Origin of the sequence: Streptomyces sp. NPDC046939 (genome assembly GCF_040644575.1) — a bacterium.
Lineage (GTDB): Bacteria > Actinomycetota > Actinomycetes > Streptomycetales > Streptomycetaceae > Streptomyces.
The window spans coordinates 115,033-209,387 of record NZ_JBEYWV010000014.1; the positions used below are offsets into that span (position 1 = coordinate 115,033).

At 72.2% G+C, this 94,355-nt stretch carries 78 protein-coding genes and 1 pseudogene; 39 read left to right on the forward strand and 40 right to left on the reverse strand.

What is annotated here, in order from left to right; translation table 11 throughout:
• The first annotated feature begins 110 nt into the window (after nt 1-110).
• The gene (locus ABZ877_RS17545) at nt 111-803 is read left to right on the forward strand and encodes a helix-turn-helix transcriptional regulator (RefSeq protein WP_361071368.1); all 693 of its coding nucleotides are present in this window, start codon (nt 111-113) and stop codon (nt 801-803) included.
• A gap of 2 nt (nt 804-805) precedes the next feature.
• On the opposite strand, the gene ABZ877_RS17550 is transcribed toward ABZ877_RS17545, so the two are convergent.
• The gene (locus ABZ877_RS17550) at nt 806-1,186 is read right to left on the reverse strand and encodes a VOC family protein (protein WP_361071371.1); all 381 of its coding nucleotides are present in this window, start codon (nt 1,184-1,186) and stop codon (nt 806-808) included.
• A 97-nt stretch (nt 1,187-1,283) separates the two neighbouring features.
• Here ABZ877_RS17550 and ABZ877_RS17555 point away from each other — a divergent pair, with 97 nt between their 5' ends.
• Nucleotides 1,284-1,943 (forward strand): DUF4389 domain-containing protein, encoded by a 660-nt coding sequence (locus ABZ877_RS17555; RefSeq protein ID WP_361071374.1) that lies wholly within the window; start codon nt 1,284-1,286, stop codon nt 1,941-1,943.
• Between the two features lie 44 nt (nt 1,944-1,987).
• On the forward strand, nt 1,988-2,893 hold the full coding sequence (gene mmuM / locus ABZ877_RS17560) for a homocysteine S-methyltransferase (protein WP_361071377.1): 906 nt from the start codon (nt 1,988-1,990) through the stop codon (nt 2,891-2,893).
• Between the two features lie 51 nt (nt 2,894-2,944).
• Here mmuM and ABZ877_RS17565 read toward each other — a convergent pair whose 3' ends face one another.
• Nucleotides 2,945-3,916, reverse strand: a complete 972-nt coding sequence (locus ABZ877_RS17565; RefSeq protein WP_361071379.1) for an NADP-dependent oxidoreductase — start codon at nt 3,914-3,916, stop codon at nt 2,945-2,947.
• Between the two features lie 69 nt (nt 3,917-3,985).
• Here ABZ877_RS17565 and ABZ877_RS17570 point away from each other — a divergent pair, with 69 nt between their 5' ends.
• Nucleotides 3,986-4,966, forward strand: coding sequence for a helix-turn-helix domain-containing protein (locus ABZ877_RS17570; RefSeq protein ID WP_361071382.1), 981 nt, complete (start codon nt 3,986-3,988; stop codon nt 4,964-4,966).
• A gap of 10 nt (nt 4,967-4,976) precedes the next feature.
• On the opposite strand, the gene ABZ877_RS17575 is transcribed toward ABZ877_RS17570, so the two are convergent.
• The 3 genes from ABZ877_RS17575 to ABZ877_RS17585 all read right to left on the reverse strand — a co-directional run bounded on the left by ABZ877_RS17575 (nt 4,977) and on the right by ABZ877_RS17585 (nt 11,423).
• Nucleotides 4,977-7,019 carry an NAD(+) synthase gene (locus tag ABZ877_RS17575; RefSeq protein ID WP_361071385.1) on the reverse strand — a complete coding sequence of 681 codons (2,043 nt, stop codon included), beginning with the start codon at nt 7,017-7,019 and terminating at the stop codon, nt 4,977-4,979.
• A 170-nt stretch (nt 7,020-7,189) separates the two neighbouring features.
• Nucleotides 7,190-10,012: a glycoside hydrolase family 2 TIM barrel-domain containing protein gene (locus ABZ877_RS17580; RefSeq protein ID WP_361071388.1), complete on the reverse strand. Its 2,823-nt coding sequence runs from the start codon at nt 10,010-10,012 to the stop codon at nt 7,190-7,192.
• Nucleotides 10,013-10,163: 151 nt separating this feature from the next.
• Nucleotides 10,164-11,423: an FAD-binding protein gene (locus ABZ877_RS17585; RefSeq protein ID WP_361071390.1), complete on the reverse strand. Its 1,260-nt coding sequence runs from the start codon at nt 11,421-11,423 to the stop codon at nt 10,164-10,166.
• Between the two features lie 161 nt (nt 11,424-11,584).
• Here ABZ877_RS17585 and ABZ877_RS17590 point away from each other — a divergent pair, with 161 nt between their 5' ends.
• Nucleotides 11,585-12,907, forward strand: coding sequence for a radical SAM protein (locus ABZ877_RS17590; protein WP_361071393.1), 1,323 nt, complete (start codon nt 11,585-11,587; stop codon nt 12,905-12,907).
• Between the two features lie 17 nt (nt 12,908-12,924).
• Here the strand turns inward: ABZ877_RS17590 and ABZ877_RS17595 are convergent, their stop codons facing one another.
• Complete coding sequence (locus ABZ877_RS17595; protein WP_361071396.1) at nt 12,925-13,971, reverse strand: asparaginase; 1,047 nt, start codon at nt 13,969-13,971, stop codon at nt 12,925-12,927.
• A gap of 147 nt (nt 13,972-14,118) precedes the next feature.
• Between ABZ877_RS17595 and ABZ877_RS17600 the strand changes: the two genes are divergently transcribed.
• Nucleotides 14,119-14,568, forward strand: coding sequence for an Lrp/AsnC family transcriptional regulator (locus ABZ877_RS17600; protein WP_361071399.1), 450 nt, complete (start codon nt 14,119-14,121; stop codon nt 14,566-14,568).
• Nucleotides 14,569-14,583: 15 nt separating this feature from the next.
• On the opposite strand, the gene ABZ877_RS17605 is transcribed toward ABZ877_RS17600, so the two are convergent.
• Entirely contained in the window at nt 14,584-15,084 is a 501-nt protein-coding gene (locus ABZ877_RS17605; RefSeq protein ID WP_361071402.1) for a DUF3237 domain-containing protein, read from the reverse strand.
• Nucleotides 15,085-15,090: 6 nt separating this feature from the next.
• Complete coding sequence (locus ABZ877_RS17610) at nt 15,091-15,573, reverse strand: ester cyclase (protein WP_361071405.1); 483 nt, start codon at nt 15,571-15,573, stop codon at nt 15,091-15,093.
• Between the two features lie 69 nt (nt 15,574-15,642).
• Here ABZ877_RS17610 and ABZ877_RS17615 point away from each other — a divergent pair, with 69 nt between their 5' ends.
• From ABZ877_RS17615 to ABZ877_RS17630, 4 genes and pseudogenes are all read left to right on the forward strand, one after another.
• Entirely contained in the window at nt 15,643-16,281 is a 639-nt protein-coding gene (locus ABZ877_RS17615; RefSeq protein ID WP_361071407.1) for a TetR/AcrR family transcriptional regulator, read from the forward strand.
• Between the two features lie 221 nt (nt 16,282-16,502).
• Nucleotides 16,503-17,609 (forward strand): ribosome small subunit-dependent GTPase A, encoded by a 1,107-nt coding sequence (rsgA, locus tag ABZ877_RS17620; RefSeq protein ID WP_361071410.1) that lies wholly within the window; start codon nt 16,503-16,505, stop codon nt 17,607-17,609.
• Nucleotides 17,610-17,895: 286 nt separating this feature from the next.
• Nucleotides 17,896-19,320, forward strand: a complete 1,425-nt coding sequence (locus tag ABZ877_RS17625) for an AlkA N-terminal domain-containing protein (RefSeq protein ID WP_361071413.1) — start codon at nt 17,896-17,898, stop codon at nt 19,318-19,320.
• Nucleotides 19,317-19,820 (forward strand): annotated as a pseudogene (locus ABZ877_RS17630) (methylated-DNA--[protein]-cysteine S-methyltransferase); the annotation flags it as partial. The gene ABZ877_RS17625 and the pseudogene ABZ877_RS17630, both read left to right, overlap by 4 nt.
• Before the next feature lie 17 nt (nt 19,821-19,837).
• Here ABZ877_RS17630 and ABZ877_RS17635 read toward each other — a convergent pair.
• The 3 genes from ABZ877_RS17635 to ABZ877_RS17645 form a co-directional block, all read right to left on the reverse strand.
• The gene (locus ABZ877_RS17635; protein WP_361071416.1) at nt 19,838-20,503 is read right to left on the reverse strand and encodes a 4'-phosphopantetheinyl transferase superfamily protein; all 666 of its coding nucleotides are present in this window, start codon (nt 20,501-20,503) and stop codon (nt 19,838-19,840) included.
• A gap of 64 nt (nt 20,504-20,567) precedes the next feature.
• Nucleotides 20,568-21,050, reverse strand: coding sequence for a DUF456 domain-containing protein (locus ABZ877_RS17640; RefSeq protein ID WP_361071419.1), 483 nt, complete (start codon nt 21,048-21,050; stop codon nt 20,568-20,570).
• Nucleotides 21,051-21,118: 68 nt separating this feature from the next.
• A complete protein-coding gene (locus ABZ877_RS17645; protein ID WP_361071422.1) occupies nt 21,119-22,099 on the reverse strand; it encodes a helix-turn-helix domain-containing protein in 981 nt (326 codons plus the stop codon).
• A 434-nt stretch (nt 22,100-22,533) separates the two neighbouring features.
• Between ABZ877_RS17645 and ABZ877_RS17650 the strand changes: the two genes are divergently transcribed.
• Together ABZ877_RS17650 and ABZ877_RS17655 are read left to right on the forward strand one after the other, a co-directional pair.
• Nucleotides 22,534-23,856 (forward strand): protein phosphatase 2C domain-containing protein, encoded by a 1,323-nt coding sequence (locus ABZ877_RS17650; RefSeq protein WP_361071425.1) that lies wholly within the window; start codon nt 22,534-22,536, stop codon nt 23,854-23,856.
• A gap of 139 nt (nt 23,857-23,995) precedes the next feature.
• The gene (locus ABZ877_RS17655) at nt 23,996-25,741 is read left to right on the forward strand and encodes a pyruvate dehydrogenase (RefSeq protein ID WP_361071428.1); all 1,746 of its coding nucleotides are present in this window, start codon (nt 23,996-23,998) and stop codon (nt 25,739-25,741) included.
• 9 nt (nt 25,742-25,750) lie between these two features.
• On the opposite strand, the gene ABZ877_RS17660 is transcribed toward ABZ877_RS17655, so the two are convergent.
• Nucleotides 25,751-28,813 carry a glycoside hydrolase family 38 C-terminal domain-containing protein gene (locus ABZ877_RS17660; RefSeq protein WP_361071431.1) on the reverse strand — a complete coding sequence of 1,021 codons (3,063 nt, stop codon included), beginning with the start codon at nt 28,811-28,813 and terminating at the stop codon, nt 25,751-25,753.
• Between the two features lie 264 nt (nt 28,814-29,077).
• Here ABZ877_RS17660 and ABZ877_RS17665 point away from each other — a divergent pair, with 264 nt between their 5' ends.
• A complete protein-coding gene (locus ABZ877_RS17665) occupies nt 29,078-29,524 on the forward strand; it encodes an ATP-binding protein (protein ID WP_361071434.1) in 447 nt (148 codons plus the stop codon).
• A gap of 36 nt (nt 29,525-29,560) precedes the next feature.
• On the opposite strand, the gene ABZ877_RS17670 is transcribed toward ABZ877_RS17665, so the two are convergent.
• Both ABZ877_RS17670 and ABZ877_RS17675 read right to left on the reverse strand, forming a co-directional pair.
• Complete coding sequence (locus ABZ877_RS17670; protein WP_361071437.1) at nt 29,561-30,676, reverse strand: DUF2637 domain-containing protein; 1,116 nt, start codon at nt 30,674-30,676, stop codon at nt 29,561-29,563.
• 187 nt (nt 30,677-30,863) lie between these two features.
• Nucleotides 30,864-31,718 carry a (2Fe-2S)-binding protein gene (locus tag ABZ877_RS17675; RefSeq protein ID WP_361071440.1) on the reverse strand — a complete coding sequence of 285 codons (855 nt, stop codon included), beginning with the start codon at nt 31,716-31,718 and terminating at the stop codon, nt 30,864-30,866.
• Between the two features lie 154 nt (nt 31,719-31,872).
• On the opposite strand from ABZ877_RS17675, the gene ABZ877_RS17680 reads away from it, so the two are divergent.
• A complete protein-coding gene (locus ABZ877_RS17680) occupies nt 31,873-32,544 on the forward strand; it encodes a GntR family transcriptional regulator (protein WP_361071443.1) in 672 nt (223 codons plus the stop codon).
• A 67-nt stretch (nt 32,545-32,611) separates the two neighbouring features.
• Here ABZ877_RS17680 and ABZ877_RS17685 read toward each other — a convergent pair whose 3' ends face one another.
• Together ABZ877_RS17685 and ABZ877_RS17690 are read right to left on the reverse strand one after the other, a co-directional pair.
• The gene (locus ABZ877_RS17685) at nt 32,612-33,385 is read right to left on the reverse strand and encodes a hypothetical protein (protein ID WP_361071446.1); all 774 of its coding nucleotides are present in this window, start codon (nt 33,383-33,385) and stop codon (nt 32,612-32,614) included.
• 160 nt (nt 33,386-33,545) lie between these two features.
• Nucleotides 33,546-35,222 carry a PucR family transcriptional regulator ligand-binding domain-containing protein gene (locus ABZ877_RS17690; RefSeq protein ID WP_361071449.1) on the reverse strand — a complete coding sequence of 559 codons (1,677 nt, stop codon included), beginning with the start codon at nt 35,220-35,222 and terminating at the stop codon, nt 33,546-33,548.
• Between the two features lie 272 nt (nt 35,223-35,494).
• On the opposite strand from ABZ877_RS17690, the gene ABZ877_RS17695 reads away from it, so the two are divergent.
• From ABZ877_RS17695 to ABZ877_RS17720, 6 genes are all read left to right on the forward strand, one after another.
• On the forward strand, nt 35,495-36,388 hold the full coding sequence (locus tag ABZ877_RS17695; RefSeq protein WP_361071452.1) for a xanthine dehydrogenase family protein subunit M: 894 nt from the start codon (nt 35,495-35,497) through the stop codon (nt 36,386-36,388).
• Complete coding sequence (locus ABZ877_RS17700) at nt 36,388-36,981, forward strand: (2Fe-2S)-binding protein (RefSeq protein ID WP_361071455.1); 594 nt, start codon at nt 36,388-36,390, stop codon at nt 36,979-36,981. Before ABZ877_RS17695 ends, ABZ877_RS17700 begins: the two co-directional genes overlap by 1 nt.
• Before the next feature lie 5 nt (nt 36,982-36,986).
• Nucleotides 36,987-39,389, forward strand: a complete 2,403-nt coding sequence (locus tag ABZ877_RS17705) for a molybdopterin cofactor-binding domain-containing protein (protein ID WP_361071458.1) — start codon at nt 36,987-36,989, stop codon at nt 39,387-39,389.
• 165 nt (nt 39,390-39,554) lie between these two features.
• Nucleotides 39,555-41,012, forward strand: a complete 1,458-nt coding sequence (locus ABZ877_RS17710) for an NCS2 family permease (protein WP_361071461.1) — start codon at nt 39,555-39,557, stop codon at nt 41,010-41,012.
• Nucleotides 41,013-41,083: 71 nt separating this feature from the next.
• On the forward strand, nt 41,084-42,259 hold the full coding sequence (locus tag ABZ877_RS17715; RefSeq protein ID WP_361071464.1) for an XdhC/CoxI family protein: 1,176 nt from the start codon (nt 41,084-41,086) through the stop codon (nt 42,257-42,259).
• 962 nt (nt 42,260-43,221) lie between these two features.
• Nucleotides 43,222-44,409, forward strand: a complete 1,188-nt coding sequence (locus ABZ877_RS17720) for a glycoside hydrolase family 6 protein (RefSeq protein WP_361071466.1) — start codon at nt 43,222-43,224, stop codon at nt 44,407-44,409.
• Nucleotides 44,410-44,415: 6 nt separating this feature from the next.
• Here ABZ877_RS17720 and ABZ877_RS17725 read toward each other — a convergent pair whose 3' ends face one another.
• The 4 genes from ABZ877_RS17725 to ABZ877_RS17740 form a co-directional block, all read right to left on the reverse strand.
• On the reverse strand, nt 44,416-45,465 hold the full coding sequence (locus ABZ877_RS17725) for a saccharopine dehydrogenase NADP-binding domain-containing protein (RefSeq protein ID WP_361071469.1): 1,050 nt from the start codon (nt 45,463-45,465) through the stop codon (nt 44,416-44,418).
• Between the two features lie 88 nt (nt 45,466-45,553).
• Nucleotides 45,554-45,982: an SRPBCC family protein gene (locus ABZ877_RS17730; RefSeq protein WP_361071472.1), complete on the reverse strand. Its 429-nt coding sequence runs from the start codon at nt 45,980-45,982 to the stop codon at nt 45,554-45,556.
• A gap of 71 nt (nt 45,983-46,053) precedes the next feature.
• The gene (locus ABZ877_RS17735; RefSeq protein WP_361071595.1) at nt 46,054-46,827 is read right to left on the reverse strand and encodes a polysaccharide deacetylase family protein; all 774 of its coding nucleotides are present in this window, start codon (nt 46,825-46,827) and stop codon (nt 46,054-46,056) included.
• Nucleotides 46,828-46,907: 80 nt separating this feature from the next.
• Nucleotides 46,908-49,994, reverse strand: coding sequence for a glycoside hydrolase family 3 N-terminal domain-containing protein (locus tag ABZ877_RS17740; protein WP_361071474.1), 3,087 nt, complete (start codon nt 49,992-49,994; stop codon nt 46,908-46,910).
• 740 nt (nt 49,995-50,734) lie between these two features.
• On the opposite strand from ABZ877_RS17740, the gene crcB (ABZ877_RS17745) reads away from it, so the two are divergent.
• Complete coding sequence (gene crcB / locus ABZ877_RS17745; RefSeq protein ID WP_361071477.1) at nt 50,735-51,238, forward strand: fluoride efflux transporter CrcB; 504 nt, start codon at nt 50,735-50,737, stop codon at nt 51,236-51,238.
• The gene (crcB, locus tag ABZ877_RS17750; RefSeq protein ID WP_361071480.1) at nt 51,235-51,609 is read left to right on the forward strand and encodes a fluoride efflux transporter CrcB; all 375 of its coding nucleotides are present in this window, start codon (nt 51,235-51,237) and stop codon (nt 51,607-51,609) included. Before crcB (ABZ877_RS17745) ends, crcB (ABZ877_RS17750) begins: the two co-directional genes overlap by 4 nt.
• Nucleotides 51,610-51,630: 21 nt before the next feature.
• Here crcB (ABZ877_RS17750) and ABZ877_RS17755 read toward each other — a convergent pair whose 3' ends face one another.
• Nucleotides 51,631-52,707 carry a hypothetical protein gene (locus tag ABZ877_RS17755; RefSeq protein ID WP_361071598.1) on the reverse strand — a complete coding sequence of 359 codons (1,077 nt, stop codon included), beginning with the start codon at nt 52,705-52,707 and terminating at the stop codon, nt 51,631-51,633.
• A gap of 295 nt (nt 52,708-53,002) precedes the next feature.
• Here ABZ877_RS17755 and ABZ877_RS17760 point away from each other — a divergent pair, with 295 nt between their 5' ends.
• On the forward strand, nt 53,003-54,136 hold the full coding sequence (locus ABZ877_RS17760; protein ID WP_361071601.1) for a spore photoproduct lyase family protein: 1,134 nt from the start codon (nt 53,003-53,005) through the stop codon (nt 54,134-54,136).
• Here ABZ877_RS17760 and ABZ877_RS17765 read toward each other — a convergent pair.
• The gene (locus tag ABZ877_RS17765; RefSeq protein ID WP_361071482.1) at nt 54,120-54,641 is read right to left on the reverse strand and encodes an SMI1/KNR4 family protein; all 522 of its coding nucleotides are present in this window, start codon (nt 54,639-54,641) and stop codon (nt 54,120-54,122) included. The genes ABZ877_RS17760 and ABZ877_RS17765 overlap by 17 nt on opposite strands.
• 105 nt (nt 54,642-54,746) lie before the next feature.
• On the opposite strand from ABZ877_RS17765, the gene ABZ877_RS17770 reads away from it, so the two are divergent.
• Nucleotides 54,747-55,871 (forward strand): winged helix DNA-binding domain-containing protein, encoded by a 1,125-nt coding sequence (locus tag ABZ877_RS17770; RefSeq protein WP_361071485.1) that lies wholly within the window; start codon nt 54,747-54,749, stop codon nt 55,869-55,871.
• Nucleotides 55,872-55,893: 22 nt separating this feature from the next.
• Here the strand turns inward: ABZ877_RS17770 and ABZ877_RS17775 are convergent, their stop codons facing one another.
• Together ABZ877_RS17775 and ABZ877_RS17780 are read right to left on the reverse strand one after the other, a co-directional pair.
• Nucleotides 55,894-56,538 (reverse strand): LysE family translocator, encoded by a 645-nt coding sequence (locus ABZ877_RS17775; RefSeq protein ID WP_361071488.1) that lies wholly within the window; start codon nt 56,536-56,538, stop codon nt 55,894-55,896.
• Between the two features lie 95 nt (nt 56,539-56,633).
• Entirely contained in the window at nt 56,634-57,467 is an 834-nt protein-coding gene (locus tag ABZ877_RS17780) for a LuxR C-terminal-related transcriptional regulator (protein ID WP_361071491.1), read from the reverse strand.
• Nucleotides 57,468-57,583: 116 nt separating this feature from the next.
• Between ABZ877_RS17780 and ABZ877_RS17785 the strand changes: the two genes are divergently transcribed.
• Entirely contained in the window at nt 57,584-59,269 is a 1,686-nt protein-coding gene (locus ABZ877_RS17785) for an AMP-binding protein (protein WP_361071494.1), read from the forward strand.
• Entirely contained in the window at nt 59,266-60,879 is a 1,614-nt protein-coding gene (locus tag ABZ877_RS17790; RefSeq protein ID WP_361071497.1) for an AMP-binding protein, read from the forward strand. Before ABZ877_RS17785 ends, ABZ877_RS17790 begins: the two co-directional genes overlap by 4 nt.
• 18 nt (nt 60,880-60,897) lie before the next feature.
• On the opposite strand, the gene ABZ877_RS17795 is transcribed toward ABZ877_RS17790, so the two are convergent.
• A complete protein-coding gene (locus ABZ877_RS17795; RefSeq protein WP_361071500.1) occupies nt 60,898-61,407 on the reverse strand; it encodes a GNAT family N-acetyltransferase in 510 nt (169 codons plus the stop codon).
• A gap of 22 nt (nt 61,408-61,429) precedes the next feature.
• Nucleotides 61,430-62,122 (reverse strand): hypothetical protein, encoded by a 693-nt coding sequence (locus ABZ877_RS17800; protein WP_361071503.1) that lies wholly within the window; start codon nt 62,120-62,122, stop codon nt 61,430-61,432.
• A 223-nt stretch (nt 62,123-62,345) separates the two neighbouring features.
• On the opposite strand from ABZ877_RS17800, the gene gcl reads away from it, so the two are divergent.
• Nucleotides 62,346-64,133, forward strand: coding sequence for a glyoxylate carboligase (gene gcl, locus ABZ877_RS17805; protein WP_361071506.1), 1,788 nt, complete (start codon nt 62,346-62,348; stop codon nt 64,131-64,133).
• Nucleotides 64,134-64,958: 825 nt separating this feature from the next.
• On the opposite strand, the gene ABZ877_RS17810 is transcribed toward gcl, so the two are convergent.
• The 3 genes from ABZ877_RS17810 to ABZ877_RS17820 all read right to left on the reverse strand — a co-directional run bounded on the left by ABZ877_RS17810 (nt 64,959) and on the right by ABZ877_RS17820 (nt 68,442).
• Nucleotides 64,959-66,422 carry a catalase gene (locus tag ABZ877_RS17810; RefSeq protein WP_361071509.1) on the reverse strand — a complete coding sequence of 488 codons (1,464 nt, stop codon included), beginning with the start codon at nt 66,420-66,422 and terminating at the stop codon, nt 64,959-64,961.
• 227 nt (nt 66,423-66,649) lie between these two features.
• Nucleotides 66,650-67,549, reverse strand: coding sequence for a 2-hydroxy-3-oxopropionate reductase (locus tag ABZ877_RS17815; RefSeq protein WP_361071512.1), 900 nt, complete (start codon nt 67,547-67,549; stop codon nt 66,650-66,652).
• 50 nt (nt 67,550-67,599) lie between these two features.
• Entirely contained in the window at nt 67,600-68,442 is an 843-nt protein-coding gene (locus tag ABZ877_RS17820) for a TIM barrel protein (RefSeq protein WP_361071515.1), read from the reverse strand.
• Between the two features lie 163 nt (nt 68,443-68,605).
• Here ABZ877_RS17820 and ABZ877_RS17825 point away from each other — a divergent pair, with 163 nt between their 5' ends.
• The 8 genes from ABZ877_RS17825 (at nt 68,606) to ABZ877_RS17860 (ending at nt 75,917) form a co-directional block, all read left to right on the forward strand.
• Entirely contained in the window at nt 68,606-68,878 is a 273-nt protein-coding gene (locus ABZ877_RS17825) for a hypothetical protein (RefSeq protein ID WP_361071518.1), read from the forward strand.
• Nucleotides 68,875-69,243, forward strand: coding sequence for a helix-turn-helix domain-containing protein (locus tag ABZ877_RS17830; protein ID WP_361071521.1), 369 nt, complete (start codon nt 68,875-68,877; stop codon nt 69,241-69,243). Before ABZ877_RS17825 ends, ABZ877_RS17830 begins: the two co-directional genes overlap by 4 nt.
• A 169-nt stretch (nt 69,244-69,412) precedes the next feature.
• Nucleotides 69,413-69,949: a 2-oxo-4-hydroxy-4-carboxy-5-ureidoimidazoline decarboxylase gene (gene uraD, locus ABZ877_RS17835; RefSeq protein WP_361071524.1), complete on the forward strand. Its 537-nt coding sequence runs from the start codon at nt 69,413-69,415 to the stop codon at nt 69,947-69,949.
• Complete coding sequence (gene uraH / locus ABZ877_RS17840) at nt 69,946-70,344, forward strand: hydroxyisourate hydrolase (protein WP_361071527.1); 399 nt, start codon at nt 69,946-69,948, stop codon at nt 70,342-70,344. Before uraD ends, uraH begins: the two co-directional genes overlap by 4 nt.
• Before the next feature lie 5 nt (nt 70,345-70,349).
• The gene (gene pucL, locus ABZ877_RS17845) at nt 70,350-71,282 is read left to right on the forward strand and encodes a factor-independent urate hydroxylase (RefSeq protein ID WP_361071530.1); all 933 of its coding nucleotides are present in this window, start codon (nt 70,350-70,352) and stop codon (nt 71,280-71,282) included.
• An 85-nt stretch (nt 71,283-71,367) separates the two neighbouring features.
• Nucleotides 71,368-72,786, forward strand: coding sequence for a nucleobase:cation symporter-2 family protein (locus ABZ877_RS17850; protein ID WP_361071533.1), 1,419 nt, complete (start codon nt 71,368-71,370; stop codon nt 72,784-72,786).
• 49 nt (nt 72,787-72,835) lie between these two features.
• Complete coding sequence (locus tag ABZ877_RS17855) at nt 72,836-74,233, forward strand: 8-oxoguanine deaminase (protein WP_361071536.1); 1,398 nt, start codon at nt 72,836-72,838, stop codon at nt 74,231-74,233.
• A 331-nt stretch (nt 74,234-74,564) separates the two neighbouring features.
• Entirely contained in the window at nt 74,565-75,917 is a 1,353-nt protein-coding gene (locus tag ABZ877_RS17860; RefSeq protein ID WP_361071604.1) for a nucleobase:cation symporter-2 family protein, read from the forward strand.
• A 59-nt stretch (nt 75,918-75,976) separates the two neighbouring features.
• Here the strand turns inward: ABZ877_RS17860 and ABZ877_RS17865 are convergent, their stop codons facing one another.
• The 4 genes from ABZ877_RS17865 to ABZ877_RS17880 form a co-directional block, all read right to left on the reverse strand.
• Entirely contained in the window at nt 75,977-76,795 is an 819-nt protein-coding gene (locus ABZ877_RS17865; protein WP_361071540.1) for a chitosanase, read from the reverse strand.
• Between the two features lie 141 nt (nt 76,796-76,936).
• Nucleotides 76,937-79,126, reverse strand: a complete 2,190-nt coding sequence (locus ABZ877_RS17870; RefSeq protein ID WP_361071543.1) for an alpha-N-acetylglucosaminidase — start codon at nt 79,124-79,126, stop codon at nt 76,937-76,939.
• 145 nt (nt 79,127-79,271) lie between these two features.
• Nucleotides 79,272-79,913, reverse strand: coding sequence for a hypothetical protein (locus tag ABZ877_RS17875; protein WP_361071546.1), 642 nt, complete (start codon nt 79,911-79,913; stop codon nt 79,272-79,274).
• Nucleotides 79,914-79,969: 56 nt separating this feature from the next.
• On the reverse strand, nt 79,970-80,572 hold the full coding sequence (locus ABZ877_RS17880) for a histidine phosphatase family protein (RefSeq protein WP_361071549.1): 603 nt from the start codon (nt 80,570-80,572) through the stop codon (nt 79,970-79,972).
• A 200-nt stretch (nt 80,573-80,772) separates the two neighbouring features.
• On the opposite strand from ABZ877_RS17880, the gene ABZ877_RS17885 reads away from it, so the two are divergent.
• Nucleotides 80,773-83,628 (forward strand): DEAD/DEAH box helicase, encoded by a 2,856-nt coding sequence (locus tag ABZ877_RS17885; protein ID WP_361071552.1) that lies wholly within the window; start codon nt 80,773-80,775, stop codon nt 83,626-83,628.
• A complete protein-coding gene (locus tag ABZ877_RS17890; RefSeq protein WP_361071555.1) occupies nt 83,625-84,914 on the forward strand; it encodes an SWIM zinc finger family protein in 1,290 nt (429 codons plus the stop codon). The genes ABZ877_RS17885 and ABZ877_RS17890 overlap by 4 nt, the downstream gene beginning before the upstream one ends.
• Before the next feature lie 19 nt (nt 84,915-84,933).
• Here ABZ877_RS17890 and ABZ877_RS17895 read toward each other — a convergent pair whose 3' ends face one another.
• From ABZ877_RS17895 to ABZ877_RS17905, 3 genes are read right to left on the reverse strand one after another with little or no spacing between them, the layout of a single operon-like run.
• A complete protein-coding gene (locus tag ABZ877_RS17895; protein WP_361071558.1) occupies nt 84,934-85,392 on the reverse strand; it encodes a hypothetical protein in 459 nt (152 codons plus the stop codon).
• A complete protein-coding gene (locus ABZ877_RS17900; RefSeq protein ID WP_361071561.1) occupies nt 85,393-86,016 on the reverse strand; it encodes a peptidase in 624 nt (207 codons plus the stop codon). It abuts the gene before it with no gap.
• On the reverse strand, nt 86,013-87,221 hold the full coding sequence (locus tag ABZ877_RS17905; RefSeq protein WP_361071564.1) for a pyridoxal phosphate-dependent aminotransferase: 1,209 nt from the start codon (nt 87,219-87,221) through the stop codon (nt 86,013-86,015). Before ABZ877_RS17905 ends, ABZ877_RS17900 begins: the two co-directional genes overlap by 4 nt.
• Before the next feature lie 106 nt (nt 87,222-87,327).
• Here ABZ877_RS17905 and ABZ877_RS17910 point away from each other — a divergent pair, with 106 nt between their 5' ends.
• Nucleotides 87,328-87,981 (forward strand): helix-turn-helix domain-containing protein, encoded by a 654-nt coding sequence (locus tag ABZ877_RS17910; protein WP_361071567.1) that lies wholly within the window; start codon nt 87,328-87,330, stop codon nt 87,979-87,981.
• A gap of 530 nt (nt 87,982-88,511) precedes the next feature.
• Here ABZ877_RS17910 and ABZ877_RS17915 read toward each other — a convergent pair.
• Nucleotides 88,512-89,276 (reverse strand): hypothetical protein, encoded by a 765-nt coding sequence (locus tag ABZ877_RS17915; RefSeq protein WP_361071570.1) that lies wholly within the window; start codon nt 89,274-89,276, stop codon nt 88,512-88,514.
• A complete protein-coding gene (locus ABZ877_RS17920; RefSeq protein WP_361071573.1) occupies nt 89,276-90,550 on the reverse strand; it encodes a VWA domain-containing protein in 1,275 nt (424 codons plus the stop codon). Before ABZ877_RS17920 ends, ABZ877_RS17915 begins: the two co-directional genes overlap by 1 nt.
• A gap of 108 nt (nt 90,551-90,658) precedes the next feature.
• Here ABZ877_RS17920 and ABZ877_RS17925 point away from each other — a divergent pair, with 108 nt between their 5' ends.
• Nucleotides 90,659-91,564, forward strand: coding sequence for a HipA family kinase (locus tag ABZ877_RS17925; protein WP_361071576.1), 906 nt, complete (start codon nt 90,659-90,661; stop codon nt 91,562-91,564).
• 190 nt (nt 91,565-91,754) lie between these two features.
• Here the strand turns inward: ABZ877_RS17925 and aceB are convergent, their stop codons facing one another.
• Nucleotides 91,755-93,377: a malate synthase A gene (gene aceB, locus ABZ877_RS17930; RefSeq protein ID WP_361071579.1), complete on the reverse strand. Its 1,623-nt coding sequence runs from the start codon at nt 93,375-93,377 to the stop codon at nt 91,755-91,757.
• Between the two features lie 200 nt (nt 93,378-93,577).
• Complete coding sequence (locus ABZ877_RS17935) at nt 93,578-94,180, reverse strand: nucleotidyltransferase family protein (RefSeq protein ID WP_361071582.1); 603 nt, start codon at nt 94,178-94,180, stop codon at nt 93,578-93,580.
• Between the last annotated feature and the right edge of the window lie 175 nt (nt 94,181-94,355).

Below are 94,355 nucleotides of genomic sequence, written 5' to 3' on the forward strand. Positions count from 1 at the left end.
TCACCCCCGTACGCGTCCGTCTACGCTGGCGTCGTGAACGTACTCGCGGGGCTCCTGGAAGGCCCGCCCGGCGACCGCCCCGCGCGCGTCGGCCCGCGGGAGCACCGGTCATGAGCGGCGCGTACGAGGAGTGGGCGAGCCGCGTCCCCGGCGCGGTGCTGTGGACGCGCACCGCCGATCCCGGGGGCGACGCCCATCCCGTCCTGCCCGACGGGTGCATGGACCTGATCTGGAGCGAGGGCCGGCTGTTCGTCGCCGGTCCCGACACGCGCGCGTACGTCTCGGCGGGCGGCGCGGGCCGCCGCTACGCGGGCATCCGGTTCGCCCCCGGCACGGCCCCCGGCTACCTCGGCGTACCGGCCCACGAACTGACCGACACTCGCGCCGAGCTGGCGGACGTGTGGCGGGGTGCCGACGCCCGCCGCCTCACCGAACGGATCGACGGCGCCCCCGACCCGGCCGCCGCACTGGAACGCGCCGCCGTCCGCCTCGCGGCCACCGCAGGACCGCCGGACCCGCTCCTCGCCGGGGTCGTCGCCGCCCTCGCCGAGGGCCGCACCGTCACGGAGACGGCCGAGGCGGCGGGGCTCACCTCCCGCCGCCTGCACCGCCGCTCCCTGGCCGCGTTCGGCTACGGGCCCAAGACGCTGGCCCGCGTGCTGCGCCTGCAACGCGCTCTCGCGCTGGCCCGCGCGGGCACCCCGTTCGCGGAGACGGCGGCCCGCGCCGGATACACGGACCAGGCGCATCTCGCGCGCGACGTGCGGAACTTGACCGGCCGGACGCTCCGGCACCTGGTCTGACCTCAGGCGAACAGGTGCGTCTCGTTCCCGTCCGGGTCGAGCACGATCGCGTACCGCTGCCCCCAGACCGCGTCCCACGGCTTGGCCTCGCCGTGCCGGCCCGCGTCGGTGAGCAGCGCGTACGTGGCGTCGACCCCGGCCGCGTCCCCGCAGTGGAAGGCGAGCGAGATCCGCCCCCGGCCGCGCCCGGCGACAGTTTTTCCCGGCTCCTCCGGGTCGAACATGAGCCTGATGCCGCCGGGCAGCTCGGTCTCCACGTGCGGCAGCTCCTCCGCCCCCTCGGGGAACGTCAGCCCCAGGAGCCGGTAGAAGGCGAGCGAGGCCGCCAGATCACTGGTGGCGATTCCGATGGCGTCCATACGGACGACGATGCTGTCGGTCATGCCCGCACCGTAGGCACCCGTACGCCACCCGGTCTTGTACGAAACGGACGCCCCGCGTCTCCTTGTGCACCGCATCCGGCGGTCGTACAGCGGAGACATGTCCACCGCAACGGCGACCGCCGAGAGCGTGCACCCGGCGAGCCCCGTCACCCTGGAGGCCGACTACGAGCCGGTGCTCTCGCGCTGGCTCTGGCTGGTGAAGTGGCTGCTCGCGCTCCCGCACTACCTGGTCCTCGCCGCCCTCCTCGTGGCCTTCGTCGTCGTGGAGGTGATCGCCTGGTTCGCGATCCTGTTCACGGCCCGCTACCCGCGGGTGCTGTTCGACTTCAACCTCGGGGTGCTGCGCTGGACCTGGCGCGTCTCCTACTACGCCTACGGGAGCCTCGGCACCGACCGCTACCCGCCGTTCACGCTCGCCGCCGTGCCCACGTACCCGGCGCGCCTCGACATCGCCTACCCGGAGCGGCTCTCGCGGGGCCTGGTCCTCGTCAAGGGCTGGCTGCTCGTGGTGCCGCAGTACCTCGTGGTGTCCATGCTCGTCGGCGGCTCCACGACCGGCGGCGGCCTGGCCGCCCTCCTCACCCTCTACGCGGGTGTCGCCCTGCTCTTCACGAACCTGTACCCGCGCGGCATGTACGACCTCAACGTCGGCCTGCACCGCTACGCGGCCCGCGTCCTCGCGTACGGGTCCCTGATGACGGACGTCTACCCGCCGTTCCGCCTGGACCAGGGCGAGCGGGAGCCGCACCTGCCCTGACCTGCGCTCAAGGTCTTGGCACTCGGGGTCTTAGGCTCGAAGGCATGACGCACCTCAGCCAGGCCCTCGCCGACGGCCGGACCCTCGTCCTGGACGGCGGCCTCTCCAACCAGCTGGAGGCCGCCGGGCACGACCTGAGCGACGCGCTGTGGTCGGCGCGGCTGCTCGCGCAGGAGCCCGAAGCGATCGTCGCGGCGCACCGCGCGTACTACGAGGCGGGCGCGGACGTCGCCATCACCGCGAGCTACCAGGCCACGTTCGAGGGGTTCGCCGCACACGGCATCGGGCGCGAGCGCGCGGCCGAACTCATGGCGCTGAGCGTGGAGTTGGCCCGTCGGGCGGCGCGCGAGGCCGGGGCGGACCGGCCGCTGTGGGTGGCGGCGTCGGCGGGCCCGTACGGGGCGATGCTCGCCGACGGCTCCGAGTACCGGGGCCGGTACGGGCTGACCGTGGCCGAGCTCGAACGGTTCCACCGCCCCCGGCTCGAGGTCCTCGCGGCGGCCCGCCCGGACGCGTTCGCCCTGGAGACGGTCCCGGATACGGACGAGGCGCGGGCGCTCCTGCGGGCCGTGCGCGGGCTCGGGGTGCCGGCGTGGCTCTCGTACAGCGTGGAAGGGCGGCGGACGCGCGCCGGGCAACCGCTGGAGGAGGCGTTCGCGCTCGCCGCCGACGCGGAGGAGATCGTGGCCGTGGGCGTGAACTGCTGCGCCCCGCAGGACGCCGACCACGCGGTCGCGGTCGCCGCGCGGGTCACCGGGAAACCGGTGGTCGTCTACCCGAACAGCGGCGAGAGCTGGGACGCGGAGGCGCGCCGCTGGACGGGACGGTCGACGTTCGGCCCCGGACGGGTGGAGCGGTGGCGGTCCGGCGGGGCGCGCCTCGTCGGGGGCTGCTGCCGGATCGGCCCCGACGTGATCACCGAGGTCACCCGGGCCGTCCACGCTTCCTAGGTGTCTTGAGTTTTTTTGGGGCCTCCTGGAATTCCCGGACGAGGTGGCTCCCTACGGCCGGATGTCGAACACCAGCTTGCCCGTGACGTGGCCCGTCTCGCCCTCCGCGTGCGCCTTGGCCGCCTCCGCGAGCGTGTACGTCTGCGCGACGTGCGCCCGCAACTGCCCCGAGGCGGCGAGCGCCGCGACCGCCGCCATGCCCGCCTGGTCGTGCTCGACGAGCATGAAGGTGGCCCGCACACCCAACTCGGCGGCCCTGCCCGGGACCTGGCTCCACTTCTCGGGCAGGATCGACACGAGGATGCCGCCCGGCCTCAGGACCTCCAGGGAGCGCAGGCAGTTCTCGCCGCCCAGGGAGTCGAGGACGACATCGATGTCGCGGGTCTCGGCCGTGAAGTCGGCGGTGCGGTAGTCGATGACCTCGTCCGCGCCGAGACCCCGCACGAGGTCGTGCTTGGCGGTGCTGGCCGTGCCGATGACGTAGGCGCCGCGCGCCTTGGCGATCTGCACCGCGAGGTGCCCGACGCCACCGGCCGCCGCGTGGATCAACACCCGCTGTCCGGGCTGCACTTGGGCGTTGTCGACGAGCGCCTGCCAGGCGGTCAGCGCGGCGAGCGGCAGCGCGCCCGCCTCCACGTGGCTGAGCTGGGCGGGCTTGGGCACGAAGGCGCGGGCGGGCCCGGCCACGTACGCGGCGTGGGAACCGGCGCCGTAGGGGTAGGGCAGCATGCCCATCACCTCGTCGCCGGGGGAGAAGAGGGAGACGCCGAGGCCGACCGCCTCGACGACGCCGGACACGTCCCAGCCGAGCGTGAACGGCGGCGTCCCGAGGAAGAGGCCGGACTCGCGGTGCTTCCAGTCGGTCGGGTTGAGCCCGGCCGCGTGCACGGCGACGAGGATCTGGCCGACGCCGGCCTCGGGGCGGGGCAGCTCGGCCTCGCGCAGCACGCCGGGGTCGCCGAGGGTGTCCTGGGTGAGTGCGGTCATCGTGGGCTTGCCGGTGGTGGTGTCGTTGCTGGTCATGGGGCCAGCCTGCCCCCGGCCGCCGACCTCGGCAATGGCAAGATTGCCATGAACCGATAACATCGTGCCATGCGCTCCGACATACCGATGACCGCCCGGCCGCACCGCGTCGTCACCCTCGCGCTCGACGGGGTCTACCCCTTCGAGCTGGGCATCCCCAACCGGGTCTTCCCGCTGGTGCCGGGCGCGTACGAGGTGGTGACGTGCGCGGCGTCGGAGCAGCGCACGGTGCGCACGGACGCGGACTTCACGATCACCGTCGAGCACGGCCCGGAGGCCCTGGAGAGCGCGGACACGGTGGTCGTCCCGCCCTACGACCTGCGGCGGCTCTCCGCCGACCTGCCGGACGAGGTGCGCGCGGCCCTGGCCCGCATCCGCCCCGGTACGCGGATCGTCTCCATCTGCACGGGCGCGTTCACCCTCGCGGCGGCCGGGCTCCTCGAAGGCCGCACGGCCACCACGCACTGGGCGCTCGCGGACCACTTCCGCACCCTGTTCCCGCACGTCGACCTCAACCCCGACGTCCTGTTCATCGACGACGGCCCGGTCCTGACCTCGGCGGGCGCCGCGTCCGGCGTCGACGCGTGCCTCCACGTCGTCCGCTCCGACCACGGCAGCGCGGTCGCCAACCGGGTGGCCCGGCACTGCGTCGTCCCGCCGTGGCGCGACGGCGGCCAGGCCCAGTACATCGAGCAGCCCGTGCCCGACGAGGGCGAGACCGGCACGGCCGCCACCCGCGCCTGGGCCCTGGAGCGCCTCGACCAGCCGCTGGCCCTGCGCGACCTGGCGGTGCACGCCCGGATGAGTCAGCGCACGTTCGCCCGCCGCTTCCAGGAGGAGACGGGCACGAGCCCCGGCCGCTGGCTGATTCAGCAACGCGTGCACCGCGCCCGCCACCTCCTGGAGACCACCGACCTGCCCGTCGACCGCATCGCGGCCGAGGTCGGCTTCGCCACGGGCACGTCGCTGCGGCAGCACTTGCAGGCGGCGATCGGAGTCTCACCGCGCGCGTACCGCCGCACGTTCCGCAACGAGCCCGCGCCCGCCTGAGCGGGACGCGTCAGTCGGTGGGCCACTCCCACCGCTCGATGTCCCGCAGCCACGCGTGGGCGTTGCTGTCGGACGGCGCCCGCCAATCACCGCGCGGCGAGAGCGAACCACCGGCGGAGACCTTCGGCCCGTTCGGCATCGCGGACCGCTTGAACTGGGCGAACCCGAAGAACCGCTTGCAGAAGTACTCCAGCCAGTGCCGGATCTCCGCCAGGTCGTAGGAGCCCCGGTCCGACTCGGGGAAGCCGGGCGGCCACTCGCCCGCGTCCTTGTCGCGCCAGGCGTGCCAGGCCAGGAACGCGATCTTCGAGGGCCGGAAGCCGTGGCGGAGCACGTAGAAGAGGGTGAAGTCGTGCAGCGCGTACGGGCCGATCTTCGACTCCGTCGACTGGAGCTCCTCGCCGGGGACCAGCTCGGGGCTGATCTCGGTGTCGAGGATCGCGGTCAGGATCTTCCCGGCCTCCTCCCCGAACAGATCACTGCTGACGACCCACCGGATGAGGTGCTGGATCAGCGTCTTCGGCACGCCGCCGTTGACGTTGTAGTGGCTCATCTGGTCGCCGACGCCGTACGTGCACCAGCCGAGCGCCAGCTCGGAGAGGTCGCCGGTGCCGAGGACGATGCCGCCGCGCTGGTTGGCGAGGCGGAAGAGGTAGTCGGTGCGCAGACCGGCCTGCACGTTCTCGAAGGTGACGTCGTACACCGGCTCACCGGAGCTGAAGGGATGGTCCATCTCCTTCAGCATCAGCCGCGCGGTGTCCGTGATGTCCAGCTCGGCGGCGGTGACACCGAGCGCCTCCATCAGCTTGTGCGCGTTGCTCTTGGTGTGGTCACCGGTGGCGAAGCCCGGCATGGTGAAGGCGAGGATGTCGCTGCGGGGCCGCCCGGCGCGGTCCATGGCGCGAGCGGCCACGATCAGGGCGTGCGTGGAATCGAGCCCCCCGGACACCCCGATGACGACCTTCGGGTCACCGATGGCACCGAGCCGCTGCTGCAACCCGGCGACCTGGATGTTGTACGCCTCGTAGCAGTCCTGGGCGAGCCGCTCCGCGTTGGCCGGCACGAACGGGTACCGCTCGACGCGCCGGCAGAGCCCGAGATCCTTCTCGACCGGCGGATCGAGCCGGAAGGAGACGGTACGAAAATCAGCGGTTCGGGCGGCATGAGTACGCCGGTTCTCGTCAAAGGTGCCCATGCGCTGCCGCTCCTGGCGCAGCAGGTCCAGGTCGACGTCGGCGATCGAGGCGCGGTCCCCGTCGGGGAACCGCTCGGTCTCGGCGCAGAGCGCCCCGTTCTCGTAGATCATCGTCTGTCCGTCCCAGGACAGATCGGTGGTGGACTCACCGAGCCCGGCGGCGGCATAGACGTAGGCGGACAGATACCGGGACGACGCGGCACTGCACAGCATCTTGCGGTCATCGGCGCGGCCGACGGTGATGGGGCTGCCGGACAGATTGAGGATCACGGTCGCCCCGGCGAGCGCCGCCTCGGCGGCCGGCGGCACCGGCACCCACATGTCCTCGCAGATCTCCACGTGCACGACGAGCCCCGGCACGTCCTCGGCGGCGAACAGCAGATCGACACCGAACGGCACGTCCTCCCCGCCGACCCGGATCGTCGCCCCGCGGATGTCGTCACCGGGGGCGAGCTGGCGGCGCTCGTAGAACTCCCGGTAGTTCGGCAGGTACGACTTGGGCGCGACGCCGAGGATCCGTCCCTTGTGCACGACGACGGCACAGTTGTAGACGCGCCCCCGGTGCCGCAGCGGCGCCCCGACGACGAGCACGGTCAGCAGATCGGCCGACCCCTCCACGACCCTGGCGAGCGCCCGCTCCACGTCATCGAGGACAGCGTCCTGCAAGAACAGGTCCTCGATGGAGTACCCGGTGAGCCCCAGCTCGGGGAAGACGGCGACCGCCACCCCCTCCTCGGCACATCTGCGCCCCTGGCGCAGGATCGCCTCGGCGTTGGCGGGCGGATCCGCGATGAAGGTCTGGCCGGTGCATGCGGCCACACGAGCGAAACCATGAGCATAAATCGACCGGAAGTTCACCCCTCCATCATGACAACCGGGCGAAACACCTGCGCGCGGGCCCCGCTCGTGCCGAGAAATATGCGCTGGTCCCACGGCCCGGTCTCCCTCACAGCGACGCCCATGACGCCCTGCCCAGTACCCTCCGCCTCATGAACCACACGCGCCCGGCAAGACGGTGTGGGCCGAGGTCAGCACGGGCGGAACCTGAAGGCGAACTCCGCCGGGTTCGGTGTCAGGCGGTAGGGCGGCAGTGGGCCCGGGCCGCAGGACTGGGAGCCGATGCCCTGGTGGGCGTGGTCCAGGTTCAGCCAGACCGTGTTGCCGGGGACGAGGTCCGTGAGGTGGTCGGCCGCGTCCAGGTGTTCTGTCGTCCAGCGGCGGGCGGTGAAGAAGAAGTTCGGCGAGCCTTCGATGCGCAGGCCCCCGGTCTCGGCCCAGCGCACGTCCGCCCGTGCCCCGTTCTCCTGCGGGCGCACGTAGGGCGTCTGCATCGCGTCGACCGTGGATTCCCAGCGGCCGATGCGGGACGCCGCCCGCGTGTCCGGGTACGCCTCGCCGGGGCCGCCGCCGAACCAGCGCACGGCGTCCGCGCCGCCCGGAAGCCCGAGCCGTACCCCGAGCCGGGGCAGGGGGAGGCGCCAGTCGCCCTCGGGGACGACCGAGACGGCAAGGTGCAGCTCCTCCTCGTCGGCCGACCAGCGGAACAGGGTCCGCAGGCCGAGGTCGGTCCCGGCGGGGGCGACCCGCTGCCGCACGGTCAGCGCGTCGTCCGTCACCTCAAGGGCGTCCAGCCGGTGCCGCATGCGGTGCAGGCCGAGGCGGCGCCACAGCGGGCCGAGCCGCTCGTCGGCCTGCCAGCTCGCCCCGTTGTCGTTGTCGGTGGGCGCCCGCCACACGTCGAGGCGCGGCCCCACCACCTCGACGTCGCCGATCGAGAGCAACGTGCCGGTCCGTGCGTCGAACACGCCGGGGCCGACCGTGATCCGGTCGGGTCCTGACACCGGGCGCGCGACGGAGCCCCCCAGCCGTACGACGGTCGTGGCCACCTCCGGCTGGCCCCACGCCACCTCGTGCCCCTCCGCGTCCAGGGCCCGCACCGTCCACCCGGTCGCTGAATCGCCGCCGTACGGCGGGAGCTTCAGCTCCGTCGACTCGCCGGGCCCGAGCGCGGGCACCGTCAGTGGCCCGGACGCGACCGTGCCCTCGTCATCGTCTTCGCCCTCGTACGTCCACGTGAAGGTCAAGGCCGACAGGTCACGGAAGTCGAAGCGGTTGGTGATCCGGACCGTGCCCGCCATTCCGTCGATCTCGAACCGCACCGGCTCGATCACCTTCTTGAACTCAAGCAGGCCGGGCGACGGCGTCCGGTCCGGGAAGAGCAGGCCGTCGCAGACGAAGTTCCCGTCGTGCAGCTCCTCCCCGAAGTCACCGCCGTACGCGTACCCGTACCGCTCGTCGGCGATCCCGTGGTCGATCCACTCCCAGACGAAGGCGCCCTGGAGCCGGTCGTGGCTCTCGAAGAGGCTCTGGTAGTCGGCGAGGCCGCCGGGGCCGTTGCCCATCGCGTGCGCGTACTCGCACAGGATGAAGGGGAGGGCGCGGCGGTGCGACGGGCCGCCGTCGAGGCCCCGGCCGATCCGATGGACCTCCGTGTGATCCGCGTACATGCGTGAATAGACGTCCACGTCGCGGCAGTTGGCGTCGCCCTCGTAGTGGAGGAGGCGTTCCGGGTCCCGGGCCCGGATCCATTGCGCCATCGCCGTGAGGCCCCGGCCCGTGCCCGCCTCGTTGCCCAGCGACCACATCACCACCGACGGATGGTTCTTGTCGCGCTCCACCATGCGCGCCGCGCGGTCGAGGAGCGCCGGGGTCCAGCGGTCGTCGTCGACGGGGTTGTCGCGCCAGCCCTGTTCGACGAAGCCGTGCGTCTCCAGGTCACATTCGTCGATCACCCACAGGCCGTACTCGTCGCAGAGGTCGAGGAAGGCGGGGTGCGGCGGGTAGTGGGAGGTGCGGACGGCGTTGATGTTGTGGGCCTTCATCAGCTCCATGTCGTGGCGCATCGTGGCCAGGTCCAGGGCGCGGCCTCGCTCCGGGTGCCACTCGTGCCGGTTCACGCCCTTGAAGAGGATCGGGACCCCGTTGACCTTGATCAGGCCGTCCGACAGCTCCACCGTACGGAAGCCGATCCGCAGCGGGACGCGTTCGCCCCCGGTGTCGAGGGTGCCCGCGTACAGGCGCGGTGTCTCAGCCGTCCACGGTTCGACGGGGACCGTCACCGCCTCGCCCGTCGCGACCTCGATCCCCAGCTCCGGGACGGAGACCCGGCCGTCCACGTCGCTGTCCACGCGGAGCGTTCCGGTCCCCGCCGTGTGGTCGTACGACGCGTGCACGAAGAAGTCGAGCGCGCAGTCCGCAGGGCGGTGCAGCAGTGTCACGTCGCGGAAGATGCCCGGCAGCCACCACTGGTCCTGGTCCTCCAGGTACGAGCCGGCCGACCACTGGTGGACCCGGACCGCGAGGACGTTCTCGGCCGGCCTGAGCAGGTGGCCGACCGCGAACTCGTGGGGGAGGCGGCTGCCCTTGAACTCGCCGAGGTCCGTGCCGTTCAGCCACACCCGCGCGCAGGACTCGACCCCGTCGAAGCGGAGCGTCGCCGCGCCCTGCGCGGGCCAGTCGTCCGGCAGGTCGAAGGTGCGCAGGTGGTCGCCGGTCGGGTTCTCGGTCGGGACGCGCGGCGGGTCCACCGGGAACGGGTAGCGGTGGTTCGTGTAGATCGGCGCGCCGTGGCCCTGGAGCACCCAGTGGCCCGGAACTGTCACCTCCGCCCACTCCCCGGCGTCGTAGCCCTCGGCGGCGAAGGAGTCGTCCTGCGCGTCGGCCGTCTCCGACAGGCGGAAGCGCCAGGCCCCGTTCAGGGAGAGGGCGGCGGCGGAGGACTCCGCGTACCAGGCGCGCGGCGGCAGTGCTCCGTTGCCGGGCAGGACATCCTCGACGTACGAGAAGGACATGGGGCTCCTAGCGACGGGGCGACGGGCGACAGGGCCGAGCGGTCTGACGGGGAAGCGTTACCCAGCCGCCCCGGGCCCGCTCACCCGGCGGCGGCGAAAGTCCAACAACTCGCCCGAAAGTCCTGTCCCGCCCCCGCCCGTCACGCCCGGGTCAGCGCGGCAGCAGCGCCCGTACGAACGCGTTGCTGAACACCCCGCGCGGGTCGAGCCGCCGCACCAGCGCCGCGAAGTCGCCCGCGTGCGGGTAGTGCTCCGCGATCCGCTCGGGCGCGGTCGTGAACACCTTGCCCCAGTGCGGGCGCGCCGAGAGGTCCCGCAGCCGGTCCTCGACCAGCGACACGACGGGCAGTACGCGCCCGGTCTCCGCCACCCACGTGAAGTGGAAGGCGACCGTGTCCCTGCCGTACGCCGGGCTCAGCCACTGCCGGTCGGCCGCGACCGTCCGCACCTCGCACACCTGGAGCACCGGCGCGATCTCCTCCCGCACCGCGTCGAGCGCGTCGAGCGCGGCCACGGCGTGCTCGCGGGGGAGCAGGTACTCGGACTGGAGCTCGTCGCCGCTGCTCGGGGTGAAACCGGCCCGGAAGTGCGGCAGCCGCTCGTGCCACGGGCCCGGCACCCCGAACTGCTCCGTGCAGTGCACCGCGTCCATCCCCGGCACCGGGTGCTGCGCCTGCGTCGCGGGCTCCGCCCACGGGAAGTCGACGGGCTCGGGCAGTCGCCGCTTGACCCACACCTGGTCGAACCAGGGGCCCTGCCACTTCGTGAACATGCTCACGCTGTACGCGGCCGAGGAGACGGCCGTGAAGTCCAGCCCCGCCAGGGGCAGCCGGCGGAACACGTGCTGCGCCACCTCGAACGACGGCTCCACGTCCAGCGTCAGCGACAGGACCACGCCCAGCGCGCCGAGGGAGACGACGCCGCCCTCGAACCCCTCGTCGCCCCGCGCGAGCGTCACCGTCTCGCCGTCCGCCGTCAGGATCTCCACCGCCCGCACCGCCTCCGCGAGGGAGCGGTTGCCGACCCCGGAGCCGTGCGTGCCCGTCGCCACGGAACCGGCGACGGAGATGTGGGGGAGCGACGCCATGTTCGGCAGGGCGAGGCCGTGCGCGTGCAGCTCGGCGGCCAGCTCGGCGTAGCGGACGCCGCCGCCGACCCGTACGGTCAGCCGGTCCGCGTCGACCTCGATGCCGTCGGGCAGGTCGGCGAGCGAGACGAGCGCGCCCGCCCGGTCCGCGTCGACGTCGGCTATCCGGTTGAAGGAGTGGCCGCTGCCGAGGACCCGTAGGTGCGCGTTCCCGGTGACGAGAGCGCGCAGCTCCTCCAGGGAGCGGGGGCGGTGCAGCTCGGTGGTGGAGAAGGTGATGTTGCGGGCCCAGTTGCTCACGGCGTTGGTTACGGCGTCGGACACGGTGCGCTGCCTCTCTCGGATGCTAGGGCGTTCCGCAGATTGGATCACGTGTGCCCGGGAACACCAGGACCCCGGCACGATTGCGTGACAAGCGGGGGCATACCGTGGAAACGCGTATGACTGTCGCAGCAAGCACGTCGCCGGAAGCTAGGAGATACGGGATGCAGAGCCGCACGGCGCTGGTAGAGGACCTGATGGAGCGCTTCCCGCACGTTCCGAAAGAGGCGGTCTTCAAGGAGGACCTGCTGCGCGGCGGGGTCGCCTTCGACGCGTCGGCGCTCAGTGACAATGAGGACGGCGAGGTCAAGCCGAAGTCGTACTTCATCTTCTCCTTCGACCACGGCACCCTGCCCGAGCTGGGCGAGGCCGCGCTGCGCCGCCCGCCCGAGGAGATCGTCCTCACGGGCGGCCCCTACGACCTGCGCCGCACGGTCGTCTCGGTCCGCGTGAACCCCTCGTCCCCGTACCGGGTGGCGGCCGGCGAGGACGGGCTGCTCGGCCTGTACCTCGACGGCAAGCGCATCGCCGACGTCGGCGTGCCGCCGATGCCGGAGTACTACCGGCACAAGCTCTCCAACGGGAAGTCGGTCATGGAGGTGGCCCCGACGATCCAGTGGGGCTACCTGATCTACCTGACCGCGTTCCGCGTCTGCCAGTACTTCGGCGCCAAGGAGGAGTGCCAGTACTGCGACATCAACCACAACTGGCGCCAGCACAAGGCGGCGGGCCGCCCGTACACGGGCGTGAAGGACGTGGACGAGGTCCTTGAGGCGCTCGACATCATCAATCAGTACGACACCGCGAAGGCGTCGACCGCGTACACCCTCACCGGCGGCGCGATCACCTCGAAGGTGCAGGGCCTGGACGAGGCCGACTTCTACGGGCGCTACGCCAAGGCCATCGAGGAGCACTTCCCCGGCCGCTGGATCGGCAAGGTCGTCGCGCAGGCGCTGCCCAAGGACGACGTCCAGCGGTTCAAGGACTACGGCATCCAGATCTACCACCCCAACTTCGAGGTGTGGGACGAGTACCTGTTCAAGATGTACTGCCCGGGCAAGGAGCGCTACGTCGGCCGCGACGAGTGGCACAAGCGCATCCTCGACTCCACCGAGGTCTTCGGCGCGCGCAACGTGATCCCGAACTTCGTCGCGGGTGTCGAGATGGCCGAGCCGTTCGGCTTCAAGACCGTCGACGAGGCCATCGCCTCCACCACCGAGGGCCTGCGCTTCTTCATGTCGCACGGCATCACCCCGCGCTTCACCACGTGGTGCCCGGAGCCGACGACGCCGCTCGGCAAGGAGAACCCGAACGGAGCCCCGCTGGAGTACCACATCCGGCTGCTCGACGCGTACCGCTCGACCATGGACGAGTTCGGCCTGTCGTCCCCGCCCGGCTACGGCCCGTCGGGCGCGGGCCGTGCCGTCTTCTCCGTCTCGTCCTTCATGGACAGCCTTGCGCCGAACGAGGAGGCCGTGGAGGTCTGAGACCTCCACGCACCCTTCTAGGCGGCCTTCTCGTCCGCCGCGTCGCTCTCCGGGAGCGGCGCGGCGATCAGGCGGCGCAGCAGGTCGGCGCGGGTGACGGGCGCGGCGTCCGGGTCCGCTTCCGCGAGCAGCGCGGCGAGCACGGCGATCCGGGTCTGGCCCGGGCGCAGCGTGCCCGAGAGCACCGCTCCGGCGGCTACGAGGTCGACGGCGCCGCCGCCCGTGTAGATCTCGGCGAGCGGTCCGGCCGGGACCCGGGTGCTGACGGCGACCAGGACCCCGCGGCGGACGGCGGCCTCGACCGCGTCGACGAACTCCGGTGTGGCGTTGCCCGCGCCGGTCGCGACGAGCACGATGCCCCGCGCGCCCGCCGCGAGCGCGGCCTCGAACAGCGTCGGGTCGGCGTCGCTGTGGTGCATGACGATGTCGACACGGGGTATCTCCGCGCCGTCGTGCGGCGCGGGCAGCGGGGCCGGGCGGCTGACCTCCGTACGGATGTCGACGCGGCCGAAGCCGAGGCGGCCGAGCGGTCCGGCCGACGGGTCCGCGAACGCGTTCGCGGCGAGCGTCTGCGTCTTCACCGTGCCGCGCGCGGCGTGCACCCGCCCGTCGAAGACGACCAGGACGCCCAGGTCCCGTACGGACGCGGCGACCTGGAGCGCGTCGTACATGTTCCCCGGACCGTCGCCGTCGGCGGCGCCGAGCGGCTTCTGCGCGCCCGTGAAGACGACCGGGCGCGGGTCGTCGTGGTGCAGGTCGAGCAGGAACGCGGACTCCTCCAGGGTGTCCGTGCCGTGCGTGACGACGATGCCGTCCACGTCCGGGTCGGCCAGCACCTCGCGCACCGTGCGCAGGAGGGTGAGCTGCCGCTCGCTGGTCATCCGCGAGCTGTTCACGTTGAACAGGTCGACGACCTCCACCGCCACCCCGTCCGGCACGGCCGCGCTGGCCAGGACGGTGTCCCCGCCGGCGTCGGCGGCGTAACCGGTGCCCTGCCAGCGGCTGGCGATGGTGCCGCCGGTGCTGATGAGGGTGATGCGCTTGGGCGCGCGGATGCGTTCCATGGGGCTGCCTCGCGAGGATGGGTCCGGTGGGGGTGGCGAGCGTGGGGGTACGCACGTTCGAGCACTCGCAAGGATAAATCGTGTACAGCGCAATTTGATTGCCAATGATGGCCTGTGATCGCACGCTTCGTGGCACATAATTGCGTCATGGACGCCATCGACCTCGCCATCTTGCGCGAACTGCAGAACGACGGGCGCCTCAGCAACCAGGAGCTGGCCCAGCGCGTGGGTCTCAGCCCGTCGCCCTGTCTGCGCCGCGTCCGCCAGCTGGAGCAGGACGGCGTGATCCAGGGGTACCGCGCGATCGTCGACCCCGCCGCCGTCGGCCGGAGCTTCGAGGTCCTCGTCTCCATCGAGGTGCGCCGCGACCGCGCGGCCGTCGAGGCGTTCGAGCGCGCGCTCCAGGACATCCCCGACGTCATCGAGGCCCACCGCCTCTTCGGCAGCCCCGGCTGCCTCCTGCGCATCGCGGTCGCGGACCTGGCCGCGTACGAGCGCCTGTGGATCGAGCGGCTGACGACGCTCGACGGGGTGACCGAGGTGAACTCGCAGATCATCATGAAGCGTGTGAAGGAACCGCGCGGACTGCCCGTGTGAGCGTCCGCGCGCGCGTCACAGCAGCTGGCTGACGCGGTAGGCGATCCCGCCCTCCACCACGTACCCCGTGGCCACGCACACCACGTCGTTGAGCCAGGCGTAGCGTTCGGACCCCGTCTCGAACAGCGGGTTCGTGCGGAAGTAGTAGCGCGCGGGGTCGACGAGATGGCGCCGCCCGGGGTCCGCCATCTCCGCGCGCGCCTCCGGCGGGGTGACCCACCGGCCGCCGTACGTCATGTGCAGCAGGTCGCCGTCGTGGGTGCGCAGCGGCAGCCGGACGTCGAGCGCGAGGACGCCGTCCGGCCGGAACAGGCCCCAGTCGCCGCCCACGGCCAGCACGTCGCCGCGCAGGCGCGGCCCCGCGAACGTGCCGCCCGCCGAGCCGAAGAACATCCGCCGGCCCAGCGGGCCGGGGCCGATGTCCAGGCGCGGGTCCAGGTCGACGACCATGTCGAAGAGGTGGGCGGTGCGCGGCTCCGCGATGTCCCTCGCGCGGGGATCGAGCGCCATGGTCATGGCCGGTCACTTCCCTTCGGTGAACAAAGTGGCGCGGACGGCGTCCGTGGAGACGCCGGACTGTGCGCAGAGCTCCGCCAGGTCGAAGCAGAACCGCTCGCTCGCGATCAGGCCCTCCCGGAACGTGAACCGGATGAACACCGGGAGTTCGGCGCGCCGCCCGTTCGGGCGGACCCCGAACCGCTCGCCGGTCATGGTCATCCGCACCGTCCCCCAGCACACCAGCGCGTCGTCGCCGACGGCGTGGCCCTCCAGGGCGACCTCGTAGTCGGGGAACGACGTGAAGAAGGCGGTCAGCGTCCGCTCGTTGGCGTCGAGGCCGCGCGCCACCGTGCCGAGGGCGGGGGCCTCCAGGGTCATGTCGGGGTGGAAGCACCGCATGGCGGCGCGGACGTCCTGCCGGCTCTTGGCGTCGGCGAGGGCGTGCGCCAAGGCGAGCGCCCGCGAGACGCCCTCGTTCGTCAGGGACTGGGTCGGGGACTGGGTCATGAGCTGCTCCATAAACAAAACGTACGGCCGTACGTACGTATAGGGCAAGGGGTCTGGCAGGATGAGGACATGAGCGTGGGCATGAGCGTCGGCATGAGCGGGAGCGGCACCGGAGCGGAAGAGGCCGGCGGGGACAGGCGGCTCCTGCGCGGGGCGCGCTCCCGGCGGGCGATCCTGCGGCGGGCCGTCGACGTCGCCTCGCTCGACGGCCTGGACGGGCTCAGCTTCGGCGCGCTCGCCGCCGACCTCGGCATCAGCAAGAGCGGCGTCCAGACCCTGTTCGGGACGAAGGAGAAGTTGCAGCTCGCCACCGTCGAATGCGCGGGCGGCGTCTTCGAGGAGGCCGTCGTGCGACCGGCCCGCGGCGCGGAGCACGGCGTGGCGCGGCTGCGGGCGCTGGTCGAGGCATGGCTCGTCTACGCGTCCGAACCTCTCCTGCCGGGCGGCTGCTTCTGGGCGGCGAACCAGGCCGCCTTCGACAGCCGCCCCGGCCCCGTCCGCGACGCCCTCTTCGCCGGGCAGCGCCGCTGGCGGGCGCTCCTGGCCGACGAGCTCCGGCACGCGGGCGCGGCCGACCCGGAACTGGCGGCGTTCCAGCTCGACGCGGTCCTGCTGGCCGCCAACACCGGGCTGCGGTGCGGGGAGGACGGGGTGGTCGAGCGGGTGCGGAAGGTGGCCGGGAACGTCGCCGGGAACGTCGCCGAATAAATAGGTGGCGGTGTCGGGAGCGTGCGGCTACGGTCGTTCTCGTCCAGCCGGAAGGGCGGCCGAGAGGCCGACCGAGAGTGCAAGCAGGAGGTGTTGACCGATGACTGTCGCTGTGATGGGCGCTGCCCGCATCCCGGAGATCATCACGTCCACCTCCCAGGCCACCGGCTGAACCGTCACGCGCGCTCGCGCCGCCGGGGCCGCCCTCGAAGGGTTTCCCCTTGTCTCTCAGCTCTGCTCACCGTTTCGACCCCTCCGTCCTCGCCCCCTACGGCTGGGACGACCACTGGGCCGCCGAGTTCGCCCCCTACGCCGAGCGCGGGCTCGTGCCCGGGCGGGTGCTGCGCGTCGACCGCGGCCGGTGCGACCTCGTCACGCCCGAGGGCACCGTGCACGCCGACACCGAGTACGTCGTCCCGCGCGACCCCATGAAGGTCATTTGCACCGGCGACTGGGCCGCCGTCGACCCGGACGACCGCGACCCGCGCTACGTCCAGGCATACCTCCCGCGCCGCACCGCCTTCGTGCGCTCCACCTCCTCCAAGCGTTCCGAGGGACAGATCCTCGCCGCCAACGTCGACCACGCCGTCATCGCCGTCTCCCTCGCCGCCGAACTCGACCTCGGCCGCATCGAACGGTTCCTCGCGCTCGCCTGGGAATCCGGGGCGCAGCCGGTCGTCGTACTGACCAAGGCGGACCTCGTCACCGACCCCGTCACGCTCTCCTACCTTGTCCGCGACGCCGAGACCAGCGCGCCCGGCGTCCAAGTGCTGCCCGTCAGCGCGCACGACGGGGACGGCACCGATGTCCTGCGGGCCGTCGTCGCCGGAGGCACGTCCGTGCTGCTCGGGCAGTCCGGGGCGGGGAAATCCACCCTCGCCAACGCGCTGCTCGGCGCCGACCTCATGGACGTCCAAGCCGTACGGGACGTCGACGGCAAGGGGCGGCACACCACCACCACCCGCAACCTGTTCGCCCTGTCCGGCGGAGGCGTCCTCATCGACACGCCCGGGCTGCGCGGAGTCGGGCTCTACGACGCCGGGACCGGGGTCGGGCAGGTCTTCTCCGAGATCCAGGCGCTCGCGGAGAACTGCCGCTTCCAGGACTGCGCGCACACGGTCGAACCCGGCTGCGCGGTGCTCGCCGCGCTGGCCGACGGGGAGCTTCATCAGCGGCGACTCGACAGCTACCGCAAGCTGCTCCGCGAGAACGAGCGGCTGGCCGCCCGGACGGATGCGCGGTTGCGGGCGGAGATGCGGCAGATGTGGAAGCGGAGGGAGACGGCGGGCCGGGCGGCGCTCGAGGCGAAACGGGGCCGCCAGCGGTAGGGGGCGGTACGGCCTCGACGGCGCCTGCGGGTGCGTCGTGGCTGGTCGCGCAGTTCCCCGCGCCCCTGAGATGCGCACTTCGTGCGGCATCTTCCGGGGGCGACCCGCCCCTGAAGGCGCGGCGGAGCCGCATGCCTTCAGGGGCGCGGGGAACTGCGCGCCCAGCCACGACGTACCCGCAGACGCGAAAGAACAAGAACCAGGCAGACGCTCCGCACCCGGCCCCCCAGAACGTGGCGTCCGATTTCCGCCAGCCCGCCCGCGCAGCCCCCCGCACACTGGAACCGTGCCGACCGACGAAGACACCCGCTATCAAGCAGTCCGCAGCCGGGACGCCCGGTTCGACGGGGAGTTCTTCTTCGCCGTCGAGACCACGGGCATCTACTGCCGCCCGAGCTGCCCCGCGGTGACCCCGAAGAGGCAGAACGTCCGGTACTACGCGACGGCCGCCGCCGCGCAGAGCTCGGGGTTCCGGGCCTGCCGCAGGTGCAGGCCCGACGCCGTGCCCGGGTCCGCCGAGTGGAACGTCCGCGCCGATGTCGTGGGCCGCGCGATGCGGCTCATCGGCGACGGCGTCGTGGACCGCGAGGGCGTCGGAGGGCTCGCCGCGCGGCTGGGGTACAGCGCGCGCCAGGTGCAGCGCCAGCTCACCGCGGAGCTGGGCGCGGGCCCCGTCGCCCTGGCTCGCGCACAACGCGCCCACACCGCGCGGGTGCTGTTGCAGACGACGACGCTCCCGGTCACGGAGATCGCCTTCGCGGCGGGGTTCGCGAGTGTCCGGCAGTTCAACGACACGATCCGTGAGGTGTACGCCCGTACGCCGACCGGACTGCGCTCCGACGCGCCCGGCCGCGCCGAGGACCGCCGCGCCGTCGCCGCCACGGCCGGCGTCCCGCTCCGCCTCGCCCACCGGGGCCCGTACCAGGCGGGTCCCGTCTTCGACCTTCTGGAACATGAATCACTGCATGGCGTCGAGGAGTTGACCGGGGACAAGGGGCGCCGCATGTTCCGGCGCACCTTGCGGCTGCCGTACGGCACCGGCATCGTCTCCGTCGACGAGGCCGGGCACGAGCAGCCCGGCGCGGGTGCCGAGCACCGCGGCGGCTGGCTGGACGCCCGGATCCATCTGACGGACCTGCGGGACCTGACCACGGCGGTGGGCCGTCTGCGGCGCCTGTTCGACCTGGACTGCGACCCGTACGCGATCGACGAGCGGCTCGGCGCGGACCCGCGGCTCGCCCTGCTGGTCGCGGCCCGGCCGGGGTTGCGTTCGCCCGGCGCCGCCGACCCCGAGGAGCTGGCGGTCCGCCTTCTGGTGGGGCCCGCCGAGTCCGCCCGGCTCGTCGAGCGGTACGGGAAGCGGCTCGACGCCCCCTGCGGCGCGCTGCACCGCCTCTTCCCCGCGCCGGAGGCGCTCGCCGAGGAACCCGGCACGCTCGGCGCCCTCGCCCGCGCGCTCGCCGACGGCGACCTCACGCTCGGCCCGGGCGCCGACCGGGACGACGCCGAGGCGGCGCTGCGTTCCCTGCCCGGCATGGACGCCCGTACCGCCGCGCTGATCAGACTGCGCGCGCTCGGCGACCCGGACGTGGCCGTGCCCGGCGACGCGATCGCCGCCGCCGACGCCTGGCGCCCCTGGCGCTCGTACGCCCGCGCTCATCTCGTCGTGGAATCGTGGCCACCTCAGACCTCAGAAGGACAGCAGCCTTGAGCACACCCGAAGCCATCAGGTACTACACCACCCTGCCCAGTCCGCTCGGCGAGCTCGTGCTGACCGCCGACGCCGACGGCGCCCTCACCTCCCTCTCCGTGCCCGGCCAGAAGGGCGGACGGACCGTGCCGGATGTCCGGGCCACGCATGTGCACGACCCGGCGCGGTTCACGGCGGCCGCGCGGCAGCTCGGCGCGTACTTCGCCGGTGACCTGAAGGAGTTCGACCTGCCGCTGCGGCCCGAGGGCACCGAGTTCCGGCGGCGCGTGTGGGACGTGCTCGACACCGTGCCGTACGGGGCGACCATCTCCTACGGCGCCGTCGCCGCCCGGATCGGCGCCTCGCGCGTCGCCGTGCGGGCCGTCGGTGGCGCGATCGGTGCCAATCCGCTGCTCATCGTGCGCCCCTGCCATCGGGTGATCGGCTCGACCGGCGCGCTCACCGGGTACGCGGGCGGCCTGGACCGGAAGGTCCACCTCCTCACGCTCGAAGGCGCGCTCCCGGCCGGGCTCCCGGCTCAGCCGGGGCTCACCGCCACCGCCGCCGCGTACCCCTCCGGCACCGGCACGTCCCGCAGTGACCAGCCGCCGGGCGCGCCCGGCGCGTCCGGCAGCGTCCCCACGTAGTCGAGGTCGGTGGCGCGGGAGAGACCGGTGCCGATGCCCTTCAGATACGCCTCCTTGCGGACCCAGGCGCGCGACATGGCCCGGCTCCGTTCCGACGGGTCGGGGAGCGCGGCCAGTTCGGCCCGCTCGCGCGGGTGCAGCACCGCGCTCAGTTCGTCGGCGGTCGCCGGGGGCGTCAGCTCCTCGACGTCCGCGCCGACCGGCGTCGCGGCGAGCGCCACCAGCGCCAGGTCGCCGCTGTGGGAGAGGGAGAAGTGCAGGTCCGGCGTGTCCGCGAGCGCGGGGCGGCCGTGCGGTTCGCCGCACCCGGGGCAGGGTTCGCGGACGAAGCGCAGGGCGGCGGGGGCGCGGCCCAGGTGCTCGGCGAGGATGGAGCGCAGGGCCAGGTGCGCGTTCACGTAGCGCAGGCGGTGCCGGTCGAAGACGAAGGCGGCGGCCCGCCGCAGTTCGCCCGTGTCGAGGACCCCGGCGGCGTCGCCCGCCTCGCCGTCGGTGCGGACGAGCCACAGCCCGAGGTCCCCGGGGCCGGGCAGCTTCCGTACACGGTCCAGGTCCACGTCCCGATCCCGCCCCTCCGTCACGTCTCCAGCCCAGGGTCGGTCGAGGGTAACCCGCGGCCGGTCACCCCCAGATCAGGGCCCCGGCCCAGGCCCCCGCGATCAGCAGGCACGTGAACAGTTCGGCGAGGACGCTGGAGCCGCCCGCGCGCATCGCCGTCCTGGTTGAGGCGACCGCGTCCCCGTGGCTGCCGAGCCGGCGGCGCTCGGAGACGTAGATGCCGCCGATGAAACCGGGGATCGCGCCGACGACCGGGATCACGAGGAAGCCGACGAGCGCGCAGACACCCGCCCAGACCGCGAGCCCCCGCGTCGCCCCGGCCTGTCGCAGCCGGCGGGGCGGGAGCTGCCAGCGCAGCACCTGGGAGGCGAGCAGGGCGACGGTCGCGCCGACGCACACGCCCCAGGCCAGGCCGTTCGGGTCGCGCAGCGCCCAGACGGCGACCGCCGCCCACACCAGCCACGAGCCGGGCACCCCCGGCACCAGCACCCCGCACAGGCCGAGCGCCAGCACGGCCCCGACCAGGAGGAGTTCCCACGCTCCCATGCGCCAAGGGTCCCGCAGACGCCGTGCGGGCGCAGGTCGGAAAGGGACGGGAGGCAGGTCCGGGGCCGTCAGCGTGCCACCCAGCCCTTCTCGTACGCGTGCCAGCCCAGCTGCAGCCGTGTCGTCACCCCGGCCAGTTCCATCAGGCGCTTCACCCGGCGCTGCACCGTCCGCAGCCCCAGGTCGAGCTGTTTGGCCACGCTCACGTCCGTGAGCCCGGCGAGGAGCAGGGAGAGGATCTCCAGGTCGGTGCCGTCGGGGCCGTCGCCCCCGGCCTCCTCCACCCGGCCGTCCGCCCCGAGCCGCAGCGGCAGCGCCTGCCGCCACACCGCCTCGAAGAGGCCGGTCAGGGATTCGAGGAGCCCGCTGGCGTGGACGACGAGCGCGGCCGGTTCCGAGGTCCGCGAGGTCAGCGGGACGAGGGCGAGCGCGCCGTCCGCGATCACCAGCTTCGTCGGCACCCGGTCCACGACACGGACCTGCTCGTCCCGGCCGATCGCCGCCGACAGCTCCGTCAGCCCCGACGGCAGCGACAGCACCTCGCGCTCGATGACGACGCGGTAGTCGACGCCCCGGCTGACGGCCTGCGGCTCCGCCTCGTTCTCCGGACCGGCCACGGCGACCGGGTTGCCGGTGACCAGGGCGCACACCTGGGAGACCGCGCCGAGCTGGATCTGCAGGAACCGCTGCGCGACGGCCGCCGCGCCCGTCACCACCTCGACCAGGTCGTGCACGGCCGGTTCGGTGGCCTGCGCCCGGTACTCCTCCGCGAGCAGCGCCGCCGCGAGCTCCGCCTTCTCCAGCTCGTGGCGGCGCTGGGTGAGCAGCGCGCCGAGGGCGACGCCCGGCGGGGCGGCCACCCAGCGGCCGGGCCGCGCCGAGGACTGGGCGGCGAGACCGTGCCGCTCCAGGAGGCGCAGGGTGACCTCGGCGTCGTACTCCGGGAGCGTCAGACGGCGGGCGAGGTCCGACACATCGGCCGCGCCCACCGACACCAGGGCGCGGTACGCCGACTCGTGCACCTCGTCCAGACCTATCGCACCCAGCATGCGGTGACGCCCCTCCCACTCGGATCACGGCCGGCCCGCGTTTCGCCCCGTCGCGGAGGCGTGGCGGAAACCAGCCACGGCACAAACCCGCCGTGGCCATTTTCCCTGTACCGGCCGTCACTCTGCCAAGGTGACGTCACCGCAGCATCACCGTCCGCCGGGAAGATCCCCTTTGGGGCGGAATTCATCTGCGCTTTTCCTGGCCGACTCCGGCGAAGGACCAGAAGATTGCCCTCAGGGCGACGGGGCACGCGGAACGCAGCCCCGGAGCGCTGACGGTGCGGAGCTGTCGTTCGGGCGTACGCCGTGCGCCAGTTCGACTGCTCACCTGAACCGGTCCGCCGGGCGTCCTTCCCGTGGGGGGTGGGGTCGCCCGGCGGACCTTTTTCGCGATGCCCCGTTTTCGCGCGCGCCCCGCGGTGGACAATGAGGACATGAGCCAGCAGGGGGAGAGGCCCACCCGTCGCCCGGCCCAGGAGGACGACTGGTGGAGCGAGCTGTACGAGAACCCCGCCGCCGCCGAGGACACCGGTCCGACCCCGACACCGGACTCCCTCGACGCCCATTTCGCCTCGGCGATACCGGCCCCCCGGGACCCGGACACCCCGGAGACGGACGCCCCGGGGACGGGCACCTTTGGGACGGACGCGGACACCGGACGCGGTCCCTCCGCGCCCGAGCCGCCCGCCTTCAAGCCCCGCGCCTACCCGGCCGAGCCCCGCGTCCCCGCACCGCAGGCGCCCGCACCCGCACCCGTACCCGCGCCGGAGGCGCCCGCGCAGGTCGTGCACGTGGGCGACCGCCCGCCGACCTACGACGCCGAGCCCAGCGCCCTGCCCCTCGCCGATCCCGAGGCGCTGCGTGAGCTGGTCGCCGACAGCGTGGTCGACGGGGCGCGGTACGGGAGCTGGGTGCTGCGCAGCGCCTCCGTGCGGGGGGACTCCGCCCGGTACCGGGGCGAGCCCCGGCGGGACAGTGTGCTGACCGCCCGCTTCGGCAGCGGGACGGGCGCGCTCGTGCTGGTCGCCATGGCCACCGGCGCCCGCGCCACCCCCGGCGCCCACCGCGCCGCCGCCGACGCCTGTGAGTGGATCGGCCGCGCCGTGGGCCTCAGCCACGCGCGGCTCGCCGAGGACATCAGGGCGGGGCGGCGCGGGGACCTGAAGTCGGGGCTGCACCGGCTGACCGACCGCAGCCTCGGCAAGCTGCGGGCGGGCGCCGCCGAGCAGGGCCTCGACCCGGAGGAGTACGCGGCCGACCTGCGCTGCCTCCTTGTCCCCGCCGATCCGGAGTGCCGTACCCGCGTCTTCTTCGGCGTCGGCGGAGGCGGCCTGTTCCGGCTGCGGGACGGCGCGTGGCAGGACCTGGAGCCGGACGTCACGGAGCCGGGCGGCGGCGCCCCGGTCGTCGGGTTCGGGGCGCTGCCCGCCTCCACCCCCGCCGAGACCCCGGAGGGCGACCGGCTCACCATGGACCTCGGGATCACGACACCGCCGAGCCCCTACGAGCCCGCCCCCGAACCGCCCCGCGACCCCTTCCGCTTCCGTGCCTCCGTAGCCCGGCCGGGTGACACCCTCCTGCTCTGCACGGCGGGCCTCGCCGAACCCCTGCGCGGGGAGCCGGACCTCGGCCGCCATCTGGCGCGGAGGTGGGCGGGGCACGAGCCGCCGGGCCTCGCCGCGTTCCTCGCGGACGCCCAGGTCCGCGTCAAGGGCTACGCCGACGACCGCACCGCCGCCGCCGTCTGGGAGGGATAGCGCAGGCGCAACCGCCTCCCCTGTGAATTCATGGAACCGATGGGCAACAGCAGTAAGAGCGGTAACAGCAGTAGCGACAGCATGAACAGGAACAACCGCAGCACCCGCCACTCCATCGGTTCTAAGGGGCACGTACGTCATGGCCAAGCAGAACGTCGCCGAGCAGTTCGTCGACATCCTCGTCCGCGCGGGCGTCCAGCGCATGTACGGCGTCGTCGGCGACAGCCTGAACCCGGTCGTCGACGCCGTCCGCCGCAACAGCGCCATCGACTGGGTGCACGTACGCCACGAGGAGACCGCCGCCTTCGCGGCCGGTGCCGAGGCGCAGATCACCGGCAGGATGACCGCCTGCGCGGGCTCCTGCGGCCCCGGCAACCTGCACCTGATCAACGGCCTCTACGACGCCCACCGCTCGATGGCCCCGGTCCTCGCCCTCGCCTCGCACATCCCCTCCAGCGAGATCGGCCTCGGCTACTTCCAGGAGACCCACCCCGACCGGCTCTTCCAGGAGTGCTCGCACTACTGCGAGATGATCTCCAGCCCGCAGCAGATGCCGCGCGTCCTGCACACGGCCATCCAGAACGCGGTCGGTCAGTCCGGCGTCAGCGTCGTCACCCTGCCCGGTGACATCGCGGGCAAGGACGCCCCCGACCAGGCCACCGAGACGGCCCTGGTCACGTCCCGGCCGAGCATCCGCCCCGGTGACGCGGAGATCGACGAGCTGGTCAGGATGATCGACGCGGCCGACAAGGTCACCCTGTTCTGCGGCAGCGGCACCGCCGGCGCGCACGCCGAGGTCATGGAGTTCGCCGAGAAGATCAAGTCCCCGGTCGGCCACGCGCTGCGCGGCAAGGAGTGGATCCAGTACGACAACCCGTTCGACGTCGGGATGAGCGGGCTCCTCGGCTACGGCGCCGCCTACGAGGCCACCCACGAGTGCGACCTCCTCATCCTGCTCGGCACCGACTTCCCCTACAACGCGTTCCTGCCGCAGAAGGACGTCAAGATCGTCCAGGTCGACGTCCGCCCCGAGCACCTGGGCCGCCGCTCCAAGCTGGACCTCGCGGTCTGGGGCGACGTGCGCGAGACGCTGCGCTGCCTCACCCCGCGCGTGCAGACGAAGACCAACCGCCGCTTCCTCGACAAGATGCTGAAGAAGCACGCCGACGCCCTCGAAGGCGTCGTGAAGGCGTACACGCGCAAGGTCGACAAGCACGTCCCGATCCACCCGGAGTACGTCGCCTCCGTCCTCGACGAGATCGCCGACGACGACGCCGTCTTCACGGTCGACACCGGCATGTGCAACGTCTGGGCCGCCCGCTACATCACCCCCAACGGGCGGCGCCGCGTCATCGGCTCGTTCTCCCACGGCTCGATGGCCAACGCCCTGCCGATGGCGATCGGCGCCCAGTTCACCGACCGCCGCCGCCAGGTCGTCTCCATGTCCGGCGACGGCGGCTTCTCGATGCTGATGGGCGACTTCCTCACCCTCGTCCAGTACGACCTGCCGGTGAAGATCGTCCTGTTCAACAACTCCTCGCTCGGCATGGTCGAGCTGGAGATGCTGGTCGGCGGCCTCCCCTCGCACGGCACCACCAACGTCAACCCCGACTTCGCCGCCGTGGCCCGCGCCGCCGGTGCCTACGGCGTCCGGGTCGAGAAGCCCAAGCAGCTCGCGGGCGCCCTGAAGGACGCCTTCAAGCACAAGGGCCCGGCGCTGGTCGACATCGTCACCGACCCGAACGCCCTCTCCATCCCGCCGAAGATCAGCGCCGACATGGTGACGGGCTTCGCGCTCTCCGCCTCCAAGATCGTTCTCGACGGCGGTGTGGGCCGCATGGTCCAGATGGCCCGCTCGAACCTGCGCAACATGCCCCGCCCCTGACCCGTACGGTCACACGGGACGCAACCGCAGCGTCAGGATCTGGAACGGGCGCAAGGACAGCGCGAGCCCCGTCGCCGACGTGTCCGCCGGCCTCAGCGCCCGTTCGAGCAGGTCCGTCTCGTCGGCGCCCGCCACCGGGAACGACGCCGTGAGCGTGGCGCTCGCCCGCCCGCCCCGCGACTCGTACAGGCGCACGACCACATCCCCGCTGCGGTCCTCGGCGAGCTTCACCGACTCGATCGTCACCGCCGGATCGTCGACGGCGACCAGCGGCGCCACCGCCCCCGCCGCCGCGACCCGCAGCGGCAGGTTCAGCGCGAGCCCTTCGGCCACCGCGTCGCCCGTCGTCGCGCCCGGCAGCAGCGCGTACGTGAACCGGTGCGTGCCGAGGTCGGTCTCCGGGTCGGGGGAGTGCGGCGCGCGCAGCAGCGTCAGCCGGACGGTCGTGCCGAGCCCCCGCGCGTGCGGGGCGCGCGTCACGTCGTGGCCGTACGTCGAGTCGTTGAGCAGCGCGACCCCGTATCCCTCCTCGGCCACCCGCAGCCAGCGGTGCGCGCAGATCTCGTACCGGGCCGCGTCCCACCCGGTGTTGGCGTGCGTCGGCCGGTGCACGTGGCCGAACTGGATCTCCGCCGCCGACCGCTCCGCGTGCACGTCGAGCGGGAACGCCGCCTTCAGCACCTTCTCCGACTCCTGCCAGTCGATGTCGGTGACGACCTCCAGACGGCGGCTGCCCGCCGCGAGCCGGTACTCCTGCGTCACCCGCGACTTCCCGAAGGTACGGGTGACGCGGACGGAGACCCGCAGCGGCCCGTCCTCGACCAGCTCCACCGACTCGGCGTCGGTGAGGTCGGTGCGGGTGTGCCGGTAGTGCGCGTCGAGGTCCCAGGCGTCGTACTGGGTGGGGTGGTCGGGGTGGAGCTGGAGCAGATTGCCGCGCGACCCCGGTGCCAATACCTCGCGCCCACCGTGCGTCAAGTCCCGTACGGAGGACAGGAGTCCGTCGCTGTCGACGGTGACGGCCAGATGCTCGTTGGCCAGGACGATGGCGTCGGACTCGCGGGTCGCGGCGGCGTGCGCGCCAGGCCCGTGCGCGCGCCCCGCGGCCTCGTCGAGGCTCCGGGCGCCGAGCCCGTCGACCTCCACCCGCACCAGATCGTCGCCGTGGGCCACCACCTCACGGCGCGCGTACGGTGACGCGTTGAGCACCGCGGGCGCCCCGTCGCCCACGTGGCGCACCGCCTCCGCCGTGATCTCGTCCAGCTCCGCGAGCACCCGCGCGTACGTGTCGCGCGCCTCCCGGTGCACCCACGCGATCGACGAACCCGGCAGGATGTCGTGGAACTGGTGGAGCAGCACCGTCTTCCACAGCCGGTCGAGCGCGTCGTACGGGTACGCGTACGACGGGTCGCGCAGCGCGGCGGCCGTGCACCACAACTCGGCCTCGCGCAAGGCGTGTTCGGAGCGGCGGTTGCCCTGCTTCGTCTTCGCCTGCGTCGTGTACGTCGCCCGGTGCATCTCCAGGTACAGCTCACCGGACCAGACCGGCGCCTTCGCCCCGTACTCCGCGTACGCCGCCTCGAAGAACGCCGACGGCTTCTCGATCTCCACGCGCGGGGAGCCCTCCAGGGAGCGCAGCCGCCGCGCCTTCTCCAGCATCTCGCGGGTCGGGCCGCCACCGCCGTCGCCCCAGCCGAACGGGACGAGGGAGCGCGTCGCGCCGCCCTTCTCCGCGAAGTTCCGCTCGGCGTGCGCGAGTTCGCGCGCGTGGAACTGCGCGTTGTAGGTGTCCACGGGCGGGAAGTGCGTGAACACGCGCGTGCCGTCGATGCCCTCCCACCAGAAGGTGTGGTGCGGCATCTTGTTCGTCTGGTTCCAGCTCAGCTTCTGCGTGAGGAACCAGCGGGCGCCCGCCAGCTTCGCGAGCTGCGGGAAGGCGGCGGTGTAGCCGAAGGAGTCCGGCAGCCAGATCTCCTCCGTCTCCACGCCCAGCTCGTCCCGGAAGAACCGCTTGCCGTGCACGAGCTGCCGGGCGAGGGCCTCGCCGCCCGGCATGTTCGCGTCCGACTCCACCCACATGGAGCCGACGGGCGCCCAGTTGCCGTCCGCGACCGCCTTCTTGATGCGCTCCCAGATGTGCGGCTGGTGCTCCTTCACCCACGCGTACTGCTGCGCCTGTGAGCAGGCGAAGACCAGCTCGGGGTAGTCACGGGCGAGCGCCGTGACGTTCGCGAACGTGCGGGACGCCTTGCGGACCGTCTCGCGCAGCGGCCACAGCCACGCCGAGTCGATGTGCGCGTGCCCGGCCGCCGAGATGCGGTGCGCGCTGGCGTGCGCGGGGCGGGAGAGGACGTCGGCGAGTTCGGCGCGGGCCGTCGCCGCCGTCCCGGACACGTCGTGCAGGTCGAGTACGTCCAGCATCCGTTCCAGGGCCCGCAGGATGTCGTGGCGCGCGGCCCGCCCGGCGTCCAGTTCGTGCATCAGCTCCGACAACACCTCGACGTCGAGCACGAGGTGCCACACGTCCTCGTCGAGTACGGCCAGGTCGGCAGAGCGGAATCGGTAGATGGGGCGATCCCCCGCGGTCAGTACGTCACCGAGGCGCGTCGGCTCGAAGTCGCGCAGGACCGCCGGGTTGGCCGCCGCCTCCAGGAGCAGGTGCACCGGTTCGCCCCCGGCGGCGGGCGCCGCGACCGTGAGGTGGCGGTTGCGCGGGTGGATGCCTTTGAGGGGGACGCCCTCGGCGTCGTACAGGAGCCCCTCCGCCTGGAATCCGGGACCGTCCCCGCTGAAGCCGGGGTCCACCACCACCTCCACGCGCCGGCCCGCCCACTCCTCGGGCACCCGCCCCTCCATGCGGAACCAGCTGGTCGACCAGGGCGCGCCCCAGGCGGTGCCGCACACGAAGCTCTCGTACGTCCCCGCCAGCGCCTCGGTGACGGGGACGGGTTCGCCCGGCGCGTGCCAGACGCTCAGGGTCAGCGGTGTCCGCTCGGCGTACTGCGCGGGGCGTACGAACTGGCGCATGGCCCGTTCGAGACGGCCCTCCACGAGGTGTCGGTCGTCGTGCACAGCGGCTCCTTGTCCCTACTCGTCCTGCGGGAGTCCCGTGCTTCCTTCCCCGCCCGGCCGGTGGACACCCGTGGGCCGTGGACGAATCAACATGAGTGCCGACATGCCCAATGGGCATGCATCCCCGTGTACGCGTTCGAGAGACAGGCCGAGCGACAACGAGTCCGGAGCGAGGAAGGCATCGGGATCGGCGTGTGGGCGGGGGTCATGAGACGGCAGGCATCAGGGGTGGGTCCGGTGGGAGCCGGGGTTTCCAGGACACGCATGAAGAAACGAGACAGCGAAGACACCGCCGGCGCCGCACAAGGGGACGGACCGACGAAACAGCTCAAGCGCATCCTCGGCAAGACGGACCTGCGGGCGGTGCCGGAGACCCGGCGCGCGTTGCGCGAACTACTGAGGCAATGGGGCATCCCGGGCAGGTCGGAAATTGCCGAACTGCTCACGAGCGAGCTGGTCACCAACGCGCTCGTGCACACCGACCGCGACGCGGAGCTGACGGCGACGGTGGGCCCCCGGGGCCTGCGCGTCGAGGTCCGCGACGACACCTCGCGCACACCGCGGCTGCGCGTACCGATCGCCGACGACGGTACGAACGGCCGGGGCCTGCTCCTGGTGCAGTCCCTCGCGGACGCCTGGGGCGTGATGAAGCTCGGCGCGGGCGCGACGGGGAAGGTGGTGTGGTTCGAGCTGGACGGCGGCACCGCGTGACAGCACGGCGCCACCGTCCGGGACGGGACCGCAGGCTCAGCCGTACTGCTGCTCCAGGTCCCTGAGCTTGCGCTCCAGGGTGTCGAGCCGGGGCAGCGCCTGCGTGTCGTCCTCCGCCGTCAGATCCACGGTGGCGGGGGCCGGTGACTCAGCGCTGTTCCGTACGGGTTGCAGCGAGGGCCGGCGGCGCAGGGGCAGTTGCTCCTGCGACGCTTCCGAGGACGCGGCGGGCGTCGTACCGGGCGATGTCGTACCGGGCGATATGGCAGGGTCCGCGCCGCCCGGCCCGGCACCCGCCGAGGCCGTCACCGCGGGCACCTCCACCTGGCGTCCGGAGCGTCCGGCGAAGGAGCGGTGGCCCCGGCTGAGCGCCCGCAACTGCGCGCGCTCCAGCTTGCCGTGCTCGCGCCGCCGCATCCGGTCCTGCGCCTTCATGCGCTTGTCCTCGCGCACCTCGTCGACCGCCTCGTCCAGGGTCCGTACGCCCTCCAGGAGCATCAGCGACCAGGCGCAGTACGTCTCCCGGGGCGCGCGCAGCCACCGCACCATGCGGATCTGCGGCAACGGGCGCGGCACCAGGCCCTGTTCGCGCAGCGCCGCGCGGCGCGTCTGCTTCAGGGCGCGGTCGAACAGCACCGCCGCCGACAGCGACATGCCCGCGAAGAAGTGCGGGGCGCCCGCGTGGTCCAGGCCCCGGGGCGCGTGCACCCAGTTGAACCAGGCGGCGGCGCCCGCGAACGTCCACACCAGTATCCGCGAGCCGAGCGCGGCGTCGCCGTGGCTGGCCTCGCGCACGGCGAGCACCGAGCAGAACATCGCGGCGCCGTCGAGCCCGAACGGGACCAGGTACTCCCAGCCGCCGGTCAGGCTGAGGTTCTGGCGGCCGAAGCCGACGAGTCCGTGGAAGGAGAGCGCGGCGGCCACCGCCGCGCAGCAGAAGAGGAGCACGTACGAGGCGGAGCCGTAGACGGCCTCCTTGCGCCTGCGCCGCTCCTCGCTGCGCTCCCACGACTCGTCGCTGGACAGGGCGCCCTTCTTCGCGTGCTCCCCGGAGCGCTTGCCGCGCGCGAGCACCGCAACCGCCGCCAGCAGGCCCAGGAGCAGCACGGCGCCCGGAAGCAGCCAGTCGAGCGATATGTCGGTCAGTCTCATCTGGGTCCCTTGCAGAGCGGTAGGGCGTTTTCGGGCGCCATATTGGCCCAGCCGCCCGGCCCCGCAGGGGGTTTCGGGACAAGAGAACGCCATTGGAGTGCAAGGGGGCGCGGAAAACAGCCGTACGCTCGAACTGCCGCCGCAGGAACGGGAATTGCGTTCGATTTACGCCACTCGTAAGGGTGGTTCAGTTCGCGCTGGAGGCCGTGAGGCGGGCGACGCGGTCCGCGTCGCAGGTGCGCGGGCACGTCACGCAGGTGTCCTCGGGGCGCAGCGTGTAGAACAGGCAGCAGCTCGCCCGGTCCCGGGTCGGCAGCGCCTGGCCGTCGGGCCCCGTCAGCTCACGGAAGCCGGGCCTGCCGACGTACGGCTTCTCCGTGCCCGGCAGCAGCTCCTCCAGCTCGGCCATCGCGCGGTGCTCCTCGCCGAGGAGGTGGCCGACGTACCAGAGGCCCTCGACGATCTCGTCCGTGACCATGCCCCACAGGGCGCGCGGCCCGCGCCGCATCCGCGGCCCGAACCCGGTGAGCACGGGCTGGAGGTGCTCGGCGACGGCCGCCCGCACCTCGGCGCGCAGGGCCTCCTCGTCGGGGACGACGTGCGCGCCGGGCAGCTCCGCCGCCGGGTCGCCGGGAAGGCACGCGAAATCGGTGACCCGTACGGCCATCCGGCCCAACGCCCGCTGCAACGCGACGTTGGCGGCGGGGAAGCGCGGGACGCGGCGGTGCAGGAACCAGGGGACGGTGATGAGGAGGCAGGCGGGCCAGGCGTAGCGGTGCAGGCCGAAGCTGGCGACCACGTCGGGGCGGGCCTTCTGCCCGTAGTCCTTGAGCACCTGCTCGTCGTCCCACGCGAGGAACGCGTCGAGCGCCGCGCCGTCCTGCGCCAACTGCTCCGCGCCGACCCAGCCGGTCTCGCCGGGCAGCGCCCGGCCCTGCCCGAACTCGTCGATGCGCAGGCTGGGGAACACCTCGGTGAGGCGGTCGTACGCGGCCGAGACCGCACTCTGAGTCGCGGCAGGCGCCGGGGTGACGAGGGGCATGCAGGACCACCGAATCACGAGCGTTTGCAGGTAAGCCTTACCTTACCCGACGATCACGGGGTTTGACGTGTCGGCCCGGCCGCCTATCGTTCTTGGTTGAGTGGGGTACAAACGGCCGAATACGGCCAGGAACGGCGGCGAAGGGGATGACCGGGTGAACCAGCGCGGAGAGCGGGCCGGACCGGTCCCCGCGGTCCCCGGGCAGCGCTCGACCCCGCCGTCGGCCGCCGTGCGCGGCACGGTCGAGCGGACCTCGGTGCGCCGGCAGGTCCTCGACGCGTTGCGCGCCGCGCTCGTCTCCGGCGACCTCGTGCCCGGGGCCGTCTACTCGGCGCCCGCGCTCGGCGAGCGGTTCGGGGTGTCGGCGACGCCCGTGCGCGAGGCGATGCAGCAGCTCGCCCAGGAGGGCGCCGTCGAGGTCGTCCCCAACCGCGGGTTCCGGGTCGCCGAGCGCACCGCCCGCGAGCGGGCCGAGCTGAGCGAGGTGCGCGGGCTCATCGAGGCCCCCGTCGTCCTGCGCCTGGCCCGCACGTTGCCCGCCGACCGCTGGACGGCGCTGCGGCCCGCCGCGGACGCCACGGTCGCGGCTGCCGCCCGCGGAGACCTGGCGGCCTACGCGGACGCCGACCGGGCCTTCCACCGGGCGCTGCTCGCCCTCGCCGGGAACGAGCAGTTGGTGCGGATCGCTGATGATCTGCGGCGGCGGATGGTGTGGACGGGGTGCGATTTGCGGGCCGACGCGGCTCAGCATGTGGCTCTGCTGGACGCGTTGGAGGGGCAGGACTTGGCGGGTGCGGAACACGTGGTGCGGCGGCACCTCGGCTGACGCCACGGGGCCCTGCCCCGGACCCCGCTCCTCAATCGCCGGAGGGGCTTGATGTGCGGCGCGCCGCTCAAGCGGCCGCAGGCAACGCCCCGGCCAGCCATGTGGGCACACCCCCGAGCAACCGGAACAACCGCCCCGCCTCCGCACGGAGCCGCGCCGAGACCTCCGGTTCGGGTTCCGCCTCCGCCAGGGAGACCAGCGCCGGGGCCGTTCCCACCAGGTAGCCCAGTTCCTCCCGCAGCCGGAGCGACTCGGCGAACCCGTGCCGCGCCTCCGCCAGCTCCCCCTCGCGCAGCGAGAGCCCGGCGAGCTGGCGCCACGTGAAGGAGACGAGGAGGGTGTCCCCGTGGGCGGTGGCCCCCGCGTGGGCCCGGCGGTAGGCCGCCCGCGCCGCCTGGGGCGAATCCGCGAGGTTCTCCGCCATCAGCCCGCGCCGGAAGTCGAGCAGCGCCCGCGCCGCCGCCCCGGGCGCGATGAGCGCGGCGGCGCGGCCGAACGCCGAGCGGGCCTCGTCGACCCGGTCCCGTACCTTCAACAACGTGGAGGCGTAAGCGAGTTGGCCGCGCTCGCAGGCAGCCGCGCCGCGCTCCTCGTCCGTGTGGGCGACGGCCTCGGCGGCGCGCAGCGCGTCCTCCGCCTCGGCCCAGCCCTGCTCCGTGTAGAGGCACCGCTCGCCGAGGAGCGCCGCGCGCTGGAGCGCGGCGGCGGGGTCGTCCGCGTGCGCGTCGAGCAGCGCGGCCGCGTCGGCCCAGCAGCCGCGTGAGCGCAGCCGCCATACCGCGGTCTGGAGTGGATCGTCCCCTGCGTTCGTTCCCTGACCAGACATGGCGGTATGCGCCACGTTGCCCTCCCCGAGCACGCCATCGAGCCGAGTTGTCGTGGGGCATCTCAGCACGGATCACGGCACCCGGCCAAGAGGGTGGGTGAAAGATTTCACAAAGGGAGGGGGTTCCGGATCCGACGGCGAACCGTTACTGCGGGGTGACGGCGCGTCGCCCGCGTCAGCTCATGCGCAGGGCCAGGAAGAAGTCCAACTTGTCCTCCAGACGCGAGAGATCACGGTTCGTCAACTGCTCGATGCGCCCGACGCGGTAACGCAACGTGTTGACGTGCAGGTGGAGCCGGGCCGCGCACCGCGTCCAGGAACCGTCGCAGTCGAGGAACGCCTCCAGCGTCGGGATCAGCTCCGCGCGGTGCTTGCGGTCGTACTCGCGCAGCGGGTCGAGGAGGCGTGCGGTGAAGGCGCGGCGCACGTCGTCCGGGACGAAGGGGAGCAGCAGGACGTGCGAGGCCAGCTCCTGGTGGCCGGCCGCGCAGACCCGGCCCGTACGGGCGGCGGCGACCCGGCGGGCGTGCCGGGCCTCCTCCAGGGCGCCGCGCAGCCCCTCCGCCGAGTGCACGGCCGCGCTGACGCCGATGGTGAGGCGCCCGTCGTCGGCGAGCCCCGCCGCGAGCGGGTCCCGTACGGCCGCGAGGAGCGAGTCCGCGACGAGGCCCTGCTCGGAGCCGTCGTGCTCGGCGGAGACCGCGGGGAGCGGGACGAGCGCCACGGCCTCGTCGCCGGTGTGCGCCACCGCGATCCGGTCGGAGGGCTCGGAACCGGCCGCCAGCGGGTCGACCAGGATCTCCTCCAGGAGCGACTGGGCGACCGGGCCGCCCTCGATCTCCCCGCCCTCCCACTCGACGCGGGCCACGACGACCTGCCAGTGCGGGGCCGCGCCCAGGCCGGGAAGGAGCACCGGGGCCGTCACGCGCAGGCGCGCGGCGATCTCGGCCGGGGCCGCGCCCGTCTGGACCAGTTCGAGGACCTCCTGGGCGAGCCGGCGCCGTACCGTACGGGCCGCGTCGCGGCGGTCGCGCTCCACGGAGATGAGCTGGGTGACGCCCTGGAGCAGGTCGAGCCGCTCCTCGGGCCAGTCGCCCGCGTCGGCCTCGACGGCGAGCAGCCAGTCGGACAGGACCGTCTCGCGCACGTCCCGGGAGGCCATCACGGCGTTTCGGCCACCCGAGCGAATTCCGAAGACCGAGTAGGTCGTGTTGTCGATGGTGATCCGGTGCGGGGCTCGGCGCCCGGAGCGGACGGCGGCGAGGTGCTCGGCGGCGAGGCGGGCGCAGACGTCGGCGGGCAGCTCGGGCCCCGACGCGTTCGACCCGGCGATGGCGCGGCCCGCGGGGGAGAGGACCCAGGCGCGCAGGTCCAGGTCGCTGCCGAGCAGGTCCAGGACCACGTCCGGGCCGCCGCCCGCCGGGCCGGAGGTCATGAGGCGCCGGTGCCGGTCGACCACGGCCGCCAGGTCACCGGCGCGCTCGCCGGAGACCTGACGCACGACGTGCTCGGTGATGGTCGCGAACGCCACCGACTCGTTCACCGCGAACAGCGGCAGCCGGTGCCGCACACACGCCTCCACCAGGTCCTCGGGGATCGCGCCCAGCTCGGCCTCACCGGCCGCGAGCGCCGCGACGCCCGCCGTCGACAGGATCCGTACGAAGGGTTCGGAGTCGGCCGCGTCCCGGCGCCAGGCCAGGCCCGTCAGGACCAGCTCACCCCCGGACAGATAGCGGCTGGGGTCCCGCAGATCCGTGGTCATCACGCCACGGACCGTGCGGTCCAGCTCGTCCTCGCCGCCGAGGAGCCTGAGGCCCAGCGCGTCCGTGTCCAGCAATGCGCGCAGCCGCATGTCTTCGTCGCCGCCGATCTGTCTCGAACTGTTTCTTGGGTTTCTGCAGGAAAACGAAGAGGTTACTGATGTCTTCCGTTCATACGAATCTACAAGACACCCGCATTGGTCAGCCAACTCCTTCATGGTTTCCGTGACTGACCCTGGCCGAGCACAGGGCGGTGTACTGGGCCCACTCCACGTGAACAGCACATGAACGAGCCCCCGTGATCCGCACATCCGTGGCTCGAAGTGATCGAACGAACCACGAACGACGAAGAAGAGAGCCGCTCATGGACTTCCTTCGCCCCGCCAGTTGGGAGGAGGCGCTCGCCGCGAAGGCCGAGCACCCCACCGCTGTGCCGATTGCGGGTGGCACCGATGTGATGGTCGAGATCAACTTCGACCACCGGCGGCCCGAGTACCTCCTGGACCTCAATCGCATCGGCGAGCTGAGCGAGTGGGAGGTGGGCGCGGGGGACACCGTCCGGCTCGGCGCCTCCGTCCCCTACACCGCGATCATGGAGAACCTGCGCACCGAGCTGCCCGGCCTGGCGCTCGCCTCCCACACCGTCGCCTCGCCGCAGATCCGCAACCGCGGCGGCGTCGGCGGCAACCTCGGCACCGCCTCACCGGCCGGTGACGCTCACCCGGCGCTGCTCGCCGCCGACTGCGAGGTCGAGGTCGAGTCCGTACGCGGGTCACGGCGCATCCCGATCGACGCGTTCTACACGGGCGTGAAGCGCAACGCGCTCGCCCCGGACGAGCTGATCCGCGCCGTCCACATCAAGAAGGCCGACGGACCGCAGCAGTACTCGAAGGTCGGCACCCGCAACGCCATGGTGATCGCCGTGTGCGCCTTCGGCCTCGCCGTCCACCCCGAGTCGCGGACCGTGCGCACCGGCATCGGCTCGGCCGCGCCGACCCCGGTCCGCGCCAAGGAGGCCGAGCAGTTCCTGAACGCCGCGCTCGAAGAGGGCGGCTTCTGGGACAACGGCAAGATCATCACCCCGTCGGTCGCCAAGCGGTTCGCGGACCTGTGCGCCGCCGCCTGCAACCCGATCGACGACGTGCGCGGCACCGCCTCGTACCGCCGCCACGCGGTGGGCGTCATGGCCCGTCGCACGCTGACCTGGGCCTGGGAGTCGTACCGCGGCACCGCCCGTACGACGGAGGGAGTCGCGTAATGCGCGTCAATTTCACGGTCAACGGCCGCAAGCAGGAAGCCGACGACGTGTGGGAGGGCGAGTCCCTGCTGTACGTCCTGCGCGAGCGCATGGGCCTGCCGGGTTCAAAGAATGCCTGTGAGCAGGGCGAGTGCGGTTCCTGCACCGTCCGGCTCGACGGCGTACCGGTGTGTGCGTGCCTGGTCGCGGCCGGACAGGTGGAGGGCCGCGAGGTCGTCACCGTCGAGGGCCTGGCCGACTTCGCGAAGAACCGCGCCTGCGGGGGCGGTCACGAGCACGGCACGACCCTTCAGGACGCCCAGGGCTGGCAGGCCGGTGAAGGCACCGACTCGCAGACCGGCGAGGGCACCGAACTCGCCCCGATCCAGCAGGCGTTCATCGACGCGGGCGCCGTCCAGTGCGGCTTCTGCACCCCGGGTCTGCTCGTCGCCGCCGACGAGATGCTGGAGCGCACCCCGAACCCGTCCGACGCGGACATCCGGGAGGCACTCTCCGGCAACCTGTGCCGCTGCACGGGCTACGAGAAGATCATGGACGCGGTACGGCTCGCCGCCGCGCGCCAGTCCGCACCTGTTTCCGGTCAGGGGGTCTGACGACGATGGCCGACACCCGTACCACCGGCATCCCGTTCAACGTCACGCAGCGGTCCCAGACCAAGGGCGGCATCGGCGAGTCCACGCTCCGCCCGGACGGCACGCTCAAGGTCACCGGCGAGTTCGCGTACTCGTCCGACATGTGGCACGAGGACATGCTGTGGGGCCAGATCCTGCGCTCCCCGGTCGCCCACGCGGAGATCGTCTCCATCGACACCGGCGAGGCGCTCGCGACGCCCGGCGTCTACGCGGTCCTCACCTACGACGACCTGCCCACCGAGGTCAAGAACTACGGCCTGGAGATCAAGGACACCCCGGTCCTCGCGCACGGCAAGGTCCGCCACCACGGTGAGCCGGTCGCGCTCGTCGCCGCCGACCACCCGGAGACCGCGCGCCGCGCCGCCGCCAAGATCAAGGTCGACTACCGCGAGCTGCCCGTCATCACCGACGAGGCGTCCGCGACGGCGCCCGACGCGATCCTCGTCCACGAGAACCGCACCGACCACCACATCGGCCACGTCCCGCACCCCAACATCGTGCACCGCCAGCCGATCGTGCGCGGCAATGTCGAGGAGGCGCGCAAGCGGGCCGACGTCATCGTCGAGGGCGACTACTTCTTCGGCATGCAGGACCAGGCGTTCCTCGGCCCCGAGTCGGGCCTCGCGGTCCCGGCCGAGGACGGCGGCGTCGACCTGTACGTGGCCACCCAGTGGCTGCACTCGGACCTCAAGCAGATCGCCCCGGTCCTGGGCCTGCCCGAGGACAAGGTGCGGATGACGCTTGCCGGTGTGGGCGGCGCGTTCGGCGGCCGCGAGGACCTGTCGATGCAGATCCACGCCTGCCTGCTCGCGCTCCGCACGGGCAAGCCCGTCAAGATCGTCTACAACCGGTTCGAGTCGTTCTTCGGCCACGTCCACCGCCACCCCGCGAGGCTCCACTACGAGCACGGGGCGACCAAGGACGGCAAGATCACGCACATGAAGTGCCGGATCGTGCTCGACGGCGGCGCCTACGCCTCCGCCTCCCCGGCCGTCGTCGGCAACGCCTCGTCCCTCTCCGTCGGCCCGTACGTCATCGACGACGTCGACATCGAGGCCATCGCGCTCTACTCGAACAACCCGCCCTGCGGCGCCATGCGCGGCTTCGGCGCGGTCCAGGCGTGCTTCGCCTACGAGGCCCAGATGGACAAGCTCGCCGACAAGCTGGGCATGGACCGGGTCGAGTTCCGGCAGCTCAACGCCATGGAGCAGGGCACGATCATGCCCACGGGCCAGCCCGTCGACTCGCCGGCACCGGTCGCCGAACTCCTGCGCCGCGTCAAGGCGATGCCGATGCCGCCCGAGCGCCAGTGGGAGTCCAGCGAGGGCGCCGACGTGCGCCAGCTCCCCGGCGGCCTGTCCAACACCACGCACGGCGAAGGCGTCGTCCGCGGCGTCGGCTACGCGGTCGGCATCAAGAACGTCGGCTTCTCCGAGGGCTTCGACGACTACTCCACCGCCAGGGTCCGCATGGAGGTCGTGGGCGGCGAGCCCGTCGTCACCGTGCACACCGCCATGGCGGAGGTCGGCCAGGGCGGCATCACCGTCCACGCGCAGATCGCCCGCACCGAGCTGGGTGTCACCCAGGTGACGATCCAGCCCGCCGACACGCAGGTCGGCTCGGCCGGATCGACCTCCGCCTCCCGCCAGACCTACGTCACCGGTGGCGCCGTCAAGAACGCCTGCGAGCTGGTCCGCGAAAAGGTCCTGGAGATCGGCCGCCGCAAGATGGGCAGCTACCACCCGGCGTGGGCGACGGCCGAGCTGCTGCTCGAAGGTGGCAAGGTCGTCACCGACGGCGGCGAGGTCCTCGCCGACCTCGTCGACGTCCTGGAGGGCGAGGCCGTCGAGGTCGAGGAGGAGTGGCGCCACCGGCCCACCGAACCCTTCGACCTCCGCACCGGCCAGGGCAACGGGCACGTGCAGTACTCCTTCGCCGCGCACCGCGCCGTCGTCGAGGTCGACACCGAGCTCGGCCTGGTCAAGGTCATCGAACTGGCCTGCGCCCAGGACGTCGGCAAGGCGCTCAACCCGCTCTCCGTGATCGGCCAGATCCAGGGCGGCACCATCCAGGGCATGGGCATCGCCGTGATGGAGGAGATCGTCGTCGACCCGAAGACGGCGAAGGTCAGGAACCCCTCCTTCACCGACTACCTGCTCCCCACCATCCTCGACACGCCGACCATCCCGGTCGACGTGCTCGAACTCGCCGACGAGCACGCCCCGTACGGGCTGCGCGGCATAGGCGAGGCCCCGACCCTGTCGTCCACCCCGGCCGTCCTCGCGGCGATCCGGAACGCGACGGGTCTCGCGCTCGACCGGACACCGGTCCGGCCCGAGCACCTGACGGGCACGGCCGCGTCCGCGTAGCCGTCGCTCCGGCAGTACCCGGGGGGACGCCGTTCCGACGCCGTCCCCCCGTCCTTCACGTTGCGTCCGTCTCGGGCCGTCCCCCGGGTCGTGCAGCCATCCCAAATCCCGCACGCGCACATGCAGTTCGCGGGTGCCCCTTTGAACCTTGGGAAACGAGGCACCATGACCCAGCAGTCCGTGGAGCCCAGGACCACCGCCGACGACGCGGGCGCGGGCTCGCGCCAGCCGGCCGGCCGGTCCTGGCTCGACCGCTACTTCCACATCTCCGACCGGGGATCCACCGTCGCGCGCGAAGTGCGCGGCGGCGTCACGACCTTCATGGCCATGGCGTACATCCTCCTGCTCAACCCCCTGATCCTGTCCGGCAAGGACGCCGCCGGTGACACCCTCGGCCAGAAGGCCCTGATCACCGCGACCGCCTTCGCCGCCGCCCTCACCACGCTCCTGATGGGCTTCGTCGGCAAGGTCCCGCTCGCCCTCGCCGCCGGTCTGTCCGTCTCCGGCGTCATCTCCTCGCAGGTCGCACCGGCCATGACCTGGCCGCAGGCCATGGGCATGTGCGTGATGTACGGCGTCGTGATCATGCTGCTCGTCGTCACCGGGCTCCGCGAGATGATCATGAACGCGATACCGCTCGCGCTCAAGCACGGCATCACCATGGGCATCGGCCTGTTCATCGCGCTCATCGGCCTCTACAAGTCCGGCTTCGTGCACATGGGCAAGGCGACGCCGCTGACGCTCGGCCCGGCGGGCGAACTCGCCGGCTGGCCCGTCCTGCTCTTCGCGGGCACGCTCCTCCTGATCTTCATGCTCCAGGCGCGCAACACCCCCGGCGCGATCCTGATCGGCATCATCACCGGCACGGTCGTCGCGATGATCCTGAACGCGCTCGACGTCATCGACCCCAAGCAGTGGGCCAACGGCGCCCCCGAACTCCACGGCAGCGCGGTCTCCACCCCCGACTTCTCGCTCTTCGGGCACGTCGAGTTCGGCGGCTGGGGCGAGGTCGGCGCGATGACCGTCGGCATGATCGTCTTCACGCTCGTGCTCGCCGGGTTCTTCGACGCGATGGCCACCATCATCGGCGTCGGCACGGAAGCCAAGCTGGCCGACGACAAGGGCCGGATGCCCGGACTGTCCAAGGCGCTGTTCATCGACGGCGCGGGCGGTGCGATCGGCGGCGTGGCGGGCGGCTCGGGCCAGACCGTCTTCGTCGAATCGGCGACCGGCGTGGGCGAGGGCGCCCGCACGGGCCTCGCCTCCGCCGTGACGGGCCTCTTCTTCGCCGCCTGCCTGTTCTTCACCCCCGTCACCGCGATCGTGCCGCAGGAGGTCGCGTCCGCCGCGCTCGTCGTCATCGGCGCCATGATGATGATGAACGCCCGGCACGTCGACTGGGCCGACCGCGCCACCGCGATCCCGGTCTTCCTGACCGTGGTCCTCATGCCCTTCACGTACACCATCACCACCGGCGTCGCCGCGGGAGTCATCTCCTGGGTCGCCATCAAGATCGCGCAGGGCAGGGCGCGGGAGATCGGGGCCTTCATGTGGGGCCTGACGGTGATCTTCCTCGTGTACTTCGCGCTGAACCCCATCGAGAGCTGGATGGGCGTCCACTGAGGGCTCCCTCGTCTCTCGTCCCCCGTGACCATGTGACTGTGCAACCGCACAACCGCTAAGGAGACCGATCCATGCTGGACATCGCCGAAGAGCTCAACCGGTGGGTCGAGCAGGGGCGCGACTTCGCCGTCGCCACCGTGGTGGCCGTCGGCGGCAGCGCGCCCCGGCAGCCCGGCGCCGCGCTCGCCGTCGACAGCGAGGGTGCCGTGATCGGATCGGTCTCCGGCGGATGCGTGGAAGGAGCGGTGTACGAACTGTGCCGCGAGGCGCTTCAGGACGGCACCTCTATCTTGGAGCGCTTCGGATACAGCGACGACGACGCCTTCGCCGTGGGCCTGACCTGCGGCGGCGTGATCGACATCCTGATCACGCCGGTACGGGCGTCGGACACGGCCGTACGGGATGTGGTGGCGGCCGCGCTGGCCGCCGCCGCGGCGGGGGAGGCGGCGGCGGTCGCCCGGGTCGTGTCGGGGCCCGCGGAGCTGATGGGCCGGGCGCTGCTGGTCCGGGCGGACGGCTCGACGCGGGGCGGCTTCGGCGCCCACCCTGAGCTGGACCGCACGGTGGCGGACGAGGCGCGGGCGTACCTCGACGCGGGCCGCACCGCGACGCTGGAGATCGGCGAGCGGGGCTCCCGTTGCGGAGCGCCGCTCACCCTCCTGGTCGAATCCTCGGTGCCGGCCCCCCGGATGATCGTGTTCGGGGCGATCGACTTCGCGTCGGCGCTGGTCCGGATGGGGAAGTTCCTCGGCTACCGGGTGACGGTGTGCGACGCGCGGCCGGTCTTCGCGACGGCGGCGCGCTTCCCCGACGCGGACGAGATCGTGGTCCAGTGGCCGCACGAGTACCTGGCCGGTACGGAGGTGGACGCGCGCACCGTGCTCTGCGTCCTCACCCACGACGCCAAGTTCGACGTGCCGCTGCTGCGACTGGCCCTGCGCCTCCCCGTCGCGTACATCGGCGCGATGGGCTCCCGCCGCACCCACCTGGACCGCGAGGCCCGCCTCCGGGAGGTGGGGGTGACGGAGCTGGAACTGACCCGTCTGCGCTCACCGATCGGCCTCGACCTCGGGGCGCGGACGCCGGAGGAGGTGGCGGTGTCCATCGCGTCGGAGATCGTGGCGCACCGGAGGGGCGGAAGCGGGGTGTCTCTGACGGGGGCGCATACACCGATCCACCATGAGACGGCCCCGTTGGGAACGGGGCCGGGCTCGGGCTCGGCCCGAAGGATCGACTCGGTGGCGTGACCCATCCGTGCGCGCCGCTGTACTGGCCGGCGTGTGGCGGTCTGCGCCGTCCGTCGTGGCTGATCGCGCAGTTCCCCGCGCCCCTGAAGGCACGCGGCTCCGCCGCGCCTTCCCCGTCTGGCGCGCGGGTTGACCCGCGCCCCTTGAAGAGAGGCCGCACGAAGTGCGCCTCTCGGGGGCGCGGGGAACGGCGCGAGCACCCACGACGAACCGGTGACATGACCACACACCGTGATGGCGCACGGAGTGCGCCTTCCGGGGGCGCGGGGAACTGCGCGAGCAACCACGACGAGCCCGCGCGCGGCCACAATCGCCACCTCTACGGCGCTCGGCCGTAGTTCCAAGCGGCGCACGGCGTGTAATTCCCTCGGGCACGAGGACCGGCGCGACCGACCACGACGACCCCGGCGCGTGGCCACGACCCGTGATGGCGCACGCAGTGCGCCTTCCAGGGGCGCGGGGAACTGCGCGACCAGCCACGACGGGTCCCGCACTCGGCCATGACGGTCGCTTCTATGGCGCTCGGCCGTAGCCCCCTAACCGGCGCACGCAATGGGCCGCTCAGGGGCGCGGGGAACTGCGTGGGCACCCACGATGAGTCCGCACGTGCCCACGACGGAGACCTGCACGGCGCTCGGCTGTAGCCCCTTAGCCGGCGCACGCAATGTGCCGCTCAGGGGCGCGGGGAACTGCGCGAGCAACCACGACGAGCCCGCACTCGGCCACGATCGCCACCTCCACGGCGCTCGCCCGTAGCCCGAAACCGGCCCGCGCAACACGCCCCCCAGAGCCACGAGTAACCCCGCGACCAGTCACAACCCGCCCCGCACCCCCAAGCACCGCCCAACCCGCAACTGCCACCCCTCGCACCCCTCTTGACGCCCCCCTCCCCATCCCCCACCCTCCTTTGGGAGCGCTCCCAAGCAAGGAACAGGCCCCGTCCCCGACCCAGGAGTGAACCCGTGCGAGGTCACCTCAGACGTGCCGCCACCGCCATCGCGGCAACAGCACTCACCCTCTCCACGATGGCCCTGGCCAACCCCGCCACCGCCGCAGTCGAACAACCCGGCACACCCCCAACCACCCGCCTCCTCTACACCCCACCCCCGAACCCCGCCGCCCTCGACCAGATCCGCGACCTCGTCGGCGCACGCCAGTACAAGGACGCCGCCCGTCTCACCGCCCTGGTGGCGACCCCGCAGGCCGTCTGGTTCGACAGCCAGACCCCGGAAGAGGCCGAGACGCAGGTCCGGGACGTCGTCAAGAAAGCCGCCCGGGCCCACGCCCTCCCCGTACTCGCCCTCTACAACATCCCCGGCCGCGACTGCTCCAACTACTCCGCGGGCGGCGCCGCGAACACCGCCGAGTACAAGGCGTGGATCGACGCCGTGGCCCGCGGCATCGGCGCGCGCGACGCCCTCGTCGTCCTGGAGCCCGACGCCCTCGCCCTGCTCCCCTCGGACTGCGGCCAGGACGACGCCGAGGGGACGAAGACCGCCGCCCGGTACACGGAGGTGAACTACGCCGTCGACACCCTCGAACCGCTCCGCGGCACTCGCGTCTACCTCGACACCGGCCACCCGAACTGGCACGCCGTCAGCTCCATCGTCCCCCGTCTCCTCAAGGGCGGCGTCCACCACGCCTCGGGGTTCTACACGAACGCCTCCAACTATCAGACGGACGACGCCAATTCCTGGTACGGCAAGCTGATCTCCTCCTGCATCGCCTACGTCGACGGGGGCGGGGACGCCGCCGACTGCCCGCACCAGTCCGCGCCCCGCGCCGAGACCCAGTCCTGGCTCGACGCCCACGTCCAGGTCCCCGCGGAGCGGATGACGCACTTCGTGACCGACTCCTCCCGCAACGGGCGGGGCCCCTGGACCCCGCCCGCCGGCAAGTACACCGACGCCCAGGACTGGTGCAACCCGCCGGACCGCGGCGCGGGCGCCAGGCCGACGCTGCGGACCGGCGACCCGTTGCAGGACGCCCGCCTGTGGATCAAGACGCCGGGCGAGTCGGACGGCCTGTGCCTGCGCGGGACCGAGGGCCCGCAGGACCCGGAGCGCGGGACGGTCGACCCGGCGGCGGGGCAGTGGTTCCCGCAGCAGGCCCTCGAACTGGCCCGGTACGCCAACCCGCCGCTTCTGTAACCCCGGTCAGTCCGCGGACGGGGACGGCAGCTTCAGCGTCTCGAACGCCTCCTGCTCCGCGAGCGACCGCAGGAACGGACCCGCCTCGAACGCCTCGGCCGGGCTGTACACCCCGGCCTTGCGCGGCCCCTCGCCACCGGTGAGCCGGAGCACCGCCTCCACGGAGACGAGCGCTCCGGCCCGCCAGATGTCCCGGCCGCGGACGTGCGCGTTGTGCCCGCCGCCACCGGCCCGCACCACCTGCACGGCGACCGTGAACTCGGTGCGGGCCCGCTCCTCGGGGCTCGCGTCGACGCTGGTGAAGATCTGCTCCTCCTCGAACGTCGACGCGGTGAGCTGCACCTCGACCGCCCGCGCCGGCACGTGCCGGGGCACGGTCACGACCTCCCCGGACGGGAACGGCACGATCGTCGTGCGCGGCCCGACCGGCGGCGGGAACGGGTAGACGGAGTTGCGGATCTCCACCGGTCCGACGCGCTGCGCCCCGTCCACGTACGAGATGCGGTCGATCTCCCCGATGAGGAGGTTCGCCGTGTTCACCGCGCCCTGCGTCATCCGCCACCCGGAGACGGCGTAGCCGACGGTGACCTTCTCGATGCCCTCCCCGGCGGGAAGGCCCGCCGCGGCGGCCGAGGCGAGCAGGTCGCCGAGCCCGCCGTAGAAGCTCATCTGGGGGATCAGCACGGCGCCGGTGCGCTCGGCGGTGGACTGGTAGGCGTCGAAGAGGTGCTTGACGGGGTGCGGCTCGATGGCGTGGTCGACGTACGGGATCCCGGCCTCGGCCGCGGCGGCGGCGACGGGCGCGCCCGTCGTGGTGAAGGGGCCCGCGCAGTGGTTGACGGCGTCGGAGCGTTCGGCGAGGCGGCGCAGGGCGGTGGTGTCGTCGAGGGGCGCCACGTGGACGGTGACGCGGTCGGGGGTGGCGAGCTCGGCGGCGAGGGCCCGCAGGCCCGGCTCGCCGCGCCCGGCGAGGATCACGTCCTGGCCGCGGGCGAGGAGTTCGGCGGTGACGAGGCGTCCGGTGTGTCCCGTGGCGCCGTAGACGGCAATGGCCATGAGGTGCTCACTTCCGTACGGAGGAGTGCGACGACCAAGTGGGACAAGATACAACTCATCCGGCGCGCCGACGAGCTGTCCGGCCGGGTCAACTCCCCGCGCGCAGCAGCCCGTTGACCGTGCGGCCGAACATCAGGCGGCCCGCCGCCGCGAGCAGCGGGTCGGCGAGCGCGGGCACCCCGCGCACATGCAGCTCCTCGCGCCATTCCACGACCGAGGCGTCGGCGCCGAGCGCCCGTACCTCGATCTCCGCCCACCCCGTGACGACCCGGCCGCGCTTGACGAGGCGGCAGCGGCGCGGCGGCTGCCAGGCGACGACCTCCATCGGGTCGTCGAAGCCGATCCGCCGGGTTCCGGTGCGCGCCACGAACAGGGTGCCCGCGGCGTTCGGCGGGGGAGTGGTCACGGTGACGCGGGTGAGCGGTACGACGTCGCCGTGCCGTTCCCAGTCGGTCAGGCGCCGCCAGGCCTCGGCGGCGGGCAGCGGGGTCTCTCGGACGATGCGGACGTGTGCCATGCCGCGACCGTAGGCCCCGCCGCGCCCGGCCGGGGGGTGCCACGCGGCCCGGCGGGGGCGGGAGGCCGGGTTCAGGGCCGGTAGATCTTGCCCGGCTCCGCCTTGCCCGGCGCGAGGAGCTGCGGCACGGTCACGAACACGTAGCCCTTCTGCTTGAGGGTGTCGATGATGCCGGGGACGGCCGGGACGGTGCCCTTGTAGATGTCGTGCAGCAGGATGATGCTGTCGCGCTTGGTCGCCTCGACGGCGCGCTTCTGGATGAGGGCGGAGTCCGTGGTCGTGTAGTCCTTGGTCGTCACGTCCCACAGGACCTGGGCGAGCCCTTCCTCCTTGGCCAGCTTGCTGATGTGGTCGTTCGTGCGGCCCTGGGGCGGGCGCATCAGGGTGGGGCGCTTGCCGGTCAGCTTCTCCACGGCGTCGTCTACGCGCTTGAACTCCGCGCGTACCTGCGCGTCGTCGATCTTCGTGAGGATCTTGTGGTCCCACGTGTGGTTCGCCAGCTCGTGCCCCTCCCTGGCCATGCGCTCGACCAGCTCCGGGTGTGCGGCGATGTGGTTCTTGCCGAGGAGGAAGAAGGTGGCCGGAACCTTCTTGTCCTTCAGGATGTCGAGGAGTCTCGGGCTGTTCTCGCTGGGGCCCGCGTCGAAGGTGAGCGCGACGCACTTGACCTTGCGGCAGTCGACGGTGCCGAACCGGCCGGCCGACCGCGCGTCGCCCGCTCCGGCCTTGCGGGCGCTGCTCGGGCTGGTCGTGTCGAACTTCGTACAGCCGCTCAGGCCGAGCGAGAGGGCTCCAGCGGCCGCCAGGGCGGCGACCGCGCGGAACCCTCGTCGCGTTTTCGTCATCTTCACAAGTGCTGCGGGCATACCGCCACTATACATGCGGAGTATACACCGCATGTATAGCTATCTGACCTGCTGTTTTTCTACCGCCCAGCCTCCCGGTACGCGATGAGCAGTTTGGCCAGCGCGCCGACGTGGTCGCCGCTCAGGGACAGATGGTCCGCCTCCGCGAACGGCTTCGCCCACGCCGCCGTGACCTTGTCGCCCGCCCGCTGCTGGACGATCAGCCGCGCCTTGTCGACGAGCGCGCGTCCGGCGTCCGCCCCGCGCGCGTGCCGCGCCGCGACGGCCAGCGCCTTGAGAGCCGACTCGCCGCCGCCCGGCTTCTTCGTCAGGGTCGTGAGCCCGTACCCGTACGGGAACTGCGGGTCGTAGGAGGTGTCGCCCACGTTGATCGGGAGCTGCGCCTCCGACTTCGGCCAGGTCACCGGCAACTGTCCGGTGAAGGGGCGCTTGCCGTAGAGCACGTCGGCGACGCCGTCGCCCTCGGTGCCCGGCAGCCAGGACGCGACGAGCCCGTCCACAGCGCCCGGTCCCTTGCCGAGCAGGTCGCCGACGAGCTGCGGACGGCCGGAGACCACGAGCACGACGCACTTCATGGCGGCGCACACCTTCTGCACGGCGGCCTTGTCGGCGGCGGACAGCTCCAGGTCGTGTCCGTTGCCGACGTCGCCGACGCCCTCCGCGTACGGGGTCTCGCCGACGACGACCACGCCCACGTCATAGCCGGACGTCGGCGCCGAGGCGTCCTTCGAGTAGTCGATCGCGGCGCCCGGGGACGCCTTGCGCATCGCCTGGAGGATGGTCGTGCCGTCCGTGTGCGTACCGGACTGGCCCTGCCAGGTGATGGTCCAGCCGCCGGTCTGGTTGCCGAGGTCGTCGGCGTTCGACCCGGCGACGTACACCTTCTGCGACTTCTTCAGCGGCAGGACGTTCCCGGCGTTCCGCAGCAGCACCTGCGACTCGGCGGCGGTCTGCCGGGCGACGGCGCGGTGCGCGGCGGAGCCGAAGTCCTTGATGCGGGACGTGTCCGCGTACGGCTTCTCGAACAGGCCCAGCTTGAACTTCTGCGTCAGGATGCGCGCCACGGCGTCGTCCACGCGCGCATGGCTGATGCGACCGGCCTTCACCTCACCCAGCAGCGTCGACTCGAAGTCCGCGTAGGCGTTCGGCACCATGATCATGTCGAGGCCCGCGTTGATCGACGTACGGACGTCGGAGGCGTAGTCGCCCGGGATCTGGTCGATGCCCGCGTAGTCGCTGATGACGAAGCCCTCGAAGCCGAGCTTCCCCTTCAGCTCGCCGTTGATCATCGCGGCGTTCGCGTGCATCTTCACCGGGCCCTCGTCGTCGCCGATGATGTCGAGCGACGAGTACGACGGCATGACCGAGCCGACGCCCCGCTTCACGGCCTCGCCGAACGGGGCGAGGTGCACGGCCTCCAGCTCCTGCCGCGTCACCTTCGTGACGCCCTGGTCGATCGTGTACGTGCCTGTGGTCGACGAGCCGTACGCGGTGCCGCCGTCGCCGACGAAGTGCTTGGCAGTGGCCAGCACCTTGTCGTTCCGGTCCAGGTCACGGCCGTCCGCGCGGCCCTGGAAGCCCTGGATGACGGTCTCCATGGACTTCACGAGCGCCGGGTCCTCGCCGAACGACTCGTAGGAGCGGCCCCAGCGTTCGTCGCGGGTCACGCACAGGCAGGGCGCGAAGTCCCACGGGACGCCGGTCGAGCGGACCTCGGAGGCGGTCACCGCGCCGGTCCTCTCGGCGAGGCCGGGGTTCCGGGTCGCGCCGATGCCGATGTTGTGCGGCATGATCGTCGCGCCGACGACGTTGTTGTGACCGTGCACGGCGTCCACGCCGTAGATCAGCGGGATCTGGAACCGGGTGGCCTGCGCCCGCAGTTGATAGCCGTCGATCATCTTCGCCCAGCCCTCGGGCGTGTTCGGGGTCGGGACCGAGCCGCCGCCGGAGAGCAGCGAACCCAGGTTGTACCCGGCGATGTCGTTCGGCGACTTGAGCGCGGCGCGCTCCGCCTGCGTCATCTGCCCGACCTTCTCCTCCAGGGACATCCGGGAGACGAGATCGGCCACGCGCTTCTTCACGGGCAGCTTCGCGTCGAGGTACGGCAGGCCGTGGGCGTCGATGACGACCTGCGGGTTCTCGGCGGGCGCCTTGGCGCCGGTGACGGTGAGCTTCAGCGGGATCGTTTCGGCGCTCTCGGCCTTGTCCCGGTCCTTTGTGGTCGCGACCGTGACGGTCCTCGACGCGCCGGAGGCGGTACCGGCCGGGAAGGTGACCGTGCCGCTGACCGGCTTGTAGTCCTTGCCGGGTGCGGCGGTGCCGCCCTCGCTCGCGTACGCGACGGTGACGGCGTCCTCGATCGGGACGTTGCCGGTGGTCGTGACGGAGAGCTTGACCTTGGCGGTGCCGCCCTCCTTGACCGGATAGACGCCCGCGTCGGTGGTCACCTGCGCGCGCAAGGACTGATCGGCCTTGCCGTACAGCTCGACGTCGTCGAGCGCGAACCGGCCCTTCCCGCCGGTCGGGAGGGTGACCGCGTACCCCCACATCTTGTCGAGGCCGAGGACATGGTCGATGCCGCCGACCGGCTGGTAGTCCGTGCGGTACTCGAACTGCGTGAACGGCAGTTCGACCTGGTGCCAGCCCTGCCAGTCGTCCGTGAACGACGTGGTCCACAGCTCGGACGCCTCGCCGTGCGCGCCGCCGTCCTTGATCTCGAAGGTGATCTTCTTGCCGGTGCCGGGCGGCAGCGGTACGGCGTTCTGGCCGTACCACCAGAAGCGGATGCCCTTCGACGCCGACCAGTCGTGGGCGGGCTTGTCGGCGGCGTAGTCGTGGGTGAAGCCGCCGTAGGAGCTGATGTCGTACGACCCTTCGAGTACCTTGGCGCCCTCGGGCGCGTCCGCGCGCTCCTTCAGTTCGAGCGCGGGGCGGTCGTCGGCGTCGCCGCCCCACGTGAAGATCCCCTCGGCGGGCTGCGCGGCGAACGGGACCTCGCCCTCGAAGCGGTCCACTTGTACGGGCGCCGGGTCGTCCGCCGACGCCGGTCCGGCGGTGCTGAGCGGTAGCAGCCCGGCGGCGAGCGCGGAGACGCCGAGCAGCGCGATCCGTCTTCCGCGGCCTGTGGTGCGAGCGGGGTGACGCAAGATTCCCTCCCGATGATCCGGTGCGGATGGTGGTGGTGCATCGCGGAGTTCCTTAATTCAAGAGTTGAGTTAAAGCGGGGGTGGTGAGGGCGTCAAGGCTTCGGGACGTAAAGGGGGTTGAGGGTGTGCGTGCGGGGGCGGTGCGCCGGTCGGCCGGGCCGTGTGTGACGGCGTCCACCCATGCGGCACGGACCCGGCTCATGCGGCGGCTTCGGCGCGGATCTCTGACCCGGGCCGGTGGGACGGGAGGCCCATTTTTCGCGCGCCCGGTACCCGCATCGGAGCGCGCGCGTTGCCGGGGTCGGCGCTGGATCGTAGATTCGCCGGGATTCCACACGGGGGCGCGGGGAAGCGGGCGTGATCGACCATGGGGCGCTGGGGCGGCGGAAGCGTGGGGCGAGGTGTGCCGGGGGCGGCCGGGCCGGGCGGCCGGCGGCTCGGCACCGGCTGGCGGCGGCCCGACCGGCGGCCCCGTCCGCGCCGCCGCGCCCCGGCACCGCCCGGCGCGCGGCCCGCAGCGCCCCCGCCTACCGGCGCGAGCGGCGCCGAGGACACCACCGAGGGTGCCGGGCCGGGCCTGCCGGTAAACTGATCAACGCGCCGGCCGGTGGCCGGACGCGCGGCGGTGGGGCCCGCCGCACCCAACCGCGGCACGCACGCCGCCGACGGTCCCTGCTTGCGACGATGTGCACGCGCGCCGCCCTGCCGGTGCGGGTGTCCGGCGAGTGGGAGAGGCCCCGTTGAGCAAGTCGGAAGAGGCGCGGTCGGCCGAAGTACGTACGTCCCCGCGCGACGAGCCCGTCGACCCCGACGTCCCACCCGTCCCGCGCCCAGCCAGTACATGGCGCGGCCAGGGCCCCGTCCTCGCCGTCGTCGCGCTCGGCGGCGCTCTCGGTGCCTCCGCCCGCTACGGGGCCTCGCTGCTCTGGCCGACGGCGACCGGCGCGTTCCCCTGGACGACGCTCGCGGTCAACGCCGTCGGCTGTGCCGTCATCGGCGTCTTCATGGTGGTGATCAGCGAAGTGTGGTCGGTGCACCGGCTCGTCCGCCCGTTCTTCGGCACGGGCGTCCTCGGCGGCTTCACCACGTTCTCCACGTACGCGGTGGACATCCGGCAGTTGACCGACCTCGGCGAGGCCCGCACCGCGCTCGGCTACCTGGCCCTGACCGTGTGCGTCGCGCTCGCCGCCGTGTGGGCGGGGGCCGGTCTGACCCGCCGTCTCGTCGTGGGGAGCGCCCGGTGAACTGGCTCCTCGTGATCGCCGGCGCGATGGTCGGCGCCCCCCTGCGCTACGCCACCGACCGCGCCGTGCAGGCCCGGCACGACACGGTGTTCCCCTGGGGCACGTTCACGGTCAACGTCGTCGGCTCCCTCGTCCTCGGCCTGATCACCGGCGCGGTCGCCGCGGGCGCCGCCTCCTCCCAGCTCCAGCTCCTGGTCGGCACGGGCCTGTGCGGCGCCCTGACCACGTACTCCACCTTCTCCTACGAGACCCTGCGCCTCGCCGAGACCGGCGCCCGCCTCTACGCGGCCCTCAACGTGCTCGGCAGCGTCACCGCGGGCCTCGGCGCCGCGTTCACGGGGGCGGCGCTGGCCCAGGCGCTCTGGGCCTGACCGCCCGCGCGGCACTCGGGGTCATGTCCGGGTGGCGGTCCCGCACTCGTGGCCCTCGGCGTCGCGCATCCGCTTCTCCATCGGGACGCTGCGGTCGTAGGGGTCGACCGCCGGGCCGTCCGTCCGCTCGCCGGGCCCGAAGTCGGGCGTGAAGTAACCGGTGTACGTGGGCTCGCAGCCGGTGTTGGTGGTGTCGAGGCTGTTCTTCACGACGGAGAACGTGCCCGCCTCGGTGATGATTTTCTTCGGGTCGTCCCAGCTCACGACGTTCTCGCGGCGCACGATGGCCCGCACGACACGGTCGTCGCTCCCGGCGCCCGCACGCACCACCGGGTAGACGTACGTGACGTCGGCGGTCACCTCCAGGGCGCCCTTGTCCCCCTCCTCGTAGAACAGCTGGCCGCGCACCTTCACGACGTCCCCGACGAGCCGCACCTTCGACGTGTCGAACCGGCTGAACAGGGTCAGCGGGTTGTTCTTCTCGCTCGGTGCGGACAGGGAGGCGTCCAGCTTCTTCCTCTCCTCCGGCTGCTTCGGGTTGATGTAGGCGATCGCCTTGTCCGGGCGCGCGCCGCGCAACACCTCCGGGTCGAGGCTCGACCGCACGAGGAACTCCTTGGTCCTCGCCAGCGCCTGCGCGACCTGCGCCTTGTTCATCCATCCGGTGGCGCGCGCCTCGGGCACCTCGATCCCGGCGGCCCCGTCGGCCCAGTGCACGGCGGGCGACCCCTTGAACGGCTGAGCGGTCGTGGCTCCGGCCTGTCCACCCCGGTCGTCGTCCTCGTCGCCGCCGGGCCAGTTCGGTACCAGGCCGGGGGCGAGCGCCACGACCAGTGCCGCGAGCGCGGCGAGCAGCCCGACCACGTACCAGAGCCGCTTCCGCCGCCTCGGCGGGGTGTGGGTCCGCCACCCCTCCGGCGGACGGTTCTGCTCCTGGAGGCGCCGCGTCACCATGCGGGCGCGCGCCGACGGTTCCTTGGGCGCGTCGGGCACGCCCTCCTCGGACTCCCGCAGGAAGCGTTCCCACTCCTCGTCCGACAAGGACGGACTGTCCTGATCCCCACCCGATCGCACGATGCGCTCCCAGCCGCTCGGCATGACGTCGACCGGCGGCCGATGTCCCATGGATCCCCCTTGGACCCTCCCCGGACCGGTCGCCGTGCAGCATGATCGCACAGGTGTTCCCGAGGGCGGATCCGATGCGGCGACCCGGACGGCGCGGGACCGGGTGTCCCCGGCGACGCGATGGCGGAACGTGCGCTTTGATCGGTGCAGGAGCCCGGCGGAAACCCCAGGGGCGGCGGCGCGCGGAGAGGCAGCACAGTACGTGGACGAGGACGAGGTCGACCCGAACGGCGGACCGGCGCCGCAGGAGGAGCCCGAGCAGCAGACCCTGTTCGGCTGGCAGGACCTCGCCCCGGAGCGGCCCGCGCCCGCACGCGGCTCGTTCCGCGACAGCCCGCGGGCGCGCCGGATGCTCGACGTGCGTGAGGTGTACGCCGAACCCGCCGCCCTCGCCTCGCCGCGCGGGCAGCAGATCATGGGCCGGCTCCGCCCCGACGTGACCGTGATCGAGGTGGACAGCCACTGGCGCATCCCCGCCCTGCACGGCAACGACGGCAACATCGACCGCTGGGTCCGCATCAAGACCGAGACGCTCGTCCTCGGCGTCAAACACAAGCTGACCACCCGCGTCAACGGCCGGTCCGCCGACTGGATCGCCCCCGGGCCCTCCAACGGCTGCGCCATGTCCTGCGCCTACTGCTACGTCCCACGCCGCAAAGGGTTCGCCAACCCCATCACCCTCTTCACCAACATCGAGGCGATCATCGCCCACGTCCGGCGCCACGTCCGCGCCCAGGGCCCCAAGCCGGAACCCAACCAGTGCGACCCCGCCGCCTGGGTCTACGACGTCGGAGAGAACGGCGACTGCTCCGTCGACGCGCTGGTCAGCGACAACACCGCCGACCTGATCGCCGCGTTCCGCACCATGCCGACGGCGAAGGCCTCCTTCGCGACCAAGTTCGTCAACCCCGACCTGCTCGCCCTCGACCCGCGGGGCCGCACCCGGATCCGCTTCTCCGTCATGCCGCCGGAGGACGCCCGCCTCCTCGACATCCGCACCAGCCCCGTCCCCGAACGCATCGCCGCCGCCCCCGACTTCCTCGACGCGGGCTACGAGGTCCACTTCAACCTCTCACCCGTCGTCCTGCGCCCCGGCTGGGAGGAGTCCTGGGCCGACCTCCTCACCCACCTCGACGACGTCCTGCCCGCCCGGGTCAAGCAGCAGGCGGCGGCCGAGATCATCATGCTCACCCACAACGAACCCCTCCACGAGGTCAACCTGGGCTGGCACCCCCGCGCCGAGGACCTCCTGTGGCGACCGGCCGTCCAGGAGACCAAACGCTCCCAGAACAACGCCCTCAACGTCCGCTACGCCCTGCACGTCAAACGCCAGGCCCTCGACCGGCTCCGGCAACTGGTCGGGGAGCGGGCGCCGTGGCTGCGGATCAGGTACGCGTTCTGAACGACGGCCCGTCGGGCGCGAGGTTCCGGGCGCACACCGTCACGTCCTCGCCCCTGAGATAGGCCAGCAACCACTCGCCGAAGGTCATCTCGTGGAGCACCCAGGAGAAACTGTCCGACTCCTGCACCAGTACGCGCCAGGGAGACGACGCCCCGTCGGGAAGGCGGAGGAACACCGACTCGCCCGTCATGGCCGCCGCCACCGGCATCAACTCCCCGGGGCCCGCCCCCACCGGCGCGGGCAGGAGCTCCGCCATGTCCTCCTCGCGCCAGAGGGCGAGATCGCCCCTGATCTCGTCTCCCAGGTTGTGCGGGAGATGGGGCGCCGGATGGCTCACATACAGCTGCCCGTTGATCGTGACCGAGCCGTAGGCGTCCACGACGGTCCGGAAGTCTTCCGGGAACACCATGCCGAGTTCCTGCTCGAGCGCGTCCCACGGAGCGGGATCCGACCAGTTGAACCGGGGCTCCCCCAACAAAGCCGCTATCTCCGCGAGCGTGGACAAGTCGGATCCCTCCCGGCAGGACGAGCCGTATGCGGTCCGTGCATCGTGGCAGGCCGTGCGCATCCACGTCACCTCCGGTCCTCGAACACCGCTACCGTCCCCCCCATGACGACCAAGCCGATGACCCCCCGCGCCCTCGGCCGGGCCACCCTGGAGCGGCAACTGCTGCTCGCGCGCGCCCCGATGGGCGTGGAGGACGCCGTCGCGCACCTCGTCGGGTTGCAGGCGCAGGAGGTCCGGCCGCCGTACGTCACGCTCGCCGCGCGGCTCTCCGGGTTCACGCCCGGCGCGCTGTCGACCGCCCTGGAGGAGCGGCGCGTGGCCCGGCTCGTCACCATGCGGTCCACGATCCATCTGCACACCGCCGACGACTGCATGACCCTGCGGCCCCTCGTGCAGCCCGCGCGCGAACGCGAACTGCGCACCTTCCGCAACGGCCTCGTCGGTGTGGACCTCGCGCGCCTCGCCGCCCTCGCCCGGGAGTACGTAGAGGCGGAGCCCCGCACCCCGAAGGAACTGCGCGCACTGCTCCTCAAGGAGTGGCCCGACGCCGATCCGCAGTCCCTGTCGACCGCCGCCCGCTGTCTGCTGCCGCTCGTCCAGGTCACCCCGCGCGGCCTGTGGCGGCGCAGCGGCGCCGTGCGGCTGACCACCGCCGGGCACTGGCTGGGCCGGCCCGCGCCCGACGCCGCCCCGGCCCCGGACGCCACCGTCCTGCGCTACCTCCGCGCCTTCGGGCCCGCCTCCGTACGCGACTTCCAGCAGTGGGCCGGGCTGACCCGCACCAAGGAGGTGTTCGAGCGGCTGCGGCCCCAGTTGACGACGTTCCGCGACGAGCACGGCGTCGAGCTGTTCGACCTGCCCGACGCGCCCCGGCCGGACGAGGACGTACCGGCGCCGCCCCGCCTCCTCGCCGAGTTCGACAACCTGCTGCTGTCGCACGCCGACCGCACGCGCGTGGTCCGCGAGGCCGACCGGGGCCGCACCTGGCAGGGCAACATCGCCCACGCGACCTTCCTGGTCGACGGCATGGTCGCCGGGCTGTGGGCGCTGAAGGAGGGGGCGCTGAAGGAGGGGGACGCGGCGCAGGGCAGCCGCCTCGTCCTCGAACCCTTCCGTGACCTCGTCCCCGCTCAGCGCGACGCGCTCGTCGCCGAAGCGGAGCACATGGCCGCCGTCCTGGAGGCGCCCGGTGCCGTCACCGTCGACTTCGGGACAGTACGGCGGTAGCGGCCTACAGAAGACGTCCGCTTCAGTCCGCGCGGCCCGTCGCCGCCACCGTCACCCCCAGACCTATCAGCGCGAAGCCCCCCGTCCCGCCGATCAGCGACAGGCGCCGGTCCGAGCGTGCGAACCAGGTGCGCGCCGCCGATGCCGTCAGGCCCCACAGCGTGTCCGTGACCAGTCCTATGGAGATGGGGACGAGCCCGAGGAGCAGCATCTGCGCGGGCAGCCGGCCCGCCTCGTGGTTCACGAACTGCGGCAGGACCGCCGCGAAGAAGACGATGCCCTTCGGGTTGGTGACGCCCACCAGGACCCCGTCCAGGACCGTGCGCAGGTCACCGCGGGCCGGACCGGCCGGAGCGCTGATGTCCGCCGCCTTCATGGCGTGCCGGTGCCGGAACGCCTGCACGCCCAGCCAGACGAGATACGCCGCGCCCGCCAGCTTCACCGCGACGAACAGCGCCGCCGAACGCTCCACGAGGGCGCCGATCCCGAGCGCCACCGCCACCACCAGCAGGTACGAGCCCACCACATTGCCGAGCGCCGTCGCCACCGCCGTCCGCCGGCCGTGCGCGAGCGCCCGCCCGATCACGAACAGCACGCTCGGCCCCGGGACCACGATCACCAGCAACGACACCGCCGCGAACGCCAGGAACCGGTCCGTCGACACCATCCGCCCACCCCCCAAGAAACCCAAGAAGCCCAAGAAGACCGACGCCGACCATTCAACAGCCCGCCACTGACAACGGGCCCGCCACGGCCCGAGCCCTACGGCAGCAGCCCCGCCCGCCGCGCCGCCACCACCGCCTCGCCCCGCGTGTGCGCCCCCAGCTTCCGCATGGCGGCGCGGAGGTAGCCCTTGACGGTCTCGGGGCGCAGCCCGAGCCGTTCGGCCGCCGCCGCGTTCGTCGCGCCCGCCGCCACGCACACCAGGACGTCCACCTCGCGCGGCGCGAGCACCGGCGCCGTCTCCCGTGCCCGCGGGGCCGAGGCGGAGGCGAGCTTCCCGCAGACCGCGAGGAGTTCGGCCCGCAGCGCCGGGTCGACGATCTTCGGGGCGAGCGCGCGCAGCGCCCCGTGCGCCTCGCGGACCTCCTCCCATGCCCCGGCGCCCGCGCCCGACGGTGTGCTCGCCGCCTCCAGCAGCGCCTGTGCCTCGTCCCGTACGACGAGCGCCTGCTCCACGTCACGGGCCGCCGCCACGGCCGCGTTCAGCACCCGGTCGCCCAGCGGCTGGGCCGAGCGCAGGGCCCCGTAGAGCACGCCGCGCACCCGGCGTCGTACGACGACGGGGACGGCGAGGACCGAGCGCAGGCCCTCCGCGCCGACGGCGGCGTCATACTCGTGGCTGATGTGGCGCGAGCCGTGGTAGTCGGTGACCGCGCACGCCCTGGCGAGGTAGAGCGCCTTGCCGCCCAGGCCGTTGCCCGCCGAGACGGCGAGGCCGCGCAGCGCGTTCGTCGCCGCGCCGCTCAGCTCCGCGATCCGGACCTGACCCGCGCTCGGCGTGAGCCCGCCGAACGCCACGGGCAGGCCCGTGGCCCGGCGCAGCCGGACCAGCGCCGCGCGCATCTCGACCGCCTCCGCGGCTTCCGCCGTCACCTTCGCTCTCCTCGCCGTGGACCGGACACCCCCGTTCGGGGGTGGTGAGACCTGCGTCACGCCGTACACGATGGCAGACACGGTCGCGCCGGACCAGGACAGTGCAAGGAGCGCATATGACGACGTCGCAGAGTTCCACCGAACAATTCCGTACCGCCCGTGACTTCCTCCTGGAGCACTCGCACGACTACGAGACGGCGTACGAGGGCTTCGCCTGGCCGCGCCCCGACCGGTTCAACTGGGCGCTCGACTGGTTCGACACCATCGCCGACGGCAACGACAAGACCGCGCTGCACATCGTCGAGGAGGACGGCGACGAGGCCCGCTTCTCCTTCGACACGATGCGCCGCCGCTCCAACCAGGTCGCCACGTGGCTGCGCGCCCAGGGCGTGCGGCCCGGCGACCGCGTCCTGCTGATGCTCGGCAACCAGGTCGAGCTGTGGGAGACGATGCTGGCGGCGATGAAGCTGCGCGCCGTCCTCATCCCCACGACGCCGCTGCTCGGCCCCGCCGACCTCACCGACCGCGTGGAGCGGGGCCGCGCCCGGCACGTCGTCGTACGCCCCGAGGACGTCGCCAAATTCGCCGAGGTACCGGGCGATTACACCCGGATCGTCGTCGGCAGCGACGCGCCGGAGGAGGGCTGGCTCGCGTACGAGGACGCCGCCGGCGCCCCCGACACGTTCGAGCCCGACGGGGTCACCCTCGCCGACGACCCGCTGCTCCTGTACTTCACGTCCGGCACGACGGCCCGCCCCAAGCTCGTCGAGCACACCCATGTGTCCTACCCGGTGGGCCACTTGGCGACGATGTTCTGGATCGGCCTGCGCCCCGGCGACGTGCACCTGAACATCTCCTCGCCCGGCTGGGCCAAGCACGCCTGGTCGAACTTCTTCGCGCCCTGGAACGCCGAGGCGACCGTCTTCCTCTACAACTACACGCGCTTCGACGCGGGCCGGCTCATGGCCGCGATGGACCGCGCGGGCGTCACCTCGTTCTGCGCGCCGCCCACCGTGTGGCGCATGCTCATCCAGGCGGACCTCACCCAGCTCGCCACCCCGCCCCGCGAGGTCGTCGCCGCGGGCGAACCGCTCAACCCCGAGGTCATCGAGCAGGTCAAGCGGGCCTGGGGCATCACCATCCGCGACGGCTTCGGACAGACCGAGACGGCCGTGCAGGTCTCCAACAGTCCCGGGCAGCCGCTGAAGCCGGGCTCCATGGGGCGGCCCAGCCCCGGCTTCAAGGTCGAGCTCCTCGACCCGGTCACCGGTGAACCCGGCGCCACCGAGGGCGAGATCAGCCTCGACCTGGCCGCGCATCCGGTCGGCCTGATGGTCGGCTACCACGGCGACCCGGAGCGCACGGCCGAGGCGATGGCGGACGGCTACTACCGCACCGGCGACATCGGCTCCCGCGACGCCGAGGGCTACCTCACGTACGTGGGCCGCTCCGACGACGTCTTCAAGGCCAGCGACTACAAGATCAGCCCCTTCGAGCTGGAGAGCGCCCTCCTCGAACACGAGGCCGTCGCCGAGGCCGCCGTCGTGCCCGCGCCCGACGACCTCCGCCTCTCCGTCCCGAAGGCGTACGTCGTCCTCGCCGAGGGCTACGAACCCGGGCCCGGCACCGCCAAGCTGCTCTTCGAGCACAGCCGCGCCGTCCTCGCCCCGTACAAGCGGCTGCGCCGCATCGAGTTCGCCGAGCTGCCCAAGACCGTCTCCGGCAAGATCCGCCGCATCGAGCTGCGCGAACGCACCGCGCAGGGCTCGACCGCCGAGTACCGCGAGGAGGACTTCCGGTGAGCGCCGCACTCTCGTACGCGCACGGCACCAGCACCACGCCCCTCCTCGGCGACACCATCCCGCGCAACCTGCGCCGCGCCGTCGAGACGTGGCCGGACCGGGAAGCGCTCGTCGACGTGGTCAGCGGGCGGCGCTGGACCTACGCCCAGTTCGACGACGCCGTCGCCGAGCTGGCGCGCGGGCTGCTCGGCCGGGGCGTCGCCAAGGGCGACCGCGTCGGCATCTGGGCGGTCAACTGCCCCGAATGGGTCCTCGTCCAGTACGCGACCGCCCGCATCGGCGCGATCATGGTCAACATCAACCCGGCCTACCGGGCGCACGAACTGGCCTACGTCCTCAAGCAGTCCGGCGTCTCGGTGCTGATCTCGTCCACCGGCCACAAGGGGACCGACTACCGGGAGCTCGTCCGCCAGGTCGCCCACGAGTGCCCGGAGCTGCGCGAGAAGGTCTTCATCGGCGAGGACAGCTGGGACGCGCTGATCGCGGCAGGTACTTCTGTGACGGACGAGCGGCTACGCGCGCGTGAAGCGGAACTGTCCTGCGACGACCCCATCAACATCCAGTACACGTCCGGCACGACCGGTTTCCCCAAGGGCGCCACGCTCTCCCACCACAACATCCTCAACAACGGCTACTGGGTGGGCGAGACGGTCGGCTACACGGAAGCGGACCGGGTGTGCCTGCCCGTGCCCTTCTACCACTGCTTCGGCATGGTCATGGGCAATCTGGGCGCCACCTCCCACGGCGCCTGCGTCGTCATCCCCGCCCCGTCCTTCGAACCGGCCGCGACCCTGCGCGCCGTGCAGGACGAGCGGTGCACGTCCCTCTACGGCGTCCCGACGATGTTCATCGCCGAGCTGAACCTGCCCGACTTCACCTCCTACGACCTCTCCTCCCTGCGCACCGGCATCATGGCGGGCTCCCCGTGCCCCGCCGAGGTGATGAAGCGGGTCGTCGCCGAGATGCACATGGCCGAGGTCTCCATCTGCTACGGCATGACCGAGACCTCCCCGGTCTCCCTCCAGACCCGCCGCGACGACGACCTGGAGCGCCGCACCGGCACCGTCGGCCGCGTCCTGCCGCACATCGAGGTCAAGGTGGTCGACCCGGTCACCGGCGTCACCCTCCCGCGCGGCGAACCCGGCGAACTGTGCACCCGCGGCTACAGCGTCATGCTCGGCTACTGGAACGACCCCGAACGCACCGCCGAGGTCGTCGACGCCGGCCGCTGGATGCACACCGGCGACCTCGCGGTCCTGCGCGAGGACGGCTACGCGCAGATCGTCGGCCGCATCAAGGACATGATCATCCGCGGCGGCGAGAACATCTACCCGCGCGAGATCGAGGAGTTCCTGTACGGGCATCCGCGCATCGCCGACGTCCAGGTGGTCGGCGTCCCGCACGAGAAGTACGGGGAGGAGGTCCTGGCCTGCGTCATCCTGCGGGACCCGGAGGCCGGCAAGTTCACCCTCGACGAGCTGCGCGCGTTCTGCCGCGACCGCCTCGCGCACTACAAGATCCCGACGCGGCTGCGGATCCTCGACGCGTTCCCGATGACGGTGAGCGGAAAGGTCCGGAAGATCGAACTGCGGGAGGGGTACGGGGAGTAGAGACCCGGCAAGGGTCTTCTACAGCTCCCGGCGCATGCACGTCCTGGGCCACCGGTCCAGGCCGTGCTCCGCCTCGGCGGCGCGGATCGCGCGCAGCCCCGGCGTGAGGTCGGCGTCGGGGTCGAGGCGGCGGAAGCCGAGACGCTCGTAGTAGGGCGCGTTCCACGGCACCTCCGTGAAGGTGGTCAGCGTGAGGCCCGTGAGGCGCAGGGTGCGCGCGTGCTCGGCGGCGTGCTCGATCAGCGCCCGGCCGATGCCGCGCCGGGCGGCGGCCGGGTCCACGGTGACCTGCTCGATGTGGAAGGCGCCGTCGACCGGCTCCCCGACGAGGTACGCCACCACCGTCCCGTCGGCGCTCTCCGCGACCCAGGCGTGCCCGGCGGCCCGGTAGCGCTCCAGCTCCGCCAGTGTGGGCGGCTCGTCGTCGGCGATGGCGTCCATGCCGAGCGGGCGGAAGACGGCGCCCGCGGCGACCTCGATGTCCTGGAGGCGGGGCAGGTCGGCGGGGGTGGCACTGCGAAGCAACATCCGGTGATCGTACGTACGACGGTCAGGCGCCGCTCGCGATCAGCTCGTCCGCCGGGCTGTTGACCGGCTGCGGCACCCCGGCGAGGTCGAGGACGAACAGCGGCACGTGCAGCTCGTCGGCGCGGGCGCGGGCCTCGTCCGCGTAGCCCGCGAGGGAGAAGAAGACGGAGGTCGCGGACTCCGTCATGGACTGCAGCCACAGGCACTCCACGTCGCGCACCGTCGCGGGCCGCACCGACGGCTCGACCTGGGCGACGACGCCGCGCGCGGCGAGACCGATCCCGGACGTGGGGCGCTGGTCGGCGCGGCGCACGTCCCGGTAGCCGAGCCAGCGCAGATAGAGCGCGGCGGCGGTCACCGCGTCGCGCGCGGTGCGGATGGCGACGGGCTGGAACGCGGGCCGCGGCGCGGGCGCCGTCCGCGGCAGCGGTATGTGCGAGGGCGGCGGCGCCTGGTCGCTCTGGACGGGGACGCGCAGGACGGTGCCGCAGTCGCAGCCCAGCTCGGGCCGGGGCCAGCGGTCGCGGCGGCCGCAGACCGGGCAGCGCAGGGTGACCCAGTCGTCGGCCCAGGTCCGCTCGCTGACCGGTTCCGCGGCGGCGTCGCGCAGCAGGGGCGGGGCGACGGGGGCGCCGCACGCGCAGGGCAGCACGGCGGGGGTGTAGAGGTGCTCGCGCAGACAGGCGGGACACCGTACGCGTACTGGTCCGGCCATGGCGCACCTCCTCGGTCCCGCGGATTCCGGTTCGACGTGCGTCTCATCATCCACCTTGACGGCCTCCGAAACCCCCCTCTACATTGCTTCCATATAGCAGAACTAGTTTTCCATCATGCGGAAACTTGGTGGGGAACGCAGAGAAGCAGTCACGGACCATCGGAGCCAGAGCTCGCCGCGGGGCGCGACGGGAGCTCAGCCACAGCAGAAGTCGGGAGCACTCATGGCTCGAATGACCGCCGCCCGCGCGGCCGTTGAGATCCTCAAGCGCGAGGGCGTCAGCAACGCGTTCGGCGTGCCCGGTGCCGCCATCAACCCCTTCTACAAGGAGCTGAAGCAGAGCGGTGGCATCGACCACACGCTCGCCCGCCACGTCGAGGGCGCCTCGCACATGGCCGAGGGCTACACCCGCGCCAACCCCGGCAACATCGGGGTCTGCATCGGTACGTCGGGCCCGGCCGGCACCGACATGATCACTGGCCTGTACTCCGCCATCGGCGACTCGATCCCGATCCTGTGCATCACCGGGCAGGCCCCGAGCCACCTGCTGCACAAGGAGGACTTCCAGGCCGTCGACATCGCCGCCATCGCCAAGCCGGTGGCGAAGATGGCCGTCACCGTCCTGGAGGCCGCGCAGGTGCCCGGCGTCTTCCAGCAGGCGTTCCACCTGATGCGCTCGGGCCGTCCCGGACCCGTCCTCATCGACCTCCCGATCGACGTCCAGCAGACCGAGATCGAGTTCGACCCGGAGACGTACGAGCCGCTGCCCGTCTACAAGCCCGCCGCGACCCGTGCGCAGATCGAGAAGGCCATCGGCTTCCTCCTGGCGTCCGAGCGGCCGCTGATCGTCGCCGGCGGCGGCATCATCAACGCGGACGCGAGCGACCTGCTCGTCGAGTTCGCCGAGATCACCAACACCCCGGTCGTGCCCACGCTCATGGGCTGGGGCACGATCCCCGACGACCACGAGCTGAACGCGGGCATGGTCGGCCAGCAGACCGGACACCGCTACGGCAACGCCACGTTCCTGGAGTCGGACTTCGTCCTCGGCATCGGCAACCGCTGGGCCAACCGGCACACCGGCTACAAGCTCGACGTGTACACGCAGGGCCGCAAGTTCGTGCACGTCGACATCGAGCCGACCCAGATCGGCAAGATCTTCGCCCCGGACTACGGGATCGCGTCGGACGCCAAGGCGGCGCTCCAGCTCTTCGTCGAGGTCGCGAAGGAGCTGAAGGCCGCGGGCAAGCTCCCCGACCGGTCCGCCTGGGTCGCCTCGCACCTGGAGCGCAAGTCCACCCTCCAGCGCCGTACGCACTTCGACGACATCCCCATGAAGCCGCAGCGCGTCTACGAGGAGATGAACAAGGCGTTCGGCAAGGACACCCGGTACGTCACCACGATCGGGCTCTCCCAGATCGCCGGCGCGCAGATGCTCCACGTCTACAAGCCGCGCCACTGGATCAACTGCGGCCAGGCCGGGCCGCTCGGCTGGACCATCCCGGCCGCGCTCGGCGCCGCCAAGGCCGACCCGGACACGCAGGTCGTGGCCCTCTCCGGGGACTACGACTTCCAGTTCATGATCGAGGAGCTGGCGGTGGGTGCGCAGCACCGCATCCCGTACGTCCATGTCCTCGTCAACAACGCCTACCTGGGGCTCATCCGGCAGGCCCAGATCGGCCTCGACATCAACTTCCAGGTCAACCTGGAATTTGAGAACCAGAACAGCCCTGAGCTGGGTGTCTACGGCGTGGACCACGTCAAGGTCGCGGAAGGTCTCGGCTGCAAGGCGATCCGCGTCACCGACCCGAACGAGCTGGGGGAGGCGCTCGAACGGGCCAAGAAGCTGGCGCAGGACCATCAGGTGCCGGTCGTGGTCGAGGCGATCCTGGAGCGGATCACCAACATCTCCATGAGCCCGACGGCGGACATCAGCGCGGTCAAGGAGTTCGAGGAACTGGCGACCGAGCCCGGCCACGCGCCGACGGCGATCCGCCCGCTGAAGGTCTGACCCCGAGCGCGCGTCTCCAGGGCGGGCCCACCCGGTTGCACACCGGGTGGGCCCGCCCCTGTTTGGGCGCCCTGAGGCATGCGGCTGCGCCGCGATGCTCCCGGTGGGCGTCTGCCTCACCCTGTCGCGTCGCGGGCCGCCCCTGCGTCGTGGCTGGTCGCGCAGTTCCCCGCGCCCCTGGAATGCGCACTTCGTGCGGCATTCCCCCGCCCGTCTCTCGGGTGCGGCCTTCGTCGTGGTTGCTCGCGCAGTTCCCCGCGCCCCTGAGATGCGCACTTCGTGCGCCATCTGAAGGGGCGCGTCACTGGCATGCGCCCGGGACGACGTCCGTGGGGGAGGCGCGGCGGAGCCGCAGGCCTCCAGGGGCGCGGGGAACTGCGCGACCAGCCACGACGCGCCCGCGGCCGCCATGCCCAGCCCAACGCACCCACCCCTGGCGGCACGCAAAAGCCCCGGGTACGAAGAGAGCGTCGTACCCGGGGACCGGAATCGTGGCCGTCCGACGGCGCGCGACTGGCGAGACATGCATGCGCGCCGCCGGACGGAGACTGGAAAACCCCCGGAGGGGGGTGGCTGGGACCGCGGCGGCCGGCGTGGCGTGCGACGGTCCCCGGGCCGACTCTCCCTCAGGTCGAGAGAGTCGCCGGGAGACCTTCACCACCGCACTGGCTCGCACGCGTACGGCCGAACCGCCGCGGTCCTCGTCCTCCCGCACCCACCCGCGCGACCACCCCTCATCCGGGTCGCGCGGCAGGTGCGGGCTTGCGCGTACAGGGCTGACCTTCCGTCAGGCCCCGTACGCGGTCTGGGGGTAGGGCGCGAGGGCTAGTCCTCGCTCAGCGCGCGCACCGCTTCCTCGACGCGCTTGCCGTAGTCCTGGTCGGCGGCGTGGAAGTGGGCGACGGCCCGTTCCACGATGTCGTCGCGGGAGACCTGGGAGAGGCCGCCGGCGATGTTGGCCACCAGGCGCTGCTTCTCGTCCTCCGACATGAGGCGGTACAGCTCGCCCGCCTGGAAGAAGTCGTCGTCCTTGGTGTGGGCCGGCGCCTCGTGCGTGCCCGTGTACCCGGCGACGGTGAGCGGCGCGGAGAGCGGGCGGCCGGTCTCGACGGGGCCGTCGAAGGAGTTCGGCTCGTAGTTCTTGCGGGCGCGGCCGTAGGCGTTGGTGGCCATGAGGCCGTCGCGGCCGTAGTTGTCGGCGCCGCCCTCGACACCCTTGGGCGCGTTGACCGCGAGCTGGGTGTGGTTGACGCCCAGGCGGTAGCGGTGGGCGTCCGCGTAGGCGAAGAGGCGGCCCTGGAGCATCTTGTCCGGGGACGGGCCGATGCCGGGCACGAAGTTGTTCGGGGAGAACGCGGCCTGCTCGACCTCGGCGAACACGTTGTCCGGGTTGCGGTCGAGGACCATGCGGCCCACGCGCTGGAGCGGGTAGTCGGCGTGCGGCCACACCTTGGTGAGGTCGAACGGGTTGAAGCGGTACTCCGCCGCCTCGGCCGCCGGCATGATCTGCACGTACAGCGTCCAGGACGGGTTCACGCCGCGCTCGATCGCCTGGAGCAGGTCCGTCTGGTGGGAGTTGGGGTCCTTGCCCGCCAGCTCCTGCGCCTGCTCGGTGGAGAGGCAGCGGATGCCCTGGTTGGTCTTGAAGTGGTACTTCACGAAGAATGCCTCGCCCGCCTCGTTGGTCCACTGGTAGGTGTGCGAGCCGAAGCCGTTCATGTGCCGGTACGAGGCCGGGATGCCGCGGTCGCCCATCAGCCAGGTCACCTGGTGCGTGGCCTCGGGGGAGTGGGACCAGAAGTCCCAGACGTTCTCCGGCTCCTGCTTGCCCGTGAACGGGTCGCGCTTCTGGGAGTGGATGAAGTCGGGGAACTTCAGCGGGTCCTTGATGAAGAAGACCGGGGTGTTGTTGCCGACGAGGTCGTAGTTGCCCTCCTCGGTGTAGAACTTCACGGCGAAGCCGCGCGGGTCGCGGACGGCGTCCGCGCCACCGAGGTTGTCGGCGACGGTGGAGAAGCGCGTGAACAGCTCGGTGCGCTTGCCGACGGTGTTCAGGAAGTTCGCGGAGGTGTAGCCGGTGACGTCGTCGGTCACCTCGAAGTAGCCGTAGGCGCCGGAGCCGCGGGCGTGCACGACGCGCTCCGGGATGCGCTCACGGTTGAAGCGGGCGAGCTTCTCGAGGAGGTGCTGGTCCTGGAGGAGGATCGGGCCGCCGACGCCTGCGGTGGCGGAGTTCTGGTTGTCGGCGACAGGGGCGCCGGACTCGGTCGTGAGCACACGCTTGGGCATGGGGGAGAGGCGACCTTCCGTGCAGGGCTGCTGACGATGCCGGGGAGCGTAGGCACCCCTGACCTGCTGCGTCAACAGTTTGTTGAAGTTATGGGTAGACGTGGGTCAACTTTTTGTTGCAGAAAAGTGGCCCACGGAGAAGGGTTCCGGGCCGCGGCGGCGCCTGGGCGCGACAGGACAGGTGTCAGCGCCGCCGCGGCCCGGAAGTCTGGTCTCCCGTACGGGAGTTACGCGACCTGCTCGCCGGAGAGGCGCTCGACCGCGCGCAGCAGCGCGGAGTGGTCGAGGCCGCCGTCGCCCTGGGCGCGCAGCGAGGCGACGAGCTGGGCGACCACGGCGCCGACGGGCAGGGCCGCGCCGACGTTGCGGGCGGCGTCGGTGACGATGCCCATGTCCTTGTGGTGCAGGTCGATGCGGAAGCCGGGCTTGAAGTCGCGGTTCAGGAAGTTGTCCTTCTTCCGCGTCAGGACGGTCGAGCCGGCCAGGCCGCCGTTGAGGACGTCGAGCGCGGCCTTGAGGTCCACGCCGGACTTCTCCAGGAAGACCACGGCCTCGGCGCACGCCTGGATGTTCACGGCGACGATGAGCTGGTTGGCGGCCTTCACGGTCTGGCCCGAGCCGTGCGGACCGCACAGCACGATGGTCTTGCCGAGCGCCTCCAGGAGCGGCTTGGCCTCGTCGAAGTCGGCCTGCTCGCCGCCGACCATGATGGAGAGCACGGCCTCGATGGCGCCCGCCTCGCCGCCGGAGACGGGGGCGTCCAGGACGCGGATGCCCTTCTCCTTGCCGGCCTTCGCGAGGTCGACCGAGGTCTGCGGGGTGATCGACGACATGTCGACGAGCAGCGCCCCCGGCTTCGCGTTCTCCAGGATGCCGTCGGCCCCGTACGCGATCGCCTCGACCTGCGGCGATGCCGGGACCATCGTCACGATCACGTCGGCGTCCTGGACGGCCTCGGCGATCGACTTCGCGGCGGTGCCGCCTGCGGCGCTGAGGCGGTCCAGCTTCTCCTGCTCCAGGGTGAAGCCCGTGACGTCGTATCCGGCCTTGATCAGGTTCTCCGACATGGGGGAGCCCATGATGCCGAGACCGATCCAGGCGACCTTGGGAAGGTTGTCGTTGCTCATGAGGGTGACTCCAAAAAAGCTGGGATAAGCGGCGGTACGTCGGACGGGTCTCAGGCGCGCGCGGCGCGGGCCTCGTGCGGCAGCCAGCCGAAGGACTCGGCGCTCGGCGCGTCACCGGGCTTGTACTCCAGGCCCACGTAGCCCTCGTAGCCGGCCTTCCTGAGCTGGTCGAGCAGGTCCTCGAGCGGCAGGGTGCCGGTGCCGGGGGCGCCGCGGCCCGGGTTGTCCGCGATCTGCACGTGCGCCGTCTTGTCGGTGCAGTCGCTGATGACCTGCTGGAGGTCCTCGCCGTTCATGGACAGGTGGTAGAGGTCCATGAGGAACTTGGCGTTGCCGAGGCCGGTCGCCGCGTTGACCTTGTCGACGATCTCGATGGCCTTCGGGGCGCTGACGATCGGGCAGGCGGGCGACTCGGGCTTGTTGAGCGCCTCGATGAGGAGCACCGCGCCGATCCGGTCGGCGGCGCGGGCCGCGAGGACCAGGTTCTCCAGGGCGAGTGCGTCCTGGACGGCCGGGTCGACGCCGTCCACGCGGTTGCCGTACAGCGCGTTGAGCGCCTTGCAGCCGAGGGAGGCGGCGAAGCCGGCGGCGACGTCGATGTTCGCGCGGAACTTCTCGCTCTCCTCGCCGGGGATCGACAGGGCGCCCCGGTCCGGCCCCGGCAGTTGCCCGGCGTAGAAGTTGAGGCCGGTCAGCTGGGTGCCCGCGTCCTTGAGCGCGTCCCGCAGGGCGTCCAGCTCGGACTGTGCGGGGACGGGGGCATCGACCCAGGGCCACCACAGCTCGACCGCGGTGAAGCCCGCCGCGGCGGCGGCCGCGGGGCGCTCCAGGAGCGGGAGTTCCGTGAAGAGGATCGACAGGTTGACGTTGAAGCGCTGGTCCGCGAATCCCATCAGGGTCGGCGCTCCCTTCAGGTCTAGGTTCCGCTCTCTCAAGAACCTCTACGGATTCCGTATTGCGGAAGTTCGTTTCTACTTGATGGAAGATTGCCTGCGGGGTCGGGGCGCTGTCAAGAGGGGCTGCCGGAAAAAGCCCGATCGGCGCTAGGTTGAGGCCGTGCGATTGAGAGTGGAGTTCACGACCGAACCCTTCGATCTCGACGAGGCGCCGCCGCACGCGGTCGTCGCCCGCGAGGTCGTCCAGGGGGCCGACCTGGACGCGGTCGACGTGGGACCGTTCGGCAACACCGCCGAGGGGGAGGCGGGGCGCGTGCTCACCGCGGTGGACGCGCTCCTTCGCCAGGCCCTCGAAGCGGGCGCCACCCGGGTCTCGCTCCAGGTCAATGTGATCGACGGGAAGAACGTGGCCGGCGGGGAGGGTGATAGGTGACCGCCATGGGGGACGAGCCCTTCGTCCGGGCGGTCAAGCCGCTCGTCGACGCCATGGGGGCCGAGATGCTGCCGCCGAGCGAGGCCGGCAAGGACGACATCGTGCTGAGCTGGGAAGGCGCCGAGGTGATCGCCGTCCGGCTGCCCCAGCTCGCCGACTCCCTGGATCACATCCTGGCCGCCATGGAGCGCAAGGAGGGCAAGCCCCTCGCCGAGCTGGACCGCAAGCAGAAGCAGGAGGCGGTGCGCGTCCTGGAGGCCCGCGGCGCCTTCTCCGTACGGCACGGCGTCGAGACGGTGGCCGGTGCGCTGGGCGTCTCCCGGTTCACCGTCTACAACTACCTCAACCGCGAGAAGCCGTCCTGACCTGGCCCTGCCCGCGTTGACCTGCGGGAACAGCTCGAACGCCCGACCGCCGTCCGTTAACCGGACGGCGGTTTTCTTAACTCCAAGTTTTCAACAAAGTGTTGACGCCGTGTTTCCGAGGGCGTTAGCTATCCGCAGCCCGTCCAGCACAAGGCCACGGAGGCATCCCGTGACTTCAGGATCGAAGCCGGGTCTGACCCGGTTCAACACCTCGGACGAGAGCGCGGCCCGCGCCGCGCTCCACGAGGTGTGTGCTTCATCGGCGTGGGGGAACAAGATCATCGCCCAGCGCCCCTTCGCCACCGCCGAGTCCCTCTTCGAGGCCAGCGACGCCGCCATGGCCGAGCTGACCGCCGAGGACCTCGCGGAGGCGATGGCGGGGCACCCGCCGATCGGCCGCCCGAAGCCCGGCGACCCGACCTCGTCGCGTGAACAGCGCGGCATGGCGGGGGCCTCCGAGGAGCTCAAGGCGGAGATGCTGGAGCGGAACCTGGCCTACCAGGACCGGTTCGGACATGTCTTCCTCATCTGCGCCACCGGGGCGAGCGCGGAGCAGATGCTCCAAGCGCTCAAGGAGCGCAGCGGCAACACGCCCGAGCGGGAGCGGGAGATCGTCCGCGCCGAGCTGGGCAAGATCAACCGCATCCGCCTCACCCGCCTCGTGGAACACGTAGAACCCGCAGAAGAAGAGGACGACGCTCGATGAGCACCGAAACGACCGCGTCGGTGTCCACACACATCCTGGACACCAGCATCGGACGCCCCGCCGAGGGTGTCGCCATCTCCCTCGCGGCGCGCGCCGGTTCGGGCGCCGCCTGGGTGGCGCTCGGCGGCTCGGCCACCGACGCGGACGGGCGCTGCAAGGACCTTCCGGCGCTGCCGGAGGGCACCACCCATGTCCGTCTCGACTTCGAGACGGAGGGGTATTTCGACAAGAAGCAAGCCGATGCGCAGCAGGACGCCCCCGCGAATCGGGACAGCGGCGCGAACGGAGCGTTCTTCCCGGAGGTGGCGATCACGTTCGCCGTCGTACCGGGCGAGCACTACCACGTGCCGCTGCTGCTCAACCCGTTCGGCTACTCCGTTTACCGAGGGAGCTAGCAGACATGCCCACGATTCTCGGCCAGAACCAGTACGGCAAAGCAGAGAACCGCGTCGTGAAGATCACGCGGGACGGCGACACCCACCACATCAAGGACGTGAACGTCTCGGTCGCGCTCAGCGGCGACCTGGAGGACGTGCACTACAACGGGTCGAACGCGAACTGCCTGCCGACCGACACCACCAAGAACACCTGCTTCGCCTTCGCCAAGGAACACGGCATCGACTCGGTGGAGCAGTACGGCATCCACCTCGCCCGGCACTTCGTCGACAGCCAGCCCTCCATCCACCGGGCGCGCATCCGCATCGAGGAGTACGCCTGGGAGCGGATAGTCGGCTCGGACGCGGGCTCCAACTTCATCGGCGCCGACGAAGTGCAGCACTCCTTCGTCCGCAAGGGCCAGGAGACGCGCCTCGCCCAGATCACGTACGACGGCGAGAAGTTCGAGGTCCTGTCCGGGCTCAAGGACCTGACCGTCCTGAACTCCACGAACTCCGAGTTCTGGGGCTTCATCAAGGACAAGTACACGACGCTCCAGGAGGACTACGACCGCATCCTCGCGACGTCGCTCTCCACCTGGTGGCGGCACAACTGGACCAGTGACGAGCAGCGCATGCCGCAGTGGGAGAAGTCCTACGCGCAGGCCAAGAAGCACATGCTCCAGGCGTTCGTCGAGACGTACTCGCTCTCGCTCCAGCAGACGCTGTACCAGATGGGTTCGCGCGTCATCAACAACCGCAGCGAGATCGACGAGATCCGCTTCTCCGCGCCGAACAAGCACCACTTCCGCCAGGACCTGTCGCCGTTCGGCCTGGAGAACGAGGCGAAGGACGGTGCCGTGTACTACGCCGCCGACCGCCCCTACGGCCTGATCGAGGCCACCATCCTGCGGGACGGCGCCGAGCAGCGCATCCCGGTCGACATGACCAACCTCTGACGCCTCCCGGCGTACTCGGACGCGACAGCGCACCCCCGTCCACCCCAGGTCGGCGGGGGTGCGCCGCACCGGAGGGAACATCGCAATGGCAGTGCAAGGAAAGGGGCCGGCTGAGGCCGAGGGCCCGTGTTCTGAAATCTCCACCCCGTCGGACGGCACGGACACCGTGCACCCGGTGGACGAGAAGCTCCACCCCTCGCGGCTCGTCCCCGCCGCTCTCCAGCACATCGCCGCCATGTACGCGGGCGTCGTCACCCCTCCGCTCATCATCGGCCAGGCCGTCGGACTCGACACCGCGGGCCGGACCCGGCTGATCGCCGCGTCCCTGCTCATCGCGGGCGTGGCCACCCTGCTCCAGACCCTCGGCGTCAAGGGCCTCGTCGGCAACCGGCTGCCCTTCGTCAACGCCGCCTCCTCGGCCGGCATCGCGCCGATGCTCGCGATCGCCGAGACCAACGCCAAGGGCGACCAACTCCCCGCGATCTACGGGGCGGTGATGGTGGCCGGTGTCTTCTGCCTCGCCATCGGGCCGTTCTTCGGGCGCCTCCTGCGCTTCTTCCCGCCGCTGGTCACCGGCGTCGTCATCACCCTCATCGGGGTGACGCTCATGCCCGTACCCGTCGGCTGGGCCCAAGGCGGCGACGCGACCGCCAAGGACTACGGCGACATGCGCTACCTCGCCCTCGCCGGGTTCACGCTCGTCGTCATCCTGCTCATACAGCGCTTCGGCCGCGGCTTCGTCAAGCAAGTCGCCCTGCTGTTCGGCCTGTTGGTCGGCACGCTCGCCGCGATCCCGTTCGGCATGGCGGACTTCAGCGCGCTGGGCTCGGCGCCCGTCGCCGCGCTGCCCACCCCGTTCGCCTTCGGCGCGCCCACGTTCCAGCCCGCCGCGATCGTCTCGCTCTGCCTGGTCATGCTCGTCCTGATGACGGAGTCCTCGGCCGGCATGCTCGCCATCGGCGAGATCTGCGACCGCGAGACCTCGGGCCGCACCATCACCCGCGGCCTGCGCACCGACGGCATCGCCACCTTCCTCGGCCCGGTCTTCGGCGGCTTCCCGACCTCCGCGTTCGCCCAGAACGTCGGCGTCGTCTCGCTGACCAAGGTACGCAGCCGCTACGTCGTCGCCGTCGCGGGCGGCGCCCTGCTGATCCTCGGCGTCTTCCCGATGCTCGGCGCGGTCGTCTCCCTGGTCCCCATGCCGGTCCTCGGCGGCGCGGGCATCGTCCTCTTCGGCTCCATCGCCGTCAGCGGCATCCGGACCCTCTCCGAGGCGGGCCTCGACGACAGCTCCAACATCATCCTGGTGGCCGTCTCGCTCGGCGCGGGCATCATCCCGCTCGCCGCACCCACCTTCTACGCCGACTTCCCGGCCTGGGCGCAGACCGTGCTCGGCTCGGGCATCAGCGCCGGCGCGCTCGTCGCCGTCACGCTGAACCTCTTCTTCCACCATCTCGGCACCCGCGGCAGCGCCAACGCCGCCGCGGCACTCAAATCCACCTAGGGTCCTGCCGTGCCCACCGCCATCGCCACTGAGGAATGAAGGAAGCACCATGGCAGCTTCTACGGCAAACAGCGCCACCGAGCGCATCGTCATCGAGAACGTCGCGGTCGCGACGGTCGACGCCCAGGACACCGAGTACGCCTCGGGCCACATCGTCGTCGCGGGCAACAGGATCGAGTCCGTCGGGGCGGGCAAGGCCCCCGAGGGTCTGGAGAACGTCGTCCGCCGCGTCGACGGCACCGGCCACCTCGCCACCCCCGGCCTGGTCAACACCCACCACCACTTCTACCAGTGGATCACCCGCGGCCTCGCCACGGACCACAACCTGTTCAACTGGCTGAAGACGCTCTACCCGACGTGGGCGCGGATCGACGAGCGGATGACGTACGCGGCGGCGCAGGGCTCCCTCGCCATGATGGTCCGCGGCGGCGTCACCACCGCCATGGACCACCACTACGTCTTCCCGCGAGGGTCGGGCGACCTGTCCGGGTCGATCATCCGCGCCGCCTCCGAGATGGGCGTCCGCTTCACCCTGGCCCGCGGCTCCATGGACCGCAGCGAGAAGGACGGCGGCCTGCCCCCGGACTTCGCCGTCGAGACCCTCGAAGGCGCACTCGCCGCGACCGAGGAGACCGTCAAGACCCACCACGACGCCTCCTTCGACGCGATGACGCAGGTGGCCGTCGCCCCCTGCTCGCCGTTCTCCGTCTCCACCGAACTCCTCAAGCAGGGCGCCGAGCTGGCGCGCCGCCTCGGCGTACGGCTGCACACGCACGGCAGTGAGACGGTCGAGGAGGAGAAGTTCTGCCACGAGCTGTTCGGCATGGGCCCGACCGACTACTTCGAGTCGACGGGCTGGCTCGGCGAGGACGTGTGGATGGCGCACAGCGTCCACATGAACGACTCCGACATCGCCGCCTTCGGCCGGACGAAGACGGGTGTCGCGCACTGCCCGTCGTCCAACGCCCGCCTCGCCGCCGGTATCGCCCGCGTCCCCGACATGCTCGCGGCCGGCGTCCCGGTCGGCCTCGGCGTCGACGGCACCGCCTCCAACGAGTCCGGCGAACTCCACACCGAACTGCGCAACGCCCTCCTCATCAACCGCCTCGGCGCCCACCGGGAGGCGGCCCTGAACGCCCGTCAGGCGCTGCGCCTCGGCACGTACGGGGGTGCGCAGGTGCTCGGCCGCGCGGACCAGATCGGTTCCCTTGAGGCCGGAAAGCTCGCCGACCTGGTCCTGTGGAAGCTGGACACCCTGGCCCACTCGTCCATCGCCGACCCGGTCACCGCGCTCGTCCTCGGCGCGGCCGCACCGGTCACCCTCTCCCTCGTCAACGGCGTACCGGTGGTGGAGAACAGCCGCCTCCTGCGCGTCGACGAGGACGCCGTCGCCCGCTCCACGCGGGACGAGGCACAGCGCCTCGCGCGGATCGCGGCGGAGGCGTAACCCGCACAACCCCCAAGACTCCGGCCGGGGAGGACGGTCCCCGGCCGGACCCGAGCAGGCTGCTCGGGTGCCGCCCCGGAACGTGGCCCAAAGCTTCACGTTCCCGGGGCGGTCAGCGGTACCTGGGCGCACGACAACCGAATAGCTGGACCTTGCACCTTGCACCACCTCCCAGAAGCGAAAAGTGCCGGCAATCCGCCGGTACTGGAAAACAACCGGAGGAGCCTCAGTGGCTACGAAGCCCAGGTTCACCAAGCAAGGCACCACCCCCGCCGAATCCGACGCGGGGCATACCAAACATCCGGTCGATGAGACGCTGCCCCCGCTGAAGATGGCGACGACGGGGTTGCAGCACGTGGCGGCGATGTACGCGGGCGTGGTCGCACCCCCGCTCATAGTCGGCGCCTACATCGGGCTCTCGGCGAAGGAACTCACCTTCCTCACCGGCGCCTGCCTCTTCACCGCCGGTCTCGCCACCTTCCTCCAGACGCTCGGCATCTGGAAGATCGGCGCCCGCCTGCCGTTCGTGAACGGTGTGACGTTCGCGGGCGTCGCCCCCATGCTCGCCGTCGTCGACTCCACGAAGGACAAGGACGACGCGCTCCCGATCATCTTCGGGGCGGTGATCGTCGCGGGTGTCCTCGGCTTCCTCGCGGCGCCCGTCTTCTGCAAGGCGATCCGCTTCTTCCCCCCGGTCGTCACCGGCACCGTCATCACGCTCATCGGCATCTCCCTGATGCCGGTCGCCTTCGGCTGGGCGCAAGGGCCCGACACCAAGGCGTCGGACTACGGCTCGATGAAGAACCTGGCCCTGGCCGGGATCACCCTCGTCATCGTGCTGCTCCTGCGCCGGTTCACGACCGGGTTCGTCAAGCAGATCGCGGTCCTCCTTGGCCTCGTCATCGGCACGGTCGTCGCCATCCCGTTCGGCGTCACGGACTTCTCGCCCATCGGGGACGCGGACATCGTCGGCTTCCCGACGCCGTTCCACTTCGGCGCCCCGCAGTTCGCGGGCGCGGCCATCGTCTCGCTCTGCGTCGTCATGGTCGTCTCCATGACCGAGTCGACCGCCGACATGCTCGCCCTCGGCGAGATCGTCGAGCGTCCGGCCGACGAGAAGACGATCGCGGCGGGCCTGCGCGCCGACACCCTCGGCTCGGCGGTCAGCCCGCTCTTCAACGGCTTCATGTGCAGCGCCTTCGCGCAGAACATCGGCCTGGTGGCGATGACGAGGATCCGCAGCCGGTTCGTGGTCGCGACCGGCGGCGCGTTCCTGGTCCTGATGGGGCTGTGCCCGGTGGCGGCCTCGCTGATCGCGGTGGTGCCGCGCCCGGTGCTCGGCGGCGCGGGCGTCGTCCTGTTCGGCTCGGTCGCGGCCAGCGGCATCCAGACCCTGGTCAAGGCCAACCTGGAGAAGGACAACAACGTCCTCATCGTCGCCGTCTCGCTCGCCGTCGGCCTCATCCCGATCGCGGCGCCGGAGTTCTACCACGCGTTCCCGGACACCGCGAAGATCATCCTGGACTCGGGGATCTCCACGGGCTGCGTCGCCGCCGTCCTGCTCAACCTGGTCTTCAACCACATCGGCCGGCGCCGCGACGCGGACGACGTCACCTCGCCGATGGAGCCGGGCGGAGCCATCGCCGAACAGCGGACGGGCGCCTCGGCGGCCGGAGTGCACTGACGCGGGGCCCGTTCGGAGGACGACCACTCCGAACGGGCCGCAAGGGGACAAGGGCCGCGTCAGCCGATGTGGTAGCTGTCCCCGTACACCTTCCAGTCAAGCGGCGGGTCCAGGTTCAGGTTGCCCTTGTTGAGGAAGACCCGCTGCGCGGTGTCGACGCGGCTGGTGTCGCTGTGCGCCTCCTCCTGCCGCATGGCCCACACCCGCGCGTCGAGGAACGCGTGCAGCCAGGCCGTCTCGGAGCCACCCTGCGCGGGCGGCTTCGCGTGGCCGAGGGCGCGCTTGCGGATGGAGCGGAAGCTCGTCGGGTCGGAGCCGTCGCCGTGCATCACGATTGCGTCGTAGTACGTGAACTGGCCGAGCGTGCCCACCTTGTCGGCCTTGCCCTGGGCGACCGCGGGGTTGAAGTAGACCCGGTCGCGCTCGTCGTTCTGCGCCTGCTGGAAGGCGGTGTCCTGCGCCGCCCTCGCCCAGTCGCGCGGGAAGTTCGGGTCGAGCCCCTCGTGCGAGTCGGTGCCGTCGACCTTGCGCAGCGCGGGCAGGTACTTGGCGAGCACGTTGCCCGGCTTGCGGGCGGTGTACAGCTCGACGAGTTCGAGCATGTCGTGGGTGCCGGAACAGAAGCCGATGATGCCCGCGGTGTAGCCGCGGCCGTCGCCGATGTCCTCGATGTACTTGTACTGCGCCTTCCAGTCGAGCGAGGAGTTCTCCGCGCTCGACACCAGCTTCATGGCGATCTCCTTCTTCGCCGGGTCGTCGAGCCCGCTCGCGGCGACGCCCACCGCCTGGGTGGCGGAGAGCAGGGGCGCCGCCACGACCGAGGCTCCCAGGAAGGTGAGAAGGGTGCGGCGGGAGGTGCGTATGTGGGGGGTGAACACGGTTCCTCCAGGAGGGAGTTCGTCGTTCCACGGTGACCGGTCGGCCCCGACGGCCGACTGTTAGGAAGGTTTCCTACCAGAGATTGCGGATGACGTATACCCGTCAAGCGCGTGATGGCCGGTTCCGCCCGTGGCCCCCGGTCAGCCCTCCCGCAGCCGGTCCCGCACCTGACCAGCGACTTTGTACGTGCTTCCGGTCGCCCGCGTCCGCAATGTGCCCGGGGTGCGGATCCACGCGTCCTCCAGCGCGAACCAGTCGATCGCGCGCGGCGCGCGCCGCTCGTCGAGCGCGGCCCGCAGCTCCGTGAAGAACGTCGCCCAGCGCTTGCGGTACAGGCCCCCGACGAGCCCCGACCACTCCCGGTTGGCGTAGTCGCGCAGCCCGGCGTCGGCGCCCGCACGCGTCCCCCAGGAGGTGACCAGCGAGAGCTGGTCGTACGCGAGCCGGTCGCGCTCCGCGTCGTCGGCGCCCCAGGCGCGCGCGTCCGCGACCCACGTCCCGAGCAGATGGCGCGCGTCGGTGGCCAGAAGCTTCTCCATGAGGTCCATCAGGGAGAGCCAGGCGCCGGTCAGCCGGGCGAGGGTGGCGGCGTCCCCGGCCTCGAACGCCTCCTTGATCCGGGGCAGCATCGCGCGACTGCGGTTCGACAGGGCCTGGCGCGCCACGTCGAGGAGATCCCTGCGGTACGCGGACGAGCGCCGCAGCGCCGGACGCACGGCCAGGAGATGCGTCAGCGCCTTCTCGAACTCGGCCGCGTCGTACCGCAGTTGCTTCGGCGACCACTTCGCCGCCGACTGCGCCGTGAGCGAGGGACGGGCCCCGAACAGACCGTCCGCGCCCTCGCCCCAGCCGTCCGCGCGCGTCGTCCCGTAGGCGGTGCGCCGCAGCACGTCCCACGCCGCGACGGCCTCGGCGTCCCGCCGCCCGTACCGCGCGACGGACCAGTCGTCGAACCACGTCTTCAGATCCAGCGGGCCCTCGCGCCATGCCAGTTCGGAGAACAGGTCGAACGCCGCCGGGTTGTTGTCGGCGGCCTCGGGGAGCAGCGCCGTGCCGCGCAGGGCGCCGCCCGGTTTCGTGCGCCACCGCTCGTACAGCTCCGCCCAGTCACGGGTGTTCGCACCGAGCGTGGTGTGACCGCCGAAGTTCCAGATCGAGCCGAACGCGTACGGGGTGCCGTCCCAGTCCGCGTCGCGGTCCGTCACCGTCGGGTAGTGGTCGCTGATGCCGTCGACCACGAGCATGCGGTCCTTGTCGACCGCGTTCACGATCTCCTTCGGTGGATTGTGGCGCCAGCCGAGGATTACCCACAGCGCCTCCGGGTGCGCCGCGCGCAGCGCCTTCTCGACGCCCCGGGCCGCGTCCGGGACCGGCACGTCACCGGGTTTGCCGCCCTCGTGCAGCAGGTCCATCTTGAACAGCTCCGCCGGGCCGAACATCTCCTGCTGCGCCCGGTAGAACGCGGCCGCCACGCGCGCGAAGTGCGGGCCGCGCGGGTCCAGCCAGTCGGGTCTGCGGTACCCGTACCAGTTGCCCTGCTCGACCACGTGCGCGCCCGCGTTGCGCTCCGCGAAGCCGGGCGGGACCGTGCCGTAGTAGCCAGGCAGGACGGGTTTCATGCCCAACTCCCGCACCCGGTCGGCGATACGGCGCCCGAGGCGGGCCCGCGCGGCGAGCAGCCGCGCCGAGACCGGGCCGCCCACGGGGCCCGCCATGTTCTGCAACAGCCACCACGGCTGGTGCGCCGGGGCGGGGATCCACTCGCGCAGCTCCCGGTCGCTGTAGCCGAACTGGCTGAGCACCCGGTGGTACAGCGCGTCCGCGCCGACGTACACCAGGACCTCGTTGAAGCCGTGGAGCGCGAGCACGTCCAGCTCGCGCTCCCAGTACGCCCAGTCGTGGTACGCGCCCGTGTACCCGTCGTTGGTGTCGTTGAGGACGAAACGGTGCGGGACGTTCGCCCGTCCGGTGAGCGGGCGCGGCGGCGCGGGCAGGTGGTCGGGCAGGTCGAGCTGCTCGCCCGCCCAGGAGACGTTGGCGTGCGCCACGTCCTTCAGGTAGCGGCGCAGCCCCGCGAGCTGGACGGCGGGAGAGGTCCCGGCGACGCTGACGTGACCGCGCCGCCCGTCCACCCGGAAGGCATCGGTGGCGCCCGGCAGCGGGTGGAAGGACACCTGGTCGGCGTGGCGGCCGAGCAACCGCCGCGCGGCGGCCGCCGCGGCCGACGGCGCGGCGGCCCCGCCCTCCTTGGCGTCGGCGGGGACACGGGAGCACGACAAGGCCGCCGAACCGGCGACAGCGAGCAAGAACGTACGACGAGCTAAGCGCATGAAGTGTGCATACCCGTTCTCGCCGGTCAGCGCATGACGCCGCGCGAACAGGGAGGGGTGGTGTGCGTGAACGGTGTGGGGCGGACGGGTGGGACCGGGCGACGGGCACGGGTGGGGTGCGCGGGCGCAACCGGGCGGCGCCGGCTCACGCGCGTCTTGGCGAGGCCAAGAGGTAGCGGCCCCCACCGCGCGTGGACGCGTGCTCGCTCACCTGCCAGCCGGCCGCTTCGAGCGCCGCTGTGCAGGCGGTGAGTCCGGACGGGGTCGGATGGCGGACGGCGACTGCCTCGGGTTGCGGTGTCTCCGTGACCCGGTAGCCGGGGTGCGTGTCGCTCGCGGGGGTGCACCCGGCCGCCTCCAGGGCGAGGGCCGCCGCGTGCGTGAGGCGGCTGCGCTCCCAGGCGCTGGGGCGGTCGGTGGTGCCGTCCGGGGAGGTCATGCGGCGTATTTCAAGGAGCCCCTGCCAGGCGGTGCGGACCTCGCGGGCGCGGGCGGGGGAGGGCGTGGCGCCGGGCTCGCCGCCGAGGCGGGCCGTGAAGACGCCGTCGGGCGCGGCCGGCTTCTCGGGCGCGGGGTCAGCGGGCTGCCGCGCGGCCTCTTGTCCGGCCTCGCGGACGCGGTGGCCCTCCGGGGTGAGGAAGTGGTCGTGCGGCGGCCTGGGGTGGCGGAAGGCCAGCTTGAGCACGACGAGCCGCGTCAGCTGGGCCGGGCTGCCGGTGATCCGGCCCGTCTCCGGGTCGGCGGCCTCGATGATGCGCCGCTGCGCGGCGGTCGGCGGTCGGGTCATGCGCACCTCCTGCCGACGATGGTGCCCGACGCCTCTGACAACGCCGCCGCGCGGCCTCAGTCGCTCGGGGGGCGCAGGTTCCAGCCGGAGACGACCGGCCGCCCGTGCTCCATGCTCAGCCGGCTGACCGTGCCGGTCGCGAGCAGGAAGTGCGAGCCGCCCGACACGGGCAGGCCGAGGCGGCGCGCGGTCAGCACGCGCAGGAAGTGACTGTGGCCGACGAGCACGACGCTGCCCTCGTTGTTGGAGAGCGCCGCGTCGACCTTGGACAGCATCCGGTCCGCGCGCGTGCCCACCTGCTCCGGGGTCTCGCCCGGGTGCTCGGGCGGCCCCGGCGGCACCCCGTCGTCGAACAGGTACCAATTGGGGCGGGTCCGCTGGATCTCCCGGGTGGTGATGCCCTCGTAGGCGCCGTAGTCCCACTCGAGGAGGTCCGGGTCGACGGTGTAGCGCTTGAGGCCGGCCAGCTCGGCGGTCTCACGGGCGCGCTGCAGGGGGCTCACGAAGACGGCCCCGATGTGGTAGCTGCAGACGAGCGGCGCGACCCTGCGGGCCTCCTCGCGGCCGTTGTCGGTGAGCGGGATGTCGGTGAGGCCGGTGTGCTGACCGGTCAGCGCCCACTCGGTCTCGCCGTGCCGGACGAGCAGCAGATCACCCAAGGTTCTTGCCTGTTCCTGCGAGGGTCGACAGTGACGGGGACATTATCGAACGAACCGTACACGGGTGCTGAACCGGGGTGCCGACGCCCTGGGGCGCGGGTGCGGGGGGCCACGGATCATGGATTGTCAGAGGTGGCCCGTAAGGTCTAGAGGTCCTGGAGTTCCCGGAAGGCGAAGCGAGCGGAGTGGAGGTGGGCGGCGTGGTGACCGTGCCGGAGTCGATCGGCGTCGCCCCCGGGGCCGCCGCGCTCTTCCTGCCCGCCGCCCTGCCGCGCGAGGGCCGGATCGCCTTCTGGTCGCCGGACGGGGCGGTCCTGCCCGGCGCCGCTGAGGAGATCACCGTCGTCCGGCCGCACGGCTCCGGGGTGCGCGGCCGCTCCGTGCCCGCGCTGGTCCTGCCCGTCGTCGAGGCGCTGCCCGCGCTCCTGCGGGCCCGCCGCACCCGGGGCGCGCACCCCGCCGCGACCGCGTGGGGCGCCGCCGCCGCGCACGCCCTGCACCTGGTGGCGCGGGGCCGCCTCCTGCCGGGCCTCACCGCCTCCGACCACGACGCCTGGCGCGCGGGCCCGCTGGACGCGGACGACGTGGCGCAGCTCCAGGGCATCGCCGCCGCCCTGCCGCCCGAGGGGTACGCCACGCCGGTGCCCGGCAGCAGGCCGGTGCGGGTGCCCGCGCCCGAGGCGCTGGTCCGCGCCTTCGTCGACGCCGTGGCCGACGCGCTGCCCCGCACCCCGGCGGCGGCGCACGCGGCGGGCGCCCCGTTCGCCGCCGTCGCCGCCCAGCACATCCCGCACGCCCGGCCCTGGGCCGTCGAGGCGGCGGCCGGGCTCGACGCCGGGGTGCGGGTGTCGCTGCGGCTCGACCTCTCCCAGGAGCTGCTGTTCGACGGCGGCGAGCAGGGGGGAAGCCCGGACGATCCCGACGACCCGGGCGCGCGCCGCGCCGGGGCCGCCGTCGTCCAGGTGCACAGCCTCGCCGACCCCACGCGCGTGGTCGACGCCGCGCACCTCTTCGCCGGTGACGCCTCCGACCACTTCGGGCCCCGCGCCCGCATCGACGCCGTTCTCGCCGTGCGCCGCGCCGTCGCCGCCTGGCCGCCGCTCGGCCGCCTCCTGGAGCAGGACGTGCCCGACGTGCTCGCCCTCGCCGAGAGCGAGCTGATCGACCTGCTGGGGCCCGGCGCGGCCCGGCTCGCCAAGGCGGGGGTCGCCGTGCACTGGCCGCGCGAGCTGGCCCGTTCGCTCACGGCGACCGCCGTCGTACGGGCGCAGGCCGCGCCCGGCTCCGCCACCGACGGCACGACGTTCTTCGACAGCGACGAACTGCTCGCCTTCAACTGGCAGCTCGCGCTCGACGGCGACCCGCTCACCGAGCGCGAGATGGACCAGCTCGCCGAGTCCCACCGCGCGGTGGTGCGCCTGCGCGACCAGTGGGTCGTCGTCGACCCCGACCTGGTGCGCAAGGCGCGCAAGCGGGAGCTGGGGCTGCTCCAGCCCGTCGACGCGCTGGCGGTCGCCCTCACCGGCGAGGCCGACGTCGACGGGGAGCGGGTCCCGGCCGTGCCCACAGGGCGCCTCGCCGAACTCCGCGACCGCCTCACCCGCGGCATCGACACCGTCGAGCAGCCCCCGGGCCTGCGCGCCACCCTCCGCGACTACCAGCTCCGCGGCCTCGCCTGGCTCGACCTCATGACCTCGCTGGGCCTCGGCGGCTGCCTCGCCGACGACATGGGCCTCGGTAAGACGGTCACCCTCATCGCCCTCCACCTGCGCCGGGACCGGCCCGCGCCGACCCTCGTCGTCTGCCCCGCCTCCCTGCTCGGCAACTGGCAGCGGGAGATCAACCGGTTCGCGCCCGGCGTCCCCGTGCGCCGCTTCCACGGCACCGAGCGCACCCTCGACGGGCCGGGCGGCGGCTTCGTCCTCACCACGTACGGGACGCTGCGCAGCCGCGCCACGGAGCTGGCCGGGCACACCTGGGGCATGGTCGTCGCCGACGAGGCGCAGCACGTGAAGAACCCGAACTCGGCCACCGCGAAGGCGCTCCGCCTCATCGACGCCCCCGCGCGCGTGGCGCTCACCGGCACCCCCGTCGAGAACAACCTCTCGGAGCTGTGGGCCCTGCTCGACTGGACCACGCCCGGACTGCTCGGCCCGCTCAAGGCGTTCCGCGCCAGGCACGCGCGCGCAGTGGAGGGCGAAGGCCCGCTGGAGAACCCCGAGGCGATCGAGCGCCTGTCCCGCCTGGTCCGCCCGTTCATCCTGCGCCGCAAGAAGTCCGACCCCGGCATCGTGCCCGAGCTGCCGCCCAAGACCGAGTCCGACCATCCGGCGCCCCTCACCAGGGAGCAGGCGTCGCTGTACGAGGCCGTGGTGCGCGAGTCCATGGCGCACATCGAGGCCGCCGAGGGCATCGGCAGGCGCGGCCTCATCATGAAGCTGCTGACCTCCTTGAAGCAGGTCTGCAACCACCCCGCGCAGTACTTGAAGGAGGGCGAGGACGGCGGCCGTGCGCGCCTCGCGGGCCGCTCGGGCAAGCTCGCGCTGCTCGACGAACTGCTCGACACGATCGTCGCCGAGGACGGATCCGTGCTGGTCTTCACGCAGTACGTGTCCATGGCGCGGCTCCTCGCCACGCACCTGGCCACCCGCGCCGTCCCCACCCAGCTGCTGCACGGCGGCACCCCGGTCGCCGAGCGCGAGCGCATGGTGGACCGCTTCCAGGCCGGCGAGGTCCCCGTCTTCCTGCTCTCCCTGAAGGCGGCGGGCACCGGGCTCAACCTCACGCGCGCGGGCCACGTCGTGCACTACGACCGCTGGTGGAACCCCGCGGTCGAGGAGCAGGCCACGGACCGCGCCTACCGCATCGGCCAGACCCAGCCCGTCCAGGTCCACCGCCTCATCACCGAGGGAACCGTCGAGGACAAGATCGCCGAGCTGCTCTCCGCCAAGCGCGCCCTGGCCGACGCGGTCCTCGGCTCCGGCGAGGCGGCCCTCACCGAGCTGACCGACCGGGAGCTGGCGGACCTGGTGTCGCTGAGGAGGGCATCGGCATGAGCCCCGTCCACGTCCCCGGCCGCGCCGGGAGCGCCGAGCAGGCCCAGGCGCGGCACACCGACACCCGCCGGACCTTCCCGCCGCTGCCGCCGCGCGCGCGGCCGGGCGGCGACGCCGCGCTCACCTGGTGGGGGAACGCGTGGGTGGACGCCCTCGAGGACACCTCGCTCGACCTGGGGCGGCTCGCGCGCGGGCGTGCCTACGCCGACCGGGGGCACGTCGACGCGATCACCGTCACGCCCGGCCGCGTCCTCGCCTACGTGCACGGCTCACGGCCCCGCCCCTACCGTGCCGAACTGCGCCTGCGCACCCTCACCGACGAGGAGTGGACCCGCTTCGCGGAGACCGCCGCCGCCCGCCCCGACCACATGGCGTCCCTGCTCGACAAGGACGTGCCGCACGCGCTCGCCGCCGCCGTCGACCTGCTGCCCGCCGTCGACGACCTGATCCCGGCCTGCACCTGCCCGGACCGCGCCGAGCCCTGCAAGCACGCGGCGGCGCTCTGCTACCAGACGGCGCGGCTCGTCGACGAGGATCCGTTCGTCCTGTTCCTGCTGCGCGGGCGCGGCGAGCAGGAGCTCCTCGCCGACCTGACGCGGCGCAATGCCGCGCACACCGCGCAGGAGCGCCGCGCCGACGCTCCACCGGCCCTGGACACGGTCCCGGCGCGGGAGGCGTTCGCGCGCGCGGAGCACCTTCCGCAGCTGCCGCCGGAGTTCCCCGCCCCGGCCCACCCCGAGCGGCCGCCGTCCTACCCGCAGGCGCCGGACGCCCCGGACCCGCTCGCCCTGGACCTCCTGGCCACGGAGGCGGGCGCCCGCGCGCACACCCTGCTGACCACCGGCGCCGACCCGCTCGCCGGGCTCACCCCCTGGCAGGACGCCGTCCGCCTGGCCGCCGCCCACCCCGGCTCGGGCCTCACGGCCGCCACGCGCGCGTTGTACGCCGCACTGTCGAGAGGCACCGGCCGCACCCCGGTCGACCTCGCCCGTGCCGTCGCCGCCTGGCGCCAGGGCGGCCTCGCGGGTCTCACCGTCCTGGAGGACGAGTGGGACCCGCCGGCGGGCCCGTTCGACCGCGCCCGCCCCGCGCTCCTCGCCCTGGACTTCCCGGAGTTCCGCCCCCGCCGCAACCACCTGTCGACGGCCGCGCTCCAACTCCGCCTCGGCCGCGACGGCTTGTGGTACGGCTACGAGTCGGACCCCGGCCGCGAGGACTGGTGGCCCAGGGGCGAGCCGTCCCCGGACCCGGTGTCGGCGCTGGACTCCCTGCTCGGCAGAGAGTGAGCGCGCGCGGCCCGGGCGTCTACTGCACGCTCGGCGCGGCGGCCGCCACGAACGCCGACAGCGCGTCCGAGCAGCGCTTGGAGCGCCGGTCGCGGTCCTCCTCGTCCACCGCCTCGTGCAGGCAGTTGGCGAACTCGAAGGCGGCGTCGGCGAGTTGCCGCAGCCGCGGCACGTCGCAGACCAGGTGGACCCGGGTCAGCGCCTGCCGCGCCGCGATCCGCGCCTCGTACGAGGCGAACCGCGCCGCCTCCGCCGCCGGCGACCCGGGCTGCTCGTGGGCGCGGAACCAGCGGTCGTTCTGACTGCGGCGGTAGTCGAGGAGGGCGCCCGCGTACGCGCTGTAACTGGCGATGCGCTCCTGGCGGAGCTGCTCGGCGCGGGCGAGTTCCGCGCCGCGCATGGTCGCCCGCGCCTGGAACCAGTGCGTGACGACGGAGCCGAGCAGGGTGCCGAGGACCGCGATCAGTGCCGCCTCCACTCACACCTCCCCGCCGCCGAGGGACATGCCCCGGCCCGCGAAGTAGTCGGCGAACCGCTCCACCGGCAGGTCGGCCGTACGCGTCGCCGCGTCCGTGCCCGACGGGTTGTGGAAGTGGAACCCGGAACCGTCCGCCGTGCGGCCCGTCACCAGGACGAGATGGCCGCCGCGCCCCGGCGCGGGCTCCTGCGGGCGGCGGATCGCGTAGTGCACGGAGGCGATGACGAGCCGCCCCGCGTCGAGCAGCGCGCCGATCCCGTCCGTCGTCAGCTCGCGGTGCACCTCCGCCCCGACGCCGTGCACCTCCCGTACGTACGTGGCGGCGGGAGCGTAGATCATGCCGTGGATCTCGCCGTCGGCGTCCACGGTGTACGCGCCGTACTTGAGGGCTCCGTCGCGGATCTCGAAGAGCGAGGGGGCTCCGGGCCCGAGCGCCATGCGCAGGCAGGTGGCTCCGCACAGGTGCCCGGACCAGCGCGCGTACTCCTCGGCCGTCGCGGCGCCGGACTCCCGCCACGCGGGGTCCCGCGCCCGGTCGAACTCACCGGCCACGATCGCCCCGACCAGGTCCGGCGAGGCGAACTGGGTGTGGCTCGGGTACGCGCACGTCGGGCAGGAAGTCACTGACGGTATCCGCTCAGGAAGCGCCCGATCCGGCTGATCGCGGCGTCGAGGTCGTCAGCGTACGGGAGGGTGAGGATGCGGAAGTGGTCGGGCCGGGGCCAGTTGAAGCCGGTGCCCTGGACCACCTGGATCTTCTCGCGCAGGAGCAGGTCGAGGACGAACTTCTCGTCGTCCACGATGGGGTGCACCTTCGGGTCGAGGCGCGGGAAGGCGTACAGGGCGCCCTTGGGCTTGACGCAGCTGACGCCGGGGATCTCGTTCAGCTTCTCCCACGCCTTGTCGCGCTGCTCGTGCAACCGGCCGCCCGGCGCGACGAGTTCGCGGATCGACTGGCGGCCGCCGAGCGCGGCCTGGATGGCGTACTGGGCGGGCGCGTTCGGGCACAGCCGCATGGAGGCGAGCATCGTCAGGCCCTCCAGGTAGTTCTTGGCGTGTTGTTGCGGGCCCGTGACGACCAGCCAGCCCGAGCGGAAGCCCGCGACGCGATAGGTCTTGGACAGGCCGCAGAAGGTGAGGACGACGAGGTCGGGGGCGAGGGCGGCGGCGCTGTGGTGCACCGCGTCGTCGTAGAGGATCTGGTCGTAGATCTCGTCGGCGAACACCATCAGGCCGTGGCGGCGGGCGAGGTCGAGGATGGACTCGACGATCTCCTTCGGGTAGACGGCGCCGGTCGGATTGTTGGGGTTGATGATGACGACGGCCTTGGTGCGGTCCGTGATCTTCGCCGCCATGTCGTCCAGGTCCGGGTACCAGTCCGCCTGCTCGTCGCAGAGGTAGTGCACGGCCTTGCCGCCGGAGAGCGTCGTGACGGCCGTCCAGAGCGGGAAGTCGGGCGCGGGGATGAGGACTTCGTCGCCGTCCTCCAGGAGCGCCTGCACCGCCATCGTCACCAGCTCGGAGACGCCGTTGCCGAGGAAGACGTCGTCCACGTCCACGTCCAGGCCGAGGCTCTGGTAGCGCTGGGCGACCGCGCGGCGGGCGGAGAGGATGCCGCGCGAGTCGCTGTAGCCGTGGGCCTGCGGGAGCATCCGGATCATGTCCTGGACGATCTCCTCCGGCGCCTCGAAGCCGAAAAGGGCCGGGTTGCCCGTGTTCAGACGCAGGACGCTGTGGCCCGCCTCCTCAAGCGCGTTCGCGTGCTCGATCACCGGGCCGCGGATCTCGTAGCAGACCTCGCTCAGCTTGCTCGACTGCCGGAACTCCATGCGCGTGCCCTCCAGGCGGACCGGGTGATCCTCGTTGCTGGTTGCGTTACTTGGTTTTACCAAGTGGCCGCTTGGAAAGTCCAACGAGTTGCATAGACTGCGAGGTATGCCACGCCGAAGCTACGACCAGTACTGCGCCGCCGCCCGCGCCCTCGACGTCGTCGGGGACCGCTGGACGCTCCTGATCGTCCGTGAACTCCTCGCCGGGCCGCGCCGCTACACCGACCTCCACGCCGACCTGCCCGGGGTCAGCACGGACATGCTGGCCGCGCGGTTGCGGGAGATGGAGCGGGACGGGATCGCGGCGCGGCGGAAGCTGGGGCCGCCGGCGCCGTCCGTGTACGTGTATGAACTCACCCCGCGCGGACGGGCGTTGCTGCCTGTTCTTCAGGCGCTCGGGGAGTGGGGGGCGCCGTTGCTCGGGGAGCGGCGGGCGACGGACGCGGTGCGGGCGCATTGGCTGGCCCTGCCTGTGCTGCGCGAGCTGGCCGGTCTTGGTGAACCCGGGGTTGTGCAAGTGCGGGTGGAGGAAGGGGAGTTCTGGGTGCGGGTGGGGGAGGGGGCGGGGTACGGGGATGGGTCGTTCGAGGGTGGGGAGGTGGATGTGCGGGTGGTGCTTGACGCGGAGGTCGCCGGGGGCGTTGCGCGCGGGGAGATGGGGCTGGTCGAGGGGGTTGCGCGGGGGCGGGTCGAGGTGGCCGGGGTGGGGCGGCTGGCCGCGGCGCTGTGTGGAGGCGTTTCGAGCTCCTCCGGCGATTGAGGAGCGGGGGCGGGCCGGAGCCCCTGGGGTTCGCGCCGTAGGGACTGATGAGTTTGATCGCAGGGTGCGCCAGCGTCGTGGTTAAGCGCGCAGTTCCCCGCGCGCCTGAGGGGGCAGTGTCGTGATTCGGGTGCGCCAGCGTCGTGGTTGAGCGCGCAGTTCCCCGCGCCCCCGAGGGGGTTGATGTCGCGGTTCGGGTGCGGCGTCGTGGTGGCTGGGCGCGCAGTTCCTCGCGCCCCTGGGGGGTGGTGTCGCGGTTCGGGTGCGGCGTCGTGGTGGCTGGGCGCGCAGTTCCTCGCGCCCCTGGGGGGGTGGTGTCGCGGTTCGGGTGCGGCGTCGTGGTGGCTGGGCGCGCCGTTCCTCGCGCCCCTGGGGGGGGGTGGTGTCGCGGTTCGGGTGCGCCGTCGTGGTGGCTGGGCGCGCCGTTCCTCGCGCCCCTGGTGGGGGGTGTCGCAGTTCGGGTGCGCCGTCGTCGTGGCTGGTCGCGTAGGTCCCCGCGCCCCTGGCAGGACGGGGCGCACCCGGTGCTGCTACAGCGTGGGCGGGGCCCCTGGCGGGCGGCCCGAGCCGCGGGTCAGGGCGTAACCGCCGATACCCGCCAGCGCCGCGAGCACCGCGCCCAGCGCCGTCCAGAGCCAACGACTGGTCCACCAGCCGGAGGCCCAGTCGTGGTCGTCCGTCGTGCCGGCCGTGCCGGGGACCAGGGGCGCCGACAGGGAACCGTCGACTGCCGTCGCGCCGCCCATGTTCTTCGAGGTCGCCTCGACCGATGTCGAGACGGGGAGGCCGAGGTCCGCGTCGGCCAGGTCCGTGACCGTCAGGCGTACGTAGTACGTGCCGGGCAGCGGGTCGTTGGCCCACGGCTCCGACCAGGCCCGCACCGTACGCAGCGTGCAGGCCAGCTCGACGCGGGCCGCGTCCGCCGCGACGGCCCGCGCCTGTGCGCCGTACGCGCACGACTGGCGGCGGCGCAGCCCGTCGTACACGTCGATGCGCCACGTCTGCGCGCCGTGCCGGGCCTGCGCCTCGGGCAGGTCGACCGTGGCCTTCACCGTCGGGCGTTCGCCCTGGTCGGCGGGGAAGGACCAGTACAGGTAGTCGCCGGTGGAGGCGTTCGCCGTCGCTTTCTGGTCCTGCTCGACGGCGGTGGCGGTACGGAAGGACGTGCCCGCCTCGGTGGGCGCCTTCTTCGTCCCGTTGTCGTCGTCACCGTCGGCGACGGCGGGCCCGGCGAACGCCGTCAGCGCCGTCAGGGCCAGTGCCACGCCCGCGAAGAACCGTCGTGTACGTCGCATCAGTTGGTCCTCCAGACGGCGATGCGCCAGCGCGAGATCCAGCCCCACAGCACACCCGCGAGGAAGCCCACCACGACGAGCGCGACGAGGAACCACCAGCCGTGGCCCAGGCCGAACGCCGCCACGTCGGACGCCTCGTCCGGGCCGTCCACCACGTCGACGGTCAGCTCGACCGGCAGACCCGGGGTCGTCTTCACGGACGCGGGCGCGGAGTACGAGTTCGAGACCTGGAGGCAGACGGTCTCCGGGCCGGCCTCCTCGCGGTCCGCCTTCGGGTAGCGCAGGCCTGTCGAGATCACGTCGGTGCGTCCGTCGCCGGACTCCTGGCCCCGTACGATCTCCCGGCCGTGCGTCGTGACGGCGCGGAGCAGCACGCCGTAGTCGCGGTTGACGGCGCGGTCGGCCGCGACGCTCACCGAGGCGCGCAGCTCCTTGCCGGGCTCGACGTCCACCCGGTAGTAGCGGTGCTCGCCGAACTTCTCGCGGTCCGTGTAGAGACCGGGCTTGAGCTGCGGCGCGCTCGCGCACTGCGCGGCGCCGTCCACGGCGACCGGCGTGACCACGGGGTCGGCCGCGCGGTCCACCAACTGGCCGACGCGGTCCGTCAGTTCGTCCTTGTGCCGGACGGAGGTGTACGTGCCACCGGTCGCGTCGGCGATGCAGGAGAGCTGCGCGCGGGTCTTCGCGTCGGCGACCAGGCCGAGCGTGTCGATGGTGAGGCCGATGCCCTTCGCGGCGATCTCGCGGGCCACCTCGCACGGGTCGAGGGGCTGGCAGGTGTCCTCGCCGTCGCTGATGAGGACGATGCGGCGGGTGCCGCCCGCCTCGCCCTTGTCCAGGTCGCCGGCGGCCTTCAGGAGCGCCGGGCCGATCGGCGTCCAGCCGGTGGGCCGCAGGGTCGCGACGGCCGTCTTCGCCTCGGTGCGGTCCAGCGGGCCGACCGGGTAGAGCTGGGCGGTGTCCTTGCAGCCCGTCCTGCGGTTCTCGCCCGGGTAGTTGGCGCCGAGCGTGCGTATGCCGAGCTGGACCTCCTCGGGGGTGGCGTCGAGGACCTCGTTGAACGCCTGCTTCGCCGCGGCCATCCGGGAGTCGCCGTCGATGTCCCGGGCGCGCATGGATCCGCTGACGTCCAGGACGAGTTCGACCTTGGGGGCGGGCTTGTCCGCCACGGGCTCGTCGGCGGCGGCCGCGCTGCCGACGGGGCCGAGGCCGCCCAGGGCCAGCGCGGCGAGCAAGGCGCCCGCGCCCGCCGCCAGCCGTTGTCTAGTGATCATCGGCGGATCCTATGGATCAAGGTGGGGCCATGCCAAAACGAGGAGGCCGGGACCAAGGGGGTGATCCCCTTCCCGGTGCGGCCCGAGGTGCCCGTATAGCCTGGCGGGGTGCTCAGAGAAGTCACCGCCACGCGCTATGTGAACCCGCTGCACACCGGAGGCTCCGTGCCCGGTGTGGTGGAGGCCGACGACCTGGGCACGTACGTCCTGAAGTTCACCGGGTCCGCGCAGGGCGTGAAGGCGCTCGTCGCCGAGATCGTCGTCGGGGAGCTGGCGCGCCGCCTCGGCCTTCGCTTCCCCGAACTGGTGCTCGCCCACTTCGACCCCGCCGTCGCCGTCGACGAACCGCACCAGGAGGTGCAGGACCTGCTGCGGGCCAGCGCGGGGCTCAACCTCGGGATGGACTTCCTGCCCGGCGCGGCGGACTTCACCCCGGACGTCGCCGAGGTGTTCCCGGTCGACCCGCTGGAGGCCGGGCGGATCGTCTGGCTCGACGCGCTCACCGTGAACGTCGACCGGACGGTCCACAGCTCCAATCTGATGGTGTGGCCGACGTTCGGGACGGCGCCGCCCCGGCTCTGGCTCATCGACCACGGCGCGGCGCTCGTCTTCCACCACCGCTGGGACGGGGCCGACCCCGGGAAGGCGTACGACTTTCGGCACCACGCGCTCGGCGGGTACGGGCCCGACACGCGCGCCGCCGACGCGGAGCTGGGCCCCAGGGTGACGGAGGAGTTGCTGCGGGAGGTGCTCGCGCTGGTGCCGGACGCCTGGCTCACGGATTTCGCCGCGCCGGGGGAGGCGCGGGACGCGTACGTGGGGTATCTGCTGGCCCGCGCGCGTGCCTCTGCGGCTTGGCTGCCGACGGACTTCCCGTCCCGGGACGAGCTGGCGGCGGCGGATGCGCGGCGCGCGGCTTTGATGGAGAAGGGGCGGCCGGCGTGGTTGAAGCGGGTGCCCGATCTGCACGGAAAGCCTCCGGCGGAGCAGGACTGGTCCGTCCACCTGGGCTGACCTGGCCTTCTGCGGCTTGCGTCGCGGCTGGTCGCGCAGTTCCCCGCGCCCCTGGAGGCATGCGGCTACGCCGCGCCTCCCCCGATGACGTGCCCCGCACACGGACGTGCCCCTGAGATGGCGCACGGAGTGCGCATCTCAGGGGCACGGGGAACTGCGCGACCAGCCCCCACCGGCCCGCAGGCGAGGGTCAGCCCAGCTGTTCGTAGGCCGGGAGCGTCAGGAAGTCCGCGTAGTCCGCGTCCAGGGAGACCTGGAGCAGGAGGTCATGGGCCTGCTGCCACTTGCCGGCCGCGAAGGCCTCCTCCCCGATCTCCGCGCGGATCGCGCCCAGCTCCCGCGCGGCGACCTCACGAGCCAGCTCCGCGGTGGCCCGGCGACCGTCGTCGAAGACGACCCCCGCGTTGATCCACTGCCAGATCTGCGACCGCGAGATCTCCGCCGTGGCCGCGTCCTCCATTAGGTTGAAGATGGCGACGGCGCCGAGCCCGCGCAGCCACGCCTCGATGTACCGGATGCCGACCTGCACCGCGTTGACGAGACCGTCGTACGTGGGCTTCGCGTCGAGGGAGTCGATGGCGATGAGGTCACCGGCGGCGACGGACACGTCCTCGCGGAGCCGGTCCTTCTGGTTCGGCTTGTCGCCGAGGACCTTGTCGAAGGACTCCATGGCGATCGGGACCAGGTCCGGGTGCGCGACCCAGGAGCCGTCGAAGCCGTCGCCCGCCTCGCGGTCCTTGTCGGCGCGGACCTTCTCGAACGCGACCTTGTTGACCTCGGCGTCCTTGCGGGACGGGATGAAGGCCGCCATGCCGCCGATGGCGTGCGCGCCGCGCTTGTGGCAGGTGCGGACGAGGAGTTCGGTGTACGCCCGCATGAACGGGGCGGTCATCGTCACGAGGTTGCGGTCCGGCAGGACGAACTTCTGGCCGCCGTCGCGGAAGTTCTTGACGATGGAGAAGAGGTAGTCCCAGCGCCCGGCGTTCAGCCCGCTGGCGTGGTCGCGCAGCTCGTAGAGGATCTCCTCCATCTCGTACGCGGCGGTGATCGTCTCGATGAGGACGGTGGCGCGGACGGTGCCCTGCGGGATGCCGACGTAGTCCTGGGCGAAGACGAAGATGTCGTTCCAGAGGCGGGCCTCCAGGTACGACTCCGTCTTCGGGAGGTAGAAGTACGGGCCCTTGCCCAGCTCGATGAGGCGCTTGGCGTTGTGGAAGAAGTAGAGGCCGAAGTCGACGAGGGCGCCGGGGACGGCCTTGCCGTCGGCGTCGACGAGGTGACGCTCGTTCAGATGCCAGCCGCGCGGGCGCATGACGACCGTCGCCAGCTCCTCGGCGGGCCTGAGCGCGTACGACTTGCCCGTGCGCTCGTCGGTGAAGTCGATGGTGCGGGTGTAGGCGGCGGTGAGGTTGAGCTGGCCGCCGATCACGTTCTCCCAGGTCGGGGCCGACGCGTCCTCGAAGTCGGCGAGCCAGACCTTCGCGCCGGAGTTCAGCGCGTTGATCGTCATCTTGCGGTCGGTGGGGCCGGTGATCTCGACGCGGCGGTCGTTCAGCGCGGCCGGGGCGGGGGCCACCTTCCAGGAGTCGTCCGCGCGGATCGCGGCGGTCTCCGGGCGGAAGTCGAGCGTGGAGGTGCGGGCGATCTCGGCGCGGCGCTCGGCGCGGCGGGCGAGGAGCTCGTCACGCCGGGGCGTGAACAGCCGGTGCAGCTCGCCCAGGAAGGCGAGGGCCGCGTCGGTGAGGACCTCGTCCTGCCGGGGCAGGGGCGCGGCGTCGACGATGGCCAGCGGGGACGGCGCTGGTGCGGACATGAGGCTGTCACTTCCTTCAGCGAGCGGCGGCGCGCGGCGGCACGGAGTGCCGGGGCGCCTGGATACGGCTGCTGGCCCCGGTTCCCGGGGTCCGGCCCTTCTCGTCAGTGGATATTAGTTTCCTTATCGTGGAAGTTCAATGGTTTGTTGACGTCGAGATTCTCCGGATCGACAGAACGTGGCGCTCGGTGCCAGCCCCTTCACTCCAGGTGGCGGAGGTCGGCCGGGGTGTCGATGTCGTACGCCTCGGCCGCGTCCCCGCACTCGATGAGCCGGATGTCCGCCGCGTGCTCCTTGAGATAGGCGCGCGCCCCGCGGTCCCCGTGCGCGCTCGCCGCGATGCCCGCCCAGTGGTCGCGGCCGAAGAGGACCGGATGCCCGCGCTCCCCGTCGTACGCGGCCGCCGCGAGGCTTGCGGGGGAGTGGTACGCCGCCCGGACGCGGGCCACTGCGGCGGCGCCGATGCCCGGCTGGTCCACGAGCAGGACGAGCGCGGCGGAACTGCCGGCGTCCTTCAGGGAGTCGAGGCCCGCCCGCAGTGACGATCCCATGCCCTCCTCCCACGCCGGGTTGTCCACGAGCACGCACCCGTCGAGGCGGGCACGCGCGCGTACGTCGTCGGCCGCCGCTCCGAGTACCACGTGCACGGGCCCGCATCCGCCCTCGCGCAGCATCCGCACCGCGTGCTCCACGAGCGGTCGCCCCTGGTGGGTAAGGAGCGCCTTGGCGCGCCCACCAAGCCGCCGCCCACCTCCGGCGGCGAGCAACAGCCCCGCCACCTGATTGGTTCCTGTGTTGGTCATGCCCCCTGCATACCGCAGGTCGGCACCGCGTTCCGAGAGCGTCTGCCGGGTTCGGTCGTCGTGCGTGTGCGGCGTACGTGGTGGCTGGTCGCGCAGTTCCCCGCGCCCCTCAGGGGCGCGCCTCTCCGTGCCGGTGGGGGGGTTATGAACGATTAGGGGCCCCCCGGGGCCCCCC

Excerpts from the sequence above, each read along its gene's own strand:
- ABZ877_RS17570 (WP_361071382.1), top strand. The coding sequence starts at position 3,986 with ATGCGCTCCGACATACCGATGACCGCCCGGCCGCACCGCGTCGTCACC.
- ABZ877_RS17595 (WP_361071396.1), bottom strand. The coding sequence starts at position 13,971 with ATGGAACGCATCCGCGCGCCCAAGCGCATCACCCTCATCAGCACCGGC.
- ABZ877_RS17730 (WP_361071472.1), bottom strand. The coding sequence starts at position 45,982 with ATGGCACACGTCCGCATCGTCCGAGAGACCCCGCTGCCCGCCGCCGAG.
- ABZ877_RS17545 (WP_361071368.1), top strand. The coding sequence starts at position 111 with ATGAGCGGCGCGTACGAGGAGTGGGCGAGCCGCGTCCCCGGCGCGGTG.
- ABZ877_RS17915 (WP_361071570.1), bottom strand. The coding sequence starts at position 89,276 with ATGCGACGTACACGACGGTTCTTCGCGGGCGTGGCACTGGCCCTGACG.
- ABZ877_RS17905 (WP_361071564.1), bottom strand. The coding sequence starts at position 87,221 with ATGGAGTTCCGGCAGTCGAGCAAGCTGAGCGAGGTCTGCTACGAGATC.
- ABZ877_RS17810 (WP_361071509.1), bottom strand. The coding sequence starts at position 66,422 with ATGCCCAAGCGTGTGCTCACGACCGAGTCCGGCGCCCCTGTCGCCGAC.
- ABZ877_RS17550 (WP_361071371.1), bottom strand. The coding sequence starts at position 1,186 with ATGACCGACAGCATCGTCGTCCGTATGGACGCCATCGGAATCGCCACC.
- gcl (WP_361071506.1), top strand. The coding sequence starts at position 62,346 with ATGGCTCGAATGACCGCCGCCCGCGCGGCCGTTGAGATCCTCAAGCGC.
- ABZ877_RS17855 (WP_361071536.1), top strand. The coding sequence starts at position 72,836 with ATGGCAGCTTCTACGGCAAACAGCGCCACCGAGCGCATCGTCATCGAG.
- ABZ877_RS17565 (WP_361071379.1), bottom strand. The coding sequence starts at position 3,916 with ATGACCAGCAACGACACCACCACCGGCAAGCCCACGATGACCGCACTC.
- ABZ877_RS17775 (WP_361071488.1), bottom strand. The coding sequence starts at position 56,538 with ATGGTGTCGACGGACCGGTTCCTGGCGTTCGCGGCGGTGTCGTTGCTG.
- ABZ877_RS17650 (WP_361071425.1), top strand. The coding sequence starts at position 22,534 with ATGAGCCAGCAGGGGGAGAGGCCCACCCGTCGCCCGGCCCAGGAGGAC.
- ABZ877_RS17710 (WP_361071461.1), top strand. The coding sequence starts at position 39,555 with ATGACCCAGCAGTCCGTGGAGCCCAGGACCACCGCCGACGACGCGGGC.
- ABZ877_RS17605 (WP_361071402.1), bottom strand. The coding sequence starts at position 15,084 with ATGACCATGGCGCTCGATCCCCGCGCGAGGGACATCGCGGAGCCGCGC.
- ABZ877_RS17800 (WP_361071503.1), bottom strand. The coding sequence starts at position 62,122 with ATGGCCGGACCAGTACGCGTACGGTGTCCCGCCTGTCTGCGCGAGCAC.
- ABZ877_RS17785 (WP_361071494.1), top strand. The coding sequence starts at position 57,584 with ATGACGACGTCGCAGAGTTCCACCGAACAATTCCGTACCGCCCGTGAC.
- ABZ877_RS17715 (WP_361071464.1), top strand. The coding sequence starts at position 41,084 with ATGCTGGACATCGCCGAAGAGCTCAACCGGTGGGTCGAGCAGGGGCGC.
- ABZ877_RS17820 (WP_361071515.1), bottom strand. The coding sequence starts at position 68,442 with ATGGGATTCGCGGACCAGCGCTTCAACGTCAACCTGTCGATCCTCTTC.
- ABZ877_RS17725 (WP_361071469.1), bottom strand. The coding sequence starts at position 45,465 with ATGGCCATTGCCGTCTACGGCGCCACGGGACACACCGGACGCCTCGTC.
- ABZ877_RS17860 (WP_361071604.1), top strand. The coding sequence starts at position 74,565 with ATGGCGACGACGGGGTTGCAGCACGTGGCGGCGATGTACGCGGGCGTG.
- ABZ877_RS17875 (WP_361071546.1), bottom strand. The coding sequence starts at position 79,913 with ATGACCCGACCGCCGACCGCCGCGCAGCGGCGCATCATCGAGGCCGCC.
- ABZ877_RS17705 (WP_361071458.1), top strand. The coding sequence starts at position 36,987 with ATGGCCGACACCCGTACCACCGGCATCCCGTTCAACGTCACGCAGCGG.
- ABZ877_RS17670 (WP_361071437.1), bottom strand. The coding sequence starts at position 30,676 with ATGAGACTGACCGACATATCGCTCGACTGGCTGCTTCCGGGCGCCGTG.
- ABZ877_RS17735 (WP_361071595.1), bottom strand. The coding sequence starts at position 46,827 with ATGACGAAAACGCGACGAGGGTTCCGCGCGGTCGCCGCCCTGGCGGCC.
- ABZ877_RS17850 (WP_361071533.1), top strand. The coding sequence starts at position 71,368 with ATGGCAGTGCAAGGAAAGGGGCCGGCTGAGGCCGAGGGCCCGTGTTCT.
- ABZ877_RS17655 (WP_361071428.1), top strand. The coding sequence starts at position 23,996 with ATGGCCAAGCAGAACGTCGCCGAGCAGTTCGTCGACATCCTCGTCCGC.
- ABZ877_RS17935 (WP_361071582.1), bottom strand. The coding sequence starts at position 94,180 with ATGACCAACACAGGAACCAATCAGGTGGCGGGGCTGTTGCTCGCCGCC.
- ABZ877_RS17815 (WP_361071512.1), bottom strand. The coding sequence starts at position 67,549 with ATGAGCAACGACAACCTTCCCAAGGTCGCCTGGATCGGTCTCGGCATC.
- ABZ877_RS17615 (WP_361071407.1), top strand. The coding sequence starts at position 15,643 with ATGAGCGTGGGCATGAGCGTCGGCATGAGCGGGAGCGGCACCGGAGCG.
- ABZ877_RS17890 (WP_361071555.1), top strand. The coding sequence starts at position 83,625 with ATGAGCCCCGTCCACGTCCCCGGCCGCGCCGGGAGCGCCGAGCAGGCC.
- ABZ877_RS17600 (WP_361071399.1), top strand. The coding sequence starts at position 14,119 with ATGGACGCCATCGACCTCGCCATCTTGCGCGAACTGCAGAACGACGGG.
- ABZ877_RS17580 (WP_361071388.1), bottom strand. The coding sequence starts at position 10,012 with ATGTCCTTCTCGTACGTCGAGGATGTCCTGCCCGGCAACGGAGCACTG.
- ABZ877_RS17610 (WP_361071405.1), bottom strand. The coding sequence starts at position 15,573 with ATGACCCAGTCCCCGACCCAGTCCCTGACGAACGAGGGCGTCTCGCGG.
- aceB (WP_361071579.1), bottom strand. The coding sequence starts at position 93,377 with ATGTCCGCACCAGCGCCGTCCCCGCTGGCCATCGTCGACGCCGCGCCC.
- ABZ877_RS17700 (WP_361071455.1), top strand. The coding sequence starts at position 36,388 with ATGCGCGTCAATTTCACGGTCAACGGCCGCAAGCAGGAAGCCGACGAC.
- pucL (WP_361071530.1), top strand. The coding sequence starts at position 70,350 with ATGCCCACGATTCTCGGCCAGAACCAGTACGGCAAAGCAGAGAACCGC.
- ABZ877_RS17695 (WP_361071452.1), top strand. The coding sequence starts at position 35,495 with ATGGACTTCCTTCGCCCCGCCAGTTGGGAGGAGGCGCTCGCCGCGAAG.
- ABZ877_RS17640 (WP_361071419.1), bottom strand. The coding sequence starts at position 21,050 with ATGGGAGCGTGGGAACTCCTCCTGGTCGGGGCCGTGCTGGCGCTCGGC.
- ABZ877_RS17870 (WP_361071543.1), bottom strand. The coding sequence starts at position 79,126 with ATGCGCTTAGCTCGTCGTACGTTCTTGCTCGCTGTCGCCGGTTCGGCG.
- ABZ877_RS17690 (WP_361071449.1), bottom strand. The coding sequence starts at position 35,222 with ATGCGGCTGCGCGCATTGCTGGACACGGACGCGCTGGGCCTCAGGCTC.
- ABZ877_RS17645 (WP_361071422.1), bottom strand. The coding sequence starts at position 22,099 with ATGCTGGGTGCGATAGGTCTGGACGAGGTGCACGAGTCGGCGTACCGC.
- ABZ877_RS17675 (WP_361071440.1), bottom strand. The coding sequence starts at position 31,718 with ATGCCCCTCGTCACCCCGGCGCCTGCCGCGACTCAGAGTGCGGTCTCG.
- ABZ877_RS17920 (WP_361071573.1), bottom strand. The coding sequence starts at position 90,550 with ATGATCACTAGACAACGGCTGGCGGCGGGCGCGGGCGCCTTGCTCGCC.
- mmuM (WP_361071377.1), top strand. The coding sequence starts at position 1,988 with ATGACGCACCTCAGCCAGGCCCTCGCCGACGGCCGGACCCTCGTCCTG.
- ABZ877_RS17770 (WP_361071485.1), top strand. The coding sequence starts at position 54,747 with ATGACGACCAAGCCGATGACCCCCCGCGCCCTCGGCCGGGCCACCCTG.
- ABZ877_RS17795 (WP_361071500.1), bottom strand. The coding sequence starts at position 61,407 with ATGTTGCTTCGCAGTGCCACCCCCGCCGACCTGCCCCGCCTCCAGGAC.
- ABZ877_RS17910 (WP_361071567.1), top strand. The coding sequence starts at position 87,328 with ATGCCACGCCGAAGCTACGACCAGTACTGCGCCGCCGCCCGCGCCCTC.
- ABZ877_RS17665 (WP_361071434.1), top strand. The coding sequence starts at position 29,078 with ATGAAGAAACGAGACAGCGAAGACACCGCCGGCGCCGCACAAGGGGAC.
- ABZ877_RS17590 (WP_361071393.1), top strand. The coding sequence starts at position 11,585 with ATGCAGAGCCGCACGGCGCTGGTAGAGGACCTGATGGAGCGCTTCCCG.
- ABZ877_RS17555 (WP_361071374.1), top strand. The coding sequence starts at position 1,284 with ATGTCCACCGCAACGGCGACCGCCGAGAGCGTGCACCCGGCGAGCCCC.
- uraH (WP_361071527.1), top strand. The coding sequence starts at position 69,946 with ATGAGCACCGAAACGACCGCGTCGGTGTCCACACACATCCTGGACACC.
- ABZ877_RS17755 (WP_361071598.1), bottom strand. The coding sequence starts at position 52,707 with ATGCCGAGCGGCTGGGAGCGCATCGTGCGATCGGGTGGGGATCAGGAC.